The sequence below is a fragment of the Halobacteriovorax sp. RZ-2 genome, assembly GCF_043196685.1.
Lineage (GTDB): Bacteria > Bdellovibrionota > Bacteriovoracia > Bacteriovoracales > Bacteriovoracaceae > Halobacteriovorax_A.
This window is the reverse complement of record NZ_JBEBMR010000002.1, coordinates 57,672-173,014: the sequence shown is the minus strand read 5'-3', so window position 1 is coordinate 173,014 and position 115,343 is coordinate 57,672. Positions and strand designations below refer to the sequence as shown.

105 protein-coding genes, 1 tRNA gene and 1 pseudogene (2 of these 107 cut by a window edge) are annotated in these 115,343 nt (G+C 36.9%); 43 read left to right on the top strand and 64 right to left on the bottom strand.

The annotated features are described in order from the left end of the window. Positions 1 to 509, top strand: the 3' portion of a protein-coding gene (locus ABMA78_RS06845; RefSeq protein WP_392858332.1) for a lipid A-modifier LpxR family protein. 331 nt of this gene lie to the left of the window's left edge; the window shows 509 of its 840 coding nt (coding positions 332–840); its start codon lies beyond the left edge, outside the window; the stop codon is at positions 507 to 509. On the opposite strand, the gene ABMA78_RS06840 is transcribed toward ABMA78_RS06845, so the two are convergent. Beyond that, positions 495 to 1,040, bottom strand: coding sequence for a GNAT family N-acetyltransferase (locus tag ABMA78_RS06840; protein ID WP_392858330.1), 546 nt, complete (start codon positions 1,038 to 1,040; stop codon positions 495 to 497). The two genes, ABMA78_RS06845 and ABMA78_RS06840, sit on opposite strands and share 15 nt — an antisense overlap. A gap of 179 nt (positions 1,041 to 1,219) precedes the next feature. On the opposite strand from ABMA78_RS06840, the gene ABMA78_RS06835 reads away from it, so the two are divergent. Together ABMA78_RS06835 and ABMA78_RS06830 are read left to right on the top strand one after the other, a co-directional pair. After that, positions 1,220 to 1,444, top strand: a complete 225-nt coding sequence (locus ABMA78_RS06835; protein ID WP_392858327.1) for a hypothetical protein — start codon at positions 1,220 to 1,222, stop codon at positions 1,442 to 1,444. 77 nt (positions 1,445 to 1,521) lie between these two features. Then, positions 1,522 to 1,944: a MarR family winged helix-turn-helix transcriptional regulator gene (locus ABMA78_RS06830; protein ID WP_392858325.1), complete on the top strand. Its 423-nt coding sequence runs from the start codon at positions 1,522 to 1,524 to the stop codon at positions 1,942 to 1,944. Here the strand turns inward: ABMA78_RS06830 and ABMA78_RS06825 are convergent. Continuing rightward, entirely contained in the window at positions 1,941 to 2,810 is an 870-nt protein-coding gene (locus ABMA78_RS06825) for a radical SAM/SPASM domain-containing protein (RefSeq protein WP_392858322.1), read from the bottom strand. The genes ABMA78_RS06830 and ABMA78_RS06825 overlap by 4 nt on opposite strands. A 101-nt stretch (positions 2,811 to 2,911) precedes the next feature. Between ABMA78_RS06825 and ABMA78_RS06820 the strand changes: the two genes are divergently transcribed. Then, entirely contained in the window at positions 2,912 to 3,790 is an 879-nt protein-coding gene (locus ABMA78_RS06820) for a hypothetical protein (protein ID WP_392858320.1), read from the top strand. A gap of 30 nt (positions 3,791 to 3,820) precedes the next feature. On the opposite strand, the gene ABMA78_RS06815 is transcribed toward ABMA78_RS06820, so the two are convergent. The 5 genes from ABMA78_RS06815 to ABMA78_RS06795 form a co-directional block, all read right to left on the bottom strand. Then, entirely contained in the window at positions 3,821 to 4,933 is a 1,113-nt protein-coding gene (locus ABMA78_RS06815; protein WP_392858318.1) for a hypothetical protein, read from the bottom strand. A 22-nt stretch (positions 4,934 to 4,955) separates the two neighbouring features. Continuing rightward, entirely contained in the window at positions 4,956 to 5,909 is a 954-nt protein-coding gene (locus tag ABMA78_RS06810) for a hypothetical protein (protein WP_392858315.1), read from the bottom strand. Between the two features lie 46 nt (positions 5,910 to 5,955). After that, positions 5,956 to 8,004 carry a DUF4105 domain-containing protein gene (locus ABMA78_RS06805; RefSeq protein ID WP_392858312.1) on the bottom strand — a complete coding sequence of 683 codons (2,049 nt, stop codon included), beginning with the start codon at positions 8,002 to 8,004 and terminating at the stop codon, positions 5,956 to 5,958. A gap of 133 nt (positions 8,005 to 8,137) precedes the next feature. Further along, on the bottom strand, positions 8,138 to 8,422 hold the full coding sequence (locus ABMA78_RS06800; protein WP_392858310.1) for a hypothetical protein: 285 nt from the start codon (positions 8,420 to 8,422) through the stop codon (positions 8,138 to 8,140). A gap of 74 nt (positions 8,423 to 8,496) precedes the next feature. Continuing rightward, positions 8,497 to 9,105, bottom strand: coding sequence for a TetR/AcrR family transcriptional regulator (locus ABMA78_RS06795; RefSeq protein ID WP_392858308.1), 609 nt, complete (start codon positions 9,103 to 9,105; stop codon positions 8,497 to 8,499). Positions 9,106 to 9,371: 266 nt separating this feature from the next. On the opposite strand from ABMA78_RS06795, the gene ABMA78_RS06790 reads away from it, so the two are divergent. The 3 genes from ABMA78_RS06790 (at position 9,372) to ABMA78_RS06780 (ending at position 12,969) form a co-directional block, all read left to right on the top strand. Then, positions 9,372 to 10,025 carry a lysophospholipid acyltransferase family protein gene (locus ABMA78_RS06790; protein ID WP_392858305.1) on the top strand — a complete coding sequence of 218 codons (654 nt, stop codon included), beginning with the start codon at positions 9,372 to 9,374 and terminating at the stop codon, positions 10,023 to 10,025. A 155-nt stretch (positions 10,026 to 10,180) separates the two neighbouring features. Next, a complete protein-coding gene (locus tag ABMA78_RS06785; protein WP_392858304.1) occupies positions 10,181 to 11,887 on the top strand; it encodes an ABC transporter ATP-binding protein in 1,707 nt (568 codons plus the stop codon). A 107-nt stretch (positions 11,888 to 11,994) separates the two neighbouring features. Next, positions 11,995 to 12,969: a YheT family hydrolase gene (locus ABMA78_RS06780; RefSeq protein WP_392858302.1), complete on the top strand. Its 975-nt coding sequence runs from the start codon at positions 11,995 to 11,997 to the stop codon at positions 12,967 to 12,969. 29 nt (positions 12,970 to 12,998) lie between these two features. Here ABMA78_RS06780 and ABMA78_RS06775 read toward each other — a convergent pair whose 3' ends face one another. Together ABMA78_RS06775 and ABMA78_RS06770 are read right to left on the bottom strand one after the other, a co-directional pair. Then, entirely contained in the window at positions 12,999 to 14,144 is a 1,146-nt protein-coding gene (locus tag ABMA78_RS06775) for a trypsin-like serine peptidase (RefSeq protein WP_392858301.1), read from the bottom strand. 191 nt (positions 14,145 to 14,335) lie between these two features. Continuing rightward, positions 14,336 to 15,265 carry a hydrogen peroxide-inducible genes activator gene (locus ABMA78_RS06770; protein WP_392858298.1) on the bottom strand — a complete coding sequence of 310 codons (930 nt, stop codon included), beginning with the start codon at positions 15,263 to 15,265 and terminating at the stop codon, positions 14,336 to 14,338. Positions 15,266 to 15,331: 66 nt separating this feature from the next. Between ABMA78_RS06770 and ABMA78_RS06765 the strand changes: the two genes are divergently transcribed. The 5 genes from ABMA78_RS06765 (at position 15,332) to ABMA78_RS06745 (ending at position 21,665) form a co-directional block, all read left to right on the top strand. Continuing rightward, positions 15,332 to 16,741 carry a sodium:solute symporter gene (locus tag ABMA78_RS06765; protein ID WP_392858296.1) on the top strand — a complete coding sequence of 470 codons (1,410 nt, stop codon included), beginning with the start codon at positions 15,332 to 15,334 and terminating at the stop codon, positions 16,739 to 16,741. Between the two features lie 61 nt (positions 16,742 to 16,802). Further along, positions 16,803 to 19,136, top strand: coding sequence for an NADP-dependent malic enzyme (locus ABMA78_RS06760; protein ID WP_392858293.1), 2,334 nt, complete (start codon positions 16,803 to 16,805; stop codon positions 19,134 to 19,136). A gap of 16 nt (positions 19,137 to 19,152) precedes the next feature. Continuing rightward, entirely contained in the window at positions 19,153 to 19,539 is a 387-nt protein-coding gene (locus tag ABMA78_RS06755) for a Rid family detoxifying hydrolase (RefSeq protein WP_392858290.1), read from the top strand. A gap of 13 nt (positions 19,540 to 19,552) precedes the next feature. Next, positions 19,553 to 20,191: a YdcF family protein gene (locus ABMA78_RS06750; protein WP_392858287.1), complete on the top strand. Its 639-nt coding sequence runs from the start codon at positions 19,553 to 19,555 to the stop codon at positions 20,189 to 20,191. Positions 20,192 to 20,210: 19 nt separating this feature from the next. Continuing rightward, positions 20,211 to 21,665: a leucyl aminopeptidase family protein gene (locus ABMA78_RS06745; protein ID WP_392858285.1), complete on the top strand. Its 1,455-nt coding sequence runs from the start codon at positions 20,211 to 20,213 to the stop codon at positions 21,663 to 21,665. Between the two features lie 44 nt (positions 21,666 to 21,709). Here the strand turns inward: ABMA78_RS06745 and ABMA78_RS06740 are convergent, their stop codons facing one another. From ABMA78_RS06740 to ABMA78_RS06725, 4 genes are all read right to left on the bottom strand, one after another. After that, complete coding sequence (locus ABMA78_RS06740; protein ID WP_392858282.1) at positions 21,710 to 23,896, bottom strand: RelA/SpoT family protein; 2,187 nt, start codon at positions 23,894 to 23,896, stop codon at positions 21,710 to 21,712. Continuing rightward, positions 23,896 to 24,462 (bottom strand): guanylate kinase, encoded by a 567-nt coding sequence (gene gmk / locus ABMA78_RS06735; RefSeq protein WP_392858280.1) that lies wholly within the window; start codon positions 24,460 to 24,462, stop codon positions 23,896 to 23,898. Before gmk ends, ABMA78_RS06740 begins: the two co-directional genes overlap by 1 nt. A 4-nt stretch (positions 24,463 to 24,466) precedes the next feature. Next, complete coding sequence (locus ABMA78_RS06730) at positions 24,467 to 25,348, bottom strand: YicC/YloC family endoribonuclease (protein ID WP_392858278.1); 882 nt, start codon at positions 25,346 to 25,348, stop codon at positions 24,467 to 24,469. 105 nt (positions 25,349 to 25,453) lie between these two features. Next, positions 25,454 to 26,110 carry a hypothetical protein gene (locus ABMA78_RS06725; RefSeq protein WP_392858275.1) on the bottom strand — a complete coding sequence of 219 codons (657 nt, stop codon included), beginning with the start codon at positions 26,108 to 26,110 and terminating at the stop codon, positions 25,454 to 25,456. Positions 26,111 to 26,311: 201 nt separating this feature from the next. Between ABMA78_RS06725 and ABMA78_RS06720 the strand changes: the two genes are divergently transcribed. Next, positions 26,312 to 27,181 (top strand): flagellar basal body-associated FliL family protein, encoded by an 870-nt coding sequence (locus tag ABMA78_RS06720; protein WP_392858273.1) that lies wholly within the window; start codon positions 26,312 to 26,314, stop codon positions 27,179 to 27,181. On the opposite strand, the gene ABMA78_RS06715 is transcribed toward ABMA78_RS06720, so the two are convergent. Continuing rightward, entirely contained in the window at positions 27,170 to 28,411 is a 1,242-nt protein-coding gene (locus tag ABMA78_RS06715; protein ID WP_392858270.1) for a sigma 54-interacting transcriptional regulator, read from the bottom strand. The genes ABMA78_RS06720 and ABMA78_RS06715 overlap by 12 nt on opposite strands. Positions 28,412 to 28,464: 53 nt before the next feature. Here ABMA78_RS06715 and yihA point away from each other — a divergent pair, with 53 nt between their 5' ends. Further along, positions 28,465 to 29,142, top strand: a complete 678-nt coding sequence (gene yihA, locus ABMA78_RS06710; RefSeq protein ID WP_392858268.1) for a ribosome biogenesis GTP-binding protein YihA/YsxC — start codon at positions 28,465 to 28,467, stop codon at positions 29,140 to 29,142. A 1-nt stretch (position 29,143) separates the two neighbouring features. On the opposite strand, the gene ABMA78_RS06705 is transcribed toward yihA, so the two are convergent. Next, positions 29,144 to 29,443, bottom strand: coding sequence for a hypothetical protein (locus ABMA78_RS06705; RefSeq protein ID WP_392858265.1), 300 nt, complete (start codon positions 29,441 to 29,443; stop codon positions 29,144 to 29,146). A 60-nt stretch (positions 29,444 to 29,503) separates the two neighbouring features. Here ABMA78_RS06705 and ABMA78_RS06700 point away from each other — a divergent pair, with 60 nt between their 5' ends. Continuing rightward, complete coding sequence (locus tag ABMA78_RS06700) at positions 29,504 to 30,424, top strand: lysophospholipid acyltransferase family protein (protein ID WP_392858263.1); 921 nt, start codon at positions 29,504 to 29,506, stop codon at positions 30,422 to 30,424. Next, positions 30,417 to 31,361, top strand: a complete 945-nt coding sequence (locus tag ABMA78_RS06695; RefSeq protein WP_392858261.1) for an NAD-dependent epimerase/dehydratase family protein — start codon at positions 30,417 to 30,419, stop codon at positions 31,359 to 31,361. Before ABMA78_RS06700 ends, ABMA78_RS06695 begins: the two co-directional genes overlap by 8 nt. Positions 31,362 to 31,370: 9 nt before the next feature. Here the strand turns inward: ABMA78_RS06695 and ABMA78_RS06690 are convergent, their stop codons facing one another. Continuing rightward, positions 31,371 to 33,275 carry an alkyl sulfatase dimerization domain-containing protein gene (locus ABMA78_RS06690; protein ID WP_392858258.1) on the bottom strand — a complete coding sequence of 635 codons (1,905 nt, stop codon included), beginning with the start codon at positions 33,273 to 33,275 and terminating at the stop codon, positions 31,371 to 31,373. A gap of 92 nt (positions 33,276 to 33,367) precedes the next feature. Then, on the bottom strand, positions 33,368 to 34,507 hold the full coding sequence (locus ABMA78_RS06685; RefSeq protein WP_392858256.1) for a hypothetical protein: 1,140 nt from the start codon (positions 34,505 to 34,507) through the stop codon (positions 33,368 to 33,370). A gap of 203 nt (positions 34,508 to 34,710) precedes the next feature. On the opposite strand from ABMA78_RS06685, the gene ABMA78_RS06680 reads away from it, so the two are divergent. Then, positions 34,711 to 34,796: transfer RNA gene (locus ABMA78_RS06680), tRNA-Leu, on the top strand. 324 nt (positions 34,797 to 35,120) lie between these two features. Here ABMA78_RS06680 and ABMA78_RS06675 read toward each other — a convergent pair. The 3 genes from ABMA78_RS06675 to ABMA78_RS06665 form a co-directional block, all read right to left on the bottom strand. Next, the gene (locus tag ABMA78_RS06675; RefSeq protein WP_392858254.1) at positions 35,121 to 35,735 is read right to left on the bottom strand and encodes a hypothetical protein; all 615 of its coding nucleotides are present in this window, start codon (positions 35,733 to 35,735) and stop codon (positions 35,121 to 35,123) included. Continuing rightward, the gene (locus tag ABMA78_RS06670) at positions 35,720 to 36,928 is read right to left on the bottom strand and encodes an ImmA/IrrE family metallo-endopeptidase (RefSeq protein WP_392858252.1); all 1,209 of its coding nucleotides are present in this window, start codon (positions 36,926 to 36,928) and stop codon (positions 35,720 to 35,722) included. The genes ABMA78_RS06675 and ABMA78_RS06670 overlap by 16 nt, the downstream gene beginning before the upstream one ends. Positions 36,929 to 37,295: 367 nt before the next feature. After that, positions 37,296 to 37,523 (bottom strand): hypothetical protein, encoded by a 228-nt coding sequence (locus ABMA78_RS06665; RefSeq protein WP_392858249.1) that lies wholly within the window; start codon positions 37,521 to 37,523, stop codon positions 37,296 to 37,298. 625 nt (positions 37,524 to 38,148) lie between these two features. Here ABMA78_RS06665 and ABMA78_RS06660 point away from each other — a divergent pair. Beyond that, complete coding sequence (locus ABMA78_RS06660) at positions 38,149 to 39,162, top strand: hypothetical protein (RefSeq protein ID WP_392858247.1); 1,014 nt, start codon at positions 38,149 to 38,151, stop codon at positions 39,160 to 39,162. A gap of 211 nt (positions 39,163 to 39,373) precedes the next feature. On the opposite strand, the gene ABMA78_RS06655 is transcribed toward ABMA78_RS06660, so the two are convergent. The 7 genes from ABMA78_RS06655 to ABMA78_RS06625 all read right to left on the bottom strand — a co-directional run bounded on the left by ABMA78_RS06655 (position 39,374) and on the right by ABMA78_RS06625 (position 46,926). Continuing rightward, complete coding sequence (locus ABMA78_RS06655; protein ID WP_392858245.1) at positions 39,374 to 39,775, bottom strand: hypothetical protein; 402 nt, start codon at positions 39,773 to 39,775, stop codon at positions 39,374 to 39,376. A gap of 118 nt (positions 39,776 to 39,893) precedes the next feature. After that, complete coding sequence (locus tag ABMA78_RS06650; RefSeq protein WP_392858243.1) at positions 39,894 to 41,999, bottom strand: hypothetical protein; 2,106 nt, start codon at positions 41,997 to 41,999, stop codon at positions 39,894 to 39,896. Positions 42,000 to 42,147: 148 nt separating this feature from the next. Beyond that, positions 42,148 to 42,996, bottom strand: a complete 849-nt coding sequence (locus ABMA78_RS06645; protein WP_392858240.1) for a restriction endonuclease — start codon at positions 42,994 to 42,996, stop codon at positions 42,148 to 42,150. After that, entirely contained in the window at positions 42,996 to 43,556 is a 561-nt protein-coding gene (locus ABMA78_RS06640; RefSeq protein ID WP_392858239.1) for an AAA family ATPase, read from the bottom strand. Before ABMA78_RS06640 ends, ABMA78_RS06645 begins: the two co-directional genes overlap by 1 nt. Further along, positions 43,556 to 44,896, bottom strand: coding sequence for an MBL fold metallo-hydrolase RNA specificity domain-containing protein (locus ABMA78_RS06635; RefSeq protein ID WP_392858236.1), 1,341 nt, complete (start codon positions 44,894 to 44,896; stop codon positions 43,556 to 43,558). Before ABMA78_RS06635 ends, ABMA78_RS06640 begins: the two co-directional genes overlap by 1 nt. A gap of 85 nt (positions 44,897 to 44,981) precedes the next feature. Further along, positions 44,982 to 45,803, bottom strand: coding sequence for an S-formylglutathione hydrolase (gene fghA / locus ABMA78_RS06630; RefSeq protein ID WP_392858235.1), 822 nt, complete (start codon positions 45,801 to 45,803; stop codon positions 44,982 to 44,984). 7 nt (positions 45,804 to 45,810) lie between these two features. Continuing rightward, positions 45,811 to 46,926: an S-(hydroxymethyl)glutathione dehydrogenase/class III alcohol dehydrogenase gene (locus ABMA78_RS06625; protein WP_392858233.1), complete on the bottom strand. Its 1,116-nt coding sequence runs from the start codon at positions 46,924 to 46,926 to the stop codon at positions 45,811 to 45,813. Between the two features lie 95 nt (positions 46,927 to 47,021). Here ABMA78_RS06625 and ABMA78_RS06620 point away from each other — a divergent pair, with 95 nt between their 5' ends. Continuing rightward, positions 47,022 to 47,900, top strand: a complete 879-nt coding sequence (locus tag ABMA78_RS06620; RefSeq protein WP_392858232.1) for a LysR family transcriptional regulator — start codon at positions 47,022 to 47,024, stop codon at positions 47,898 to 47,900. On the opposite strand, the gene ABMA78_RS06615 is transcribed toward ABMA78_RS06620, so the two are convergent. Then, on the bottom strand, positions 47,897 to 48,382 hold the full coding sequence (locus ABMA78_RS06615; protein WP_392858231.1) for a hemerythrin domain-containing protein: 486 nt from the start codon (positions 48,380 to 48,382) through the stop codon (positions 47,897 to 47,899). The genes ABMA78_RS06620 and ABMA78_RS06615 overlap by 4 nt on opposite strands. A 130-nt stretch (positions 48,383 to 48,512) precedes the next feature. Next, positions 48,513 to 48,839 carry a DOPA 4,5-dioxygenase family protein gene (locus tag ABMA78_RS06610; protein ID WP_392858229.1) on the bottom strand — a complete coding sequence of 109 codons (327 nt, stop codon included), beginning with the start codon at positions 48,837 to 48,839 and terminating at the stop codon, positions 48,513 to 48,515. An 85-nt stretch (positions 48,840 to 48,924) separates the two neighbouring features. Between ABMA78_RS06610 and ABMA78_RS06605 the strand changes: the two genes are divergently transcribed. Continuing rightward, positions 48,925 to 50,337, top strand: coding sequence for an anion permease (locus tag ABMA78_RS06605; RefSeq protein ID WP_392858227.1), 1,413 nt, complete (start codon positions 48,925 to 48,927; stop codon positions 50,335 to 50,337). Here the strand turns inward: ABMA78_RS06605 and ABMA78_RS06600 are convergent. From ABMA78_RS06600 to ABMA78_RS06555, 10 genes are all read right to left on the bottom strand, one after another. After that, positions 50,329 to 51,072 carry a succinate dehydrogenase/fumarate reductase iron-sulfur subunit gene (locus ABMA78_RS06600; protein ID WP_392858225.1) on the bottom strand — a complete coding sequence of 248 codons (744 nt, stop codon included), beginning with the start codon at positions 51,070 to 51,072 and terminating at the stop codon, positions 50,329 to 50,331. The genes ABMA78_RS06605 and ABMA78_RS06600 overlap by 9 nt on opposite strands. Before the next feature lie 6 nt (positions 51,073 to 51,078). Next, positions 51,079 to 52,986 carry a fumarate reductase/succinate dehydrogenase flavoprotein subunit gene (locus ABMA78_RS06595; RefSeq protein ID WP_392858224.1) on the bottom strand — a complete coding sequence of 636 codons (1,908 nt, stop codon included), beginning with the start codon at positions 52,984 to 52,986 and terminating at the stop codon, positions 51,079 to 51,081. Continuing rightward, the gene (locus ABMA78_RS06590) at positions 52,986 to 53,651 is read right to left on the bottom strand and encodes a succinate dehydrogenase cytochrome b subunit (RefSeq protein WP_392858223.1); all 666 of its coding nucleotides are present in this window, start codon (positions 53,649 to 53,651) and stop codon (positions 52,986 to 52,988) included. The genes ABMA78_RS06595 and ABMA78_RS06590 overlap by 1 nt, the downstream gene beginning before the upstream one ends. A 118-nt stretch (positions 53,652 to 53,769) precedes the next feature. Further along, positions 53,770 to 55,428 carry a methyl-accepting chemotaxis protein gene (locus ABMA78_RS06585; RefSeq protein ID WP_392858222.1) on the bottom strand — a complete coding sequence of 553 codons (1,659 nt, stop codon included), beginning with the start codon at positions 55,426 to 55,428 and terminating at the stop codon, positions 53,770 to 53,772. 27 nt (positions 55,429 to 55,455) lie between these two features. Then, positions 55,456 to 57,339 carry a chemotaxis-specific protein-glutamate methyltransferase CheB gene (cheB, locus tag ABMA78_RS06580; protein ID WP_392858221.1) on the bottom strand — a complete coding sequence of 628 codons (1,884 nt, stop codon included), beginning with the start codon at positions 57,337 to 57,339 and terminating at the stop codon, positions 55,456 to 55,458. 31 nt (positions 57,340 to 57,370) lie between these two features. Continuing rightward, the gene (locus ABMA78_RS06575) at positions 57,371 to 59,476 is read right to left on the bottom strand and encodes a methyl-accepting chemotaxis protein (protein WP_392858219.1); all 2,106 of its coding nucleotides are present in this window, start codon (positions 59,474 to 59,476) and stop codon (positions 57,371 to 57,373) included. 35 nt (positions 59,477 to 59,511) lie between these two features. Beyond that, the gene (locus tag ABMA78_RS06570; RefSeq protein WP_392858218.1) at positions 59,512 to 59,979 is read right to left on the bottom strand and encodes a chemotaxis protein CheW; all 468 of its coding nucleotides are present in this window, start codon (positions 59,977 to 59,979) and stop codon (positions 59,512 to 59,514) included. Positions 59,980 to 60,011: 32 nt separating this feature from the next. Next, a complete protein-coding gene (locus tag ABMA78_RS06565) occupies positions 60,012 to 62,024 on the bottom strand; it encodes a chemotaxis protein CheA (protein WP_392858217.1) in 2,013 nt (670 codons plus the stop codon). Between the two features lie 148 nt (positions 62,025 to 62,172). After that, positions 62,173 to 63,009, bottom strand: coding sequence for a chemotaxis protein CheX (locus tag ABMA78_RS06560; RefSeq protein WP_392858214.1), 837 nt, complete (start codon positions 63,007 to 63,009; stop codon positions 62,173 to 62,175). Positions 63,010 to 63,021: 12 nt separating this feature from the next. Then, the gene (locus tag ABMA78_RS06555; RefSeq protein WP_103217672.1) at positions 63,022 to 63,435 is read right to left on the bottom strand and encodes a response regulator; all 414 of its coding nucleotides are present in this window, start codon (positions 63,433 to 63,435) and stop codon (positions 63,022 to 63,024) included. Positions 63,436 to 63,813: 378 nt separating this feature from the next. Between ABMA78_RS06555 and ABMA78_RS06550 the strand changes: the two genes are divergently transcribed. Continuing rightward, entirely contained in the window at positions 63,814 to 65,817 is a 2,004-nt protein-coding gene (locus ABMA78_RS06550) for a hypothetical protein (RefSeq protein WP_392858211.1), read from the top strand. Positions 65,818 to 65,854: 37 nt separating this feature from the next. On the opposite strand, the gene ABMA78_RS06545 is transcribed toward ABMA78_RS06550, so the two are convergent. From ABMA78_RS06545 to ABMA78_RS06530, 4 genes are all read right to left on the bottom strand, one after another. After that, complete coding sequence (locus ABMA78_RS06545) at positions 65,855 to 66,886, bottom strand: pseudouridine synthase (RefSeq protein ID WP_392858210.1); 1,032 nt, start codon at positions 66,884 to 66,886, stop codon at positions 65,855 to 65,857. Between the two features lie 105 nt (positions 66,887 to 66,991). Then, entirely contained in the window at positions 66,992 to 68,512 is a 1,521-nt protein-coding gene (scpB, locus tag ABMA78_RS06540) for an SMC-Scp complex subunit ScpB (RefSeq protein ID WP_392858208.1), read from the bottom strand. A gap of 24 nt (positions 68,513 to 68,536) precedes the next feature. Then, complete coding sequence (locus tag ABMA78_RS06535) at positions 68,537 to 69,442, bottom strand: segregation and condensation protein A (RefSeq protein WP_392858206.1); 906 nt, start codon at positions 69,440 to 69,442, stop codon at positions 68,537 to 68,539. Positions 69,443 to 69,475: 33 nt separating this feature from the next. After that, positions 69,476 to 70,135, bottom strand: a complete 660-nt coding sequence (locus ABMA78_RS06530; RefSeq protein ID WP_392858205.1) for a site-2 protease family protein — start codon at positions 70,133 to 70,135, stop codon at positions 69,476 to 69,478. A gap of 138 nt (positions 70,136 to 70,273) precedes the next feature. Here ABMA78_RS06530 and ABMA78_RS06525 point away from each other — a divergent pair, with 138 nt between their 5' ends. From ABMA78_RS06525 to ABMA78_RS06505, 5 genes are all read left to right on the top strand, one after another. After that, complete coding sequence (locus ABMA78_RS06525; protein ID WP_392858203.1) at positions 70,274 to 70,684, top strand: NUDIX domain-containing protein; 411 nt, start codon at positions 70,274 to 70,276, stop codon at positions 70,682 to 70,684. Next, on the top strand, positions 70,672 to 71,628 hold the full coding sequence (locus tag ABMA78_RS06520; protein WP_392858201.1) for a hypothetical protein: 957 nt from the start codon (positions 70,672 to 70,674) through the stop codon (positions 71,626 to 71,628). Before ABMA78_RS06525 ends, ABMA78_RS06520 begins: the two co-directional genes overlap by 13 nt. Then, positions 71,625 to 72,596, top strand: a complete 972-nt coding sequence (locus ABMA78_RS06515) for a hypothetical protein (RefSeq protein ID WP_392858199.1) — start codon at positions 71,625 to 71,627, stop codon at positions 72,594 to 72,596. Before ABMA78_RS06520 ends, ABMA78_RS06515 begins: the two co-directional genes overlap by 4 nt. Before the next feature lie 135 nt (positions 72,597 to 72,731). Next, positions 72,732 to 72,944, top strand: coding sequence for a hypothetical protein (locus ABMA78_RS06510; protein WP_392858197.1), 213 nt, complete (start codon positions 72,732 to 72,734; stop codon positions 72,942 to 72,944). A gap of 8 nt (positions 72,945 to 72,952) precedes the next feature. Continuing rightward, a complete protein-coding gene (locus ABMA78_RS06505; protein ID WP_392858194.1) occupies positions 72,953 to 73,147 on the top strand; it encodes a hypothetical protein in 195 nt (64 codons plus the stop codon). Here the strand turns inward: ABMA78_RS06505 and ABMA78_RS06500 are convergent. Continuing rightward, the gene (locus ABMA78_RS06500; RefSeq protein WP_392858193.1) at positions 73,144 to 74,043 is read right to left on the bottom strand and encodes a hypothetical protein; all 900 of its coding nucleotides are present in this window, start codon (positions 74,041 to 74,043) and stop codon (positions 73,144 to 73,146) included. The two genes, ABMA78_RS06505 and ABMA78_RS06500, sit on opposite strands and share 4 nt — an antisense overlap. Positions 74,044 to 74,198: 155 nt before the next feature. Between ABMA78_RS06500 and trmB the strand changes: the two genes are divergently transcribed. The 5 genes and pseudogenes from trmB (at position 74,199) to ABMA78_RS06475 (ending at position 81,874) form a co-directional block, all read left to right on the top strand. Beyond that, positions 74,199 to 74,951, top strand: a complete 753-nt coding sequence (trmB, locus tag ABMA78_RS06495) for a tRNA (guanosine(46)-N7)-methyltransferase TrmB (protein WP_392858191.1) — start codon at positions 74,199 to 74,201, stop codon at positions 74,949 to 74,951. Between the two features lie 21 nt (positions 74,952 to 74,972). After that, positions 74,973 to 76,865, top strand: coding sequence for a DNA primase (gene dnaG, locus ABMA78_RS06490; protein ID WP_392858188.1), 1,893 nt, complete (start codon positions 74,973 to 74,975; stop codon positions 76,863 to 76,865). A 19-nt stretch (positions 76,866 to 76,884) separates the two neighbouring features. Next, positions 76,885 to 77,226 (top strand): annotated as a pseudogene (locus tag ABMA78_RS06485) (RNA polymerase sigma factor region1.1 domain-containing protein); the annotation flags it as partial. Further along, positions 77,200 to 78,636, top strand: coding sequence for an RNA polymerase sigma factor RpoD (gene rpoD, locus ABMA78_RS06480; protein WP_232215063.1), 1,437 nt, complete (start codon positions 77,200 to 77,202; stop codon positions 78,634 to 78,636). The pseudogene ABMA78_RS06485 and the gene rpoD, both read left to right, overlap by 27 nt. Before the next feature lie 103 nt (positions 78,637 to 78,739). Then, entirely contained in the window at positions 78,740 to 81,874 is a 3,135-nt protein-coding gene (locus tag ABMA78_RS06475) for a DEAD/DEAH box helicase (RefSeq protein ID WP_392858186.1), read from the top strand. Here ABMA78_RS06475 and ABMA78_RS06470 read toward each other — a convergent pair. Further along, positions 81,871 to 82,611, bottom strand: coding sequence for an inositol monophosphatase family protein (locus ABMA78_RS06470; protein WP_392858184.1), 741 nt, complete (start codon positions 82,609 to 82,611; stop codon positions 81,871 to 81,873). The genes ABMA78_RS06475 and ABMA78_RS06470 overlap by 4 nt on opposite strands. Before the next feature lie 21 nt (positions 82,612 to 82,632). Next, positions 82,633 to 83,517, bottom strand: a complete 885-nt coding sequence (locus ABMA78_RS06465; protein ID WP_392858182.1) for a hypothetical protein — start codon at positions 83,515 to 83,517, stop codon at positions 82,633 to 82,635. 341 nt (positions 83,518 to 83,858) lie between these two features. Between ABMA78_RS06465 and ABMA78_RS06460 the strand changes: the two genes are divergently transcribed. Genes ABMA78_RS06460 through ABMA78_RS06450 form a run of 3 tightly spaced genes read left to right on the top strand, consistent with a single transcriptional unit; the run spans position 83,859 to position 89,467 of the window. Next, positions 83,859 to 84,803: a methylenetetrahydrofolate reductase gene (locus ABMA78_RS06460; protein WP_392858179.1), complete on the top strand. Its 945-nt coding sequence runs from the start codon at positions 83,859 to 83,861 to the stop codon at positions 84,801 to 84,803. Continuing rightward, positions 84,803 to 88,477 carry a methionine synthase gene (metH, locus tag ABMA78_RS06455; protein WP_392858176.1) on the top strand — a complete coding sequence of 1,225 codons (3,675 nt, stop codon included), beginning with the start codon at positions 84,803 to 84,805 and terminating at the stop codon, positions 88,475 to 88,477. Before ABMA78_RS06460 ends, metH begins: the two co-directional genes overlap by 1 nt. A 9-nt stretch (positions 88,478 to 88,486) precedes the next feature. After that, positions 88,487 to 89,467 carry a glycosyltransferase gene (locus ABMA78_RS06450; RefSeq protein ID WP_392858175.1) on the top strand — a complete coding sequence of 327 codons (981 nt, stop codon included), beginning with the start codon at positions 88,487 to 88,489 and terminating at the stop codon, positions 89,465 to 89,467. Positions 89,468 to 89,485: 18 nt separating this feature from the next. Here the strand turns inward: ABMA78_RS06450 and ABMA78_RS06445 are convergent, their stop codons facing one another. Next, a complete protein-coding gene (locus ABMA78_RS06445) occupies positions 89,486 to 91,198 on the bottom strand; it encodes an ABC transporter ATP-binding protein (protein WP_392858173.1) in 1,713 nt (570 codons plus the stop codon). An 81-nt stretch (positions 91,199 to 91,279) separates the two neighbouring features. Here ABMA78_RS06445 and ABMA78_RS06440 point away from each other — a divergent pair, with 81 nt between their 5' ends. Next, on the top strand, positions 91,280 to 91,678 hold the full coding sequence (locus ABMA78_RS06440; protein ID WP_392858170.1) for a hypothetical protein: 399 nt from the start codon (positions 91,280 to 91,282) through the stop codon (positions 91,676 to 91,678). Positions 91,679 to 91,684: 6 nt separating this feature from the next. On the opposite strand, the gene ABMA78_RS06435 is transcribed toward ABMA78_RS06440, so the two are convergent. Together ABMA78_RS06435 and ABMA78_RS06430 are read right to left on the bottom strand one after the other, a co-directional pair. Further along, a complete protein-coding gene (locus ABMA78_RS06435; RefSeq protein ID WP_392858168.1) occupies positions 91,685 to 92,179 on the bottom strand; it encodes a hypothetical protein in 495 nt (164 codons plus the stop codon). A gap of 9 nt (positions 92,180 to 92,188) precedes the next feature. Beyond that, entirely contained in the window at positions 92,189 to 92,491 is a 303-nt protein-coding gene (locus ABMA78_RS06430; protein WP_392858167.1) for a hypothetical protein, read from the bottom strand. Between the two features lie 114 nt (positions 92,492 to 92,605). Here ABMA78_RS06430 and ABMA78_RS06425 point away from each other — a divergent pair, with 114 nt between their 5' ends. Then, positions 92,606 to 93,385 carry an endonuclease/exonuclease/phosphatase family protein gene (locus ABMA78_RS06425; RefSeq protein ID WP_392858165.1) on the top strand — a complete coding sequence of 260 codons (780 nt, stop codon included), beginning with the start codon at positions 92,606 to 92,608 and terminating at the stop codon, positions 93,383 to 93,385. On the opposite strand, the gene ABMA78_RS06420 is transcribed toward ABMA78_RS06425, so the two are convergent. Beyond that, positions 93,349 to 94,251, bottom strand: coding sequence for a phosphatidylserine decarboxylase (locus tag ABMA78_RS06420; RefSeq protein WP_392858163.1), 903 nt, complete (start codon positions 94,249 to 94,251; stop codon positions 93,349 to 93,351). The two genes, ABMA78_RS06425 and ABMA78_RS06420, sit on opposite strands and share 37 nt — an antisense overlap. Before the next feature lie 113 nt (positions 94,252 to 94,364). On the opposite strand from ABMA78_RS06420, the gene ABMA78_RS06415 reads away from it, so the two are divergent. Next, positions 94,365 to 95,456 carry a S1C family serine protease gene (locus tag ABMA78_RS06415; RefSeq protein WP_392858161.1) on the top strand — a complete coding sequence of 364 codons (1,092 nt, stop codon included), beginning with the start codon at positions 94,365 to 94,367 and terminating at the stop codon, positions 95,454 to 95,456. A gap of 2 nt (positions 95,457 to 95,458) precedes the next feature. Here ABMA78_RS06415 and ABMA78_RS06410 read toward each other — a convergent pair whose 3' ends face one another. The 11 genes from ABMA78_RS06410 to lepB all read right to left on the bottom strand — a co-directional run bounded on the left by ABMA78_RS06410 (position 95,459) and on the right by lepB (position 105,322). Continuing rightward, positions 95,459 to 96,379 carry a FecCD family ABC transporter permease gene (locus ABMA78_RS06410; protein WP_392858159.1) on the bottom strand — a complete coding sequence of 307 codons (921 nt, stop codon included), beginning with the start codon at positions 96,377 to 96,379 and terminating at the stop codon, positions 95,459 to 95,461. Next, entirely contained in the window at positions 96,376 to 97,038 is a 663-nt protein-coding gene (locus ABMA78_RS06405) for an ATP-binding cassette domain-containing protein (protein WP_392858157.1), read from the bottom strand. The genes ABMA78_RS06410 and ABMA78_RS06405 overlap by 4 nt, the downstream gene beginning before the upstream one ends. After that, the gene (locus ABMA78_RS06400; RefSeq protein WP_392858154.1) at positions 97,035 to 97,820 is read right to left on the bottom strand and encodes an ABC transporter substrate-binding protein; all 786 of its coding nucleotides are present in this window, start codon (positions 97,818 to 97,820) and stop codon (positions 97,035 to 97,037) included. The genes ABMA78_RS06405 and ABMA78_RS06400 overlap by 4 nt, the downstream gene beginning before the upstream one ends. A gap of 10 nt (positions 97,821 to 97,830) precedes the next feature. Next, the gene (locus ABMA78_RS06395) at positions 97,831 to 98,841 is read right to left on the bottom strand and encodes an ABC transporter permease subunit (protein WP_392858151.1); all 1,011 of its coding nucleotides are present in this window, start codon (positions 98,839 to 98,841) and stop codon (positions 97,831 to 97,833) included. Next, positions 98,838 to 99,863 carry an ABC transporter permease subunit gene (locus ABMA78_RS06390; protein ID WP_392858149.1) on the bottom strand — a complete coding sequence of 342 codons (1,026 nt, stop codon included), beginning with the start codon at positions 99,861 to 99,863 and terminating at the stop codon, positions 98,838 to 98,840. The genes ABMA78_RS06395 and ABMA78_RS06390 overlap by 4 nt, the downstream gene beginning before the upstream one ends. A gap of 14 nt (positions 99,864 to 99,877) precedes the next feature. Then, positions 99,878 to 101,527 (bottom strand): ABC transporter substrate-binding protein, encoded by a 1,650-nt coding sequence (locus ABMA78_RS06385; RefSeq protein ID WP_392858146.1) that lies wholly within the window; start codon positions 101,525 to 101,527, stop codon positions 99,878 to 99,880. A 122-nt stretch (positions 101,528 to 101,649) separates the two neighbouring features. Next, on the bottom strand, positions 101,650 to 102,348 hold the full coding sequence (locus ABMA78_RS06380) for a hypothetical protein (RefSeq protein ID WP_392858144.1): 699 nt from the start codon (positions 102,346 to 102,348) through the stop codon (positions 101,650 to 101,652). Between the two features lie 47 nt (positions 102,349 to 102,395). Then, positions 102,396 to 103,079, bottom strand: coding sequence for a class I SAM-dependent methyltransferase (locus ABMA78_RS06375; RefSeq protein ID WP_392858141.1), 684 nt, complete (start codon positions 103,077 to 103,079; stop codon positions 102,396 to 102,398). Then, entirely contained in the window at positions 103,057 to 103,452 is a 396-nt protein-coding gene (locus tag ABMA78_RS06370; RefSeq protein ID WP_392858138.1) for a hypothetical protein, read from the bottom strand. Before ABMA78_RS06370 ends, ABMA78_RS06375 begins: the two co-directional genes overlap by 23 nt. Positions 103,453 to 103,468: 16 nt before the next feature. After that, complete coding sequence (locus ABMA78_RS06365) at positions 103,469 to 103,912, bottom strand: hypothetical protein (RefSeq protein ID WP_392858136.1); 444 nt, start codon at positions 103,910 to 103,912, stop codon at positions 103,469 to 103,471. 645 nt (positions 103,913 to 104,557) lie between these two features. After that, positions 104,558 to 105,322, bottom strand: coding sequence for a signal peptidase I (gene lepB, locus ABMA78_RS06360; protein ID WP_392858134.1), 765 nt, complete (start codon positions 105,320 to 105,322; stop codon positions 104,558 to 104,560). A 141-nt stretch (positions 105,323 to 105,463) separates the two neighbouring features. Here lepB and ABMA78_RS06355 point away from each other — a divergent pair, with 141 nt between their 5' ends. After that, a complete protein-coding gene (locus tag ABMA78_RS06355) occupies positions 105,464 to 105,856 on the top strand; it encodes a hypothetical protein (RefSeq protein WP_392858131.1) in 393 nt (130 codons plus the stop codon). Positions 105,857 to 105,879: 23 nt separating this feature from the next. On the opposite strand, the gene ABMA78_RS06350 is transcribed toward ABMA78_RS06355, so the two are convergent. From ABMA78_RS06350 to groES, 3 genes are all read right to left on the bottom strand, one after another. Beyond that, positions 105,880 to 106,287, bottom strand: a complete 408-nt coding sequence (locus ABMA78_RS06350) for a response regulator (RefSeq protein ID WP_392858129.1) — start codon at positions 106,285 to 106,287, stop codon at positions 105,880 to 105,882. Between the two features lie 528 nt (positions 106,288 to 106,815). Beyond that, entirely contained in the window at positions 106,816 to 108,456 is a 1,641-nt protein-coding gene (gene groL, locus ABMA78_RS06345) for a chaperonin GroEL (RefSeq protein WP_392858127.1), read from the bottom strand. Positions 108,457 to 108,485: 29 nt separating this feature from the next. Beyond that, on the bottom strand, positions 108,486 to 108,773 hold the full coding sequence (groES, locus tag ABMA78_RS06340) for a co-chaperone GroES (protein WP_392858125.1): 288 nt from the start codon (positions 108,771 to 108,773) through the stop codon (positions 108,486 to 108,488). 228 nt (positions 108,774 to 109,001) lie between these two features. Here groES and ABMA78_RS06335 point away from each other — a divergent pair, with 228 nt between their 5' ends. The 5 genes from ABMA78_RS06335 to ABMA78_RS06315 form a co-directional block, all read left to right on the top strand. After that, entirely contained in the window at positions 109,002 to 110,747 is a 1,746-nt protein-coding gene (locus tag ABMA78_RS06335; protein WP_392858123.1) for a chloride channel protein, read from the top strand. Positions 110,748 to 110,886: 139 nt separating this feature from the next. Continuing rightward, positions 110,887 to 112,017, top strand: coding sequence for a hypothetical protein (locus tag ABMA78_RS06330; RefSeq protein WP_392858122.1), 1,131 nt, complete (start codon positions 110,887 to 110,889; stop codon positions 112,015 to 112,017). 72 nt (positions 112,018 to 112,089) lie between these two features. Beyond that, entirely contained in the window at positions 112,090 to 113,730 is a 1,641-nt protein-coding gene (locus tag ABMA78_RS06325) for a hypothetical protein (RefSeq protein WP_392858120.1), read from the top strand. Between the two features lie 26 nt (positions 113,731 to 113,756). Continuing rightward, a complete protein-coding gene (locus ABMA78_RS06320; protein WP_392858118.1) occupies positions 113,757 to 114,284 on the top strand; it encodes a hypothetical protein in 528 nt (175 codons plus the stop codon). 56 nt (positions 114,285 to 114,340) lie between these two features. After that, positions 114,341 to 115,343: the beginning of a hypothetical protein gene (locus tag ABMA78_RS06315; RefSeq protein WP_392858117.1), read on the top strand. Its footprint extends 1,628 nt past the window's final position; 1,003 of the gene's 2,631 nt are visible here — the first part of the coding sequence; its start codon is at positions 114,341 to 114,343; its stop codon lies beyond the right edge, outside the window.

Below are 115,343 nucleotides of genomic sequence, written 5' to 3'. Positions count from 1 at the left end.
ATCTTTGGACAGGACAACAAGGACCGAACGCAAAGGCAGGAATCTTACAAAACCTCTTTCATAAAATGCTGCCTTCTTCCCAAGTGAATGGTTGGCAGAATCAAACGAGTAATCAGTACTTCTACAATGGTGAACTTAAATTAATAAAGATAAATCGTGGCCCAATTTTCGAGCTATCTCCATGGCTACAAGGACACTATGGCGGTCTCAAACGTGATATTGAAATTGGCCTAAAACTTGGGATGAGGCTTGGCTTCTTAGAATTCTTTGCCAATGGCTCAGCTGTTGCAAATTATTTTGATGCTGTCCTTCAGGGCTCAAAGAAAGTCGATTCAGTCTATGTTATTGCAGATGAAGACATGGAAGATATTTACTACAAAGCAGATGCGGGATTTAACTTCTTCTTTAGTGTTATGAGAATCACGCTAAAGGCCAATTGGCATGGACCTCAGTTTAAAGGAGCCTCTGACCATACATATGCGACCCTTGAGACATCATTTTACTTCTGATCTTAAAATTGAATAGTACTTCATATCCCAATGCTGACCACGATGATAGATTTCATTGCGAAGAAGTCCCTCATACCTAAAACCTAGCTTTTGCATGACCCTTTCACTTTGTATATTCTCGGCCTTACAACGACACTGAATTCGTTCAATATCAAAATTCTCAAAGCAATAATTAACAACTTCCTGGGCAGCTTCAACAACAATCCCCTTCCCCCAAAAGTCATCATTAAGTACATAGGCAAGCTCCATGCACTTATTCTTTGTTGAAACCCAAAAACAACCAACACAACCAATTAGCTTATCATCACCTTTAAGGGTAATTGCAAATGGCTCAGGAACCTGTTGTTCGTAGTTTGAAAAAGCATACTTCTCAATAAAGTCGACACTATCTTCCACCGTCTCATGAGGCTCCCAAAGGGTATACTTGGAGATATGTGGCTTCTTTCCATATTCAAATACCGCATCCTTGTCACTAAGCCTTACTTCTCTTAGAACAAGTCTTTTTGTTTCAATTTTTGGTGGTTGCCACATAATTCTTCCTTCTTTATCCGAGCTTAACTGACAGATTTTATTATAACGACAAAAGTTTTACACAAAAAGTGTATTTTTTTATTGTACGGAATTTTGGAAAGGAATAATATATAACCAAGTTATATAACTAGGATATATAATTACATTATATATTTAACATAAACCAATGAGGATTAATTATGAAAAAGTTATTACTTCTAGTTCTACTATCATCGGCTTTCGTTTCTTACGCTAATGAAGACTGGTCGGATTCAGTTGCTACAGATGAATCAGCAGTAGTTGAAGAGTCTGCTCCAGCAGCTGATTGTACAGTAACTGGTGATTGTGTTGAAACAACAGAAGCTTCAGATACATCTCTAGATGCTGAACTTTCAGACGATTCTGATCTGGAAGTTGAGCAATAATTAAAAACCCTTCCGCAGCAGCTCTCCAGCTGCTGCATTAATTTACGATCGGTGTCTCCTTGGTTTATACTAAAGACGTGAAAGACCTAGAATTTTCAAGAATACTTTTAGATGTAATGCCAATCATTATCCGCTCAATTCGTAGTGAGCTCAGACAAGCGGCATCCCCTCATATCTCCTACCCTCAATTTAGGGCGCTCTCTAATATTGGAAGAGGATTAAATACTGTTGGGGAATTGGCCGATCACCACGGAATTAGCCAGCCGGCCATGACTAAAACAATTAATATTTTGGTAGATGAAGACCTTGTGACTAAGAATAAATCGAGTGAAGATGCGAGATTGACGATCTTAACTCTAAGTACAAAAGGTCAAAAGCTATACAATGATGTGTGGAGCGAAGTTCAAGAAAAGATTTCACTTAAGCTAAAAGACTTTCCAATCAAAAATCGCAAGATGATGGTTGCAAATCTTCAAAAGCTAAAGAGTATTATTGATTAATTTTTTTGAAAACGATTGATATACGTACAGTGCTGACAAAATTTCTCTACACGAATATTATTATCGAAGCCCTGTCTCATTGCGACTGCTCGAGGTGAGCTAAGAATGCTTTTTAAACTCTCATCTAAAACATTACCTAGTGGTATCTGGCTCTCTTTATCAAGACAGCAAGGAACGACTGTTCCATCTGCATGAATCCCAATATGAGTCTTTAAAGCGTGGCACTTCCCTACTTCACCTTGATGAGGTAAATCCCAAGATGGCCAATCGAAATGAGAGTCAAAATGAAGATATACCTTATTCCAGATCCTCTTACTCTTTATCGATTCAACCTGCGTACGTCGATTAATTTCAATATCGTAGAAGCGCTCAAGAGTCTGAAAAACCTCTTCATTTTCTTTCATGATTTGTTCACTTCGCCCAAGATTCCATAAACGATAATTCACATACGTTTCAGGAGAGGCTTCATGAAGTTCTCTAGAAAAGTCTAAGATTGGTCTTAGGTATGTATTGAAGTCTCGATTAGGAAAGTTATCTTTATAACTTTGGATAGAGAAATTGATTTGTCTTAAGACTTTGCTCTTTAAAAGAACATCCTTACGTCCTGCAATGACAACTCCATTAGTTGTAATCTGCACAGGAACACCATTGTCTTCACAGATCTCCATGATCTTTGTAAAGTTCGGATGGGCCAAGGGCTCACCCATTAAGTGAAGACATACTTGTTTAGCCAGGGGCTTGGCCTGAACGAGAATTTTTTCAAAGTCCTCTGGCCCCATAACCTTTTTATCGCGCTCAACAACAGGACAGAACGTACACTGTAAGTTGCAAATATTTGAAATTTCGATAAAGATTCTGTCTAGCATGAGACTTTCTAACACGCTTCATCAAGATTTGTCAGGTTTTTTTGACGAAGAAGAATTACGACTCGATAATATTTATATTAAATAAATTCAGGGAGGAAGAGATGAAACAAGTTCTATTAGTCGTGATTATATCTTTAATCGCATTTGCATCGGAGGCCAACCTTGATTCATTCTGTGCTTCTAAAAAGGGCGATACTGGCCATTACAAATCGGGAGATAATTACTATATTTTCAAAGGGCCATTTCTTTATAAATTCGAAGAGGAACAAATTAGGTTAATCTTTTCAAAGTACGAGATTCGTTCTGTTAAAGAGTATAAAGGTAAGCTCTACATCCTAACACCAGATTATGTTTTTGTTCATAGTCTTAACGATTACGAGTTCGTCACAAGCTTTCCATCAACAAACCAACATATAGCAAAGAAGCATCAAACTGCTCAAGATATGACTATCATGGATGATAAACTCTTTATCGCTCATGGCTCCCTTGGACTAATTAAAATTGATCTTACTGCTTACAGTATTGAATCAATTCACAATTTTGATCTTCCACATGACCCAAGCCAAGTATCCACTGCAACAGGGATCGACAACGATGGAGAGAAGCTCTTTGTTATGCTCGATAATATTACCTATAATTTTTCAACAAAGAAGAGGGCCTTTGAAGGACTTGTGATCTTAGATGATAATATGAATCAACAAAAGGTCATTTCGATTCGTCAAAGTAGAGAAGCACTACATATGCCAAAGGCAGTCATTCATGACGGATACTTAGTTTCAAAAAATATTCAAAATTTATATTTTTATAAGATCAGTGACTTTGGAAAGGCCAAAACTCTTTGGCCAAAAAGAAGACTCTTTGATTTTGCTGGTGATGATCTCGCATCAACTCCTGCAATTATTGATGGGAAAGTCTATGGCTGTTTTAATCAATATGATGGAATTAATTTTAAATACTTTCACAGAGAATTTAAGTTATAAAAAAAGCCTAGGTTATCCTAGGCTTTTTTATTATTTTAATCCGTATAACGATTCTAATTTTTGATCGAGCTCCGGTACTGTCAACTTCATCTTAATATAAGTATCAATTAAGTTGTCATTTAGAAGCAGATTTAAGTCTTCACCATTTTCAAGCTGTTCATTGATATTGTGGCGAATCAGATCACGTAACCCCTCCAGCCCTTCAATATCACCTCTTTCAATCATGGCCTCAACTTGTGCTCTTTCTTTTCTATTGAAATCAAAAAGATGTGAAATCCCAGAAGTTGCCTGAGAAACGAGGTAGAAAGCGGCCCCAACACCTTCGGATGTTAAAGTGATTCCTTTACCAGTGTACTCTGTCCCCTTCTCAAGATTATCAGCACCAATTAAAAGCTCAGTTAACTTAGATGATTCAACGCTTGCTTTCTCAATTAGTTCTAAAATTTCTTCTAGAGTCATTCCAGTAATATCGATTGGCTTCTCAAGAACTTTTGATAGAAACTCATTAAGGTCAGTTAGTAACTCACTCCCCTTAGTTGTTCCATCGATTGCTAGCTCGATTATTCTTTCAATATGAGTCATTCTCGTGGCCTTTAAAAGAAGATCTGCAACCTCTTCAGTGGCCATTGTTGAAATATCAAGAGGCTTTTCAAGAACTCTTGATAGAAATTCATTGATATCAGTTAATAGCTCGGAAGCTTCAGATGTTCCCTCAAAAGCAAGATCAAGAATCTTAATTAAAAACTCTTCTGTCTTTTCTGAACTAGGCTCTAAATAGACATAGATCTTTCTTGAAACCTCAAGGGAAGACTTCGTCGCCTTGCCTGAGACTTCAAAAACCATAGCAATTCCGTCTGCAGTTAGACGGAATGCTGGTTTTGAAAACTCTGAGAGATTAACAATTTCTTTAGCAACTTTTTCCGAAGCACGATATGAAGATTGAAGACCTTTAGAGATTAGGGCCTCTAACTTCTCACGAGTAAAGTCCGCAACCTTAATCGTTTGTCTCGTTGTACTCTTACCTGCATCATAAATTGCTTCTGAAACTTTGGAAGAAGCATCGAATGCAGCGTCTCTAATATCGGCTCCTACTGCGTGAAGAGATAAGAGAGTGAGAAGAATTGTCGTAGTTGTCTTTTTCATTATTAATCCCTTTATAATTTAATTATTTTACAATTTGGTTACCGTAAATTTCTTCTAATTTAAGATCTAGATTAGGAACCGATAGTCTAAGCTTGATATAAGTATCAATAGCATTGTCATCAAGAAGTCTGTTTAGGTCTTCACCATTTCCAATCTCTTCGTTGATATTGTGTCTAATTAGATCACGTAGACCAGCTAGTCCTTCAACGTCTCCTCTTTCAACCATTTGCTCAATTTGCTCTCTTTCTTTTCTGTTGAAATCAAATAATTCAGATATACCTGTTGTTGCTTGAGAGACAAGATAGAATGCAGCTCCAATCCCATTTGAAGTTAGAGAGATTCCTTTTCCTGAGTACTCAATACCTTTTTCTAAGTTTTCTGCACCTAAAAGAAACTCGGAAACTTCAGAAGACTTCTCGCTTGCTTTTTCAATTAGCTTAAAGATTTCTTCAACAGTCATTTTTGTTACATCAATTGGCTTCTCTAGTACTCTTGAAAGGAATTCATTGATATCAGTAAGAAGCTCAGAAGCTTCTGACGTTCCTTCAAATGCAAGTTCAAGAAGTTCTGTTAGGAACTCACCTGTTGCATCAAGAGTTGGCTCAAGGAAGATATAAATTTTCTTAGATACTTTTAAAGTTTGCTTCGTTCCCTTTCCAGAAATTTCAAATACCATAGCAAGGCCATCAGCAGTAAAACGGAAAGCTGGCTTAGAAACTTCAGATAGTTTAACGATTTCTTTTGCTAGCTTTTCAGAAGCCTTATAAGATGACTCTAAGTTCTTTGAGATAAATGCCTTTAGGTGCTCACCTGTGAAGTCAGCAACTTCAACAGTTTTATCAGTTGCACTCTTACCTGCATCATAGATTGCTTCAGATACTTTTGAAGAAGCTCCAAGAGTTGCATCTCTTACTTCAATAGCGTTTGCTTGAAGTGCGATTAGTGTCATAAGAGTAGCTGTAGTAAGTCTTTTCATAATTTTCTCCTTTTTTGTTTTTGTTTTCTTTTTTAATAAATTGTTATTAGTTATATGCTTTCATTGAAATTATTCTTGCTTGATCACGAATATTTCTAATCAAATCGAGTAGTCTTGCTAGGTCCTGAACCTCTTTTTCATAATTACTTTTCACGTCTTCTAGAAGTTGATTTTCAATCTTTTCTAGCTCTGCGCTTTTTACATTGTGTCTATCAAAGTCAGAGTCTTTTAAGACTAATGGAATTCCGTAGCTTGAATCATTGGCCTTCACACGGCTAGATTTTCTCATTTCATTCCATTCTTGGATTCTTTTACCAAGAGGTGTTTCTTCTTCCATATTCTTGTCTAGAAAGTTCCCTACCTCTTCATCTATTGAAGACTGTTTAATCTTAAAGATTGCACCTGTTAAGATTGAAAGATCATTCAGCTTTCCTTCAACATCAACTGTTTCACTAAGTTCATTTAATTCTTCAAATTTAGAAAACAGACGATCAACATCAAATTCTTCTAAGATATCTTTAATAAATTTTTCTCTTTTTACTGTCTTATACTTGTGATCACGTCCAGGAACACGACGTCTTCTAATGTTGTAGTCCGACGCTTCAACTCCAAATAGAGACGTCTTCACTTCTTTAAGAAGCTCGATATCACTCGGAAAGAACATTCCTTTCTTTTGTGCCTTCTCAATATTTTCTAAATCTTCTTCTTTTGAGAATTCACTTTCTGTAAACTTATCAAGTAGAGAATAAGGTAAGATTACTCTCTCATAAGCAAATTCATTATTTGGCAGAGCTGATTGAAATAGCTCATTTGACTCTGATGCACAGTTATTAGTGATAAACTTATAATCACCCTCATACTCCCAATAAATTTCTAAAACTTTATTGATGAAGTCTGTCTTTTGTTCTTCTGATAGATAAATTGGTTGGCTAATAAGATCTCTTAACTCTCCACCGTTATACTCATTGATAACCTCAGGAAAAGAAAGCATGAATAGAACAGAGTCATATCCACCTAGAACACCTTTTAACATGTCACTTTTGATATCAGTTACATTTGCACGGTAAGATAGAACGACGTGATAAAGCTTATCTTTTAAACACTTCTCATCCACCTTCTTTCTAAAAGGAGCACAAAGAACGATACGAAACATTGAGTGACCAAATCCAGAAATCATTGAGTCACCTTTAGAAGCTAGTAAGTAATCAACTCGATAAACACGACTTGGATCAATATCCCTAGTTACCTTTAGGTCATCTAGAACGATCTCAGAAAAGATCTTACAGTCGTAATTAGGAAATGGAATATGGTTAAGTAGTTCGCTATAGAACTTGTAGTAAGATGGCCTTCTACACTTATACTCTTTGTCCATTAGGAAGAACTCAAAGTTAACAGCGTTATGCTCTTTTAAGTTTTCAAATTCATAGGCATCAACAGATCGCTTCGATGAAAGGTTCTTTGTCTTCTTAGAGAAGAAGCCTTTCTTCCAATTCGCAAGTTTATAGAATGAGAATAATCCACTAATTGAGTTCTTATTTGTATCCTGAGAAAGAATGGCACGACACTCATCACTTAAATGATTGCGCTCTTCTTTTTCCTTACGACAAACTCTTGCTTTTTGCTTATGCTCTTTTGTTCTAACTTTCTTTAAGTCATATAGGTGTGCAAGCTCGTGTAAAATAGTCGCTTGTGCTTTTCTTACATAATTCTTATGCCCACAATCAAACTGTTCAATACTTTCATCACCATTGATAATTTCTTTGATAAATAGAGATGTAATTTTAATCTCATCGCGATTAAAGTAGCTCACGCTTCCGTACTTTACAGGTACTGATTCGTTACAACGATCTTTTGGAAAGCTTCTAATATTTTTATTCTCTTTGAAATCAGAAAAAGTAACTTCAACTTCTTCACCGATGGCATCTCTTACAGAAGCAGGAATTTTCTCATCAACCTGTGTGATAAACACTTCTAGAGTTTTAACAAATTCTTTTGGAACACTATCTTTATTAAGCTTAAGAACTTGCCCGCTATAAGCAAATGTCGCCCCTGTTAATAAAGTAGTCAGTAAACTCTTGAAAATTAGGTTTCGCATAATATTCCTTAAACAGTTGTACAAAGTTTGTTCAGCAATTAAGTCCATAGAAGGCTGAAACTTCGTTCAATTTCTTTTATTTGGAATATTATGTTGCAATAGGGATGCCAGTTTAGAATTGGTTCACTTAGTATTAGTAAAGACGAATTCGATCACTCTTTAAAGTGCTTAGTTCTTCACCACAAATATTGATTGGTGCTTGTCCCCCTGGCCCTAGTGGTACCGTCTCTAAAAGGGTTCCCTCGACATCTCTCTCATCAACGTGTCCACGGCATTCAATTGCACTCGTTGTATATGAGATAACTTTATACTGGTAAATACTTGCAGGTGCTCTTAGAGGAGAATCGACTCCCTCATTAAAGCAAGACAATAAGAGAATGATAAAGAATATGATTGAGAATATTTTCTTGAAGGACATATTCTCTATTTCGGACAATGGACGATATGAGCAGACTTAATTAAAGTAAAAAGGGAGCAACTGCTCCCTTAATATTAATTCGAATTAAGTCCACCTAGTAAGTGGCGCGAAGTGAAGCGTATATAATCAATACTCTCCTCTGCCCCAAAAGAAGAAGTGTAAGCATGAAAGCTTGATAAGAAGTGATGCCAAAGCATTCTTCTAAAGCCTTCTTCCTCTTCAGTGCGAATAATAATTCCAGCACTTCTAAACAGCGGCTGCACCCACCCCCAATAAAGATCAACGATCTGTGGAGTCAACCTCGCGGCAACAGAGTCACTATCGGCCATATTTTTAGTATTATAAGCAAGAGATAAAAATTCATCAGCGATATTCTTATGAATCATTAATTCTTGAAAAATCGCTTTGTAATTATTTGCAAGGTTATCTGCGTTTGATTCATTTTCTTCAACGCGGAAAGGCTTGTTCGTAATTGCAGAATTTAAGTTTTCTCTAAATAGACTGAAGATGACATCCTCTTTCGACTTAAAGTAATTATAGTAAGTTCCAATCCCCAATCCACACACCTGGGCCAATTCTCGCATTCCTACTTCATCAACCCCTTTTTGAGTAAATAATTCCATTGAGTTCTTCAGAATCATTTCTCTCGTTCTCTGTTTCTTGATTTCTCGTAAACCTGCCATAACACCTCCTTCATGGTCAGCGTAGAACAAGTAGCTCCCGAGCTAATTGGTCGAGAACTCTTTCTATTTTGATCATAGTCGATTCATGGATGACGCTCATCTTAATTAAGTTAAAAGATGGTAATTCGTAGGTAAAAATTTAGTCAGCTGATCTTCATCATTGCCCATTATATGGACTTTTTGAGAGATTATTGTCTAAGTTATAAACACAGTTTTTTTTAAATTGCTTAATTTACGAAGAATCTTAATTTTGAGATAATGATTAAATGTCTATATTATTAAAATTAGTTCCTACATTAGTTTCTTGGTACCTAAGATTTGTTAAATTCACATCAAAAGTTATTGTTCTAAACCCAGAGAACTTAGATCTTGCTAAAAAAATGGGAAAGCATGGTAACTACGCTTTAGCTGTATGGCACGAGCACTATCCTACTTCTGTCTTAACAGAGCTAGACAGTGGATTAGTTACAATGGCCTCTCAGTCAAAAGATGGAAGCCTTGCCGCAGATACAATTTCCAAACTTGGCTTTACGCCAACTCGTGGCAGCTCTTCACGCGGAGGGGCCAAGGCCTTACAATCCATGATTGAGCAAATCAATGAGAAGAGACTTAACTCTGCCATCACTGTCGACGGCCCTCGTGGACCAAGCTATGTTCCCAAAAAGGGAATACTTGTCGTTAGTCACGAATGTGAAGCTCCGGTTCTTTGCATCCAGTCAATATCAACTCGTCGTTTTTGTATTAGCAAGAGCTGGGACAAAACGAAGATCCCAAAACCATTTGGGCGCATTTATGTTGCCTATGGCCGTCCATTTCAGGTAGAAAACCTAAACAATGACTATTTAAAAAGCTATAGTGAGCAAATTGTCACAACGCAACAAGGCCTTACAGAGCAAATTCGCAAGCATGTAGAATACTAAGTAGTTGAAATCATATTGAATTGTCGAGATTTTTTGATGAATTAAGTCGTGAAATAATGTGTCGTTAGTGGTACAAATTTAAGTTACTATTAAGATTTCAAAAAGATTTTATTATAATTAAGAATTGATCAATATTGTTTAAAAAGTGAGATGCTATGGCAGAGAATATGCTAGAAATTAAAAACCTTACAGTTGAATTTCAAACAGAAGATGAAAGAGTTAAGGCCGTAAAAAGCTTAAACCTAAGTATTCCTAAAGGAAAAACTGTTGGGCTTGTTGGTGAATCTGGTTCAGGTAAGTCAGTAACATCTTTAGCAATTATGGGACTTATTCCTAATCCTCCTGGAAGAGTTAGCGAAGGTGAAATTCTATTCAATGGTGAAGACCTAACAAAGGCTTCTAATGAAAGAATGAGACAACTTCGTGGTAATAAGATTGCAATGATCTTCCAAGAGCCAATGACTTCTCTAAACCCTGTATTCACAACTGGTAATCAGATTGATGAAGTTCTTATGCTTCACCAAGGAATGACTAAAGAGGAAGCTCGTAAGAGAACAATCGAATTATATGAAGAAGTTGGTATTCCTTCTCCTAAAGAATCAGTTGATAAATACCCACACCAAATGTCAGGTGGTCAAAAGCAGCGTGTAATGATTGCGATGGCAATGGCATGTGAGCCGGAACTTCTAATTTGTGACGAGCCGACAACAGCTCTTGACGTTACAATTCAAAAGCAAGTTCTAGAACTAATGTTTGATCTTCAAAGAAGACACAATATGAGTATGCTTTTCATCACGCACGACCTTGCAGTTATTGCAGATATTGCTGATGAAGTTGCAGTTATGTTCAGAGGTGACCTAGTTGAGCAAAATACAACAAAAGCACTTTTCGAAAATCCAAAACACCCATATACAAAGGGTCTTCTAGCTTGTCGTCCAAGTCTAGATGAGAACCCAGTAAGACTTCTTACTGTTGATGACTTCCTAAATGCAAAAGAAGATATCGATGTTTCAAGCCTAGAAATGAAGAAGCCAAGACCAATTAGCGAAGAGAAGAACCCAATTCTTCTTGAAGTTAAAAACTTCAACAAGCACTTTCCTATTAAAGGTGGAATCTTTGGTCGTACAGTTGATTGGTTTAAGGCCGTTGACGATGTAACTCTTCAAGTAAGAAAAGGTCGTACTCTTGGTCTAGTTGGTGAGTCAGGTTGTGGTAAGACAACTCTAGGTCGTACAATCCTTAGACTTCTAGAGCCAACAGCTGGTGAAGTAATTTACGACGGTGTTAACGTAACTAATTTAAATAAAACACAAATGAGAGAGATGCGTGAGAGAATGCAGATCATTTTCCAAGATCCATACTCTTCTCTAAACCCACGTATGACTATTGGTGATATTGTAACTGAACCAATGGTTATTCACGGAATCGGTGGAACAAAGAAAGATAGATATCAAGTAGCTGCTGACCTTCTAGAAAAAGTAGGTCTAAAAGGTGATCACCTTAACCGCTACCCACACGAGTTCTCTGGTGGACAACGTCAAAGAATCTGTATCGCCCGTGCTCTTTCTCTTAAGCCAGAATTTATTATCTGTGATGAGTCAGTTTCGGCACTAGACGTATCTGTTCAGGCACAAGTACTTAACCTACTTCAAGATCTTCAAGATGAACTAGGTCTTACTTATATCTTCATTTCACACGACCTATCTGTTGTTAAGTATATCTCAGATGAAATCGGTGTAATGAACAAGGGTAAAATCGTTGAGTACGGTCCAGCACAAGACGTTTATCAAAATCCAAAAGATGAATACACGAAGAAGCTTCTAAGTGCTATTCCAAAAGGTGTTCCAAAAGAACTACTTTAATTAATTTTCTAAACTAAATTTTAGATAAATTTATAAGAAAGGAGGTCGACGACCTCCTTTTTTTATTTTCACTTTTTGCGTTATAATGGAGGAATGGAGGAAACGAAATGCCTGTAATCGAATCAAGCTATACTTGTCATCAGTCTCTACAAAATGGTCACCTACAAACGATCATTCCATTCTTTATTAGAAGAACTCCAAAACACAAATTTGAAAAGAGAACCCTAACAACACCAGACGGTGACTTTCTTCGCTATTATAAATCATCAACAGACTCTCCTCTTGAGAAAAAACACCTCATTATCATCTCGCATGGACTAGAGGGTAACGGTCGTGATCGTTATATTGTTGATATGATGAAGAAGTTTAACTCTCAAGGCTATGACGTCATCTCATGGGATATGCGATCATGTGGAGGTGCCCTTAATCGCACTCAAAAGTTTTACAATGCTCAAGACTATCACGACTTAAAATTTCTCGTTGATAGTGTTTCTGAAGACTACGATCATGTTTCACTAATGGGCATAAGTCTTGGCGGCGCTATCACCGCAAACTACCTTGGACGACACCCGGAGGTCGTAAATCATAAGGTTTACCGTGGCTTTATTCTGTCTTCACCTATGGACTTAAATGGTTGCTCGGTGAAATTGAAAACTGAAATATCACGTCATATCTATCGTCATGTCTTTGTTTACTCCATGAGAAAGAAAGTTATTGAAAAGGCCAAGCTCATGGAGCTACCGGTAGACCTGAACAAAGTAAAAAACATTAAGCATATTGATGACTTTGACGAGTATGTTACGGCCCCTATTTACGGCTATCGCGATGGTTACCACTATCGTGAAGAGGCTTCACCTATCTCTCACTTGGAAAAAATTCGCGTCCCATTCTATATCCTGAATGCTTACGATGACCCCTTCTTATCGGAAGAGAGCTATCCCTACGAGTTAGCAAAAAGAAAAAGTAATATCTATCTTGAGGTTCCAAGAAACGGCGGCCATGTGGGATTTATAAAGTCCCCTTCAGAAGAATATTATTGGTATGAACAAAGAATTTTAGATTTTTTAAAAATGAAGATATAAGAAAGGCCTCCGATTGGAGGCCCTGTTATTTATTTTTTAAATTGAACTTTGTATTTTGCCTTGGCCCCTTTATAACCAAATACCTTGATATAGTACGTATTAGAAGAATTCACTCTTAATCTCACGGCCTCATTGTCACTTGAAGATTCTTTACGAGATACAACTTTGTAACTTGATCCCATTTTCTTTAAAACTTCAAAGTCTAGATCACCTTCGCTGTGAGAGAAGAAGATTCTAAAGTCTAAAACTTCACCAGCCTTCATTTCGGCCTTGTAGAAATCAACATCATCTTCACTATCGATTTCAACATTCTGAGAAAATCCTTCGCCTAAATCTGTTGCTGTTTCGGCAGTATTATTGTCAGAACTTGGCTTATCAGTTGAATCACTATCATCTTGATCTTGCGCTAATACACTTGGGAAGTTTTCTAAGATGAATGGAACAATTCGACTCATTGAAACTGCACCATTATAAACTCCGCGTCCTCCCCATCCGCCGTAGCCAGCGTGGTGGATAGCATATACCTTATCAGAGTCTGCATTGAATACTGGTGAACCAGATGATCCTCCTAAAGTATCAGCATCGTATAAAACATCTCCTCTAAGCCCTACAACCTTCCCTTCAGAAACTTTTTTCGTCCAGTCACAGTTGTAGTCAGTATAGTAATCACAATTTTGGTGGATAACATAAACGCTATCTCCCTCTACTGGCTCTGTTGTATCTAAAACAACTTTACCGTAAGTCTGACCAGGAGTGCCCTCACACTTTACAAGTGCAAAGTCTAATTCCTCATCATTACCGATGAACTCGTCACATGTGATCTCACCTTGGTTTGACTTTGAAACACCTTTTTCATGTTTCATAAAAACTTTCATTCCCACAACATCAGCTGCACTTGTGATACAGTGATGATTTGTCATTAGAACGTTATCTGAGATTAAAAAACCAGTACAACGGCCAGTGTTTGAAAATTGAATGTCAGCTACCGCTTTTGAATTCTTTCTAACATCTGAAGAGTCATCAAAGGCTATAACTTCTTGCCAGTTAACATCACCAACAATGATTGAGCCTGTTGCTACATCTGTATTCGTTGAAGCTGGAACACCTTTTCCACATGAAACTGTTAAGAATGTGGAAACAACTACTAATAAAAACATGGAACTTCTTACTGACATTACCCTCTCCTCCAATCTTCCTTATGGAATCTTTCAAGCTCTTTTGTGAACTTGTTGATTGAGTAATTTATAGAAAAATAAACATGATATAAGAACCGAGGTGTCTTTTTTATAGGCCCATAATGCCTAAAGTTAAGCAAATGTAAGAAATGAATTAAAAATTACAACAAACAGCGGTGCTAAAATGTCACTTAATCAATAGGAATTATTGAAACATCGGCATTTTTATAACTTTTAAGCTCTTTTGGGATTACCTTGAGAATCATACTTTCCAGCGCATCAATAACCTTCTCTTTGTAGAAGATTCGGCCGTAAACTATTGAAACTTCACGAGTTGGCACCGGAGGTGTAAATGAGCGAATCATTTTCTTTCGAACACCTGTTAAATCAAGCATATCGAGGTGAGGAATAATCGTATATCCACTATCCTTGGCCACAAGGTTCTTAATTGTTTCCAGAGATCCACTCTCAAAGTGTTGAAAGCCTTTAACTTTCTGACAAAGGTTTAAAACCTGGCCACGTAGACAATGGCCTTCTTGAAGAAGCCAAAGTCCGTCTTTGTCTAGGTCAGAGTAATCTAATTGGCTCTTGTGATAGAGTTCGTGATCTTTTGCAATGAAACCATAGAGTGGTTCATAAAATAAAACTCTTTCAACGAGCTGATTATTATGAAGTGGCGTGACAAGAAGACCTGCATCTAATTCGTCACGATCTAGTTTTTCAATAATTTCATCAGTCGTTCTCTCTTCAATAATAAGATCAACTTTTGGAAATTCTTTTACGAAGCGGCTTAAAAAAAGTGGAACGAGATACGGTGCTAAGGTTGGAATGACTCCAAGCTTGAACTCCCCTTCAATACCGACGATTGGATCGCTTGCAATATCTTTTAATTTTTTAAATTCTTTATTAACTACTCTTGCTTGCGCAATGAAAGTTTCACCTTCAATTGTTGGAACGATTGGATTCTTAGAGCGATCAAATATAACAAAACCCAAACTATCTTCTAGCTTCTGTATTTGCATACTCAATGTTGGTTGAGAAACATGACACTCTTCAGATGCCTTTCTGAAGTGACGGTGTTTATCGACTGCTAATACATATTCCAGTTGAGTTATTGTCATAACAAGAGTTCCTGAAGGTTGATTTATAATTTCTATACTATATCATACTTCATAATCGGAGACTATATGAACAACAGCATTGATTTATTTCAAAGTCTATCATCTTTAGACTTATTTATATTTTTTGCCATCTTAGGCTTAACTATTGCCAGTGTAATTTACGGCCAATATCGCATGAATAAATCCACAGAAAAAGAGTCATTTCTCGATCTTCTAATCATGGGAAGAAGGCTTACACTACCTCTTTTTGTCGCGACACTTGTTGCAACTTGGTACGGTGGAATCTTTGGAGTAACTGAGATTGCCTTCAACCAGGGGATTTACAACTTCATCACTCAAGGTGTTTTCTGGTACATCGCCTATATTATTTTTGCTTTCTTTCTCATTGATAAAATTGAGCCTTATCACGCAGTTACTCTACCAGATCTAGTTGAAAAAATGTTTGGGCCACGCTCAGCAAAACTCACTGCAGTTTTTAACTTCTTCAATGTTCTCCCAATTGCTTACGGAATTAGTTTAGGTATTTTTCTGCAATTAATTTTTGGAGGCTCACTATTACTTAACACAAGTCTTGGAGTTGGATTCGTTGTTCTCTACTCAATGTGGGGCGGACTGAGATCAGTTGTATTCTCCGATCTCATTCAATTCTTTGTGATGTGCCTTGCAGTTGCTTTAGTTCTAGGATTCTCTTTCTTTGAATTTGGTGGCATCTCTTATTTAAAAGCAAACCTACCTGAGTCCTACTGGTCTTTGACAGGTAAGAACTCATTAGCAACGACTTTTGTCTGGGGCTTTATTGCCCTATCAACTCTAGTTGATCCAAACTTTTATCAACGCTGTTTTTCGGCTACAAGTGGTGAAGTTTCAAAGAAAGGTATTTTAATCTCAACTTTCATCTGGTTTTGTTTTGATATCTGTACGACGTTTGGAGCGATGTATGCAAAAGCCGCGATACCAGATGCCCAGAGCGCGCATGCTTACCTAACATATGCAATTCAAATCCTGCCTCATGGACTGAAGGGATTTTTATTAGCTGGGATTCTTGCCACAATCTTATCAACGCTCGACTCATACCTATTTATCGCAGGAACAAACTTGGCCTATGACCTTGCACCTAAGAAATACAAAGGTCGTATTTGGATTCATCACTTCGGAGTTATTTTTGTTGCCGTTTTAACTGTGATTATGTCTGAATACTTCCAGGGCAATATAAAATCTGTTTGGAAGACTCTTGGATCATTTTCTGCATCATGTCTATTGCTGCCAGTCGTCTATGGTTACCTCTTTCCGAAACGAATTAGTGATAACCAGTTTGTGACGGCCTGTTTGGTGGGTGTTGTCTCAACGGCCACGTGGCGTCATATTTCAAAAGCTGGCTTCTACGCCAATATCGATGAGCTCTATATTGGTATTATTGCAACAAGTCTAACTCTGTTCATTTATCACCTAATTAGGGATAAAAAACTAGTCGGATAAGGGGCAACAAGTGTATCCTTTGTACTTAATTTCGTAGGATTTTAAGTTCAAAGGATTACATATGACTGATAATAAAAAAGTCACGGACAAATCGAGCGCGGATGCTCAAAAAATTGAAAAAGCACTAAATTACCACTCAATGGGACGCCCTGGAAAAATCGAAGTTGTTGCAACAAAACCATGTTTAACAGCATCTGATTTAACAAAAGCATACTCTCCAGGTGTTGCTCACCCATGTCTAGAAATTGCAAAGAACCCAGATGATGTTTACAAGTACACTGCAAAAGGAAATCTTGTTGCGGTTGTTTCAAACGGTTCAGCTGTTCTTGGTCTTGGAAATATCGGAGCCGCTGCTGGTAAGCCAGTAATGGAAGGTAAAGGGATTCTTTTCAAGCGCTTCGCCGATATCGATGTTTTTGATATTGAAGTTGAAGAATCAACTGTTGATGGAATGGTTAATGTTGTTAAGGCACTTGAGCCAACTTTTGGTGGTATCAACCTTGAAGATATTAAAGCACCAGAGTGTTTTGAAATCGAAAAACAACTAATCGAAAAAATGGATATTCCAGTTTTCCACGATGACCAACACGGTACTGCAATTATTGCAGCAGCAGGTTTCATCAATGCTCTAGAATTATCTAAAAAGAAAATTGATAAAGTAAAAGTAGTATTCTCTGGTGCAGGTGCCGCTTCAATGGCATGTGCTAAGCTTTTCTTCCACCTTGGAGTAAAGCCAGAAAACTTAATTATGACAGATTCTCGCGGTGTTATTTATAAAGGCCGTGAAGATGGAATGAACAAATACAAGGAAGAGTTTGCAAACGAAACAGATGCAAGAACTCTTGGTGATGCAATGGTTGATGCTGATGTATTTATCGGTTGTTCAGCTAAAGGTGTTTTAACAAAAGACATGGTTAAGACGATGGCAAAAAGCCCTATCATCTTTGCTATGGCAAACCCTGATCCAGAAATTCTTCCAAGTGAAGTTGAAGAAGTTCGTGATGATGCAATTATGGCAACAGGACGCTCAGACTTCCCTAACCAAGTTAATAACGTTCTAGGCTTCCCTTCAATCTTTAGAGGAGCACTTGATGTTCGCGCACGTAAGATTAATGAAGAGATGAAGCTTGCTGCAGTTTACGCTCTTGCTGAACTTGCAAAAGAAGAAGTTCCTGACGAAGTAAAACTTGCTTACCAAGGTGAAGACTTCAAATACGGAAAGAATTATATTATTCCAAAACCATTTGATACACGAGTTCTTGTGAGACTTGCTCCAGCTGTTGCTAAAGCGGCAATGGATACAGGTGTTGCCAGAATGAATATCGATGATCTTCAAGAATACTCAGAGCACTTAGCAAGTCGTTTATCGGCATCTGGTGCATTCATGAAAACTGTTCGTGACCGTCTAGCTTCACAAATTAAAGCGCGTGATGGGAAGAAAGTTAAAATGGTTTTTGCAGAAGGTGTTAACACAAGAATTCTTCATGTTGCTAAAACACTTGCAGAAGGTGATACAATTCAACCGATCCTACTTGGACACCCAGATGATATCAGAGCAAAAATCAAGTCTCTAAACTTAGAAGATGTTTTAGACGATAGCATTGAAATTATTCGTCCACGTAAGGCACCAAACTTCAAAGAATTCTACACTGAATACTGTGAAATGAAGCAAAGAGAAGGTGTTTCTCTTAATGCGGCCGAAGACTTAATGATCCAAGAGAACTTCTATGGTTCAATGATGGTTAAGAAAGGACTAGCAGACGCTTTTATTGCTGGACCAACTCTAAACTACAGTGACTGTCTAAAGCCAGCACTAAGTGTAATTGGAGCTCAAGCAGGTAAAAAGGCAGCAGGTGTTTTCATTCTAGTATTTAAAGACCGTGTTCTATTCCTAGCTGATACTACAGTACAACCAGATCCTTCAGCAGAAGATCTTGTTGAAATTGCTAAATCAACTCAGCATCTTTACAAGTCACTAATGAGACGAGAGCCAAGAATTGCTTTCCTAAGTTACTCAAACTTTGGGGATTCAAAACTTCCTGGTGCAAAGAAGATGAAAACGGCAACAAAGCTAGCTAAAGAAAAATACCCTGAGCTTAAGATCGAAGGTGAAATGCAAGCAGATGTTGCGGTAAACGCAAATATTATGGATCACCTATTTGACTTTAGTGAGCTTGGTGGTTCTGCAGATATTCTTATCTTCCCTGAACTTAACTCGGCAAATATCTCTTACAAGCTACTTGCTCAACTGAGTGAAGCTTCTGCTATTGGGCCAATTCTTGCTCCAATGAATCAGACAGTTAATATCATTCAAAGAACGGCTTCAATTAAAGAGATCGTTGACTCTTGTCGCTTAACGGCCCTTAGATCACTAGAAGAGCCAAAGCACGACTAATAGGAAGGATTATTATATGAGCTTTAAAAAGAATATTATTGCAACAGATAAGGCACCAAGCGCAGTAGGAACATACTCTCAAGGTGTTGAATATAACGGAACTTACTTCTTTTCTGGTCAAATTGGAATTGATCCTGCGACTAGCGAATTACAAGAAGGATTTGTTCCTCAACTAAACCAAATCATGAAGAATATTGATGGGCTTCTCGAGTCACAAAACCTAACTCGTGAGCATATCATCAAAACTTCAATCTTTGTTACTGACCTTGCTAACTTTGGTGAGGTTAATGCTGCTTATGAAGCTTACTTTACAGCTCCATACCCAGCAAGAAGCTGTGTTCAAGTTCCAGCACTTCCTAAGGGAGCTGTGGTAGAAATTGAAGTTATTGCAGCGAAAGGATAGATAATACTGTTTTATGTTTGATAAGAAGTATGTATTTGAAACAAAACAAACAAGATCTTGGAGAAAGGCCCTCGAGCTTTTCTCCAAGTTTGTTATTTTCATCCTAGGCTACTCACTTCTTTCTTACACCCTCATCCTCTACTCTCAAAATGAAAATGTTAAAACTAAAGAAACTTTCTATAAGAAACGACCAGATATTATCGTCGTCTTCACCGGAGACAGAGGCCGCATTCAAGAAGCAATTCGCTTAGCAAAAGAGTACAATCAAGAGAATATTCTCATTTCAGGAGTTCATACAAAAAATAATGTAAGTACTCTTATTCAAAGTCATCAAATCACTGATGAGATCAACCATGATTTTCTCGACATTGATTATAATGCGAAAAATACATATGAAAACGTATTAGAAACACTACAAGCTCTTCGTAAAAAGAGTAATATTGACTCAGTATTGATTGTGTCACACGACTACCATATTCTTCGAATCAAATCGATTATCGAATATCGTCGTCGCGAAAACGATCACTACAAGTTCTATTTCTGGGGAGTTAAGTCACCACTAAACTCTTTCAGAAGTCTTAAAATTATCTATAAAGAAGTATTTAAATACTTCAGAACACTTACTTACTTGGCCTTGGCCAGTGAAGATTAAAATTTAAATAGGAGGAATAATGAATATCGTTCCATCAATTATGGCAACTAAGAAAAGTGGCCCAAAAACACTTCGTTCAACAGTAACGAGAATTTACTTACTAACAGCTAGCGCATTAGAAGAAAGTAATATCACTCATTCTGAGCATATCCCTGAGTGGATCATTGGTAGAATTGGAGAAGAGAAAGAAGTTAGTATCCTTGGTAGTGAAGGCCCTATTATCTTCAAGGTTATTGAAGAAGTTAAAGCTGAAGAGCAACATTATAACCTGATTGCAGATAGTAACTATTCACTTGCAAGAGAGGCACTAGGATCTCTTGTTGGTCAGATTACAAAAGAAAGATCAAAGAAAGTAGAAGTTAATTTCTATGGACTTGATCAAGAAATGATTACTGGTGCAATCGTAGGATTAGAACTTGCCCTTTACCGTTTTAAAGAAGAGTTAAACTTTGGTGCAATCTCTTTCTTTAATGACGGAAAGAAAGTAACGAAGTCAACGGTAGACTCTGCTCTATCAATGGCACAATCAATTAATACAGCAAGGCACTTAGTTAACCTTCCTGCAAATATGCTAAACCCTGTAACTTATGCAAATGCTGTTAAGAAGTACTTTGCAAAATCAACAACAATGAAGGTTACTGTTTACGATGAGAAGAAGCTTGCCAAAGAAAATTGTGGGCTAATTCTAAGCGTTGGACAAGCGTCTGCGACTCCTCCAAGAATTGTTCACCTTAAATACAGACCTGCTGGAGCAAAAGGGAAACCTACTGCTATTGTTGGTAAAGGGATCACATTTGACTGTGGTGGACTAAATGTTAAAAGTGGCGCAGGTATGGGCGTAATGAAAAAAGATATGGGTGGTTCAGCAACTGTTATGGGCTTTGCGACTTGGCTTGAGAAATCAGGTGTAAAGAAGAAAGTTGACCTCTACCTAGCACTTGCAGAAAACTCAATTAACGAGCTTGCTTCTCGTCCTGGAGATATCTACACTTCTCGCAATGGCCTAAAGGTTGAAATTGGTAATACTGATGCAGAAGGAAGACTAGCTCTTGCGGATGCTATGGATATTGCAATCACTCAAAAAGAGAAACCTGAAGTTCTAATTGATTTTGCAACACTAACAGGTGCCGCAAAAGTTTCTATGGGTGATTTTGTTACAAGTATGTTTGCAAACGATGACGAGCTTGCTGACAAGCTTCTAAAGGCTTCTCAAAAGAATGGTGACCTTTCTTGGCGTATGCCTTTATATAGACCTTACTACAAAGGTTTCAAATCGAATTTTGCTGATATGAATAATATGTCTAAGGTAAAAGGTGGTTCAATTGGTGCAGCTCTTTTCCTAGAGAAATTCATTGGTGACACTAAGTGGGCACACTTTGATATCTTTGGTTGGACAAGTGGATTTAGACCATCACTTGCTCAAGAAGGTGGTTCTGGTCAAGGTGTTGAAACTTTAATTGGATACTTTAAGTAAGAAATAAAAAAGCAGGTCTTAGGACCTGCTTTTCTTTTAATATGCTAACCTCTAGTAACAGAGATCACGGAGTCTAGTGCTTCAAGTCCAGAAATCGTCTTAAGAAGTTCCGAATAATCCTTAACTTCAATTTCAAAAATTAAGCTACCCTTTCTATCTTGCGTTGACTTCGCCATCGCTGAGCGAATATTAACACCAAGATTTCCAATCTCTTTAGAGATCATTGAAAGAATACCTGGACGATCATGAGTAAGAACTCTGATATTTACTGGATGCTTGAATGTAAAATTCTCATTCCATTCAACGGCAATCTGTCTTCCAACATCGCCTACATCGTAGCGAGTACAGTCTGAACGATGAATTGTAATTCCACGTCCACGAGTAATATAACCAATAATCGGATCACCTGGAATTGGATTACAGCAACGGGCCATACGAACCATTAAGTCATCCATCCCATCAACGATTACAGCATTATCTTTATGGGCACGTTTCTTAGCCGTGCGAGAAATCGTTGAAGTAAGAGAGGAAATTTCTTTCTTCTTTGCATCATCAACTTTTTCATCTCTTAGGCCAGGAATACATTCGATAACCTTATCGACATGAAGTTTCCCAGCACCTACGTTATTGTAGATTTCACTATATGTTTTTACATTAGTTAGATTCTCTTTCGCATAATCAAGCTCATTACGCTTTAAAACTGCTTTTAAAGTCGTACCAAGAACCTTAAATGCCTTATCAAGAGTTTCCTTACCAACTTCAATATTGCGCTCTCTTTCGGCCTTAAGAAGCCATGACTTAATCTTGGCCTTTGCCTTAGAAGACTTAACAATATTAAGCCAATCTTTATTTGGTGTTTGAGTTTTAGAAGTTAGAATCTCAATTGTATCACCTGAGCGAAGAACGTACTTTAATGGTACCATTCTGCCATTTACTTTCGCACCAACACAACGATGTCCAATATCTGTGTGAACTCGATAGGCAAAGTCTAGCGGTGTTGAGTTATCTTGAAGTTCAAAAACATCTCCATTAGGAGTGAAAACAAAAACACCACCAACGTCTAAATCATTCTTAACATGAGACATGAATTCAGAACTATTATCAGTATCTTTATTGTACTCAAGAAGCTCTTGGACCCAATCGAGTTTTGTCTTACCAGAAGACATCCCTTCTTTATACTTCCAGTGGGCTGCAATCCCTCGTTCAGCAACTTCATGCATCTCTTGGGTACGAATCTGAATTTCAATTCTTTCTGCCTTAGGTCCAACAACAGTCGTGTGAAGAGACTGATAATTGTTAACCTTTGGAATCGCAATATAGTCTTTAAAACGGCCAGGAATTGGCGTGAATGCCGAGTGGATTACACCAAGGGCCTTATAACATTCAGTAATATTATTAACGATGATTCTAAACGCTAGGATATCGTGGATTTGTTCAAAATCAACACCACGTGAAACCATCTTCTTATAAATTGAATAAAAGTGTTTTGAACGCCCAGTAATGTCGGCCTTAACAGAGTATTCAAAAAGCTTTTCAGTTACCACCCCAATCGTGTCTCCAATATAGATTTCACGATCGCTCTTTTTCATCGCAACTTTTTCGGCCAAGCGATAGTAAACATCAGGGTGTAAGTAGCGAAGACAAATATCTTCGAGTTCAATTTTAACTGAGTTGATACCTAGTCTCGATGCTAGAGGAACATAGATATCAAGTGTTTCTTCCGCAATACGCTTTTGTTTTTCTTCGCGTACATACTGAAGAGTTTTCATATTGTGCATACGATCTGCAAGCTTAACAATAATAACTCGCAAGTCTTGCGCCATCGCAACAACCATCTTACGGAAGTTCTCCGCTTGTGATTGTTCCTTAGACTTAAATTTCATTTTAGAAATCTTAGTTAGGCCAACAACAATTTGAGCAATCTCAGTCGTAAATTCTTTTTCAATTTCCTCAGGAGTGACACTACAATCTTCAACAACATCGTGAAGAAGACCTGCAATAATCGTATCGAGATCCATATGAAGCTTTACAAGAGTTGCAGCAACATTCAGCGGGTGAATGATATACTTCTCTCCAGAGCTTCGCATCTGGCCCTCATGGGACTTTTCTGCAAAGAGATAAGCTTTTCTTAAAAGAGTGAAATCCGCGTCTGGATAATAAGTTTCGACACGTCGACAAAGTTCATCAATATTTAATTCGCGCTCATGGGCGAAATCGAGTTGCTGGTACATTACTTTCTTAAGATTCCTTCAAAAATATCTTTTAATTCAATATATGCCGTCTCAAGGTCATCATTAACCACAAGATAATCGTAATCATTCTTTCTTAGTAATTCGCGTTTTGCATTATCAAGACGAATATTTAAACTTTCATCTGTCTCTGTACCGCGGCCACGAAGCCTTTGCTCTAATGCTTCAACACTAGGTGGTGCAATAAAGATCACACGTGCTCGATCACCAAAGTATTCCTTAAATGAGTCAGTACCCTGAACATCAAGATCGAAAAGTAGATTATGCCCTTTGGCAATTTCACTCTCCACGAACTCTTTTGATGTACCGTAATAATTTCCGTGAACTTGTGCCCACTCTAAGAATGCATCTTGCTCTTTCATAGCAAGAAACTTTTCTTCCGTAATAAAGTTATAGTGCTGTCCATTTTCTTCACCTTCACGTGCCTTACGTGTTGTAAAAGAAACAGATTCCAAAAGATCGTGGAATTCATTTTTAATTCTCTTAATCAGAGTTGATTTCCCTGATCCAGATGGTGCAACAATAACTATAATTTTACCTTCACTCATAATACTACTCGAGGTTTAAACCTTGCTCTCGAATCTTTTCTAACTGAACCTTCATTTGAACAACGGCTTCAGAGATCTCTTGAAGAGTTGACTTCGATCCCGTTGTATTCGTTTCACGGTTAAGTTCTTGAATAAGAAAATCTATTTGACGGCCAACTTCTCCACCTTTTGTAAGGAGATCATTAAGTTTAGAAAGGTGAGCATTAATACGATTAATTTCTTCGTGAATATCCATCTTTTCTAAATAGAAGATTACCTCTTGCATAAAGCGAGGTTCATCTACTGGCATCGCCGTTTTATATTCATCAAATCGCTTCTCAAGCCTTTCCTTTACGGCCGCTTGGAATTCATCCGACTTATCATTTACAATATTAAAAAACTCTTCATAAGATTGCTGATGCTTTTTAATAACATCGACCATTTTCTGACCTTCAACCTTACGAGACTCTTTTAAATTTTCAATGGCACCCTTAAGGGCATCAATTGCAAATTTATTCATCTCATCAATTGAAGACTCATCGACTTCTTTCATAAATTCATTACGTAAAAAATCAGTTGGCTTAATATCAAGTTGAACATCATTCTTATCGGCCAGATGCTTCATCGAGCTGATAAAAGCGTTCACTTTTTCAGTATCAATATCATCAAAACGTGATTTCGTTTCTAGGCGTTTATAACTAACATTTATATCAAAGCTTCCGCGTTTGAAATTTTGTGAAATAAGATTTCTCATTTCAAGTTCAACACTATTGAATAGTGAAGACATTTTAAATCGAATATCTTTAAAACGATGATTTACAGTCTTGATCTCAACTGTAACTTGAAGGCTTTCACTACCTGCTTCGGCCTTACCAAAGCCAGTCATTGAATAAATATTTTTGGCCATTTCCTCTCCCAATGAATGACTTTTTTAACTCAAATACACAGCGATATCAACCGCTAGAAGTAATAATATTCGATATTTATTATACTTCCTTAACTATTGGCCAGACTACTCCAGAGACCAACCTTCTACCTTTCCTTGGCTAAAGTAGACATATTTACGGTCTCCATTTTCAAAGAAGGTCCATCGCTCATTTTCAAGGTGTGGATTACCTGCTGTGTCAACGCGATGAGGGTTTCCCCATCTATCAATTACATTCTTTTTATCCATTCCCAGAGCTATTTCGCGGTGGGCCTGAGCTCTTGGTGAATAGTGAAATATTGAAGCAGGTTTACGTGCCTCAAACTTTCTTTGTCTCTCGTACTGCACAAGAGTTTTTCCATATTGTTGCTGCTCGGCCCTAGTCAGAGTTAAGTAGTAGAGTTTTTGAGAGTCATTATCAAACATTCTCTCTTTGCGACGAAAAGCTTCACGATCTTCCGGGCGCATACTATCTAATTTTCCTTGAAGCTCCATTTTCAAGCGCTTTTCTTGCGACCAGACAGGATAATCTTCATCACTAGATGGCGTTCTTTTGAGCATTTCGTCCCTACTATATTTTACGTAGCTTGGGTCTCCACCAACCGTATCAAAGGCCTCTCCAGGGCTAAATAATGAGAATCCTTCATCTTCTTCTCCCATTACATCAAGAAACTGGCGATCTATCGAGATCGGCCCACATGAAATAATGGCAAAAAATGAAAGTAATGTTAATGCTCTAAGCATGTCTTCTCCTAAAGTAATTCTCCCCATCACCCCTTCTTTACGGTGTAATTATTGAGATTTCTTAAGAATCCATTCAGCTTCCCCCACATCCAGAAAAAACTTCCTAGCCTATTAAATTACTCAGGAATTTACTCCATATACTCAGGTATTTTGACCACTTGCCGATAAGCACTATAGAGATAGATTTGGGGATATTTCGTAATGATGAATAAATGGCTAAAAATTGAAAAATATTTAAATGGTTTGCTTACAAATCTGGCCAATTTCTTTACGGGAATCACACCTGACAAGATCAAGCATCTCTATCGTAATTTCTTGGCCACAATTACCGGCCTTATCAAAAAGATTTTATCTCTACCAGAGTTTCTGACTGGACCAGCGAGGAAATGGTTTAGGCTTAAGCTTGCTGCATTCGTCACATTTATGCTGGCAAAGAAGCAAAGTTTGGCCACTATTGGCGAGGCCATCAAAAACTTTAAGCTTTCCGGAGAAATTCCTCATATGGCATACAATGCAGCCAAGGGATTTTGGTCAAAGAATGTAGCGATGAAGCTTGCAGCAATCTCACCAGCAAAGGCCGTTGGTATAACTTGTACCCTAACAGTGTTTTCACTCACAGGGATTTCTGTTTATCAGAATATTCAGGAAATCTCAGATAAAACTTCTCCTAAGCAAGAAAGAAAAATCGCAAGTGCAGATGAACTTGAAAAAGCTAAATGGGGCCGTTCTCGTTACCGTCTTGCAAATAAGAGAACCATCTTTTTGAGAAACGTGGATGTTCCTATTTATATTAAGAATAGAGATGGAATGAAGTCTCTTCTTATCGATGTACTTCTAGAGACTAATAACCGCTACACAGCACAATATTTCTATAAACCAGAAAATGAGATTTTAATACGTGACCGTCTTAATGAGTCACTTCAAGCAGTTGTACCGAACTTTCCCCTTGAGCCTGAAGGTAAGAAGATCATCAAAGAGAAAGTACGCTACGAAGTCAACAAATTGATAGAGGACTTAAAAATCGACGGCCACGTTGAAAGAGTTTATATCGATTCAATTCTAAATGGTTAAAACAGTTCGAAGTGTCTGATTTGTAACTCCTAAGACCTTTGCTGAAGCTTTAATATTCTGATCACAATGATTATATATTTTTAGAAAGTAATGATACTTCATTTCTCGATAGGAATAAAAATGATGATCATCTTGAGATACCATTTCCATTTGATTTAGCTTCATGAGAGATTCATCGATTTCACAATAAGTCAGAAGATTAGTCTTCCCTTTCAAGTGCTTCTTTCTAAGGTGAGCATTGAGTTGTCTAATATTTCCAGGCCATGAATAATTTTGGTAAAACCTCTTTAGTTTCGGATGAATCGTAATACCATGTTTGAATTCATATGAGTTAAGCAGTTGATCTAAACGCTTCTCGCAATCACGTAAAGAATCAAGTCTGATCACTTCCTCTGAAGACACTCGAAAGAAAAAGTCGGCCCTCATCTGCCCTTGTTGGACAAGTTTTTCAAGAGGACGGCCAGAGGCAACGATAACCCTTGTCTTTATAAATTCAGCTTGATTTGATCCAACAGGATAAAAAAGTCCATCATCGAGAAATAAGAGCAGCTTAGCTTGTGTCTCTTTTGAAATAGAGTCAATTTCATCTAAGAATAATGTCCCTCCACTTGCAATTTTTAATGCTCCATCTTTATCACTTAAAGCACCTGTAAATGCCCCTTTCTTATGGCCAAATAATTCTGATTCTAAAATGTTTTGAGAATATGAACTCAAGTTTAAGTGCACAAAATTTCCACTGACTCCACTTTGTTCATGTAGACTTTTTGCTAAGTGCGTTTTCCCAGTACCAGTTTCCCCTTCAATTAATACGTTAAGCTTAGGGTGAACTCGGTAGTCAAGTTCAGCCTCCTGCTCAACATCATCACTTAAGCAACGAATACGGTTACGGCCAAAGGCCACTTCATCTCCTTTTCTCAAATAGGCATGAGATGAGAAAGTGCCATTAATTCTAAATGTCGCTCCATTTATTCCTGACAGACAGAATGTGTCACCAACATTAGTCTTAACAATTGATAGATTAAACTCGGCCTGTTCCTGTTCTGATAGTATTGGTAGAGTGATTCTAAGAGGCTCAACAATGAGGTCCTTTCCTGTTAAATCAATATGATAGGCCGTTCGATTCAATAAAATCCGACGTTTTGGGCCAAATAAAGGTGTAATTTCTATAGAATTTCCATGGACACAAAATGTGTCTTTTACAAGCTTGTCTAACTTTGGTACTTCTAGCATATATAACTCCTTAGAATTTAAGCAAAATCGTTGATAAACGGAAGAGAAGTAAAATGGAATATAAAATTGCCAAAGGGACAACTCAATTCAAATACGGAATGACAGACGTTAACCAATTAATCGAATGGTTAAACGCAGAGAAGCCAATTGGTGTAAGTTTCATTGGGCGCTCAAATGCCGGGAAATCATCAACAATTAACTCTTTATTTGGTAAGAGCACAGCTGTTACTTCTAAGACTCCAGGGCGTACACGCCAAGTTAATATCTTTTCTTTTCAATTAGAAAAAGAAGGTAAGATTGTAGATAATATTCCACCGTTTTACCTATTTGACCTTCCAGGATATGGACACGCAAAAGTATCAAAAGAGATCCATGCTCATTGGGCAAATCTAATGGATGAGTTCTTTAGAAATTGCGGGGAACAAAACCTAATGCTTAACCTTCAAGATGCTCGTCACCCTAACCAAAAGGCCGACCTAGTTTTTAGAGACTACCTAAGTCCATTTGGTCATGAAGCATTTTTATTATTTAATAAGCTTGATAAACTTAAGACACAAAAAGATAGAGCGGCTTTAAATAAGTTAAAACCAGCAATCTTTAAAGAGCACAAGTGGGTAACTCAGATTCACTTTATTTCGGCACTGAAAGGACAAGGTGTTCCTCAACTAGAAAATGCCATCATTAATTATCTGTTATTACAATATGAGCTAGCAAATACTCAACGAGACTAAACTACTCTTTTGAGCATTTGGACTTAATATTAGAGACATCTTCTTCCATGAGGTGAAGTTGATCTTCATATTCCTTAATTTCTTTTAAGAGCTCATCAACCCTTGGGTTTTCCCACTCAAGAATCCCAGACTTTAAGTGCTTAGCTGCCAGTTGTCCCAACTCTTGATACTTCTCATTTAACAAAGTATTTGTATGGGATGCCGTAAGCATCTTCTTTCCAATAACAGTTGCCTTTGATAGTTCCTGAGAGCACTCATCAACTATTTTCTTAAGCTTGGTTTTCCATTCCTCTTTTTGCATAATTCACTCTTTCAGATAGAATAAATAATAGATCGTCCCCTATTTTACAAAAAGATAAGTATGATTTCATTAGATTTTTTAGCAAAAAAATTTTCTTCTTTTGAACAGGTTCTTGAAAGCAAGCTTGCAAGTTACAAGGACATGCTAACTAATGAAGAAAAAGATAATCTTGAAAAAACTTATCAAAGTCTATTGGAACTATATGGACAAAGTGAAGATCCATGGGGACTTAGTATACCTAAAGCACGTAAAAGTTTTGAGATACTCTACACCATTTATCGCCACTACTTTAAGGTGCGTCTTTTTGGAAAAGAGAATATCAAAGATGAACAATATATGGTCATTTCAAACCACTCCGGTCAAATTGCCATTGATGGCCTAATGATAGGATGTGCCTTTGCATTCGAAAATGAACCACCACGAGTTCTTAGGCCAATGGTCGAACGCTTCTTTACCGCCCTACCATTTATCAATAAGTGGTCTTCAGAATGTGGTGCAGTTCTTGGTGATCGCGACAATTGCCTAAATCTTTTAAAGCGCGGGGAATCTCTTCTCATCTTTCCAGAAGGAGTTAGAGGTGTTTCAAAAAGCACAAGTAACTATTATAACGTCCAAGAATTCACACCAGGCTTCTTTCGCATGGCCCTCAAAAGTGGAGTAAAGATTCTTCCTGTTGCCGTGGTCGGAGCTGAAGAAATCTTTCCTTATGTCTATCAGGCAAGTTCTGTTGCGAAGTTTTTAAAATTACCAGCTCTTCCAATAAGTGCTAATTACTTTCCACTACCGTCTCCCATTGATATTCACGTAGGAAAACCAATTGAATTACCAACGGATATCAATTCAGACAGTGAAGACAGCTTAATCAATCCACATATTCGTGAAATAGAGCGAGTTATCCAATCAATGCTTAATGAAGGAAGAAAGACTCGTAGGCCATGGGCCTTTACAAAGAAAGTGACAAAGGAAGAGGCCGATGAATAGCAAACGTTCAATCCTGATCATCGGTGCTTCAGGTGGTCTTTCAAATATTCTCTGTGGGCTACTAGCAAAGAGAATTCCTGATGCGAGGATTATTGGAATTGATTCAAGAAGAATGAAGAATGAAGTAGATTTTGAAAATTTCACTTTTCATCGTATGCGCTATACTCGCAGAAATTTTGAAAAACTATTTCGTGAAAATAGGTTTGAAACAATTTATCAGATCGGTAGAATAACTCCACCAGGAGGAAGTGCCGAAGAACGCTTAAGTTTTAGTCTTATCAACACAAGTAAGGTCTTAGAACTTGCTGAGAAGTATTCTATAAAGAAATTCATTATGCTTAGTACCTTCCATGTCTACGGTGCCCAAGCTGACAACCCAGTCTTTATTAATGAAGACTATCCTTTAAAAGTTAGTATCAAGCATCCAGAACTTCGAGATGTGACAGAAGTCGATGCTCTTTGTACGAACTGGATGTGGAAAAACAGAGAAAATATTGAAACCGTTGTTCTTAGGCCATGTAATATCATTGGGCCACAAATTGATAATACGATATCAAGATACCTTACCTCTAATATGACTCCAGTACCTATCGATTTCAATCCAATGATGCAATTCATTCATGAATATGACATGGCAAATATTTTATTTCAATCTCTCGACAAGCTACCTACAGGTGTCTACAACGTTGCCCCTAGTGAGACAATCTCTCTTCAAGAGGCAAAGAAGATAACTGGCACTAGAGACTTTCCATTTCCTGTTTTTACCTTGGAAGTTCTATCGAAAGCGATTCGAAAGATTTGGCCATTCCCTAGCTACTTCATCGATTTTGTTATGTACTCATGTGTTATCGATAATTCAAAAATAAACCAATTTATCCCTGAGGATATTTATCAATATGACAGCAGAAAAACCCTTTCGCTAATACGAAAGGGCTAAGCATATTTTTTATTCCTCTTCACTTGCAAGAGTTCTTTCTTTTACTGTATTTAAAGCTGGATCGTTATCCCAATCATATATAACATCGAAATTAGAAAAGGCTTCAACAACTTCTTCTCTTGTCCCCTTCTCAATTCCTATATCAGCGGAAGCAATAAAGTCATCGACTGTACCGAGATTATTATACAGCTTTGTAAATGTATCTTTATTCATATGAACTTCCAGATCTTTCATCTTATCAATTTTTCTTCTATCACTTACAAAGTCGACTACTGCATTTCTAATATGTAGGCCGTATTTTTCACCATAGCCAAGATTAATGGCAATGAATTTATCTGTCCCTTGCGCTCGACCTGGGTTAATTCTAATACGATAATTATTCACAAATGAACTAGCATTACCTCTTACTTGATTAAATGTAGCTGGAGCATTCTTAATAATTGCAACCTTTCCTTCTGCAGCTCTGGCTTGGCTTAATGCCCAACTTCGAGCAGTTGTTGCAAGGCTTCGATAACCAATTTGTTTTAAACAATTTGCTTTAATTTGATTATTGTCACTACTCTTATTTACGCGAACTAAGTAATTCGCAAGCTGACAAGACCACTGGTAGTCACCATCTTTATAAGCATAATCTGCAAGGGACTTGACTCTAGTTTCCCCTCCCATAGCAAGAACGATCCTCTTCGCTTCATCATCAGGGTGAAGACGGTAGAGAGTTGTTGCATCACGATTAAATTGTCCAAAGATGGCATTATAAATTCGTGGTGGCATTGAAGAAATTGGACCATAATTTTCAATCAATGTTGGTTCTGTTTTTAGGTAGTCTGGAATTGTCACAAAGTATCTTAGCTCATCTGGCCCCATGCCCAGAGAAATTCCTTTTAACGTTTGATCTAAAACAAAAGAAAGCCCGTCTTGATAATTTTGTAAGCGTTGTGCAATCCTATCGCTTCCTTTTATACTCGTAGAGTGTGTACTCATTAGGATTTCAGGTTTTAGCTTTTTAATAAACTCAACAGACCTTTTCCAATCTTCAGGGTTTCGATACTTTCCGCCACGAAGACTATAAATATTTGGGAACCATCCCCACATGACATTATTGAGAACGGCCTTCTTAGAAGGTATATGTACTAAAACTTGATTAGAAGTATCTGTCCCAATATCTTTCGTATAAAATGTCATTCCAATGCCTGCTATCGTTAACTTTTGACCATTTCTCACAGGTGTGTTTACTGGAACAAAACCATTATTATCGGGGATGATCGTATTCTTAAATCGCGCATCGTCTCCCTTATCTGGTAAATAAAGATTGAATTGCTCAACTGACCTGGCCATCAGCACTCCACCAACTTCAGGATGAAGGGCCTCAACACCACCAGAAACGGCCATAACTCTATTCGTATTTGGGTGGCCAATAATCTTGATATTTCGATTCCCTCGTCGCCTTTCTTGATCAACAAAGAGCTTGGCACCAAGGCTATAATGCTCATGAGAATAGACGATTGCCCTAACAGGAAGTCTTGTTACCTTTCTCATTTCGTTATAGAAAACATTAGCATCGTGCTCATTATCACCAGTGTCGTACACAATCACACCATCTTTACCAATTATAAAATGTGAGTTAACAATGCTGTCACTCCCAATAGTGAAGAGTCCGCTTCCTAAGTTAACGGTTGTTAATTTATCATAGGAGCCACGCTTTTCACTTTTCTGTGCTAAATTCCAATAATTCATCGTCTCGCTATCAACAAGTGCACCATTATCAAGTTTTGATAACTTCTTATCTTTGGCCTTCATCATAGGATTATCGTGGATGAGGGTATTTACACTTAGGGCACTTCCCATAAAGGATGTTCCTCTTCCCACAAAAAATGAGATTGCACACAGAATAAAAACGAGAAATCCAACTTTCATAATTCTTCCTTTGTAGAGTTTCTTCAATGAGTCTTTCGACATCTAACAAAGAAAGAAGAACCTAAGTTCAGTTAACAAAAGTAAAATGAAGTTTACTCGAATGGTTGACCAAGAATAACAATAACAAGGCAAAGGACGGCCATTAATAATGAGAAAGTAAATTTTTTCTTATTCAATCGGTAGTTAATTAAACAGCTACTTATACATTGGAATAGGTAATAAAGAGCAAAGGCCTTTGAAGCAAAAGAAATGATTTTGAAAATATCGAATAGCCAGACAAGAATTGTTCCGACACAGGCTATGAAAAGGTATGCATTTTTCGATTTAATCTTTCCACTTGAAATCTCTGCAAAAAGACCTCCACCTCCTCCCATATCCGCAATGGCAGCACTTAACTGACTTGCCATTGCAGCTGCAAATAAGAATGTAGGAGCTAGTACAAATACAAATTGACCAATATCAATGACAGATGTTTCTGAAATCACTCCGCTTAAAGGGTGTGACTTAAAAACAGGAATAAATAAGGCAATAAGTAGCATATATATTGCACTACTAATCAATTGAGCGTACCTCATGCTTTTTACTCTCAATTCTCGATTATACTTCTCAGAAAGGTATCGACTTGTTTCAAATCCTTGCACCATAATGAGAAGTCCTAGACTTACAGCTAGAGAATGATAGTTAAAATTGCTAATATCTTTTGACTCAATCGGATGACTACCGAATTGATAAGCAACGAGTCCCATCAAAAATGTCACAATAATAGAAAGCTTTACATTAACAGAAACACTCTCCAGTTTTTCTAGTGATGATAAGCCATGCTGGTGTCCAAAGAATGCGATGGCCATGATAACAACTGTTACAACACCTTTTTCAACAATAGCGCTGTGATCACCAGTCATCCTTAAAAAGAATGATGAAAATAAATAGAGATAGTATGTGATCGATAAGATATAAGCAAAGGCCAGAACCCAGTCACTAATTCTTTCGTTAAATCGAACCTTATCATATGTATGGTTTTTAAAATCACTTTTTAAGAGAACAGGCTCTACATCATTAATATTCCAGCGAATGACTTCCCCTATCCCAAATGAGGCAAGGCAGAGAATGGCCATCAAGACAGGAGCGTAGACACCGCTTAGCTCATTTAAGAGTGGTGCAGAAATAAGAAAACCACTGCCAATAATGGAGGCCAAGGGAGTCATGGTTGCTGTCCATGTAGAATTAGTCATTACTTTCTTCGTAAAAAGGAGAAAGAGAATAACTGATACAATAAAAAGATAGGTCAAAGACTGCACTTCCATATATGTCCTCATTAATAGAAATAGTTTATAAGTTTAAATACGAAAAAGAATAAACTACGCGTCATATTTATTGGTAATTATTAACAATTGACTGATTTCCATGAAATGAATAGACTTATTCTATTCTCAGTGGCCCGGTGGTGGAATGGTAGACACAGCGGATTCAAAATCCGCCGGTAGCAATACTGTGCGAGTTCAAGTCTCGCCCGGGCCACCATCTCAAATTTCACTATATATTTTTACGAACGATAAAGGTCTACGATTTCACTGGCGCTAACGCTTGTAAAACCTCCACGAGATAGTAAACTCCAATGCTTCAAAACCCTTCGGCTTTTGCCGCACTGTAGATGCCCGGGCCCTCATTAAATACTTAAAATCATTTATAAACTTATCATTAGTTACAAAAATGAAATTCTCTTCAAGGAAGGCTCACTTTGATCCTAGAGACTAGTAATATTTTAACACCAGTATTGAGTATTTTATTTTCAATTTAATCTTTTTTGTTTTTGGCCACGATTAAACTATAAAGTCTTTTGAAAATCTATTTTTTAGAAGTTGGGATAGTGAAACCTTTTGATGTGAAGTCTGCTTTTTTTATATTCATTACATACTCGCCAGCCTTTCCCCAATCTTTTAGTAAATTCTGAACTTCAAGCTTTGCTAACTTCCCTTCAGTATAAGCACATAAAACTAAATCTTCAGCCGTATATATCTTTTTATCTTTGTGTTCTGACATGTCAGGAAGATTCAGAGCTGCATCACTCAAATCAGCTAGAGCATATTCATTTGTAATTAAATCACATTTATTAACAATCGCTAGGTATAAGATTTTTTGATCTTCATCTGAAGTACCAACCTTCCCGTTATTTTCATGTACAATTTTTTCAGCATCTGCAAATTCCCACCTTTGATAACATGAAAACTCATGCTCATCGTATTCAAGATCGTAGTAATAATGACAATCTCTCAAGAACTCCAATTGCTTTTTAATTTTAACTTTGTCTGGATTATCTAAATGAACCAAAACTTCCTTATATACGACATCCTCGAAGAGTGAAACTGCTCCTATTGAAATAAAATCATCCTCAAAGAATTTATCCTCGAGGAAAGCAAGTTTAATAGCTGAGTTTGTATCTGAAACTAAAAGCTTTGCCATGGGCCGTCCTTGAACCTCTCCAACTCTTCTTCCGAAAATTCATTTTCCGAAATCCACATTTTACATAGAACATCCGCACTAGAGATATCAATTCCAAACCCTTCAGCTAATAGACGTGTTGAAGCTCTCCCCTCAAGAAAGGCACACTTTAACTGAATAAAGAAATCATAAAATTGAGTTTTTGATGAATCATTCAAAGCTTTTTTCCAAAAGCTAGAAGTAGTTTCATCATTTGTAGGATTAAAATAATATGAAAGTTTAACTGAATTCTTTTTCTTATTGTGACTGACAGCGTATAGATAATTTTTAACACTTTTATCGATCATTTTGTGCTGATCGAGCGCTAAAATGAGACCTTCAAAGCTACAACCTAAAATGCTAACAATTTGCTCAGCATATCCAACAATCTTAGGAGCAGGAGAAGCAAAGAACTTCTTTAAATCTTCACTATTTTCTTCAAAAAAACGCGAAGGAGTTAAAACTTCATTTGCTACATCATTACAATACTTTTCTAAATCATCATCATGACTATTGTTTAAGTCATGCCCTGAAAAAATATGTGCTAATTCATGAATTAAATCATATAGACTATCAATGAGTTCATTTGAAGTATCTAGAAAAATAATCCACTTACCATCAAAAGGGACAGATGCAGCTCTAACTTTTCTAGAACCACACTCATCATTAATCCCTAACGAATCAAATGGGTAAAAGTATGTATAAACTCCAAAATCCTTTAGAGTGGAAACTAAATCATCAAAAAGAACTTTTCTCTTACCTAATTCAAGAGTTAATCTTATTTCTTTTGCTAACTCTTTTGCCTCTAAGTCTACAAACTTTGGTAAGTGTTTTTTTACATTTGGAATCGTTGTAATTTTGAGAAAAATATTTGCTAAGCTTCTAACTTTTTCTTTTTTCTCTTCTTCAACCTCAACTCTTCTCTCTCTTCTAAAAAAGATTGGAAGTGGTTTAATTCCCATTAAAAAGTCAAAATCCTTACGATTCAGATCAAAGTATTTTCCGATTCGAACTAGATACTCTCTACTAATTGATTCTTCATTTATGTAGTCATACATAGTCTGCTTAGAAACATCGATAATTTTAGAGAATTCAGGTACACTAAGTTTTTTGTCACTTAGAAGAGACTTAAAAAACTCTGAATTGAATGTTAATTTTCTAGATGTCCTTGCCATTTCATTCTCCAAAAACCTATAAACCATTTACAACAGTAAGCCCTATAGGTCAATAAATTATACCATACGCCTTACTATTTTCGGAAATACAATATGTTAACTTGAACTTTTTTCACTCTTTCTTAGAAATTAGCCTTACTTTCATGACTCATTAAGAATAACTTATTGATTTTTGCAACATATTTTAACCATCGTACTCAAGTAACTTCTAGGACGTTTTACATGCAAGATACCCAGGATATTTGTGAGAGTTAGGGGCTCCTATCGTTTAAGACAGCCCTCGTAGCAAAAGTACCGAAGCGATTAGGTCTTGACTTCATAGGGGTTAAACTGTTTTGTATCAGTTGTATCTATTTAGCTATAGGTGTTAACAGTTGGCTTTGCATTGTTCGATTTGCTCTTTAAGTGCATTTAGTTTTTCTTCAAACCACTTCCTCAAAGTCTTATAATTTACTTCAGCAAAATCCCACATTTCAAAGGTAATAATGAAATCCAAAAATTGTTTTTGATTCTGAGTTACTTTCGATTCTGGATTATCATACAAGTGCGTATTCATTAAGTTCGCAATTAAACGATCTTTCGTCCTAGAAATCATCCCATCTCCTCGAAACTTCTACTTCAACTTAGAAATAAGCTTCTCTACTCCTTTTTGGTCTTCGCTCTATGTAGTTTTCTTTGCTTGATTGTAGGGGCAATGTAAACCCCCTTGTAATCACACCTCAAATTTCACTATATATTTTACGAACGATAAAGCTCTACGATTTTACTGGCGCTAAGCTTGTAAAACCTCCATGAGATAGTAAACTCCTATACTTCAAAACCCTTCGACCTTTGCCGCACTGTAGATGCCCGGGCCATCATAAAAATAGCGTAGCGATTCTGTAGGGTCTTTTTTATTGTTGCGTGGGTAATAGTTCTTTAACTCAACTCGATTTTAGGTACAGGATTCAGCGCATGTCAGCAAAAGCAGGTGCCAAAACTGGTCAAGTCTCACGCAAAATACTTAATGAAGAATTATAATAGTCACCCTATGCACTAGATCAATCTTTATAAATTGTGACCAACTATCTTAAGAATTCCCATAATAGTGAAAAAATTTGATAACTATTTTTTTGACTAAATATTGCTGTAGATTATATGAGTAGTCAGTCTTTTAAAAATGACCCAAGGTACAAATGAGGAAATTTAAACATAATTCTATATTCAACACAAGGAAACTCATGCAATTAACTCTTCTTGTTGCATTCATATTTTGTATTATCATTATGGCTTTTTTTGCTTTTATGGTTATAAAAAATGACTTTAGCTTTAAAATTTTAGATATTTATAAAACTGCAATAGTTGCTCTATTAGTTTCAAGCTTCTTCATTTTTAAAACGATCTGGCTTGACGAGGATTCGAATAACTTCAATAAGGACTTCTCAATTCTTTTCATCCATGAACCAAATGGAAATATTTTGCCATTATGGCCTTTATTTAAGAAAACTCCAACATTAATATCTGAAGAAGAAGCAGGAAGCTATATTAGCTATAATAATAGCTTAATCAAATGGATTAACGAAAATCCGGATCTAAAAAATATTGATGATAAAGAAATTCAAATACAGTATTTTTATGACTTTGAAGCATTTTTATATAGAAAACTATCATATGATTTTAAATATGGTTGGACTATAGATGACAGTCGTAAGGTTATTAGTCCAGTAGGAGGCTTCACCGGTAGTATTGGATACACAACTCCTACAGACTTTATAGAGAAGATATTTTTAAAGGAAAAAGTTATTCCTGCAGATGCAAATCCTTTCATCACGAACGATAAAGATAAGTACTTTCAGCTTGCCATCCCAAAGGGAACTAATGTCTCATATCATAAAAAAGATAAATCATTGGGTGGATCCATAAGATTCACACATGATCGCTTTACTTTCAAAATAACTTATTCAATGTTTGATCAATTCAATTTACATGGAATCAGAAACAGTATACCTGAGTATTTTTTTAAAAATTTGTTAAATTCACTTGGTTTTCCAATCAGTAATGAACAAGATGCTTCTAAAGTAAGGTTTAGAACTTTTCATTTATATACAGAGTTCAAACAGAACCCTTTATACCGCTTTTCAGAAAAATCAGAGTTTGATGCCTTATTTGCTAAAAATATAGTTGATCACTTTTACAAGAGGTACTCTTGGAAAGAGATGTCTAAAAGGATAGAGCAAGCATTATCCTCTTTTTAATCTTATCAAGGGTAGAATATCTCAATTTTTACACTGATTACATTGATGATTAACGGTTTTAAACAAAATCTCCTTAAAATTGTTTTAAATAAAAAATCTATTACTTGCATTCCTATAAGTAACCTCAAGATAATTTTTGTTACTTACCGAATACCTAAAAAAGAGAATTTAAAGTTCACAGATAACAATTCTATGCAAAGCCAAGTCAAACTTACATCAAATCATCAAATGTAATAGTCCACTTGTATGGATTAAACCCACAAGAAGAACCAGTAATTGTCGCTTTTGAAACTTGTGTAAATGAGTTGATCATTACCGAAGGAACTTCCACGCGATCAAAAAGATATACTAGACCAGTCGCTTCACTATCCTCTAAAAGATAAGTCATATAGCCTGCATTTAAGCTCCATACAGCTGGATTGTATCCTTTAATACTATCAATAATATTAAATTCAACCTTAGTACATGGGCCACTTACTTGAAGCTCAACTTTATATTGGTTAGCAAGATTAACGACAAGTTGAGTTTCTTCATTAGTTAAATTCTTTGTTACAGACTTTGCCATAACATTTACTGATACTAGTGAAATTAGAGCTATGATCATTGATTTCATCAATTATCTCCTGATTTAAGTTTTTAAAATATTTGTGACTTATAGCATGCGAGAATACTTAAACAAGACAATATAAATAAAATACATATAAAAAAGGCCAGCTAATGCTGGCCCCTAATTATCTTGAAATTGTTGAAAGGTTTGAACATTTATGGACTTTATAGAATTTTTGAAGCCCAACTGTTTTGTCACGATTATTAATGATTTCCATCATAATCTGACCAAGTCGATCTCCTCTTAATCCCTTTTGCCCAAATTTATTATCAAGGTAGTCCTGCGCTTCTTCTAGCGTAAGACTTTTCCCATAAAATTCAATATTACGAACAACGCCTTCTGCTTCTGTAAGAGAGTACTTCTTTCCTTCGACTTCAACATCTTCACGCCCAAGCTCTCTTTGCATTGCAATCTTCTTTAGGTAGTTTCTTGCTGTGATAATACGACGAGCAAGGATGGCAGAATCATTATGTGACTTAATTCTCTTTCTATCAGCATTGTCTGCATCACCAAAGATATCGTTATTTGTTGCAATGAAGTCATAACCAAGCTCAGAAAGCTTTTGAGCATAAACCCAAATCTCTCTCGTTGTCTGTACATCAACACAAGCATTTAATTGTGCATCTTCACCAAGATCTGCTGAGTCACCAGAATTAGTGATTTCGTAATTCTTTTCTAGGTCTTTATACTTTTGATTAAAGTTTTTATTTTGCTCTTCTGAAAGACTTCTCATCTTATCTAAGAACTCACGTCCATACTTTCCATAAACGTGATTGCGAACAACATCGAGAGACTTAATAATTTCTCTAAGGTCACCATCTTTTGAATCCACAGAAGAATATTCTTTCTTTGCGATAATAGCAGCTAAACGATTATCAACTTCTGCAATTGCATTATAAGCGTCAGTAATTCCCTTTTCTCTCTTTTTAAGATCATCACTCTTTAGAAGTTCTTTATACTCTTTAACTGAGATACTTTCTTCACCAAGTGAAATCATATAAGTATCATCGAAGTTATCACGGGCCTTTTTTCTCTTTTCTTCAATATTGTTTAGAACACGATTAAATGAGCTGGCCATATCTGTAAGGAACTGCTGATTGAAATCCTTTACACTTAACTCCATTAACTCCATTGCATTGTCTAGCTTACTTAGCTTCTGCTTAAATAACATATTTAAGAAACGATCCGCACCTTGAGATTCTGCGATATATTCATCTAAGTACTCTTCTAGTAGTGGTTTAGAGTAAGCAAGCTCTCCAAGGATTTCAGCTTGTTGATATGTAGCTGATTTCCCCGGCTTATCAGAAAGAGGACTTTTCATTTTTTCATATAGACCAGCAATTAGCTTCTCAACATCAGCATCAACTTTAGCAACTTCAGCTTCCTTGATCTTTTCGAACTCGACTTCAACACTGTCTTTAGCTTTCTTCAGTGACTCTAGCTCTTTCTTCACTTGAGCAACAAGAGCCTTTGATATTTCTTTGTCTGTATAGTGTCTATCAGTATCAATATCAAAAACCTCAAGTGCTTTTACTTGGTTTCTAACATCATAGTATGCACAATTAAGTTTAACGAAAGTATTGATATCTTCTTCGTTTTCAAACTGGAAACGGTCATTAAAAATATTATTCACAAATCTTAGAATTGAAGCGACTGCTAAACCACCATAAGCAACTGTTACACCAGATGGAGAATAGAGACCGAATTGTGAAAATGTCTGGATAACATCAGCAGAACGCTCTAGGAAAGAAGTACGATCAAGGCTTGAACACTTATTATTTGAAAAGAGTGTGTTTACTCCATTCATAACCTGCATTAGAGGAATACCATTGATATCAACTTCATCAGCAGAAGGAATCACATCAACTGTTTCTTTCCCCTGTTCTTCTTTTAACTTATTTAATTCCTCTTCAAGTTCATTTGAACTATTAAGCACTTGCTCAATTAAGGATTCGTTTCCATCAAAACAATCGTCTTTGAAAACTGTAACAATTGCCTTTAGACTACTTAAGGCCTCTTCATAAGAGCGCGTATTATTTAAAGGACAAAATTCTGGACGAGTAAGCGGAAGCTTATTGCGAGTAACAATATCCTTAATATCTCCACCAAGCTTAGAATCGAGCTTGCTATACTTTAAGGTTTTTACATAATTCTCAAAATCACCGGCCGTCGCACTAACTGATGTGACCAGTAAAAGTGACGACAGAAATGTAGACATTACTCTTTTCATAATTATCTTCCTCCAAAATTACGCATAGCGCGATTATGCCAGTTTTATGAACGATAATTAGAAAATAAGAGTTATGCTGTAATTATTACTAAAGATAAACAGCTGAAATTGCGTACTTTCAAGTACTTAACTGAGTTAAATAAGAGGTTTACTCTTTGCTCATTAGAACTTTAACTTCCTTGAGAACCTTTCGGATTTCGCTATCATTTAAGTTCAATGCCTTCAGGCACGCCCTATTAATATGCTTAATAATAACAATTCCCTTGTCCAATAATTGCTTTTTTTCTCGTGCTCTAAGAGTAGACAAGACCGTAATAGGATAAATTCGATAGCGCTGGATTAAATGACAGAATGTATTCTTCTTTGGGTAATTCATTGAAAAGAGAAGTAGGTCTACACCCTTAGCATACTTAATTGCATCTTCTGAGAATTGTGTATTTGAGATTAGAGCATATTTAAAATTCAAATCAGGATTGGCTTCTTTAATATCTAAGTAGCGGGCATGTACATAAAGAGGTATCTTCACATCATTTTTATAATATTTTCGATTATGAAATTTACATTCACAGTAAATATCACCGTCAGGCCTAGTTGCAACAACATCAACCTCATGGCTAACAAACTTACCTTTCTTAATAACAGAAACTTTTGTTTTATAACCTTTCGATTTTAACATCTCAGCACAAAGTATTTCAAAAGGATAACCTGTAGGCCCTAATTTATAGATGGCCCTTTTGATATTATAATTAGCTGCATCTAATTTAGACCTCTTCCTCAGAGCTCGATAAGTCTTCTGGTGGATGGCATTAGTTGTTGAAAATGGGTCTAACTCTTCTGAGATCTTCTTAACAATTTCTTGAGTAGCTTCTTCAGAAACCCCGGCCGCCTCTAAGCTTTTCTTAAACTTTTTCTTATCAAATTCTTCAAAAGTACGATTCACCTTTTGAACGATAAATTTTAATTTCTTAGCTTTCTTGCTCTTTTTCGTGCTTTTCATTATTTAACAACTGTTTTCAAAATCTCAACACCACTTATGATTTTATCCATAAATGACTTTTTGCTATCAACAAAGTAAAAGTTCGGATGAACAGACCAAATCTCTTTTAGCTTATGATCTAATTCAATTGCCTGACGATTCGTTTCACTACGATAGATATTATTACTCGTAATATCGCCACCAGAGTTTGCACCAGTTTCAAAAAAGATAACGGCGTCATAACGATTTAGTTCGTGATCATAAGTTGAATTGATTTTATCAAAGAATGATCCACATTCATCTGGCCAATAGGCCATTCCATCGAGGGTTCCACGGTCACAGAGTAAAATCTTATCTGGATTCTGTTTCTCATATATTGATTCTAGATTCACTTGATAGTCATAGATCATCTTTTGAATATCTTTTACAACTTCAGGTCTCTTATCTCTAGCAACACCACTTTGAAAAACAGAAGTTGCAGCTTCAGGAACAACAACAATATTTTCTACTAACTCTCTTTTAAAAAGATCAAGCGCTGTAGTTTTTCCTCCACCAGGACCACCAGTAACAACAATTTTCATTATTCCCCCAAAATATAATCGATACCATCTTCAACATTGATGGCCTCAAATCCTAAGCTCTCTTGAATAGTCTTTACAAAGTTTTCGACAACAGGCTCTTCACCGTGATTAACAAAAACTTTCTTTAAACTAGTTCCTGAGTTTTTAATATAATCTAATAATTCATCGCGATCGGCATGGGCCGAAACAGATTCCAGTTTTTCAATATGTGCTCTAACATTCATCGTGTGACCTAAGAGGTAAATCTCTCTTTCATCATCCACAAGTTTACGCCCAATAGTTCCCTCTCCTTGAAAGCCAGTGATGAGAACAGTGTTATTTTCATGTTTTGCGTACATATCCATATATTTTAAAATTTTACCACCGCTAATCATTCCGGAAGAACTGATTAAAACAAATGGCTTTTTCGCACGTGCTAGTTTCTTTGAATCACTACTGTATTCAACAAAACGAACCTTTTTCATGGCATCGATAAAGCGCTTTGAATCAACCTTTAATTTCTCGGCTTCTTGCATATATAACCTAGTTACTCGCACCCCCATCGGTGTATCGAGATAGATAGGAATTTCAATTTCAGGATATTTTTCAAAAAGCTCAAATAGCTCATAGATAATGACTTGCGTTCGGGCCACTGCAAAGGCAGGGACCAAAAGCACACCTTGTGTCGAGATGATTCTTTTAATATGTTTTTTTAGTACCGATTGCGTATCTACTTTCTTATGAAGACGATCTCCATAAGTCGATTCAATAACGAGATAGTCAGCTTCTGTTTCCTTATTTGGTGGCAGGTGAATCAAATCATCCTTACGTCCAACATCACCAGAAAAACAAATCTTAGAATCACCATTATCAAAAGTAATACTAGTGGCCCCTAAGATATGGCCGGCCTCTTCAAAGATATAGCGAAAGTCTTCACCTAGCCATTTGCCTTGCTCAACCACTCTAAAGTGAGTCATGGTTTTATCGACATCATCTAAATCATAAAGAATTTCACTTATTTTCTTTTCTTTGAAATCATTTTCTTGAATATTAGCTGAATCCCTTAGAATTATTTCAACAATCTTCTTCGTCACTTCTGTACAATATATCTTTCCCCTGAATCCATTTTTTACTAATACAGGAAGATAACCAGAGTGATCATAGTGAGCATGAGTAAGGAAGATCGAATCAACTTCCGTAATATCGAAATCAGGAAGTTTACTATTTAATTTATTAGAGTCTTTTCCACCTTGAAACATTCCACTATCAATAAGAATATTCTTACGATTAATTGTTAGGAAGGTTTTAGAACCAGTGACAGTAGATGTCGCGCCATAGAATCTTAGTTTCATTTTATCCATGAGGATAATTATATCGACAATTCACTCAAATTCATAACTAAAGTAAACAAAAAAGGGCCCACAGGCCCTCTCTTAAACAAATATCTTAAGAAATTAAGTGTTTTAGATGATCTTCGATAAAAGAAGCGATGAAGTAGTAACTATGATCATAACCTTCACGGTAATTAACAACTAATTCCTGATTAAAATCAGCACAAACATTCTCGAAATTCTTAGTTTTTAACTGTTCTTCAAAGAATTCGTCAGCAAGGCCCTGTTCTATTAAGATCTTTTTAGAGTGAGTTTTCCCACTTCTAATTAGTTCACAAGCATCGTATTGTTTCCAATCCTCTTTATTATCTCCGAGATAGCCTGTAAAAGCTTTCTCTCCCCAAGGAACTTGAGTAGGATTAACAATTGGAGAAAATGCAGAGATAGCATGAAATAACTCTGGGTTATTTAGGCCTATAACAAGTGCTCCATGTCCTCCCATTGAGTGTCCAGTAATAGAAAATTTCACATCACCAAAAGAATCTTTAAGCATTGGTATAAATTCACTTACGATATATTCATACATCTTATAATGATCTTTATAACCTTCTGTCGTTGCATTGAGATAGAAGCCTGCACCTGAGCCAAAGTCGTAACTATCGTGTTCACCTGGTAGGTCAAGTCCACGAGGAGAAGTATCTGGACAAACAATCATTGTCTTACTATCAGCAAGATAGGCTTGTGCTCCAGCTTTTGTAATAAAGTTTTCTTCCGTACATGTTAGACCTGATAACCAGATAATTATAGTTTCAATTTTATCACTAGAAGGCTTGAAGTATGAAAACTTCATCTCTGTCTTTGTTATATTTGAAGTGTGAAGACAAAAGGCCGTCTCCCCACCAAATGATTTATGTGATTTCAATTTTTCAAATTTCATATTAATCCTACATTGTGTAATCAATTACCGTTCTAATTGCCTTTCCTTCGTGCATTAGATCAAATGCCTTATTGATCTCTTCTAATGGTAACTTAAATGTTACAAGATCATCTAGGTTAATTTCACCAGACATATAACGATCAACATAACCAGGAAGCTCTGTTCTTCCCTTTACGCCACCAAAGGCACTACCACGCCAAACACGTCCAGTTACTAGTTGGAATGGACGAGTACTGATCTCTTGTCCAGCTCCGGCAACACCAATAATAATTGATTCGCCCCAACCTTTATGACAACACTCAAGGGCCGATCTCATTAAATTAACATTACCAACACATTCGAATGAGTAATCAACTCCACCGTCTGTTAATTCAACAATAACTTCTTGAATCGGCTTATCGTAATTTTTTGGATTAATGAAATCTGTTGCACCAAATTTCATGGCCATTTCTTTCTTGTCGTCATTAATATCAATAGCAATGATTCTGCCAGCTTTGGCCATCTTTGCACCTTGAAGAACTGATAGACCAATTCCTCCCATACCAAAAACTGCAATAGTTGCACCTTCTTCTACTTTGGCAGTGTTGAAAACAGCACCAATACCAGTTGTAACACCACAACCGAGAAGACATACTTTATCAAGAGGAGCTTCTTTACTTACTTTTGCAAGAGAGACTTCAGCAACAACTGTGTACTCGGCAAAAGTAGAAGTTCCCATATAGTGATGAATCATTTTTCCATCTTTAGAGAAGCGACTTGTCCCATCTGGCATAAGTCCTCTACCTTGAGTTTCACGAACAGATGAACATAGATTTGTCTTTCCAGACTTACACATCTTACACTCACCACATTCAGCAGTGTATAAAGGGATAACGTGATCACCGACTTCCACACTTGTTACACCTTCACCTACTTCAACAACAACACCGCCACCTTCGTGACCGAGGATAACTGGGAATAAACCTTCAGGATCGGCCCCCGAAAGAGTAAATGCATCAGTATGACATACACCAGTAGCATGCATCTTAACTAGAACTTCACCTTTCTTTGGTCCCTCTAGATCGACTTCTTCAATTTTAAGTGGCTCATTTGGTCCCCAAGCAACAGCTGCTTTTACTTTCATATTTAGTACCTCCGGTATTTGTTAATTAATTGATCTATTTTAGGCCCATTTTAGATTGTTGACAATTGTGACGTTATTCGACAAATTGTTTACATATGGAAACAATAAAAGACCTAAGTCATATCTATAGTTTTATAAAAGTTGCACAATATCGATCATTTACAAAGGCAGCTGATGCCCTAAATGTGTCACGTTCACATTTAAGCAAGGCCGTTAAAGAACTTGAGGACAAGTTAGGACAACCACTCCTTAAAAGAAATACGCGCTTCATCGACTTTACTGACTTTGGTAAAAATTACTTTGAAATTTGTGCGAATCATATCCAAGAAATAGAAAGATTTACTAAGCAATCTAAAGAAAGTTTTGAGGCGACTAAAGATAAAATAAGAATCTCTTTGGCCGGTGCATATGGAGAAGATATCATTGCTCCGATGATCTCAAATATTATGATGAAACATCCTGGTATTGAAGCCGAATTAGTTTTCTCTACTGAGTTAATTGATATTACTTCTCATGAGTTTGATCTTGCCATTCGAGTAACCTCTAAAAAACCAAAGAAAGGCTTTGCAATTCAAATCGCTGATCGTAAGGAGTTTGTTTGTGCTTCACCAAATTATATTAATAAATTTGGACAGCCAAAGAAACCAAAGGATCTTAACTCCCACAATTGTCTAATTGGAAATAACGATACTTGGCAATTTTCAAATGATGGCCAAAAAGAAAGTATAAAAATTAAAGGGAATTTTAAAAGTTCTAATGGCCGTGCTCAAATGAATGCTGCTTTACAAGGCCTAGGCATTTGTAAACTTCCGGGTGTCTATGTTTTAGATCATATTAGAAATAAGACTTTACTGCCTTTGCTTAGTGAGTACACAAATCAGTCAATTCCAATTTGGGCAGTAACGCCGTCAAAAAAATCAATTTCACCTACAGTGAAATTGATTCTTCAAGAGTTTGGTGTTGTACTTTTCTAGATAGCGGCACCATTTCTATTTTCATAATGTGAAAGAAATGAATACATAACTTCATTTTCGTAATTCATATGCCTACAGAGATTATCAACGGCCTTCCTTACTTTCTTATAAAGGCCTTCCCATTCAGGACAAGTCTCTTCTTGAAGCTCATAATCTTGTACCATTTTAATCAGACCTCTAAGTTCTTCTTCTTGTTCCATATGCTCTTGAGTCATTTCTTTAATATACTCATATGCATCACTACAATTCTCCCTAAGTATTAAAGGGAAAATATACCTTTCTTCATTTTGCATATCTGCTTCAAGGGTTATCCAAAATCTTAATAGAAATTCTGAGATCCCACGAGGGGACCCTGGCCTATCTTTTGAAGATTCCCCTACTGCCTGCGATAAAATAATTAGACTTTTAAATTCTGTACGAATTTGTTGATGAAAAGAAACAAGCTTATCGACTTGCTCTTTAAAATTTGAAACTTTACTCACTTACTTTACCCCTGCAGTAATAACTAAACTTCTGATAAGTATAGCAACCTACGCAGGGCGCAACATGATTTACATCAGCTTTGTGATTTTATGACATAAATCAACTTGTCGTATTTAGTATTTCCTTAATCTATTTAAAGATATCTAATTTAAGATCTAAGATTTCACCCATCCAAAGAGTATTTTGAGTATGATCAAGATAATCATTACCCGTATTAGCATGTGTAAAAACAGTTAAGTCATCTCTATTTTCAAGTAACCAAGGAATCATCTCGTTTAATTTATCCGCGGCAAAAAGAAACTGACAGCTCCAACGCGGGTGTGGCCCAACCTCTTTCTGGTGCGCTCTTCCGACTTGAACATAATCTAAAGTCTTAACTTTCTCTATAACCTGTAAGGCCTTCTCATAAGTCGATTCATCGTAATATAAATGTGCATGATATGATGTAATTTCCATGACCGCATCTTCTTAAATTTTTTCTTAAATTGCAACATTCTCATCATCACCATTAAAATTAATTTATTTAAAAGGGAAAACTATCATGAAATATGAAGTAAAAATCATTAGGTTTATTTGCGTAATTGCAATTGGTGCATTTATTTGGAGTCGACCGATACCGGACGGCCTTGAGCCAAAAGCATGGCATCTCTTTGCCATATTTTTAAGTACGATTTTAGGAATTATCATTAAGGCCATGCCCATGGGATCGATGTGTATAGCGGGACTTTCAGTAGGCCTACTGACACAGACGCTTAAGATAAAGGGAGAGGCCCTGACAGGCTTTTCCAATAGCACCATATGGTTAATTGTTACGGCCTTTTTTATTGCACAAGGCTTTGTCAAAACAGGACTTGGATCTCGTATTGCCTACTACTTCGTCTACCTACTTGGAAGAAGAACACTAGGCCTTGCTTACGGCCTAGCAATAAGTGATTTGATTCTTGCACCTGCAACACCTTCTAATACAGCAAGAGGTGGAGGAATTATTTTTCCAATCATGAAATCTTTAAGCCTCAGCTATGATTCGAAACCCAACGATCCTACCAATCGTAAAATTGGACACTACTTAACTCTTAGTTGCTTTCAAGTTTGCATGGTGACGTCTGCAATGTTTATTACTTCAATGGCGGCCAATCCACTTATCCAACAATTTGCCGCAGATAATGGAGTCAAAATAACATGGGGAGGTTGGGCCCTTGCTGCCATTGTACCAGGTATTGTTTCCTTAATTATTGTTCCTCTAGCTATCTACTTTGTTTATCCACCAACTATAAAAGAAACTCCTGGTGCACAAGAAATTGCAAAAATGAAACTTGAAGAGATGGGTCGCATGAGCAAACAAGAATGGATTATGATAGCGACTTTTATTTTCCTTATCACTTTTTGGATCTTAGGCAGTACATTGAAAATAAATGCAACAACAACGGCCTTTGGGGGGCTATCGATTCTTCTTATTACTGGCGTATTAAATTGGGATGACATCAAGTCAGAAAAGGGAGCTTGGGATACGCTAATTTGGTTTGGTGTCCTTGTCATGATGGCCGACTACTTAAATAAGTTTGGCTTTGTCCCGTGGTTTAGTAAGTATGTGGCAATGGAAGTCTCTGCTCTCACTTGGACACTTGCCTTTCCTATTTTAGCAGGAATTTACTTCTACTCGCACTACTTCTTTGCATCGGCCACGGCCCACGTCACAGCAATGGCAGCAGTCTTTATAGGAGTCGGAGTGCAAGTAGGAGTGCCTCCCTACTTAATGGCAATAACTCTTGGTTTTTTCTCAAACCTCTTTGGTTCACTAACACACTACGGGTCAGGACCGGCCCCAGTCTTCTTTGGTTCCGGATATGTTGAGCTATCGGACTGGTGGAAGATGGGATTTTTTATTTCCATCATAAATATCTTAATCTGGATGATTATTGGCGGTGCCTGGTGGAAGCTACTTGGACTATTTTAAGACCTTAGCTTTTAAAAGATTAAAATTCATCCTCGCAATATTTGAGATTGAAATTCCTTCAGGACATTCAATTTCACATGCACCAGTAAAAGAGCAGTGACCAAATTCCTCTAACTCCATTTGCTTCGTCATTGCCAGTGTTCTTCTACCTTCTTCAACCTTTCCCTGGGGAAGGAGGTTTAGGTGAGTTAATTTCGCTGAGGTAAAAAGAGCAGCGGATGAATTCTTACAAGTTGCGATACAAGCACCACACCCAATACAAGCGGCCGTGTCCATTGATAGGTCTGCAACTTCTTTTCCAATTAAAATTGAGTTGGCTTCGGGAGCTGTTCCTGTCTTAGCAGTGATATAACCACCACTTTCAATAATGCGATCAAGGGCCCTTCTATCGACAACTAAATCCTTTACAACCGGAAATGACTTCGCTCTCCATGGCTCGACAACAATTACTTCATCATCAGTAAAACTTCTCATATGTAATTGGCAAGTTGTCGTATTAGCATGTGGCCCATGAGCTCTACCATTGATAAAGACTCCACACTGGCCACAGATCCCCTCACGACAATCATAATCATATGCAATAACCTTCTCGCCTTTTAAAACGAGACTTTCATTTAACATATCGAGGGCCTCTAAAAAGGACATATCTTCAGTAACGTTATCAAGCTCATACTCAACAAATTGTCCTTCTGACTTTGAATTTTCTTGACGCCAAATCTTAAAAGTTACTCTCATTATTACCTACTTATATGATCTAATCGTTGGTTGTATATATTCAAACTCTAATTCTTCACGATGCAGTTGATAGTCTCCATCATTATATTCCCAGGCCGACACATAACTATAGTCTTCATCATTACGAACGGCTTCACCTTCAGAGCTTTGAAATTCTTCCCTGAAGTGTGCTCCACATGACTCTTCCCTTTGAAGGGCATCCACACACATCAATTCGCCAAGTTCAATAAAGTCGGCCAAGCGTAGCGCCTTTTCGAGCTCTGGATTTAGCTCTTCATTAGCACCAGTTACTTTAACATTCTTCCAAAACTCTTCTTTTAAGTCTCTAATTTGAGAAATTGCCTTTTCTAAACCACTACGATTTCTACTCATGGCACATTCTTGCCACATTATTTTCCCAAGTTCTCTGTGATAATGATCGACGGTTTTCACACCATCAATCATCAGTAGTTTCTTAATTCTTTCTGATGCCTTCTCGATACATCGATTAAACTCATCATGAGAAATATCTGGTTGCTCACTCTTCATTTCATCTGCAAGATAATTATTGATTGTATTTGGCAGAATAAAGTAGCCATCAATACTCGCTTGTAATAATGAATTTGCTCCGAGGCGATTTGCTCCATGATCTGAATAGTTGCATTCGCCCACTGCATAGAGCCCTGGAATAGTAGTCATTAATTCGTAATCTACCCATAGTCCGCCCATTGAGAAGTGAGCAGCAGGAGAAATTTTCATCGGCTCTTTATAAGCATTGATGCCTGTAATCTTCTCATACATTTGAAAGAGATTACCGTAGCGATCTTTAATAACTTCAACTCCGAGCCTTTCAATCGCATGCTTAAAATCTAAATAAACAGCATTCTTTAAGGCCCCAACTCCGTGGCCAGCATCTATTTGTTCCTTAGCAGAACGTGAAGAAATATCTCTCGGTGCCAAGTTTCCAAAACTTGGATACTTTCTCTCTAAATAATAATCTCTATCTTCTTCTGGGATATCATTTGCATCGCGACTATCCCCTGCTTTCTTAGGAACCCAAATTCGTCCATCATTTCGTAAAGACTCTGACATAAGAGTAAGTTTTGATTGTAACTCACTTGACTGCGGTAAGGCGGTAGGATGAATTTGTGTAAAGCTTGGAGCTGCAAAGAAAGCACCTTTTTTATGAGCGGCCCATATAGCAGACCCATTACAACCAATAGCAAGTGTAGAAAGCCTAAAAACTCGTGAGTAACCACCGGTTGCGAGAACGACAGCATTTGCCATAAACTTCTTAATTTCACCTGACTCTAAATTTCTTGTAATAATCCCTTTGGCCTTCCCATCGATAACAACGAGATCAAGCATCTCTGTACGTGGATACATCTTAACATTTCCTGCTTTGACCATTTTTGAAAGTTGAGAATAAGCGGCCAAAAGAAGCTGTTGACCGGTTTGACCTCTGGCATAGAATGTTCGTTGAACTTGAACTCCACCAAAACTACGATTAGTTAAAACACCACCATACTCTCTAGCGAAGGGAACACCTTGCTGGGTAAAGTGATCGATAAGAGGGGCCGACAATTCAGCTAAACGATAGACATTGGCCTCTCGAGAACGAAAGTCACCACCCTTTAAAGTATCGTAGAACATTCTCCAAACACTATCACCATCATGTTGATAATTCTTTGCTGCATTTACTCCACCTTGTGCTGCAACAGAGTGTGCACGTCGGGCAGAATCTTGATAGCAGAAACAATCAACATTATAACCAAGTTCACCAAGGGTAGCGGCAGCTCCTGCTCCGGCCAAACCTGAGCCGACAACTATGATTGAGACTTTCTTACGATTTGCGGGATTAAGAAGCTTGCTCTCAGCTTGATAGTTAGACCACTTCTCCTTCAAATTTCCTTTAGGGACTTTAGGATTTAGCATTACAAAACCTCCCTAATGAAGATAACAATGGGAATGAGAACAAAACCGATTGTAATAAAGAATGAAAATATTTTTGCACTACAGTCTATTATACGAATATGACTTAAACGATAGACGCCTAGAGTTTTAAAGGCACTTGATAGCCCATGGTTTAAATGCGCTCCTAAAGGAGCCATTAAAACACAATAGAAGATCACATAGAATGGATTCCTAAATAATGTCGTCGTTAAAAGATAAACATCTTTATATCCATTTGAGTCATTATAAACACTTCCTCCAAGACCAAATTTAATTTTCGCCCAGAGATTTGCCATGTGAATAACGATAAATAATAAAATGAAAAAGCCTAAGAAACCCATGTTTTGGGAGGTCCAAGTTGAGACTTCTCTATTATCCTTAAGAGCATATTCAACCCCCTGTGAGCGGGAATTCTTCAAGGTAATAGCAATCGCCATATAAGTATGAAGAGCAATAGCAAAATAAAGAATAAATGAAACGGCCTTTATAAATATATTTTCGGCCAAAGTATGGGAATAAAGATTATACAAAGAATGTGCATATTCTTGTGGTAACAAGAGTATTAAATTTCCGCAGAGATGAATGAGTAAAAACAGGCATAAGAATAGCCCAGTAACTGCTAAAACATACTTTCTAAAAAACAACATACAAACATCCCTTCTTTACATTAATTATAAAATAGGGAGTTCATAAAACCTAGATAAAATATGGTAAAAAAAAAGGGCACAAAAATGTGCCCTTCTTCTATTAAAGAAATTTAAAATTTTATGCTGCTTTCTTTGTCTCAGTTTCTCTTTTTGTCTTATTAAAATTAACGACATTATTAACTGCACGTCTCGCAGACTTTATCTGAGCAATAATTAACCCTTTTAGATCTGTGATATCCTCGCCAATATGATTAACCGCTTGGCTTAACTCAGTAGAGGCAGCATTTAAGTCATGTGCTGATTGACTTGTTAAGCTTGCAGAACTTGAAATTTCTTGCATCGCCTTACTTACTTCTTCAACACCAATTAGCTGTTCTTTTGAAGCATTAGCAACTTCATTTGAGTTTGCAGAAACTTCATCAAAATTTCTAAGTACCTGAGTAAACACTTCTTGACACTGATTACTGATCTCAACACTTTTATTAATTTTATCTCTACTCATATTTAAAGATTCATTAACATCACGACTTGAGATATCTACAATATCTGTAACCTTCTTTAAGCTATCAACAAGTAGCTTTGAAATCTCATCAGCAGATTCACCACTCATCTTAGCAAGGTTACCTACTTCTTCGGCAACGACAGAGAAGCCTTTACCATTTTCACCAGCTCTTGCTGCTTCAACAGAGGCGTTGAATGAAAGTAGCTTAGTTTGAAAAACTATATCATTAATAACTTGAGTTTTAACATTAATCTCTTCAAATACTTTAACGATTTCATTTAATTCACTATTACTTTTCTCAACTGTATTTGCTAGTGCTGTTGTACTATTATCGACATCTTTAACACCACGTCCTAGATCTCCTAGAGACTTTACACCATCAGTTACTAAGTCCTGACTTTTCTTAATTAGAGAAGCAACATTATTAGAACCATCAGTATTACTCTTAATCATTTGAGAAATCTCATGTAAAGAGCTTGATGTTTCTGTTGCTGCCGCAGAAAGTTGTTCAGAAATAGAACTTAGTGCGACAGACTTATTCTTAAACGTATTTGAAACATTCTCTAGGTTTTGACCTTCATTAGAAATTGACTCAACGATATTATTGATTCGTCCATCAATTCGTCTTGCCATAAAGATACAAATCCCCACAGAACCAAATAAACTAATAATTGAAATAATCGACATTAAAAAGATTGAATCAGAGTAAGTCTGATCTGCTTCTTTAAATTCTTCATCACCCATTCCAAGAATTAACTCTTGAAGTTGATCAAGGCTATCTCTAGCTCCTTCAAACTTAGAGTTCACTGGCCCTAATGAGTTTTTAATAAGTTCTGTTCTAGTGAACTTACGAAGATGTCCTTCTTTATCTAGAGGAAACTTATCTGCTGCCGTCTTTTCAAAAGCTTCTAATCCTTCATTAAATTTCTTAGAAATTTTAATTTCTTTAGGTGAGTCACCTAAGACAGTATACTTTTTAAAACGATCAACAACTTGTTGCTTATTAGTAAAGTAGTCATCGGCCAAAGCTTTTCTCTGCTTATCTGATAATCCCTCAAGAAGTAGTGTTCTTTCGGCCACTAGCATCTGCTGAAAGTCTCGATCAGCTTGTACTAGACTGTTGATACTTGGAAGTCTTTTTGAAAACACTGTATACAAGTGCGACTTCACTGATGTTAATGATTGATAACCAACAAATGCAATAATCAGCTGAATGGTAAGCATTGTAGCTGATAGAGCAATTAATTGTTTCTTAATTGTCCATTGTCCCTTCATAAATAACCCTCAAACTCCCTCAAAATTCTATTTCTTCGCAACTCTCGTTAAGATTTGCTCAGTGATTTTATCCAGCGGTAGTGAAATACATGAAGCACCTAATTCAAATGCTTTCTTTGGCATTCCATAAACAACTGAACTTTCCTCGTCTTGTGTAATAGTGAAAGTATCATTCTCTTTCAATTTAAGAAGCCCTTTGGCCCCATCTGCTCCCATTCCCGTTAGAAGTGCTGCTGTTACTCGATGCCCTTTAAGTTGGGCAAGGTTTTCGAATAAGTAGTCAACGCTTGGACGGTGTCCAGAATATATCGGAGTTTCACTGTCTAACTTGATCATTAATTTACTCTTTCCAACAACTCCCATATGGATTCCACCTGGAGCAATATAGACTGTATTATGCCTTACCTCTTCACCGTCTGTTGCTTCGACGACGTCAAACGGACATAACTCGTTTAGACGATTAGCAAATGCTGTCGAAAATACTGGAGGTATATGTTGAACTATAAGAACTGGTGGAAACTCTTTTGGGAAGCGCATTAGTAGTTGCTTAATCGCTTCCGTCCCTCCTGTTGAGGCACCAATTGTAATTAACTGACTTCCAGAGAAATCGAAGTTGTTAGACCCAACCCAGCTTGTGAGCTTTTGTCTCTTTGACTTAACAATACTATGATAAGCAAGGTCAATTTTTTCTAGTAAGGCCTTCTTGAATTTAAAGATATCGTCAAAAGATGGCTTCTTTAAATAATCAAACGCACCATCTTCAAGACATCTCATTACGATATCACCATCGCTCTTGCTTACAGAACTAATCATGATCGCCTGTAGCGACTGATCCTTTGGTAGATTTTTAAGAACATCATGCCCGCTCATTTTTGGCATATTAATATCTAAGGTAATAACGTCTGGCTTAAGTGCTTTAATCTTTTCTAATCCATCTTGTCCGTCGACAGCTTCACCAACGACCTCATATCCTGGATCACCTGTAAGACACTTCTTAATTAGCTTTCTAACAGTACCAGAGTCATCGATAATGAGAATCTTCTTCACCTGAGCTTCTTTCACTCTAAGACTTCTTTTTGTTTCATGATTCGTCTTAAAATATATTGACTGACCAAGACTTTGGAAGCCTTCATGTCGTCTTAAGGTTTCAGAAATCCCAATTAAAAGATATCCCTTATTTGTGACACAATTTGAGAACTTTTTGATAACTTTATCAATTTGTTCTTCATTGAAGTAGATAAAGACATTACGACATAGAATCAGGTCGTATTTGTCACGATACTCAGAACTATTTTGATCTATTAAATTATGAACCTTAAATTTACAAAATTTTTTAAGATCATCACTGACTTTAACAAAGGGTGCGATCTCGCCGCTACCGCGATACCAATTGCCTTCGAGATATTCCTTAGGAACCTTCTGAAGTTCTTTCCAGTAATAAACACCTTTCTTTGCGTGCTTAATTGATTTCTCACAAATGTCAGTTGCAATAATTTCAAATTTAAAGCTAGGATCAATCTCTTTGATATGTTTTTTAAGAATCATAGCAAGACTATAAACTTCATCACCCTTGCTACAGGCCGCACACCAAATCTTTAATGTGTCACGCCCACTATTTTTTACTCGTTCAACCATCTTAGGAAGGGACTTGATGATAAAATCAAATTGATTTTTCTCTCTCATAAAGAACGTATAATGCGTTGTCAGAAGTGATATTAGCTCAGTCTTTTCCTGACTACCCGGAGATTTAATTAACGTTAAGTACTCATCAGCATCTTTTAAACGAAGCTCGACAATTCTCTTGTCAATACGGGACTTTACCATTGCATCATTTTGCGCTGTAAAGTGTGTCCCTGTCTCCTGTGACATCATTTGAGCTATTTCAATATAACTTCTAGCAAGATTACTCATTCAATCTCTTCCTAATTTAAATTAATTATTTTTAAACGGCCTTATCAAACCTAGCATCGTTCTCACTTGGGTATTCATCAGAATCCACTTCTAGTACTGGATCATCAAATCCCATATCATCAGCTACTAGCTCAGCCTTCGCAACGACCTTAGCAGGCTCGCGTTTTACAACTTCAGCAACCGGTGTCTTTTCAAAGACAGGAAAGTCTTCAACAACCTCTTTCTTTGCTACAGTATGAGACTTAACTGGTGTCGATGAGATCGAATCGATTAATGCATTTCTATCAACTGAAAGGTTTTGAATCTTACCTAAGACCTCACTTTCTAGCTCTTCAACAATTCCATTAAGAATTGACGTCTGCTCAGATAAACTTTCTGCAAAGCCAGAAGTTTCTTGTGCAATTGTCGAGTTAGTATGTGTTACTTCATCAAGCTCATTCATTGCATCCGAAATATTATTAATTCCTTCAGCTTGCTCCTCAGAAGCAGTTGAGATCTCAGTCATCATTTTTGTTACAGCATCAACATTTTCAACAACACTATCTAGGATCTTTCCACAGTTTTCAGAAACATCTACACCCTTAGTGATACTTGTCTGTGCTTCAGAAATAAGTCTTTTTACATTCACTTGAGTTTCATCAACGATTGATTGAACCTTTTTAATTGATCCACCAAGTAGCTCTTCAATCTCAAGAGCAGCATTCCCACTCATTTGAGCAAGGTTTCCTACTTCCTCTGCAACAACTGCAAATCCCTTACCATGCTCACCAGCTCTGGCCGCCTCTACTGAAGCGTTAAAAGAGAGAAGCTTTGTTTGGAACACAATATCGTTGATAACTTTAGTCTTTTCAGAGATTTCATTAATAACATCGACAATCTTTACGATTTCTTCGTTATTGCGATTCATCTCTTTCATAATATCTTCGTTATTGCCGTTAATTTGTCCAATGGCCTCAACCATTTCATTAACAGCGCTCTTCCCTTGAAGGGCAACACGTTGAGACTCGTCTGCTTTCTGGCTTGATACCTTAGCATTCTCAACACTCTTATTTACCATTGCAGTAATTTCATTAAGGGTCGCTACTGTTTCTTGAATAGCGCTTGCCTGTTGAGTTACAGATGATGACACTTTTGATGAAGCCATGCTCATATTAGTTGAAGACTTTTCAGTAACTTGTGATGAGTCACGAAGTCTCTCACTAAGGCCAATGATCTTCTTAATTGACTTAGAGAAGTTGTATTGGAAACCATATGCAAATGCTGCAATAATCGCAAAAAGGATTGGGATATAGAAGCTAATCTTCTCTTCAAGAGCAGTACTTGACTCAATTTTTTCTTCAGTCTTTCTATCAATTAACTCAACATTATCCTGAATATTTTTAAAGATCTTCTTTGTTCCAGAAACTGCGATTTGGCTATACTTTTCAAGAAGAAGTTGGTTTTCATATAATTTACTAAATGAACGAATATAACTATCTACAGATTTAGTTACATCGTTGTAAACATATTGCTTATATTTACGAGCAACTAACTCTTTCTTTATTTTTAGACCTTCTTTTTGAGCTTTTTCTACATATTTCTTTGTTCTTCTTAAAAGAAAATCTTTTTCATGACGACGAAGCGTTAAAAGAGAAATCATAAAACTTGGGTTCAAGTCATATTTTTTGATCTTAGTTTCAATGTCATGAGCATAGCTACGTAATTCACCTCTAAGGCCACTCTTAGAGTCTCCTTCTTTTTTCAGAGTTTCACGTGTGTTTTCAAAGTTTTTAGAGTGTTCTTTATAATTTTTAGAAAGCTCATCCCATTGAACCTCATTAGCATAGTCAACATCTAGCCTCTGCATACTTTCAAAGATTTCTTTATTGATCTTTCCTAGCTCTAAAAAGCGCTTTGCGGCACCAGGGTCTTGTGAAATGACATACTGCTTTTCATTCGATATTTGTTCACCAAGATTTGCTGCAAATGTTCTCATCGAATCTTTCATTCGAAGGTCTCTCTGTACAGTATCTTTTAAACTTTCAACTAGTCCATAGTAAGAGTAAATTGAAATGGCCAGTCCTATACCAAACATTGCAAAGATACCAAGAAAACTTAGAATCGTTTTTTTGTTCATTGACATTTTTGTCTGTTTCATTACTTTCCCCCGGTGCTTATAGGCACCATTCTCTACTAAGCAGCTTTCTTTACAAGGCCATTAATTTCATCGATGTTTAAAATTGACTCAAGATCAACTAATTGAATTAATGCTTCGTTATTGCGATATACTCTATTCAGTCGATCACGTTTCTTCGTTTCTACTGAAGCTACTTCTTGAATTTGTTCTTCATCTACTGAAAGAACCTTACAAATATTATCCACAACAATTCCTAAGCAAAGCTGTCCAAATTCCACAATAATAACTGCTTCTTCATTTGATTCAGCTGGCTTAACACCTAAACGAGTACGTAGATCAATAATTGAAATAACCTGTCCACGTAGGTTCATGATCCCTACATAATAAGTTGGACTAAAAGGTACATTAGTTGTTTCAGGAACAGAGATTAGCTCTCTAACTTGCAGAAGTGGAATTGCATAGTGCTCATCTCCAAGTTTAAACTCTAGGTATCTTTTTGTTACATCAGTTGTTTCATTTTCCATATTATCCCCACATATCAAGTTATATATTTTAATTACGCCGCGTTACTTACTGGTCTTTGGCCTTTCGTTTTACTTACTTTATTAACAACAAGTTCTTTTAAATCTAAGATTAGAGCTGGTCGTCCATTTCCAAGAATCGAACTTCCCATAAAACCTTGAGTATTCTTAATATCATTCCCAAGACTCTTGATAACAACTTGCTGACGTCTAAGAACATCGTCGACTACGATTGCAAAATCCATATCTTCAGTTCTTACAACAAGAGCAATCTCATTTACCGAAGGCTCTTTAACATTATGTTTTAAAAGTTTACTTAGCCTAAATGCAGGTAGGACTTGTCCTCTTAGAACAATACAGCCACCAACATTATTTACTTTCTTATAATTTTCTTCTGTAACAGAAACAGTTTCGTGAACTAGGTTAAGTGGGACGACGTAGTTTTCGTCACTAACTCTTGTCACCATTCCTTCGATAATTGCCATTGTCAGAGGAAGCTTAATTCTAAAGGCAGAACCTGAGCCTACTTCAGATTTAACTTCAACGGCTCCTGAAATATCTTGGATATTCTTTTTAACAACATCCATACCAACTCCACGGCCAGAAATTTCACTTACCGCTTCTTTTGTTGAAAAACCTGGTGCAAAAATTAAGTTAATCGCATCTTGATCACTTAATTTGTCAGCATTCTTAATAACGCCCTTTTCAATGGCCTTATTCTTTATAATATCAGGATCGATTCCCTTACCATCATCTACAACTTCAATAACAAGGCTATTCCCTTCGTGATATGCCTTAATTTGAATCTCTCCAGCATCGGACTTTCCAACAGCTTTTCGATCCTCAACACTCTTTTCAAGCCCGTGGTCAACAGCATTTCTTACGATGTGTACTAAAGGATCTGAAAGTTGCTCAAGAATATTCTTATCAACTTCTGTCTCCTCTCCAACAATAGTAAGATTAACTTTCTTACCAAGTGCTTTTGAAGTATCTCTTACAATTCTTTGAAGTTTTGAAAATGTCGTCTTAAGCGGAACCATTCTCATCTTCATTGAAATATCTTGAATTTCTTTGGTAATCTTTGATAAGTGACTAACACTTTTTCTAACATGCTCATCAGCTACGAGATCATTACATTCACTAAGTACAGTTTGTAGAATAACAAGCTCTCCAACATAGTTATTAAGCTTTTCAACACGACTGATACCAATACGAATCGTCTCTTCTGGTTTTGCTGGCTTCTTTGGTGCAGCAGCAACAGCAGGCTTCTTTTCTTCTTTTTTTGCAGCAGTTTCTAAACTTACAACATTATCTGCTACAGGAGCTTCTTTTGGAGAAGCCGACTCATTCATAAGTGCATCGAGATCATTTGGTCCACTTGCAACAGCGGCCACTTCAACAGGCTTCACTTCTTCTGTTGAATCAAAAGACTCTCCATATAACATACGATCGAGGTCACTGATATCTGATTCACTTGGGCGTGATTCAGCAACGACTTCCTCTTCAAAACTTACAGATTCCTCATTATCGAGGATACCTTGTAATTCCTGGTCTTCGAAATCGTCGTGCTCTTCTTCGTCTTGTTCTTCTTCATGTGCACTAGCTTCAAACTCTGCTTCATCAGGAATATTTGAGATTCTAAGATCATCATGCTCAACATCAGCACTAGAGACATCTTTAATTAACTGGATAATATCGTCTGAATTAAACTTAGCATCAATATCATCTCTAAGAGCAGAGATCATATTATTTAAATGGTCAGAACACTTGAGGAAAACATCAATAACATCAGCACAAATATCAACCTCACCCTTCTTAACCTTTAGGATGAGTTCCTCCATCTCGTGAGTAAACTCTGCAACATCACTGAACTCAACTGCTCTTGATGTTCCCTTTAGGTTGTGAGCGAGTCGAAAAATTTTATCAATATGCTCATCTGTATTATCGACACCAGATTCTAATTCTAGGAAAGATTCTTCACAGTCTTCAAGAAGCTGTACTGCTTCTTCAAGGAAATCCATCTTTAATTCTAATTCAAACTCATCCATAATCACATCTTGTCTTTTGTGTTAATATCTCTTCATTATTCGGACAATATTTTTATTTAATTAATGTTTTTAGAGGCTTACTGTAAATTTCTATAAATAATCTTAGTTTCATGACATTGATCATGTTCGCTTTTTTACAAGTCCTTAATTATTCGTTTGCCCCTAGTAGAATGTAGATATAAAAAGAGCCCATTTTTGTCGCAAGTGGAATCATAAGAGACTCATATTTACCTAAATCAATCTCAGAAAAGTTCTCTCTAAGTAAAACCGATGGAATTGCTCGATCAATAACAATCCCTCTATTTTGATTCAAATTGGCCTTTGCTTGTCCTAAGGTAATATTTGTAAACTCTGCAATAGCATCCTTCACATCGTCGTTAAGCTCAGTATAGTCTTCACCAAAAATTTGGTTATAAATATTGATGAAAACAATATCTGGGAAACAAATAAGAAGCCTTCCATTAAATTGCTCATTTTGAACATCAATGGAACCAATCAACCCAATTTCATAGCTTTCAAAATCTTTTGCTTTGGAAACTTTTCCTGGCAATACTTTTAAATTTGCCTGAACACCAAAAGTATCAATTGCCGCTTGAATAAAAGGGTTTACAAAGTTTACGTCTAACTCAATTCTTTTCTTTTTAAGATTTAGCTCTTGTAGTCTTTTTGAAATCGAATCAGTAAAGTTGAATCGTTCATCAACATAATCACTCTTGAGTTCTCTAATAAGTTTAGAGCGTGCATTAATTGTATATATTAAAATTGACTTCTCTTCAGCTGACTTGAATAACCTAAAAATTTCGTTATAAATTTTTGGAGAAACATACTCAACGCTCTTAAAATCTAAAATTATTAACTTATCTTTCTCATCCTCTAATATCGCATCAAAGATCATCGACAATGACTTGACACAGTCTTGATCGATATCGCCCGAGAAGGCCAAAACTGAGAAGTGAGATTTTGTAATTCTCTCTACCATACCCATGAAAGCCTCCTATTAACCTTGTGGAAACCTTTTCTTCATGGCCAGGGCCAACCTCTTCTTAAAAGATGCTTGATCAAATGGCTTAATTACATAGCCGTCAACATCACTAGCAATAGCCTCTTGAATTTGAGCAACATCTTGTTCGGCAGTTACCATAACGAATGGCATTTCTTTAAAATTCTCACTACCTCTAATAGTTTTTAAAAGATCTAGTCCTGTAGCATTTGGCATACTCCAGTCAGAAATAATAAATGATATCTCGTTTGGTCCACCTTTATTCTCTACAATCTTTTTAAGAGCATCTTTTCCATCAACGGCCTCAACAAATCTATCGGCCCCTAAATCACGCAGTAACTTTTTAACGATCTTTCTCATTGTGCTCATGTCATCCACAATTAAAAAAGAAAACTTTTTAAGATCTTCCATATACTCTTTCTCCTACTCAATAATCTTCAACTAATATATCACCAGGAAATTTTGCCAAATAGCGACCTTATTTTTCCCCGCAAATAAAAAAAGTTTTGATTCTCTATTTAAACTTAATATATCTAGTTAGTTATCGGCGCTTGTGATTTTTTTTTTACGCTCATTTGTGTCAAAGCTTATATTTTCCCCAAAGAAAATCTATTGGATTGAAGGCCAATAATATTCAATACTTGCCAATTAAGTGCCACATAAATTAAACGCTTTAAGAAAATTCTCAACAAAGTAGGTAGTCCATCAAAAATGTTTACACTTTGTTCATACTTATAAGTATTACATTCAACGACTTTTCAAATATTTATTATGATATTAGTCATAGACATGAGTAGGTTAAAAACACTGACAATTATCCTAATTACGTCGATGAGCTTTGCAGCGAAGCAGCCGCAGACCAGTAACGTCCCCGCTCCTGAAGAAGTCATTCAAGACAGCTCACCAGGTGTATATTCGAAATTTAAGTATTTTCTTAGAGATCACCTTTCAAAAGAGAATATTAATCGTAAGCTGATTGATGCTTTCAATAGTTTGAAGATCAGTCTCGATGTGGATATTTTCAAAATCAATATCGCAGACGGACTCTCTCTTAGAGGTAAGTACGAATACGAAGTAGAAAAGTCCTATATTCAAGGAAACTATACTCGTCGCGATCAATTCAATTTCAGAATTCATCACGACACGAAGAATGCATTCTTTCCAGAACTGCAGACACCTTTCTTTCTTAAGCTTGATCGTAATAACGAAGTTGTCATTTCAAGACAATTTGAGAAGAAAACTGATGCGATGAAGGCCCTGCCTTTTAATGTGGCAAAAATCCCAATTCGCTCAAAATATGTCGATGAACTAAATCCAGGAGACTTTATCTCCATACCGGCCTCAATGGCATTAACAACAGGGTTTAGCTACAATAATGCAATTCCTCTACTAAATACTGGCCTGTCAGGTTTTTACACCATGGCCGGAGACTTTCTCATTCAGGTATATAAGCTCGAAGATCAGAAAGTAAGAGTTAAGATTATCGCACAAAAGAAGAAAACTTCAGGACTAAGCTTTAAGAGTCGGTTTGCCATCGAACTTGTTAGCTTTGAAATCTTAGGACAAGAAGTTGATTATGAGTATAAACTCGACTGGTTTAAACTCGATGCTTCCCGCACAAAAGGTAATATCATTCTTGCCGACTATGTCTTTAATCTAAAAGATGACGAGGTTAGAAAGGTTTACGATAGATTATTTAATAATGTCTTTAAATTTAAAGAGGCCAAACTCTTTGCTGAATCATTAAACTCAGATCTACTTGATAAGTACTATGTCGTTAACCTTGAAGATGTTGACCGTATTGCCAGAGTTGACGAAGGCCAAGAAAGCCCAAGGGTGGAAAGAGTCTTTAAAGGACACAATAGATACAAATCAAAATCGTCAGGAATTCAGCTTAATCTTGATATTTTAAAATTAAGTGCAAAGAGCCACTATGTTAACAATCGATTTAATTTTGAACGACTCGATGGTTCCACGGTAGCTTTCTACTACCCTAACTATACGAAGACTAAAGAGTCTAAGATTTCCATTGAGATTTTTGATACTAAGGAAAAAGAGATCCTCTCTTATTTCGGGCTAACTTCTTCTCATAGTGATCATAAATTTTTAAATGTTGGAATGAACTTTAATCGCATCGATAATGAATTTAGAAGACTAGAGCAAAGAAGATACTTGAGAATTCTAAAGGGTATCCTACCTTCTCTTATTCGCGATGAAGTCATTGCTCGTATTCCAAAGGAAAAACGATACGTTAACTTCAATTCAAGAGTTACGATGATATTGAAAAAAGAAGCATTCTCTTATCTGAACAAGATCCCATTTGAAGAGTTCCGCTATCGCCTAGCAGAGCACCTCAGAGGGAAGAGAGTTATTCGCTCAACAAGTCATGATAAGGACTCTAGGCTTCATCCATTTGATGTACCAGAGGACGAGTATCAAAGGAAGACAAAGAAACTTGCAAAGTACTTCTATGACATCATTCATAGTGACATGCCATATAATGAGAAGGTCGATAAGTTCACATCTAAACTAAGAAGAATGAATAATGAACAATATATTATGCAACTTCTAGTGGAACTTCTTCCTAAAGATGATATTGAGAAGTATCTCTACCTCGATGTCTATATTGTTGATGACTCTGAGACACTTGTGGACTTAAGAATCGGAACAAATAACTACCAAGAAATCTATAATCAACTTGAGTACTTGAACCGCTATATTAGAGGAACAGGTGAAGATCTAAGAATTGATGATCGAGTTGATCGTATTGAAGATATTCAAGAATTAAATTAAGAGTACCAAATAAAAAAGCCGCTTAAAGCGGCTTTTTTTATTTAACAAATTCGACGTGAGTATGTTTTTGTTGATTTTCTTTTTTAGCAAGACGAGCCTTTTTCTTATTTTGTCTCTTCTTGAATGCTGCTTCCTTCTCTTCGTAAGCCTGTCTTCTAATCTCTTTCTCTTTTGCCTTCTTAGTTTCAGCAATTTCTTTAATCGATTTGAAGTAAGTCTCTCTTCTAAACTTAGTAAAGGCCTTATCATCGGCTGCTGTACAACCTTGGTGACCTTTCTTCTTTAAGTTTACAGACTTTTTACTTGAGATATACTCAACAGCATCTCTCGTCTTATTTCCTGCCATATCAATTCCAATAGCATTTAATAAGTTCTTTCTATTAACAAGGCGGTATGAGCCAGGAGCAATCCCCTCAACAGTTAGTCCACCAATAGCAACACGCTTTAGCTTATCAACAGTAAGACCAGCACCTTCACACATACGACGAATTTCACGGTTCTTACCTTCATTGATTCTAAACTCTAGCCAAGTTTTTGTTTCTAGCTGCTTAATAACACGAACAGCTTGTGGCTTTGTCATTACGCCATCAATATAAACACCTGCTCTTAATTTCTTAAGTAGGAATTCATTGATCGCACCAAAAACTTTTACCTCGTACACCTTAGTAATTTCAGAGCTTGGGTGAATAACAAGATTTGCGAAATCTCCGTCATTCGTCATTAGCAGAAGACCTTCTGAAAGGTAATCAAGACGGCCAACTGGATAGATTCTCTCACTGATCTCTTTACAAAGATCAATAACAGTTTCTCTTCCCTCTGGATCATTAACTGTTGTCATAACTCCACGAGGTTTATTCATAATCATGTAGATTTTTTCTACTGAACCAAGGTCGGCGGCCTTACCGTCAACTTCAACAGCATCAATAGATGGATCAACCTTAGTTCCTAGTTCACGAATAGCAATACCATTAACCTTTACACGTCCTTGAACGATTAGGTCTTCGGCCTTACGACGTGAAGTGATCCCACAATCTGCAATAAATTTTTGTAAACGTACTAATTTAGACATTTGACTCTCCTATCTGCCATCACGGCGGTTAAAAGCTATAAAGAAAAAGCTTACGTCTAAATAGAACTAAACGTAAGCTTTTACAAGTATTTAAGTAATTATTTCTTATTCAATATGAGACTCAGAATCCCCTAAGTCCTTGTTATTTAAGAAATTAAGGTCAAGATCTAGGTCTTTGGCCCCATTAATTAAATTTTGAGTTGTTTCATTGATACTGTCATCAAGGTCAACATCCATCTCATCTTGAGGAAGAGCTGAGTCTCCACCAAATAATTTAGCAAAAGCATCATCAAGTGCCTGTGCTAGATGATCGGCCTCTTCATCAGACTTAGACTCATCAATAATTGCAATTTCTTCAACTTCTTCTGCAGCAGCTTCAATGTCCGCTTCATCATTTTCTTCGTTGATTACAATTTCTTGAGCTTCTGTATTCTCAGAAGAAAGAATAGCGTCCGCAACTTCTTCAAGTGCTTCCTCTACTGTCATATCTTTAATAACTTCACCTGAATCAAGATCGATCATTTCAAAATCATCTTCCTCTTCTTCAGGGATATTAAATGGGCCTTTTGTTAAGTCGCCAACAACCTCTGGACATGTGATAGCAGTAAAGACTTCAGACTCTGCAGACTCTTTATTAGCTCCAGTTACAAGAGAATTATCTAGATGCTGCTCTAAAAGATCAAATGCCGTTAGAACAGGAGCTACTTCTTCGCCCTCAGCTGTTTTAGCAGACTTACGTCTTCTTTCTTGAACCTTAAGAGATTTAGTAAATGCTGTCTCTGAATCAATTGATTTAATCGACATTGCGATATTATCAAGTTCTTCAATTTCATCTTGATCAAAACGTGATGCTAGATCAGCGTTTACAAGAGTCTTAATATCTTCAATTTTCCCTACACCTTGAGTAGCAATTTCAGCTAGCTCATGCTCTGGTGGTAATTGGTCAATATTTGCAAGGTTAAATACTTCTAAGAACTCAGGAGTTGTCCCATAAAGAACCGGGCGTCCAACTTCTTCAGAACGGCCAATAACTTTAACAAGTCTCTTATCCATTAGACCACGAACAATGTGAGAACTATCAACCCCACGAATTTTTTCAACATCAATTTTTGAAACCGGCTGCTTATAAGCAATGATTGCTAGTACTTCAAGAGCTGTTGGAGAAAGTACTAATTCATTAATCTTAAATAGGTCTTGAACATATTTAGAGAATGTTGCCTTCGTTCTAAACTGGTAACCGTTTGCAACTTCTTGTAGACGAATTCCGTGGTGCTTTAATTCGTACTCATCTTGAAGACGAGTAATTGCCTCGTGAACAACACGTAGAGGGATATCTTCATCAATTAATGACTTAATCTTCATTAATGGTACAGGCTTATCACTCATGAATACAATCGTTTCAATTGCTCCACAGATTGTTTCTTCATTAAGTCCAGTTCTAGCTTTCCAAAGCTTATCTTCTTGCATCTTCTCATCGGCAAAGTCAGATTCGAGCTTTAAGTACTCCTCTGGAAACTCTAGGTCTTCATCAGTTGGCATAAGGGCCATTTCTAACTCTTCCACCATCTCTTCATCTGTTGATAGAAACTCTAGATTTGCTTCAGTAACTGTTGTGTTCTCTTCCATTTGTGTGCTCTCTCTAAGTAGCGATTAGTGCGCTACTTGTTCCATATTTTCTAATTCTTGTGTATCGATCTTATCTTTTGATTCATTCTCGTCTTCAAAACCATCGGCCTGAGTTACGTCGAAGTCATCAAGTGTTTTAACGACATCAACATAAACTTGCCCAAAGCTCTCATTTTGGAAAACCTGAACACGCTTAAGCCTTGCTAGCTCAAGAAGTGAGATAAAAGTAATAACAACGTTATCAATTGTATTCTTACCATCTGCAGACATCTTTGCAGTATCTTCACCTGTTGTCGTTGCCATACGGCTATTACTATCGTTTTCAAGTAGTTCTTCTAAATTCGTTTTCTGTCCTACTTGTAGATATGTCTTTAAGAACTCTAATTTCTCTTTAATCGATAAACGGTCACGCTTAATAACCGTGTACTTACGATTTTGACGGAATATGAAGTCAATCATTGTATCCGTTAACTTCTCTAACTGCATCGGTGTAAGAATTGAATTAACAATTTCCTTGCGATTTACCTTTGGTTTAACAAAGATATCTTTGCCCGTTTGAGGAAGTTCTAAAAGCTTTTGTCCCATCTTCTGGTAGAGTGCTAACTCTTCAAGACGGCGAACAAGCTCTGCATGAGAAGTGATATTTAAAGAGCCTTCTGCACCTAGTTGGTTTTGTAGCTTTGCCTGCTCTTCTTCTGTAACTGCATTTTTTGACTTTAGAAGAACTAATGTAGCAGCAAGGAATAGATAGTCACCCGCAATATCAAAGTTAAGCTCTTTCATATTCGCAAGATAGTCTAAGTACTGCTTAGTAATTTTCGTAAGGTCTAATTCCTTAATCGACATTTGCTCTTTTTGAATAAGAAGCAAAAGCAGTGAAAGTGGACCATCAAATGTATCCGTTTTAACCTTAATCGTTGTGTCTAACATGTGTTAATTCCCTCAAATCCCTCAATTAACAAATTAAGAGAGAATACCTGCAAAAGTATTCATTAATACCATTCCTAAGCTCATAACCGGTCTGATCATGTAACCGAAGATTGGTGTAAACCAAAGAATTAGAATAAAAATAAAACTAAATCTTTGAAGCTCTTCATATTTTCGTGCTGAGTTGTAATCTAAATAAGCTGCAACCATTTTCGATCCATCAAGTGGAGGAAACGGAATTAAGTTAAAGACCGCCAGTAGGATATTAATAAATACCGAGTACTGAAGCATATCCATAAATTGCGTCTTTAATGAGAACGTCGATGGAACATAGGCATAGACCATTCCAAAGAATAGCGCTGATAAAACCATAAGAATCAGGTTTGCACCTGGGCCTGCAAAGCTTACCCAAAAAATACCTGACTTCATATTCTTAAAGCGACGAACATCAACAGGGACAGGCTTGGCCCAACCAAAAGGAACACCACCAAGCATGATACCGACCATAGGAAAGATAACTGTTCCCACAAGATCAACGTGTGGAATTGGGTTAAGGGTTAGTCGACCTATTCTCTCGGCCGTATCATCACCATATCTTCTGGCCATCCAAGCGTGACCAAACTCGTGAAATGAGATAGCTAAAAGAAAGCCCGGTAGGGCCAAAGTTAATGTATTGATAATTCGCATTAAATCCATCGCAATAATCTACCAAAAACCACGGGAATCGACAAAAATTTGCGATGCAAAATGAACGGAATGTAAGACAAATTAAAGAAATTAACCTCCAAATTTGCCCAAGGCATTGAAATTAAATTTTTTTGCTATAATAAACCTATGAATACGCGTCATAAAAAGGTTCAAGTTGTCACCATGCACAACGATTTAAGAGCAATCCTTCTATTAGAAATGAAGGCGGATCGTGGTTTTGGCTGGCAGAATGTAACAGGATCTGTTGACCCTGGAGAAGATATTTTTGATGCGGCCAAGCGCGAACTACTTGAAGAAACTTCAATTAATGAAGCTGAGATTGTCGAAATTGATCAAAAATTTGAGTTTCATGACCGTTGGAATAAGGATGTGACAGAGTATTGTTTTCTTGCAAGAACGAATCAAAAAGAGATCACAATCTCCCCTCAAGAGCACCAAGGATTTAAGTGGGTGCCACTTGATCAAGTAACAAAGAAAGACTTTAAATACGAAAGTAACTTCATCGCATTTCAAAAGGCTCTTGAATGTCTAGACTAATTACTCTTACTATCATTGGCCTTTTATCTCAGAAGCTTTGTTTTGCTCAAGCCTCTTCAGATAAGCTATTTGAGGATCTTAGAAGAATCAGCAAGAAAGAAGAAAAAGTTAAAACAAAGGCAAAGCCACGTTTTAAGTATATAAAAAATAACCTCAGGGCCAAGACTTTTCGAAGTGTAATTCTAGCAAACTCTTTAATCGAATCACTTGATGGCAAGAGCTATTACCGTATTCAGAAGAATACAATTATTCGTACAAAAGAAGTCTCTCCTGGCTCACGCTACTTCTTCATCTTACCTAGTGACGGTAGTGAAGATAATGTGAAGTACGTTACATTAAGTACAAACCTTGATCACCTTGAAACGATTTTAACTTTTAATAATGAGAAGTTCACACCTTTTGACCAAACAAAGTTTAAGGCCATCGAATACGATAAAAAACAAATCCATACTTACACACAGCTTAGAGCAGGACTAGGCAGCTCTACTCCAAACTTTTTTTTAGATAATATATCTTTATCAAGTACAACTATTGCTGCAGAAGCAGGAGTCGAGACTTTCGAAAATATTCCAGTATTTCTTAGCGCTGAATATCTTGCTCAAAATAGTGGCCAAGAAGTTCAATTCACATCTTTTTCTGTTGGCCTAAGAACAGAGTATCGCTATTACATTAATGAAAAATCATTTCTTGCGGCCGGCCTAAGTGCGCAAAGATCACTTTATACATCAGCTACGATAAATGATTTAAAAGTTGGCTATACAATTGATTCCTTTGGCCTCAATGTTAATTACAACTACGCCAAGTACTTCATTGGCCTAGATCTTAAAAAGCAAAATTATGCATTTGATTCAAATGTAAATTTCCCAGCAGCAAATCTTACCAATGACAATTCAGCAACTGCCATTAGTATCAATATTGGGAAAGAATTTGAGGTTTCAATATGATCAGAAAGCTATTATTTATAATGCTTTTAACAACATCGGTTTTTGCCACCGATGGAATTATTCGTGTTCATGAGGCCCCAGTCATAAGTAAGCCAAATGAAGATGGCATCATACTTATGAAGCTAAGAAAAGGGACAAAGCTCTACTTACATCCAAACTATTTAAATGAAGAAGCCTACTACGTCACACTGACAAGAGATGGGCGAAAGGCCTATATTCGAAAAGATTTCATTAAGCTTATTTTAAATAATGAGTCAGAAGATTTAGGTCATACGATCTATGTAAAAAATGATCCGACTGATTATGTTATCGCAGAGCCGCTCCCTGATGAATATCCCCTAAAAGGACGCCCACTTAATCGTGCTCAATTTGATCTTATCTTCAAAAAGGGAGTTTCTTCTCGCTACGCTTATAACTCAGAAATTCAACAAGAAAGTACTGGGTTTGAAGGAAGCCTTAACATTAAGTACTTAAGTCCAGCTACTTTTGATGATGGAAACCGTCTCTACTACGGCTTCTTTGGCGGTATCACAACGGGACAAGCGGAGTACCGATTAAGTGGAGATATTTTTACAACAGAAAGTAATATTCACTATACTTTTGGGCCTGTCGTTTCTTACACATTTCACAAAAGACAATATTTTGAAATTGAATCAATGCTACAAGTTGGGCTTAATTACCAAAGACGTTTTGTGAACCAAGACGATCAAACCAATAGCTTAGCAGAGGAAAAACTTTTTAGTGGCCTCTTCTTTAATATAAGACTTTCAGTCAACCTATCCCATAAGAAGATTTTTGACTCCCCTTCTTTCTACCTCTATCACGGGCCAGTTATCGACATCCGTCTTCCATCAACACTTGAGTCAGATGGTCAATTTGTAAATTCGCAATTATGGCCAGACAATCAAATTTCAACAAATCTTGAAGGAACGTTTGGTTACAACGTTGGATTCACCTATCGTTACTAGTATCTTGGGCCTATCGGCAAAGATTTCCGTTCATAAATAATGCTCATAATTTTTTAAAAGAAAAAATTAAAGGGACGATAAAGTTAGTGTCATTGTTTTAGCAAGGACTGCAAAACTATTTCAGGAGGAAGGTTTATGACAATTCAACACAAAGGTACAGAAGTTCTTTTTCAAAAACTAGGTAACAACTGGTTTATCTTTGCAGAAATCAACAACGAAGTAATTTATTCAACAATGCCAGAAGGCATGGATCCATATTCAACAAAATTAGAATTATATGAAGTCATTGAAGAACATATGAAAAGAGTTTCTACAATGAAAAAAGGTGTAGCTGAAGCGGCTGCTTAGGAAATCTCATGGGTGTAAAAAAATATACACACTTATATAAAGGTGCTGACTCACGTGAAAACGCAGCACCTACTACCTCTCAAGCTAAAACACAGCAAAAACAAGAGGTCGAGCAACTTCAAAAGCTCATTCAAAAGCGCCTTGAGAACCCTCAAGAAGCTAAAAAAGCAGCACGAATTATCGAGCAAATGCTAAAGGGCTAATTGCGATTAAAGTTGGCAACAGCTTCAATAAGCCCCTTAAGCTCACACTGCTTTAACACCTGGACGACTTCTGTATTCACATTGTAGATCTTACAACTCTCAGCTTCATCCAAAACAAGATTCTGGCCTACAAAACTCTTAGTAAAATTATTATATGACTGACTCTCCATCTTCTTCATTCCCGATATGAGAGCGCGATAAAGTCGTTTATTTGTTTTTCGTACATAGAGATAAACTGGATAACGATAATAGATAAAGTTCTTCGTATCGATTAAGAGGTTTTCTTTTTGATTAATAATTTCAATGAAGGCTTCCGACACTCCTCTAAGCGTATAATCAGCGCGACTGTCAGATAAGGCCCCATAGATATCATCAAAGGTATCAACTGCAATCAATTTGAATTTATACTTTTCTAGAATTTTATAATCACGCCAATTCTTATTAAATGAAACTCGTTTTTTCTTATACTCTTCAGGAGACTTAATTGCTTCAAATTTTAAACGATCCTTATACTCGTAAACAGGTAAGCGAAGCCCCATAAGGCCTGACAAAATAGGTGCTTCAATTTTTTTGAAACCTGAGAGGTCCCAATTCTCAGATGGAGAATAGATGATATCTCCATTCTTATAGGCACCTGAGTTCACACATTCCTTTTCGTTACCGCAATCAAGTGCCGTCACTTTAAAGTCACCAAAATCATTACGTGAAAGAGTTAGTATCTCTTCTAAGAAATAGCGAAAGTATTGATGGCGATAATGGCCTTGGAGAATCTTAACTTCGTGCTCTTTATAGATGGGAGCTGGGGCAACTGAAGCTGGCCCTCTTCTCATTGCATCGAAAGCATGAGCCGCTTGTGAGAAGAGAAATATAAGAAATAGGTGCAAAATAAACTTCATACTACAGTTTCTAAAGCTTTTGAGTAAATTAATACTTAAATATCCCTAATATTTATTTACGAAACTCCTTACAAAAGCCTGTATAAAGGTTTTAAAGCCTTGCCTGAGCGCCTTCAATTTGATAACTAGGTGCAATAATCATTTAGGAGTATAAGTTGCCAGTAAAATCAGACGCTCAAGAAGCGACAAACGATCCATTTGCGTACGACCAAGACCAAGACAAGTCATTTGCTAAGGACTTCCAGTACAAGCACCGCAACCCTTACCACGATAAGTTAGAAGAATTTAATGAATTTGTTCTAAGAGACGAAGAAGCTGAAGTTCACTCTGGTAAGTGGAATAAAGAGGTGTTCTCGCAAGATGGTGAACTGTGCCTTGAGATCGGAACTGGTTATGGCCACTTTATGCTACAATATTGTGATGCTTATAGAGATCAGAATTTTGTTGGTCTGGATTATCGCTTTAAGAGAAGTTACGCATTAGCAAAGAAGCTAAAGTCACTTCCTTACCGCAATTTTAAATACTTAAGAGCTAAGGGTGAAAGAATTGAGCACCTATTTGCTGAAAATGAGTTAGATAAAGTTTTCTACTTCTTCCCTGATCCATGGCCTAAGGCCCGTCATCACAAGAAGAGACTTTTTCAACTTCCTTTCCTAGAAAGGGCATATAAAGTAATCAAGCCAGGTGGATACTTCTTTGTTAAGACGGATCATGATGGTTATGCAGAGTGGATGAAAGAAGTTATCGAGAAACAAGATCTCTTTGAGCTTGAGCTTGAGACGAAAGATCTATGGAACGATGCTCCGGATCACCTACTTTGCCAATTTAAAACAAAGTTTGAGAAAATATTTATCGAGCAAGGTGTAAATATTAAAGCTTTTGTTCTAAAATCCAAGAAAGCAAAATAAAAAGCTAGGTTAGTCACACACATGTCATTACAAAGACTGCGCGAAAAGATCGTCAATGAGATCCCGATTTCTGATTTAATCGAGCGCTATGGTGTGCACTTAGTTCGCAAAGGTAATAACCTTTACGGAGTTTGCCCTTTCCACGATGACACAAATCCTTCCATGTCTGTTGTTAACGACAAGAAAATCTATAAATGCTTTTCTTGTGGTGCTGGCCACAGTCACTTTGACTTCGTTATGAATCTCCAAAGTATGGAGTTCATCGAGGCCATGAAGGATATCTGTGATAAATTTGGCATCGATTTCGACTCCTACACAAATACAAAAGAAAAGTCGAAAGAGTTCATTTATGCTGAAAAAATTCTGAAGGTCGCTACAACTATTTACTTCCAATCGGGACGTAATCTAAAGCCAGAGCAATACTTAGACTTTTTAAAGAATCGTCATTTGAGCAATGAGATCGCCGACCTCTATCAGCTCGGTTTTGCGCCAAAGAAGAATAGTATCTATGACTATATCTGTTCACTTCCGGCCAAGGATCGCGGGGAGATTCTTCAAGCGGCCCTGAAAATTGGAATCGTTAAGTATAACGCTGATAATAAGTCCCATTATGATACTTTCCGTGAGCGCATAATGTTTCCGATTTGGGACCACTACGGTAAAGTTATTGGCTTCACTAGCCGACGAATTCATGAATATCAACACGCTAAGTACATGAATTCTATAGAGTCGTTCATCTTTAATAAGAGAAACCTACTCTATGGCCTCCATCTTGCAAAATCATTCATTAGAAAGCGCGATAGCGTGATTATAGTTGAAGGAAATATGGACCAAATTGCAAACTACAAGAAGGGTTTTGAAAATAGTGTCGCAATCATGGGGACGGCCCTTGGCGACAACTCTCTTCGTACGCTTAAGTCCATGACAAAGAATATTTATCTTTCCCTCGATAATGATGAAGCTGGCTTTAAGGCTTCTCAGAGGGCAAATCGCCAATTCCTAGAATCTGGAATCATACCTAAGTTTGTCGATCTAAATCCCCATAAAGATCCAGACGACTTCCTGGAAAAGGAAGGCATCATAGCTTATCAAGATAGAATCGATAATGCGGTTCCGTTCATTGATTATGAATTTTCAAAAATACTACCGGATCGCAAGATTGAGATACTCGATGAGAAATTGGCACTGCTAAGACAGGCCTTTGATCTTGTTTCTCCTCTTGGAAAAGATCTTAATGCCATTGAAAGACTCGTTGGGTGGGCAAAGCAGCTAAACCTCGAATCGAGTAAAGAAAGCATCATTGAGAATTATGAAAATTTCTTAAAAGACGAGAAATCTCAGACCTTTAAGCCGGCCGTTGTCGAAGAGACACCTCCGATGGAAATGCATGCTCCAGAGTATGACGAAGACTACATGGCAAGCTTTGTTGAAAGTGATGCAAACGAGATGCCAATAATGGATGAAGTAGAGGCTCCAATCTCACGTACAGAGAAGACTTTACTGCTTGCTATCGTTGAACATCCAGATTGTCTTGAGTATGATGAAATGACCGATCTGCTTGATTTTATGCACTCAGATAGGGTAAAAGAGTATGTTTTAAATCTGAAAAATTTAATCTTTGAAATAGATGAGAGGGAATTTAAAAATTTTGCGCTTTCGAGTTCTTCCAAGTACGGCCTACATGAAATTATAGATGATGGCATAAGAAATAAATACAAAGGAATCAAACTAGAAAAAGAGAGAGCGGTTAAAATTATTAAGGACCTCAAAGCAAAACTTGAAAGAGTTAGTCTAGAAGAAGAAAGTGATCGCTTAGTTATAGAGAAAGGAAATGTTACCACTCAAACTGAGCTTACTGAGTTGAATACAAAGATTATTGAAATCCGTAAAAAGCTTCATGCTTTAAAAAAGTAAAAGACTGGAGAAACCAAACATGTCAAGTGCTGCACAATTTTTAAAATCGAAGGGTTTCGAAAAACTTATCGCACGCGGTAAGGATCAAGACTCCCTGACTCCAGAAGAAATTAACGATGCTATCCCAGCAAGCTTAATTGCTCCTGAAGAACTTGACCTCATTATGCTAGCTATCAGTGAATCAGAAATTGAAGTTACTGAAGCCGAAGTTGAAGAGGAAGATGAAGGAATCAAACTTGACGGTACTGAAATTATTGAAGAAACGCTTTCGAAAGAAGAGAGAGCTGAACTTAGAAGTGCCTCAACTGATCCTGTAAAATTATATCTAAAGAGAATGGGATCTGTTGCCCTTCTTACAAGAGAAGGCGAAGTTGTTATCGCAAAAGAAATTGAAGAAGGTGAAAGAGAAATTATTCTTTCATCACTAAAGTCTTCTCACGCGATTGCAGAAATTATCACGCTAAAAGATAGAATCAATGAACTAGAAAACCCAACAGAGTTCGTAAGAGAGCTTGTCCGTGGTTTAGATGATGAATCGACTCAAAAAGACGTTGATAAAGTTAAGAAGACAATCATTAAGGTTTGTGACGAGCTTAAAGAAATTTATGACTCTGCACTTAACGAAGATGATGGAACTCTTGATAAGTTTTCTAAAACTGAAAAAACAAAAATGGATGCTATTGCAACTGAACTTGCAGACCTTACTTTCAATAGAAAGATCATTAATAGCTTCGTTGAGCCAGTTAAGAAATACTACCTTCAATTCAAAGACCTTTACGAACAACAAGATCGTATCTTTAAGTTCCTAGAAGTTGAAACAATTGAAGCTTACCGTGACCTACATGAGAAGATCATGGAAGATGATGCATTTAAGCGTGCATTCGCAAAAGAGCTTTACACAACTGATGCAAAGGTAGAGCAACTAGTTCGTAACCAAGAAGATATTCTTAGAAAACTAAGAAGACTATCTCAAGAAGCTGGAATGAGCTTTGATGATATCGAAACAGTTTACAAGATTATCACGAATGGTGAAGAAAGAGCTGACCGTGCGAAGGCCCAACTAGTTGAAGCTAACTTAAGACTTGTTGTTTCAATTGCTAAGAAATACACAAACCGTGGTCTACAATTCCTAGATCTTATTCAGGAAGGTAACATCGGTCTTATGAAAGCAGTTGATAAATTTGAGTACCGTCGTGGTTACAAATTCTCAACTTATGCAACTTGGTGGATTCGTCAGGCCATTACTCGTGCCATTGCTGACCAAGCAAGAACAATCCGTATCCCAGTTCACATGATTGAGACAATCAACAAAATGGTAAGAACTCAAAGACAACTTATCCAAGAACTTGGGCGTGAACCTACTCCAGAAGAAATTGCTGAGAAAATGGAAATGCCAGTAGATAAAGTTAAGAAAGTTCAAAAGATCTCGAAAGAGCCAATCTCTCTAGAAACACCAATTGGTGAAGAAGAAGATTCATCTCTTGGAGACTTCATTGAAGATAAGAAAATTATTTCACCAGCAGATGCTGTAATGAGTATTACATTATCTGAGCAAACTCGTTCAGTACTTTCAACTCTTACACCAAGAGAAGAAAAGGTTCTAAGAATGAGATTTGGTATCGGTGAAAAATCTGACCACACTCTAGAAGAGGTTGGACAGGACTTCTTCGTAACTCGTGAACGTATTAGACAGATTGAAGCCAAAGCGCTTCGCAAGCTAAGACATCCTTCACGTGCGAAACTTCTTAAATCGTATATCGAAAATAACTAAGTAAATTAGGCCCCTATTCAGGGGCCTTTCTCTTAACAGAACTAAGACTATTACATTCTTTATTTTTGCGTTATAATAAGGCTTTTAGACATAAAAGTAATATATGACACAAGAACCTGGACTCGATCTAGCAAAAAAATATTTTTCAACTCTGGCAATTTCTAAGGCCAGAAAAGTTCTCAGCCTTGGGAAGGTCTCACTTTCATTTAAGAAAGGAAGTCTTGATGGTTACCTCATCACAACAGGAATCATTAAAGAAGATCGCCCTTATGAGTCTAAGGTCGTCTATAAGAAGAGGCTTGAAGGAACTAATGAATCACCACTGTCAACATCATGTGATTGTCTAGAATGGACAAAAGAAAAGCACTGCCACCATACAGCTGCTCTCTTTATGTACTATATTGCAACAAATAACGACCAATCTGATACAAGCACTCACCTCCCTCCTATTGGTGGATACGGTGTTTACCCACTTGAGTACGGGACAATTATCAGTGGTCCACACGAGTTAGAAAATGCGCCACATGGACCGACTTACTCAACACTAAATTACTCATTAACGAATAAGAAAACGATTGAGTTTCCAATTCCTGAAAATCTCTCAGGAAAGTTAGTCTTTAATATCGCTCCAAATAAAGAACAAAGAGTTGATTTTCAAGATGACTTGAAATCTAGTATTCGCTTTGCCCTACTAGATGAGGAAGGTAAAACTCATCGTGATATCAGTATCTTTGAAAGTTTATATCTTTTTAATTGGGATACTGGTGAACTCTTTTCACTTCCAAGTGAACTAAAAGAGTTCTTCTCGACTCTAAGATCGAATTTATCAACATATAAAATCGATGATGCCTTAAATCTTGCCTACTCTGAAAGGCTAGAGAAGTACATCGCATTTGAAGTTGAGGGTAAGCAATTTGATATCACAAATATTGAGTCACCAGATTTAAGAATTTATATCAATAACTCTCAAAGAAAGGGTTATAACAATTTTTCAGTCGAGTTCTTCAATAAAGAAGAAAAGAGAACAAGGCCTCCACAGTTTATGGCCTCTCTTACATTTGAAGGTGGCTATCTCGATTTATTTCGCAAAAAGGTTGAAGCCTACCACTTCCTAAGAGAAGTTCAGCACTACTTTGAAACTGGTGTTGACGGCTATAAGAAGTCCCTTTCTGGAAAGTCGAAAAAGTCTTCATGGATTCGTCTAATTTCTGAAGTTGTTAGCAAAGACTATACACTTAGCTTTGATCACGAAAATCACAAGCTTTACAAATACGACAATAAGCTTCAACGTCTTCTATTTAAAGTCATGGTAACGGAATTTGGAGACCACTTCTTCCGCTACTCTTACCTATATCGAGATACAAACGAAGTTATTTTCCAAGTTTCAATGTCCCAAATCACTCAAGGCCTATCGAAACTATTTACAGTAACGAAGCCTTACGGTGTTGAGATTTTCTATAATAATAATGAAATTAAAAATTGGAACTCTCGTATTCGCTTTGAAAGAAAGCAAATTGGACGCTCGGGTTGGTTTGATCTTGAACTAGAAATCAATGACGTTGACCAAGAAGTACTTAAGAATGTCGACCTCGACAATAATATTGCTATTACTAAAGATGGTGTCATCTTATTAAATAATGAACAAAAAGATCTTTTGAAATTTGTTCAAAAATACACAAAATTTGAAGCAAAAGAAGAAGTTCAGGACGGAAAATTTAAAAAATTCATCCTACCTTTTTCTCGTGCCAGAATCTTTGAATTATTTGAACTTAAAAAGATTGGACTCGAAGGTGCCCTAACGAATGAAGAAATCGCACTTTGCGAAAGACTTCAAAACCTTGAAGGTATCCCTGACTACCCTATTTCAGAACATCTTGGCTCAACTCTTAGAGCATACCAAAAGACAGGTTATAACTGGCTTAAATTCCTTCATGAAAATAAGCTTGGTGCTTGTCTTGCCGATGACATGGGTCTTGGTAAGACTATCCAAACCATCGCCTTTATTGAAAGTATCTACGATAAAATTGATAAAGTTCTAATTGTTTGTCCAGTTTCCCTACTACTAAACTGGGAAAATGAATTTAAGAAATTCTCGGATATCGATGTTCACATCTTCCACGGAGCTGATAGAGAGCTTCCAGAAGATAGTAAAGCAAAAGTAATTCTAACTTCATATGGGATTCTTAAAAGAGAACTCGAAGCACAATTTGAAGAAACTAATTATGATGTTCTTGTTCTTGATGAGGTTCAGCACCTTAAGAATATGCGTTCTCTAGGGGCTTCTTCCGCAAGAAAGATCAATGCCGACTTTAGAATCTGCTTAACAGGTACACCTGTAGAAAATGATCTTGCTGAGTTCTTTAATATTATTGATCTAAGTATTCCTGGCATCTGGGGAGATTTAAGATTCTTAAGATCAAGCTCTACTCCTAAGTCGAGAGTATACGCAAGAAAAACGGCCGCACCGTTCATTCTTAGACGTACAAAGAACCAAGTTCTTACTGATCTGCCTCCTAAGATTGAAAACAGTGTCCTTCTTAGCTTTGATGAAAATGAAGAAGAATTTTACAAAAATAAATTACAATCAATTAAAGACAATATTCAAAATGCTCCTAAGAATAAGAAGTATGGTGAAATCCTTAAGGGACTTCTCGAACTTCGCCAGAGCTGTCTATGGCAAAACCATAATAATAAAACAACAAAAGACATCAGAAGTCTTTCATCAACGAAAGTTGATTATCTAATTGAAAGTTTAGAGCAAATTGTTGAAGAAGGTCACCAAGTTATCGTCTTCTCTCAATTTACAACATACCTTGATATCATTGGAACGGCCTTTGATGGCCAGTGCTGGAAGTACTCTCGAATTGATGGATCGATGAACGTTAAAAAGCGCCAAGCAGCAGTTGACGAGTTCCAAAGCGGTAAAACAAAACTCTTCCTAATCTCTCTTAAGGCCGGGGGTGTTGGTCTTAACTTAACAGCAGCAAGCTACGTCTTTATTATGGACCCTTGGTGGAACCCAGCGGTTGAATCGCAAGCAATCGATAGAGCTTATCGTATTGGTCAGAAAAATACTCTAAACGTATTTAGACCTATTATTAAAGGCTCTGTTGAAGAGAAGGTTTTAAAACTTCAAGAAATCAAACGTGAACTTTTCAAAGAACTTCTTCCTGAAGATGATGAAGAATTATTCAGTGGAAAACTCACAATGAAGGATTTTGAAGATTTATTTAACTAGGACTTCTTTAAGCGATTAACTTCTTCATGAACCGCTACTTTTAATTCATCTCGACAGAAAATAAAAGGCCCTCTCAGCTTCTTGCTGGAAAGATCCTTAATTTCATCAGAATGAATCCCTCTGGAATGGCAAATAATCACTCCAGCAGCGATGTCCCAAATATTCTTATCACGAAATGAGACAACACATTCAGCTGCACCAGCAGCAAGTAGTCCTAGCTTAAAGGCAATAGATCCAAGTGGAGTAATTCTAAAGTTGTGCTTAAAATCTAATTTATTAGCACCCTTCTCCCACTCCGAGCGCGAGATCATAATATTGACTGCCTCAGCGTGAGCATGGCGACTTCCGAGCGGGTACTTAACATCACTCGTAATTTCAAACCCAGTAAATGGATTATAGATCCAGCCAAAGCTTCGATCATCGTTAATATCTGCTGAAAATAAAATGGCCAGGGAGACTGCACACTCACCATAGCCCTTTGCAAATTCACGAGTTCCATCAATTGGATCTAAGACAATCACAGGAAACTCAAAACTCTCTTGATCTTCTTCCGAGAAGAAATTGAAGTCAAAATTAGACTCATGAAAGACCTTTTTAACTTGGTCAGAAACAAAGATATCAAACTCTGTCACAATACTTTTGTCGGCCTTTCTTTCAATCGACATATCTCCCCACACCATAGTGTCGAGCTTAGTATGAATACTGTTCTTTATTTCTTCTAATTCTTTACGATACATTACTGATCCTAGCGGATATGCCTAACGAATGTGAAAGACAAACTCATGTTTAAAAGTCTTTTCTTGCTCTAAATCAATCAGACCTTCTTTCGTGTAGAAGTCATTATTAGAGTCTAGTGCATCTGTCACACCAAATGCAGGCGCAATCCTAACGAAATTTGCACCAGGATAAGTCCAAATTGAAAGATAAGGAATATTTCCTAAGTCTATATTAACCGACTTCTCGTTTAAAATATTCTTAAGAGCAACGCTCTTTGACTTAATATCCTTAAACACCATCTCCCCACCTCTAAAATTCTCTTGAGTGAAGAAAACACGACAGTCCTGAACAACCTTCTTATTATCGGCATCATGGAAGTTAACAAGATCATTTTCTAAAAAATAGGCTCCACGCTCTTCTTGAGTAGAGAACTCAATAAAGCAATCCTCGTGACCTTCTGGACCTAGTGGAACATTGAAAGTCGGAGCAAAACCTAGAGAGAAGAACATTTCTTTCTTATCTAAATTCTTTATAACAAATGAGACTGTAAGCTTTGGCCCATAAACCATATAGGTTACTTCGATACTATAGCGAAATGGAAAGATAAGCTCTGTGTCTTGGTTATTCGTATGAACAAAAGTGATTCTGTCCTTGCGTTGATTCTTCACTTCAAATTGGAAGTCTTTTAAAAAGCCATCTTTTTGCATGTGATAATACTTACGCCCTAGCCAATACTGGTCATCCTTAAGCTTTCCTACAATTGGAAAGGTAAGCTGTGGCTTCCAAGGATTTAGCGTTGGATGTCCTTGCCACAGATATTCAACATATGATTCAAGATCAAATATTGATAACAGTCCAGCTCCCTGCTTCGTAACAGAAACTCTAATAAACTCACTTTCTAAATGGTAAATCTGATCCTTATTCATCAAATTATCCTCTACTACATAATGATATCAGTTTTTGGCCCAACGTGAAACTCATAAGCAATTGAATATAGGCAATATATTTCATTGTGGAATAGATCACTCATTTCAAATGTGAAAAAAGTCCAAATATATAATCCCCTAGGTTAAAAACTCTACAAGTTTGAAGCATAGCTGATGCTTAAAAACTTACTAATATCCTTCCTTCAAATTTATCTAAATATTCCATTTACCCAATTCATTCGAATTAACCTAAGGCCCCAGAAAAAGGGGCCCTCGCCTTTTCTTATTGCTCATAAATGATTAAAATAAGGTAACAAATTTACACATAGGGAAATACACGAATGAAAGTTATCGAGCATATCGACAAGGCAACAAACCCACTTTTTAGTTTTGAGATTGTACCACCACCAAGAGGCAAAAATATTTCGGCCGTAACAGATATTGTTAAGCAGCTTTTGCCATTCAATCCGGCCTGGATTGATGTAACGGCCCACTCAGCAGGTGCTTATTACAATGAAAAGAATGATGGTTCGGTAGAAAGAAAAATATATAAAAAGCGTCCAGGTACAGTTGGTATTTGTGGAGTCATTCAAAATCGCTTTAAGATTGATACGGTAACTCACCTTCTGACTCAAGGATTTACAAAAGAAGAAACTGAAGATGCTCTTATTGAGTTAAACTACCTTGGAATTCATAATGTGCTTGCACTACGTGGAGATGCTCTTAACTATAATAAGAAGTATGACCTTTCTCGCCAAAGAAACTTCTACGCTAAAGACTTAGTCGAACAAATTGATAACGTAAAAAAAGGAATCTACCTTGACGAGATTTCTAATAGCTTACCGCTAGACTTTTCAGTCGGTGTAGCTGGTTATCCTGAAAAGCACTTTGAAGCACCAAATCTTGCAACTGATATTAAGTACCTCAAAGAGAAAGTTGATGCTGGTGCCGATTATATTGTTACTCAAATGTTCTTTGATAACTCAAAGTATTTTGAGTTCGTTGATAAATGTCGCGAGGCCGGCATTACATGCCCAATTGTTCCAGGAATAAAAGTGATAAAGAGTATGGGACAACTTTCCAATGTTCCAAGACACTTCTATGTCGACTTCCCTGACGAATTTGTTAATGAAGCAACTGAGAATCCAGAACATATTAAGGAAATTGGTATTAAGTGGGCAAGAAAGCAAACTGAAGAGTTATTAAGTGCCAATGTTCCTTCTGTGCACTTCTATGTCATGAATGACAGTGCTAATGTTACTGAAGTTCTAAAAGGTTTATTTTAATGAGCGATATTCGTAAAGAGCTAGAATCGACACTAAAGAGTAGAATCCTTTTCTTAGACGGTGCAATGGGAACAATGGTTCAACAGTATCATCTAACAGAAGAAGACTTTCGAGGAGAACGATTTCAAGAAACAAAAATCGACTTGAAAGGAAATAACGATTTACTGAACCTGACAAAGCCAGAAATTATTAAAGAAATTCATACGAAGTACCTAGCTGCTGGTTCAGATATTATTGAAACAAATACATTCTCGGCGACTCGTATTGCTCAAGATGATTATCACTTAAGTGAAATTGCTTATGAGCTTAATGTAGAGGCGGCCAAAATTGCAAAAGCGGCCTGCCTTGATTTCATGAAAGAAAACCCTGAGCGTAAATGCTTTGTAGCAGGAGCTCTGGGACCAACGAATAAAACGGCTTCAATTTCTCCAGATGTAAATAACCCAGCTTTTAGAGGAATTACATTTGATGAGCTCGTCGATAATTACTATGAGCAAACAAAGGGGCTAATTGATGGTGGAGCGGATCTTCTTTTAGCAGAAACTTCATTTGATACCCTAAATTTAAAAGCGGCCATCTTTGCCATGAGAAAGTATCTTGATGATCATAATCTTGATACTCCGATTATGCTCTCAGTAACGATTACTGATGCTTCTGGAAGAACGCTTTCAGGTCAAACTGTTGAAGCATTCTGGAACTCGGTTGAACATGCTAGACCTTTTAGTGTTGGAATTAATTGTGCTCTTGGTGCCAAAGAGATGCGCCCATATATTGAAGAGTTATCAAGAGTATCAGATTGCTTAATCTCTTGTTACCCAAATGCAGGTTTACCTAATCCACTAAGTGATACAGGTTATGATGAAAAACCAAATGAAACAGCATCGCTGTTAGAAGAATTTGCTGAGTCAGGACTCGTCAATATCGTTGGTGGCTGTTGCGGAACAACGCCAGATCATATCAATGCAATTTATAACCACTTAAAAGAAATCAAACCACGTGAAAAACACGATCTACCTAAGACTCAACGATTATCAGGTCTAGAGCCTCTTAATCTTGAGTTTACTGGTGAGCGTCCATTTATCATGGTTGGAGAGCGTACAAATGTAACAGGCTCTCCAAGATTTGCACGTTTAATTCGTGAAGAGAATTTTGAAGCAGCTTTAGATATCGCCCGTCAACAGGTTGAAAACGGTGCTAATATTATTGATGTCAACTTTGATGAAGGTCTCCTCGACTCTAAAGCTTGTATGGTGAAATTTCTAAACCTAATCGCTTCTGAGCCTGATATCTGTAAAGTCCCAATTATGATTGACTCATCTAAGTGGGATGTCATCGAAGAAGGACTTAAGTGTATACAGGGAAAAGGGATTGTTAACTCAATTTCACTAAAGGAAGGCGAAGAAGTCTTCAAAGAACATGCAAGAAAAATCCTTCAATATGGAGCGGCCGTTGTTGTCATGGCCTTTGACGAGAAAGGACAAGCGGCTTCTAAGGAAGAAAAGGTTTCAATTTGCCAGCGTGCCTTTAAGATCCTCACTGAAGAAGTAGGATTCCCTGCAACAGATATTATCTTTGATCCAAACGTTCTAACAGTTGGTACAGGAATTGAAGAACATAACGACTATGCAATCAACTTCATTGAGGCCGTAAGAGAAATCAAAGAGACTTGCCCAGGCGCTTTAACAAGTGGTGGAATTTCGAATATATCTTTTTCATTTCGCGGAAATAATATTGTTCGCGAAGCAATGCATAGCTCTTTCCTCTACCATGCAATTAAAGCGGGCCTTGACATGGGAATCGTAAATGCCGGAATGCTTGAAGTTTACGAAAATGTTGAGCCTGAGCTTATGAAAAAGATCGAAGACGTGCTCTTTAATCGCTCAGAGAGTGCAACTGATGACTTAATTGAATATGCCGAAAAATTCAAAGGCGTAAAATCAAAGTCCAAAGAAGATGACTTAACTTGGCGCGAAGGAAGCCTTGGTGAGCGAATCACTCACGCACTTGTAAAGGGTATCGGCAAATTCATCGAAGAAGATGTCGAACAAGCAAGACAAGAACTAGGTATTCCTTTAAATGTAATTGAAGGTCCACTGATGGACGGTATGAAAGTTGTCGGAGACCTCTTTGGTGCCGGTAAAATGTTTCTACCTCAAGTTGTAAAAAGTGCCCGCGTAATGAAGCAGGCAGTAGCTTATCTTGAGCCATATATGGAAAAAGGTGCAGACGGGAAAAGTAAGAAGAACACATTTGTTATTGCGACAGTAAAAGGTGACGTTCACGATATTGGAAAGAATATCGTTGGAGTTGTACTGGCATGTAATGGATATAACGTCGTTGACTTAGGTGTCATGGTAAGCTGTGAAGATATTATAAAAGCAGCAAAAGAACATGAGGCTAAATTCATCGGCCTAAGTGGGCTTATCACTCCCTCTCTTGATGAGATGATTCACAACGTAGCTGAGTTTAATCGTCAAGGCCTTGAAGTCCCTGTACTAATTGGTGGAGCAACAACATCTAAAACTCACACTGCAGTTAAGATTGCACCAGAATGTACTAGTCCAGTTGTTCACGTTGGCGATGCCTCGCAAACGGTAGGAATCTGTAATAGTCTTTTAAGTGAAAAGCTAAAGGACGACTTCTTAAAAGATTTAAAAGATTCACAAAGAAGAACAAAAGAATATTTTGAAAATAAAAAAGACAGTGGCCAAGCTACTATTTCAATCGAAGCGGCCCGTGACCACTTAAGAGTTGACCCAACGAAAACTTTCGTCGACTTCACTCCTCCATTTATTGGAGCTAAGAAGTTTGATGATATCAGCGTTTCTGAAATTGCAAAGTATATCGACTGGTCTCCTTTCTTTTGGACTTGGGAACTAAAAGGGCTCTACCCTCATATCTTATCTCATAAAGATTATGGAGAAGAGGCCAAGAAGCTATACGATGAAGCACAAAATATTCTTGATGATATTATTGAAAATAATCGTTTCTCGCCAAAAGCGGTCTTAGGCTTTTGGCCAGCTTATGCAAAAGATGAAACAGTGACTCTTCTCGATGAAAATAAGAATGAATTTGGTACTTTTAATTTTCTAAGACAACAAAAAGAAAAGACACAAAAAGATCGTCCTTATCTCTCGCTTGCTGACTACATCCTACCTCAGGGAGAAAAACAGGACTTTATCGGTTCATTTGTTGTCACAATGGGTGATCAAGTAGAGAAATATGCTAAGAGTTTTGAAGACAAGGGCGATGACTATACATCAATTATGGTTAAGGCCGTTGGTGATCGTCTCGCAGAAGCCTACGCAGAGTTAATTCATGAAAGAGCACGTCAGTTGTGTGGAATTGAAGAAGAACGTAAGTTCTCACTTGATGAGCTCATTAAAGAAAAATACACAGGGATTCGTCCTGCTGCAGGCTACCCAGCATGCCCAGATCACACGGAAAAAGCAAAGCTATGGGATTATATGAATGTTAGAGAAAATACAGGAGCATATTTAACAGAAAATTTTGCGATGTATCCAGCAAGTTCAGTTTCTGGCTACATATTCTTTAACCCTTGTGCTAAGTACTTTAATATTTTAAATATTGCCCAAGACCAAATTGAGCTTTACTCAAAGGCCAAAGGTCAGGACATCGAAACAACAAAGAAATGGCTAAGGCCAATACTATAGGATTATAAAATGCATGTATGTATTCCATACCACAAAGTATTACCAGTAAAAACTTATGGCGGTGTTGAGAGACTCGTCTTTTGGCATATGAAAGAATTAATTAAATTTGGTCACCAGGTTACCTTTATCGGACCAGGGCAAAGCCAAGTAGCAGAATATGGTATCAACCATATTGCATGTGAAAAGATTGAAGAGTGGCAAAAATTCGTTCCAGATAATATCGATGTTATACATGGCTTTGATAACATAAAAGTTGATCTTGATATTCCTTACGTTATTAATATCGGAGGCAATGGCTTCCCAGGTGAAAAGTTCGACTTAAATACAGTATTTGTTTCAAAATCGCATGCTCGCCATCACGGTTCTACAAGCTATGTAAATAACTGTCTTGATATGAGTGAATACCCGGCCATTTATAAAGAAAGTAAGATTACTGAAATCAAAAGCCTACTCTTTCTTGCAAAGGCTTCTTGGCGAGTGAAAAACCTTCAACAATCTGTAAAGATTGCAAGACAAACTAATAAGCATCTCCACATTTGTGGTGGTGGTTCTAAGTTCTTTGGTTGGCACCCTTTAATTCACAACCATGGTATGGTTGGTGGCCAAGAGAAGTTAGATTATATGCGACAGTGTGATGCCCTACTCTTTGCTGTTCGTTGGCATGAGCCTTTCGGCCTTGCTATCATCGAAGCGATGACTCAAGGGCTACCAGTCTTTGGCTCAAGCTTTGGTTCACTACCTGATTTAATTGCCCCTGGCACAGGTCGTACATTCTACTCTCACGAAGAGATCATTGAATACTTTAATACAACAAAGGATGTCTATGATCGTGACTTTATTCGAAACTATGCAATCAAGAACTTCTCAATGGAAAGATTCACTTCTGACTTTATTGAAAAGTATGAAATTGTTATGTCAGGAAAAAAACTTAATGATGTAGAGCCTGAGTGGATTCACCCATTTAGAGCAGGAAAAAGGCTACCTTTCTAAGGTAGCCTTTAGTATTTTCTAAGATTTTACACTTAACTCATATAATTTCTTATACTCACCACCAAGAGTCATTAACTCCTCATGGCGACCTTGTTCAATCATTCTTCCATCTTTTAAGACAATGATTTTGTCATAATTTTGAATCGTTGAAAGCCTGTGCGCAACTGCTACAACTGTTTTATTTTTAGCAAGTTCATTAAGTGACTGCTGCACAACCTTTTCTGATTCATTATCAAGAGCAGAAGTTGCTTCATCGAATAAGAAGACATCATTATTTTGTAGGTATGCACGAGCAATTGTCAGACGTTGGGCCTGTCCTCCAGAAAGTCTTAAGCCACGATCTCCAATAACTGTTTCAAGTCCACTTGGAAGCTCATTTATATAATCTGTCGCATGAGCAACTTTCAATGCTTCTTCGATTTGCGCTTCACTTACTTCCTTTCCAAGAGTTAAGTTTTCTCTTACCGTTGTATTAAATAGAAAGATATCTTGTGATACAAGGCCAAAATAGTGACGTAGGGACTTTAAAGTGAACTCACTTGAGTCTGCACCATCAATCTTATAACTTCCCTTTTTAACTGGGTATAGGCCAAGAAGAACATTAATTAGCGTTGATTTCCCAGAGCCAGAAAGCCCAACTAGCGCAACCTTCTCACCCTTATTAATATCGAAACTTAAATCGTTAATTACCTGATGATCACCATATGAGAAATCTAAGTTCTTAAATGAAATCTTATCACTTAACTCAGAGTGCTCTTTTGTTCCCGAGTCTTCTTCATTGTCTACCTTTAAGAATTTAAAGATACGCTTTTCTGCTGCTTGGGCCTGGCTAATCTTAAGATTCGCTTCATTAGTTTTTCTGATCGGATCCTGGATCATGGCCATAATAGCAATAAAAGTAATAAACTCTCCTGTCGTCATTGCATTTCCAGTGATCTTTACCTGAGCAAAGACAATGACAGAAGAAAGAATTAACGTTGTCATAAACTCAACAAGAGGATGTGAAAACTGTCTCATCACTTCCGCTTTCATTTGAAAAGTAAAGAAGTCGTTTTGATAAGACTTGAAGAAATTTCTTGTATAATCTTGAAGATTAAAGGCCTTAATAATTTTTTGTCCACCAACACCTTCGCCAATAACATGAGTCATATCTGAAAGTCTTGATTGTACATCAGCTTGGTGTGCCTTAACTCTTTTTCCAAAGAATCCAAAAATTAAAAGCATAATTGGAAGAAGTGCAAATGTGACAAGAGTAAGCTGCCAATCTAAGTAGAATGCATATCCTAATAAAACAATTAATGTGATTGGCTCCCTAATTAAAGTAAGAAGGCCACTAATACCTTGAGAGTAAATCATCGTATCATTTAAGATCGTTGAAATAACATCACCTTGTTTTGTTGTTGTATAAAAAGAAATTGGAATATCTTGAATTTTTGAATAGATCTTCGTTCTAATTTCACAAACTGCATCGTTCATTGCAAATTGCATCCAGTAAAAGTGGAAGAAACGAACTGGTAAATTAATAAGTGCAAGTAAACAAGCAAGGCCCACAATCCCTAGGATCTCTTCAAGTGTCGACTCTGGAGAAAGCCCCTTTGTAAAAAGAGGATTGATTAGCGCCATTTGACCACCTTTAATAAGCGCCATACCAATACCGAAAATCATACTTCCGATAACTCTGGCACGATGGCGATGAATCAATGGCCATATATTTTTAATAGTTTCAAACATGAAAAACCCTTGCTAAATTAGATATAGTTAACTTTGCTAGTTTAGAACAAAATAACTAGTTTGCACACCATGTTAGGCATTATGATTGAAAAGTATTTTAGAAGACTCAGAGCACAATACCCAGTGGCCTTCCTCTCAGATGCAAGGCTAAGTCTACTATTGGAGAATATTCACTCAGAAGAAGAATTGAAAATAATCTTTAGTTACCTACAAAAGCATCTAAAATCTTCACCAAGTCAGAAAGAAAATGGTGAACTCTTATTTAGCCTTATCGATAAAACTCAATACTCTGTTCGTGCTTGGATTGAGGCCATCCTCACATTTGATTCATGGCTAAAGGAAAATGAAAGAGAGACAGATTTTAAAACAATGATTGGCTATATCGAATGTTCTACTCTGTCTCCCGAAAATAAGATTTTAAAATATCAATTAAAAGAACTCGTTGCCAAAATGCTTAACGAGTTCGGCTATGTTGGTTAGTTTGACTTACCTTGCTAAACTGAGAGAGCTATTGATCAAATCACTATAATTCGCATGACCCCACATAAGAATTTTTTGTTTTTTGACAACATTGTTAGAACTCTTTTTGTGACTACGCTGAAGCTCTTCAACAAAGCTATTTAACTGGTCAAGCATTGAGTTTAGAATTAACTCTTCCGTTTTGTTAACATATACTTTCTGTAGTTTTAGAGAGCGATTATTTTTTTGATTAAAGTAATTAGCGACCATCGAGTTTGATACTTCGTTAACTTCTTTTTTTATATTTTCAGGTGTATTTGCAATTAATAAACTCTTTGCATCCTTATTAATTGAATATGAACTATTTTGTCTCTGCAAAATACCTTTCTTATTTAAACGAATACAAAGACTTCCTACTAAAGATAAGTCCATTCCTGTTTCATCAGAAATTTGAAATATCGTCTTTTGAGATTTTCCACAAACTTCTAGTATTGCTCTTTCAACCATTAATAAACGTGACATCTCTTCTCCCTATAACCCTGCTAATTTTCTAATAAAAAACTTTTCTTCTAAATCACTCACGATTTTATTACAATCGTTTCGACTTAAGCTAAATGAATGTTTTTCCAAGAATTGTATTAGTAAGCTCAACTCTGAAGAGTTCATTTCTAATTTTTCTTTGATTTTAAAATACTCACTTGTTCTCATCTCAGCACCATTCATCAGTCTAAATAGACGTGTCGTTTGCATCTGAAATATCTCTCCCAGCTGTTTGTATGTGTGCTTTGGGAAACGTTTTCTAACTTCTTTAACTAATTGCTCTTGTTGAACCATAAGACCTCCTTAACAAGCCTGTTTTTAATAAAGAAGTTATTTTTTAACCACTTGTGTCGATCTTGGAGTTTTCTATTTTTCTATTGATGAAAAATATGTTTTCATTAATGGAATATGTTTAATTTCACTGTAATTTCTTCAAATATTCGCTTTAATAACCCGGCCGATGGAATTCATTCATGGGATGGAAGACGTGTCATTCTTGCCAATGCGCTAAATACTTACCGTCCTGCAGTTATCGGAACCCAAGAAGGATGGGAGCCTCAGTTAAGAGACTTTCAAGAACTCCTCGATGGCCTAGAGATTATTGATACAAATCGAGAATGGATTGAAGATCGAATGTATCCTTCTCTGTATTATCGTCCCGAAATATTTGAATTGATTAACTCTGGAGATATTTGGCTTTCTGAAACACCTTATATTGCAGCATCAAAATCATTTGGAAGTGCCTTTCCAAGACTATGTACATGGGCAGTTCTAAAAGCAAAAGAAAATGGTAAACACTACTTCTTTGTTAATGCACACTTAGATCATCTCGAATCAAGCACACGCCAGGAACAAATAAAAGTTCTTATTAACGAAATTGAAAAAGTCAGAGCAGATTATCCGTTAATTTTAACCGGTGACTTTAATGAGTCTCCATTTGAGAGTGTTAGAAAAGAGCTAAACGAAAGTAAGTTAAACCTTACTGACCCTTGGATTGATCTGGGACACGAAGAGTGCGAGAGTCACCATAGCTTTAAAGGCTTTCGTGAAGATGGTTCTCGCATCGACTGGATTCTTCACTCAAAAGATTCATTGAAATGTGAGCAGATACATCTACATAAGGAAAGTTCTGACGGGGTTTACCCATCAGATCATTTTCCAGTTTGCGCAACTTTATCTGCTAAATGAATATAAGTTTCAATTCCATTCTTTGTATTATTTAAAATATCTGATGTTGGTGCCCACTTACCTTTTTCACCAATAACGATAACTGTTGATCCACCAAATAAGAAGTAACCTTTTTCATCACCTCTTGAGAATGTCGTTAAATCGCTTGATTGAACAATGCGGCCAACCATTGTTGCCCCAACTTCAACATAAGCAATTTTACCAAACTCTTTAGTTTCCATTACTGTCACTTCGCGAATATTAGTACTGAAAATATCATTCTTCTTACGAAGTGCAAGTGGATTGACAGAGTGATAGCCTCCACCAATTTTATAATAGTCGATAACTTCACCATCAAGGGGATAGTGAAATCTGTGATAATCAACAGGACACAATCTTGCGAGTAAAAGTGGCCCATCTTCAAAAGTTCTTTCCCACTTTGTATTTTGTAGTAATTCAGTTGAATTTAAGAATTTACCTTTAACTGGAATCTTTACTTGGTTCGTAATTGACTCGTATCCAAAGTATCTAGCTTCAGCAAAAGCCGACATCGAATCAGCTTCATCAAGAAATGGCCTCTTTCCTTCTTTAAACCTACGAATAAAGAATTCATTAAAGCTTCCATAGGGGTCATCCTTAGAGCGCCCTTCAGTTGGTAAAAACTCATCCATATTGATCTGGTAATCTTTAACAAATTTTGGAACCTTATTCTTAGTAAAATTCATATTTTGAATTTCGCCATACATACAAGAGACGATTGATGAAGTAATTGCACCAGAGATCAGCTTTCCAAGCGGATTTCCATACAAGAAATTGATTGCGGCATCCCCGTAAACTTTCTCCACTTCCATTTGATTTGTATAACGATTAAAATAATTAATATCCACGGGTGACCTCAGAATTCTTACAGAAATTTGACATTTCTGTGTTACAAAATTTTTATACTATGATTATATATGTATAATGAGATGAGCGTCAAAAAGAGATAATGAGGAATATTATGAAAAGCAGTTTAAGGCCATTCTTTTTAATTCTTATTCTATTAACATCCTTTAATTCAAAGGCTTCGTTTGATGAAAATAAGGCCGTCTTAGAAAGTGAACGAAATACGATTTCAGTATTTGATCGTTCAGTGAACTCAGTCGTAAATATTTCAACACTTGGTCGCATGAGAACCAGAAGAGGATTTTTCTTTTCAATGACAAATAAGCAAGTTGTCAAAGGAGAAGGATCTGGTTGGGTCTGGGATGACAAGGGCCATATCATTACAAATTATCACGTCGTTGAAGGTGGAGATAACTTTCTTATAAGATTCAACAATAATAAGAAAGAGTACAAGGCCAAATTAGTTGGAACAGAACCCGCTAAGGATATTGCCGTTTTAAAATTAATTGAAGTCCCAAGAGATATTAAACCTCTTAATCGAGGAGATTCTGACAAAGTTAGAGTTGGTCAAAAGGCCATTGCTATTGGTTCACCATTTGGACTTGATGCGACGGTTACAACAGGAATCATTTCAGCAAAGAATCGTGGAATCCAAGGAATTGGAGGCGTTGAAATTCGTGGGATGCTCCAAACAGACTCTTCAATTAACCCAGGAAACTCTGGCGGGCCACTATTTGACTCTTCTGGGAATGTCATCGGCGTCAATACAATGATTTTTTCAAACTCAGGATCATCAGCAGGTGTCGGTTTCGCTATCCCTATCAATATTGTCAGTAAAGTAGTTCCACAAATTATTAAGTATGGAATGGTAAAAAGACCAGGCCTTGGAATTGCTATTGCAGAAAAAAGAGAGCTTTCATACTTTTATGGCATTGATGTTGAAAAAGGACTTCCTATTCAAAGTGTTCGCCCAGGTGGACCATCTGAAAAAGCAGGCCTAAAAGGTCTAATTCAAGATCCACGTACCAGAAGTATTATTCTTGGTGATGTTATTCTAAAGATCGATGGAAAAGAGATTAATGACTTTGATGATATTTTCAATACTCTATACGAATACAAAGTTGGAGATAAGGTCGAAGTTCTCTACCGTAGAGGTTCAGCTCTTAAAAAGGCCATCGTCAAACTAGAAGAAATAAAAAGAAATTAAGCTTACTGCTTTCTAAATAGTTGGAGTGCCAGCACTGGTGCTCCAACACATGCTGTAATTGCACCAATCGGTATAATACTATTCTCTAAAACAATTCTTGAAATAAAATCACAAAGCACTAAAAAGCCACCACCTAAGATAAAGGTTGGCATTAAGCTTCTCTCATAATTAGCACTAACAAGTCTTCTTGTAATATGTGGAATAATTAAACCAACAAAACCAATTGGCCCACATTGCCAGACAACAACGGCAATAAGAATATTCGAGATAAGAATTAATGTTGCATTGACCTTACGGGTTGGTACTCCCCTCGTTTGAGCAAAGTCTTCCCCAATAGAAATGAGAGTTAAGCTTCTTTTGTGTATGATAAAGAAGATTAATCCTAGGATGTATATAGGAGCTGTATAATAGAGGCCCTCAAATCCTACAATAGATAGGCTTCCCATCATCCAACGAATTAACCTAGCGATACTTTCATTACCAAGCATACTTTGTACAAAGACAATTGCACTAGATGAAAAGATTGAAAGGCAAACACCAAAGAGTAGGACTCTTTGAGATGAAAACTTATTAAGATAAAGAAATAATAAGATGAGTAGAAAAATTGATGAAAGAGCAACATAGGCTCCTAAAGAAAAAGAGTTAAACCCTAATTCAGCAATAGCAAGCCCAAGGGCCGCCACACTTGAGAACCCCAGCGTATATGGCGTAGCAAGAGGATTTCTAAAGATGACCTGAGTGGTGCTTCCGATGACAGAAAGTATTCCCCCCACGAGAAAGGCCAAGTAAACACGTGGAAGCCTTAAGTTTTCTAAAATATAAAGGCCCTGTACATCTAAATCAATTACTCCCTCACGACCTAAGAATGGTGTAAGTGCCACAGCAATAATAACGACTAGGTATAAGAGAATTGTCTTCTTCACAGAATATACCTCTTATTATCCATGACATGGTAATTAAACTTCTTATGAAAAACCTTATCAAACACCTTATTTTGAAATGCCTCATCTACAGTCGAATCAAAACTTAATTTTGAATTTTCAAATGCCACAAGTCGGCTACATATATTGATGACAAAGTTAAAGTCATGTGAAACAACGAAACAACTCTTCTTAAACTCTTGAAGAAAATGACTTAAGCTCTCGACATAAATTGGATCTAAGAAATTCGTTGGTTCATCTAATAATGTTAATTCACAATCATAATAGAAAGTGCAAATAAGATTTAATCTTTGCTTCTCGCCACCACTAAGAGTTGATACCCTTCTTGATAAAAGACCCTCAAAGTTAAAATGTGAAACTAACTTTTTAAGATATTCTAAGTCTTGTGCCTTACTACCACGAGCATAGGTCAAAACCTCCTGTGCGGCCATATCACTTTGAATAGAAGAACTATCACCACAATATGCAACATCACCTTCAACAAAGCACTTTCCTTGAAAATCCACAAGATTAGCAACTGCCTTAAGAAAGCTCGACTTTCCCGCACCATTTGGTCCAATGACACCACAGTGCCCGGATTCAAACGAGAATTCCTTAACAGATAACCTATTTTGAATTGATAAATTTTCACAATGAATCACTTCAAAATCTCCCTAAAGTCTTTCACTAGTGACAATGTTCTAGGACCTAGAACAACTGCATAATCTTTTTCATATAGATAGATTTTATCTTTAAATAAAGAATTCTTCCAATCTTCTTCAGCTTTAACTTTTCGATCTGAAATACGAAGAATTAAATCAAATTCTGAAGTCAGTAAGCTTTCGAGACTTCTAAGCGGGTAACCGGATTCAGCTACGATATTTTCAGCACCTAACTTTGTTAATATCTCATGATAATAATTATCTGTCCCAATGGCCCTTACTTCATGCAACTTACCATCTTTGAATTTTTCATCGATGACCATCAAAACCCTTTTTCCTTTTGAAATAGGTTTTAGAAGGGCCTTTAACTTATTAGCAAAGTCTTGAATCTTTTGGTCTTTATTAAGTTTAAACTTCTTATTAAAAATCTTAAGCATTTCAACTGCATCCCCCAGTCTCTTATAAGGAGTAGTGATGACATCAACACCAAGCTTTTCTAAGTTCTTTTTGACTCGTACTCCCTGAACCTCTGCTAAGAGCACAGAAGTGACTTTATCACTTACGACTTTCTCTAGATTGATTTCAAAGGAAGATCCATAGCGAGGAAGCTTCTTTGCCTCTTCTGGATAATTACAATAGTTAGAAACACCAACAAGTAAGCCACCAGCATCAAGGTAATACATCGATTCAGTAAAGCTTGGTAGTGTTGAAAGAACTCGATAATTTTTTGCGTGAGAATTAAAGAAAAGAATGGCGGAGAATATTAAGATGAATATTCTCACGCCAACCTCATTATTTCATTTTTGGATCAAGTGCATCTCTTACCCCGTCTCCAACAAGTACGAGTAAGAATAAACTTGAGAATAGTGCTGCTGATGGATAAACAGCTAGCCACCATGCAATTCTAAAGTTCTGGTGGGCCTGATTTAAAAGCTCTCCCCAAGAAGGTGTTGGAACTGCAAGACCAAACCCAAGGTAATCTAGAGAAGCAAGACCAGAGATCCCTGCCGCAATAGAGAAAGGTGCGAAAGTAATAATCGGACCAAGAGAGTTTGGAAGAATATGCTTAATGATAATACGAGAAGTTGATGCTCCCATACCACGTGCAGCTTCTACGAATTCTTGTTTTCTATTCTTTAAGAACTCACCACGAGCGTAATAACTAACACCCATCCATCCAAAGATAGAAGAGATGAAAATTAGAAGCGTTAAAGTCGGCTTAAAGATAGAAATCATCGTAAGTAGTAATAAGAATACTGGTACAGTACTAAAGATTTCAACAACACGCTGTCCGAAGAAATCCACTTTCCCACCAAAGTATCCCATGATACCACCAAAAAAGACTCCCATAATAGTAGACAGTAGCCATACTAGAAATGCGTAAGCAATCGAATACTTGTATCCATATAGAAGACGAGTAAATACATCACGCCCTCTATCATCTGTACCCATGATATTTTCATCACTAGGAGGTGCAGGATACTCATATACGTCTCTATTAGATTCAAATGGATCCCATTGAACTAGAGGCCAGACAACACTATCCATTTCTAGAGTTCGATAATTGGTAACGTAAACGTTAGTGATTCCAAACTCTTTAGGATGGTAGTCCTTGAATACTGGAAAGTAAGACTTTCCTTGGTAAGTCATATAAACCGGCTTGCTATTAGCAATTAATGGTGCCGATAAAGTTAAAAGTACAGAAACGAAAAGTAGAACTACTGCAACAACAGCAGATTTTCTCTTTTTAAAGCGTCTCCATCTTTTAAGTGTAAGTTCGTTTTCAATAAATCTTTCAATCATGAGAAATCAATCCTTGGATCAACAACAGTGTAAAGAATATCACTGATTAAGTTACCTAAGAACATTAGGACAGTTTGAATAAAGAACAGTCCCATAATTACGTTATAATCTCTTTCTAGTAGTGATTGGTAACCAAGTAGACCAATACCATCTAGGTTAAAGATCCTTTCAATAAGAAGAGATCCAGCAAAGAATAGAGATAAGAAATGTCCAAATCCAGTTACAATTGGAATCAAGGCATTTCTAAGAGCGTGCTTATAGTAAACCATCTTATCTGATAAACCTTTCGCTCTTGCAGTACGAACATAATCTTGAGAGATAACATCTAGCATAGAGTTTCTCATAAGAAGAGTTAGAACTGTAAACTGTCCTACCATATATGCAATAAGCGGAAGGACAAAGTGCCAAACTCTATCTGTGATCTTTCCAAAGAAACCAAGGTCATCGTAATAATCTGAAACGAGGTCACCAATCGGAAACCAATCCACAAATGTCCCACCAGCAAAGTAAACAAGAAGTAAGATACCTAGCATAAATGGTGGAATTGAATAAAGTGCAGATAGAATAAACGATGATGCTGCATCAAATTTAGTTCCTGCCTTAACGGCCTTAATGACCCCGAGAGGGATACATATTAGATAGGACATTATAAAGGACACTAAACCAAATTGAATTGATACAGGTAGCTTACTCATAACAACATCAATTACTGGCTCTTCATATGTAAATGACTCTCCAAAATCAAGTGTTGCAAGATTCTTTAGCCAAATAACATAACGAATGTGAAGTGGTTTATCAAAACCATATTGTTTCTTAAGTGCCTCAACAACTTCTTGAGATACTGCCCCATTGTTAGAGCTTGTATCAGTTGTTGTTTGACCAACTCCACCAAATCTCATTTGTTGAAGCTTTTGTTCAATTGGAGAACCTGGTGCCAGGTTAACCATAACAAACATAAGGATACTGACCCCGAGCAACGTCGGGACCATAATCATTAATCTTCTTAGGATATAATTAAACAAGTCGTCTCTCCTACTTACTTAGCTGGTTTAATCGACCACTTACTTCCGTATCCAACGCCGTAAGTATAAGTATCTTTCTCTTTTTGCATACGCTTAGTATGTCCGTAGAAAGTGTAACGGTCATTAAATAGGAAAATATATGGGTAGTCTTCAGCAATTAGCTTGTAAACTTTTTTAAGCATTGTCTTTCTTGCTTCTTTATCAAGAGTAAGTTGCGCTTGATCAATTAGCTTATCAACTTCTTTATTTGAATAAGAAATAAAGTTAGATCCGTTATTAGCAGCTGAATCTGAGTGCCAGATTTGCTTTGGATCCCAATCTAGTGATCCACCAGACCATGCAAGAGTAACAGCATCAAAGTTTCTTTCATCAAGAGCTTTAATGAATGAGTTCCACTCGATATACTTAACTTCAATCGCAACACCAGCTTTCTTTGCATCTTGCTGATACATCGTTAGGTATTTAGAGAAAGTTTTTGAAGGGTTTAAGATTGTGAAAGCAAGTTTCGTCTTCTTTCCATCAATCATTTTATCAAGAACAGCATCACCATCAGAATCTTTCCAACCATCGTTCTTTAGGATCTTAATTGCTTCTGTAACATTAAAAGGAATCGCTTTAACGTCTTTATTTGCATATTCAGATTGAACGTATAGTGGACCAGTTGCTAGAACAGAATATCCAAAACGGAATTTCTTATTCATTTCTTCACGGTTCATTAGGTAGTTCATTGCTTTACGAACTTCTTTTGATTTAAAGATTGGGCTCTTAAAGTTCCAACCAACAAATCCGTAACCTTTTACTGACTTATTTTCTGTTTTAACTTTTAAAACATCTTTACCCCATCTTGGGCCATTTGTTTTTTGCTCATACTCTTCAGGTGAAAGAGAATTGAAGTCTAAGTCACCTTTTTCAAGTCTTTGGATAGCAACAGAAGACTCATTGATAAATCTCATGAAGATCTCACCATATGAGTATTCGTTTTTATGAAGATCAGTTTTATATCCCCACCAATCTTTATTTTGAACTAAAGAGATACCTTTACCTCTTCTAAGCTCTTTAAAGATATAAGGACCTGTACCAATAAGAGTCTTATTAAGTTCTTTTTCTTGCTCTTTTGTTGGGTTTTCATAGATGTGCTTTGGAACGATTGCAAGGTATCCACCACTAGCAATTGACATTAGGTTCCCAAAGTATTTTTTGCTGGCCTTAAAACGAATTGTTCTTGGACCTTCAACAACTGCTTCTTTAAAGTTTGCGAAGTAAGACTTCATGTGAGCAGTCTTGTACTTATTCTCTGGATGAGTTACCGCATCAAAAGAAAACTTTACATCTTCTACAGTGAAAGGCTTTCCATCATGCCACTTAACACCTTCTCTAATTTTGAAAACAAAATCATAACCATCGTTCTCAATTGACCATGATTCAGCAAGACCTGGTTGCCACTCATTTGTTTCAATATCTTTAGTTAAAAGACCTTCAAGTACATAACTATGAACATTTGATGAGTATGCATCAGTTGATGATAACGGGTTCAGAGTTGTTGGAGTACCACTTAGATTGTAGTAAAAAGTGTTGTTTGATTTTTTAGCTCCACCGCTTTTATTACACCCTACTACAGACAATAGAAGTGTACTTAAAAGAAGTAAAAAGATTCCTTTTTTCATAAACTTATCCTTTTTATATTTAGCGAGTCACAATATAAAATTTTACACCAAATGGCTAGAATGCACATTAGGACGTACGCGTTCGTCTGTCTAGATGCTAAAATTATTTACAAAAGAGATAATTATTTTGTGATGTAATTCCTTGGATCTAAAGACCATCGGTCTTCTTTGAGATTTTTAGACTCGATGCGGTACTGCTGTAATTTATAATCAACTTCATTTAAACGAGTTTGAATGCCTTCAGTGTTACGAACGAGCTGCTGATGGTCATCTTCGAGTCGACGCAACTCATCACGCCACTCCTTCTCAAGTTTCTGACGCAACAAATCGTATCGTGCATTGATAGTTTCGACTCTTTGCGTATAGGTCGTAATATCTTGTTTATTGCGGCTAATTTTTGACTCAAGGGCCAATTTTTTCTTAGCAAGAATTTCTATTAACTCATTACCCATTGCAACATTATTAACGAGATCCTGTGAATAAAAGTTATAGTATCTTCCAGTTGAAAAAGCTGACTTACGATTGCACTCATCATATCTTGGAATGCGTAGTAGTAAATAATGACTCGTACGGCCCATAACAATGGCCTTACATTTTGAGGACTCTTGATGAAGTCCCCATAGGTCAACTTCATCTAATTTATTAATGTATTTGATATTATCAAAATCAACCTTGAAGCGAACAAGTCTCGCACTCCCTTCAATATGTGATACCCTGCCGGAAAAATAACCTAGGTCTTTATTGAATTCGAGAATATTTGCATAACAAACAATTCCACTCAAGAATGTAGCAACTAAGATGAAGTACTTCACTCTTTCCATTGTGCCATATTAAATTATTTTAGATAGTTGCGGGAAAGAGATGCCTTTTATTCGGGCTTTTGAGCGATGATTGATTGAGTTAGCTCGGCATTGTGACGTGGCTCTTCATATTTAAGGATTTTGAAATCACTGAACATACTTAATAGTTCTGCTGGTTTTAAGAAATAAGAATCTACACTCTGCTCTTTGAATTTCTTCTTGTGATCTGTCGTGTAGCCTTCATAAATAATAACTCCACCAGGTCTAAGCCACTTCTTCAATTTTTCAGAAACTTCTCTATCAACATAATAGAAGCAAATAATTGCATCGAGTGAGTTATTTGCAATTTTTAAATCATCAACTGATTTGTGAATTGTCTTAATACGAACACCTGCTTGTCTCGCAAGTCTTAGGGATTTATCGATAGCAACTGAGCTAATATCGACGCCTGTTACTTTATAACCTTTTGAAGCAAGGAAGACAGCGTTTCTCCCCTCACCCATTCCTATATCTAAAACAGTCGCACCTCTAGGGATCTGCTGATAGTTTTTTGCTAGAAAGTGAGCTGGGGATTTTCCATAGATATAGTCATGTTGGGCAAATTTCTTATCCCACATATTTGAGGCTTTTTCTTGGACCCTTTGACCAGTCAGTAATTCATAGCGAGAACCAGAAATACTCTGGCGTGCGAAAGCATCCTGAAATAGACAAGATAATATAATGATGAATTTAAGCACTAGCGCTTTCTTCATGAGTCTCAAGCTCCGCATTTAGATAAAGATTTAATTGTTCATACTTGTTTTTCACCATTTTTACCATAGCATGGACTTTATCTTCAATAGTTGCGGGCATATCTTCTGTATGCGCAAGGTACCAATGGAGATCATCCACGGTATTATAGAAATCTTCAAGATTAACAATCAGCTCTTCAGATAGAAGCATAAGCTGTGCAACTGTTATGGTTTTAAAATTTGATCTAAAAATTGCATTGAAATGTTCACGGGTGCGCTTCATCGATAAGATTTGCAGATACTCTCTTTCGCGGTGAATGATTTTATCAGCAAGTCTGGCAGCATCTTGCCTTAGAATAATAAGTAAACGACTTACTTCCTTTGAAACTCTCATTCTCTCTCAATCCCTTTTAATACTCAGGTAATTTTGCTCTTTTCCCACCTGGCCAGCGAGAAGAGTTTGTCACAAGTTTGCTGAACATCTCTTGTCCTGCACGATCGGCCATACGAAACATACTGACAGGAAGTCTTTCTTGAAAGACCTTCTTAGTTTTTAGGATGGCATCGTCGTGAGTAATAGCAAATGAGCTATATTCAAATAAAGTGATACTTCCCTGCCTAAGCATGAAGTTCATATATCTTTTTAATAACTTTTGATAATTGATCAGTGCTCGAATATCACGAACGCAACAAATTACAAATTGATGTTCCTTCATTCTTATGGACTTAAAATCATCAAGCTTCATTGGTACAAGCTTCATTCCAAATTCTGAAAACACGCGAGACATATAGAGAAACTCTTCTCCTAGCGCTCGTTCAAATTGTAAATAGATGACATAGTTTGATTTTCTCACAATGATCCCATCGGTTCATTGCAAGTGTTAGTTAAAGGTGAAAGAGATGGAGGAAAATAATTCCCTAGAATGTAGAAAGGCCGAGAGTACTCCTTTCTTAAAACCACACACGTTACTCTCGGCCTCTATAAGCTTTGGGTCAAATCATAGGGAGAGAGGGATGTCTCCAAAGCTTATCTATAAACTTCCATGTTTTCTTCGTGTCCTTCCGTGGACACTCTAAATAAACAACAAATTTTTAAAAGGGGCCTAGAGGTGGTTTTGATTAAGCTTCTTGCTTTTTACAATTCTGTTGCCCTTTCCTCTAGGCCCATTTTTTCCTGAAAGCGACCTTACATTCATAAGTGTAACTCTCAGTTTCCATAGCAACGTCCTATTGCTAAATCCCAAAATCGTCCTAATCCTGGGGAGGCCCCCTGGCCTCTGGATACTTATATATAAGCAGGTAGCGTGCCAAAACTGGCAAATAATAGATTCAATAACTTACAAAAACTTTACAATTGAAGTGTGCAAAATGCCCCACAGGCCGCACTATAGAAAGATCAGTGGTCCTACAAAAACAGCCACTTAGCATAGGACCAAAAAGGAACTAGTACCTGAGTACTTTCCTTTGTGGCCCCATAGCAAATTTATTGTCAGGAAAATTTAAAGAGATGTACCGATTCGACCTGGTCTAAAGTGAAATGGTTTATCTGACCAAGGGTACACCATCGACATCCAAACCATGAATGCCTTACCGCGAATATTCTTCATTGGGACAAATCCCCAAACACGAGAATCACTTGAATAATCTCTGTTATCACCCATAACGAAAACGTGTCCATCAGGAACAGTTACCTTTTCTTGATTTAGGTGTCTAAAGAATGTTGGGTTCTCACCTACAGTGAACTTCTTCTCACCAATTGTTTGATGATAGAACTTCATATCTTCAGGGTTAAGTGAAGGCTCTTTATCATATAGACTTCTTAGCTCTTTATCCTCTTCAGCTTCGACTGCTGTCTTCTCAACCTTTTTACCATTAATGAACAGTTCATTTTCATAAACTTCAATTGTATCCCCAGGTAGACCAATTGTTCTTTTAACAAAAAGAATTGAAGGATTTATTGGATATTCGAAAACAACAATATCACCACGCTCAGGAAGAGATTGTCCACCGATGTAGATCGGATTAAAAAATTCAGTAAATGGAACCTTAAATCCATAAGACATCTTATTTACAACAATCGAGTCACCAATCGCATTTGTTGGAAGTAGTGATCCTGTTGGAATGTGGTAGTGGTCAATAAAAGTCGATCTAAAACCAAAAACGATTAAAATAATTTTAATCCATGATAGTGCTTCGTCTTTAAACCATTGACCTGAAAGAAAAGCAGGTTTCTGCTCCTCAACTTCTTGCGTTTTATTAAACATATTTCCTCACTTTATTAACTTTAAAAATTATAACGAGTTGTCCCTAAAAAGTATAAGGCTAATTGCGTTAGACACTTTGGTTGCACATCCTTCATAAAACTGCATAAAATAATATTATTCATATAACTTTAGGGAGGAATTATGAAATCAACTTTAGTATCGATTGTATTTTTAGTTTTTACTATTTTCAATGTAAGTGCATCAAGTGAACAGGAGGCATACTTCCCGTCACATTGTTCAAATTTTGGAGACAAAGTAAGCTACTCATTCACAAGTTGTATCAACTCAAATTTTAGGCGAGCCGAATTTGAACTTCCGAACCTATTTCTCCAATACTGCAATAATTTTGGAGATGACCTGAGCTTCTCATTTGAAAGTTGTGTAAATAATAATTTCAGAAGGATTGAAAGTGAGCTTGGAATGTTTCTAAGTCACTGTATGAATATTGGAAGAGGTGTAAGCTACTCTTTCGTAAGCTGTGTTAATCGCAACTTTAGTGACATTAGCTATGAATTAAGAAAACAAGAACAGTAGAAATTACTCATATCACAAGCGGCCTAAAGAGCCGCTTCTATATTTAGAACCGACTTCATTTTATCTTCTAGGACATTTGCAGAAAAAGGTTTTAATAAATAATTATTTGCACCCAATTCGATTGTTCTTTTAATGATAGAAACAGAGTTCTCTGAACTAACCATGACAACAGGTAGATCTGCCAATCTCTCATCCGCTCTTAATTGAAATAAAAAGTCTAGGCCATCGGAATTTGGCATATGAACATCACAGAATACAATTTGATATGGAGAGCCGTTTTCATGTGCTTCAACAACTTTTCTAAAAGCTGAAGCACCATCAACTGCTTCATGAATATTTTCAACACCGATATCATTTAAAATGGTTCTTACTGAGTTTCTAATATAATCGAGATCATCAACAACAAGTGCTTTGATACTTGAATACTCCATGAACTTTCCCCTTAAAGTGAACTCTTTCGTAATAAATATTATATCGGAATTCGATTAAAATACTTTATTTACTAAAGATAAGCGGTGTAAGCGGTTGAAAATTATAAGAGTAAGACGGATTGGGTTTGGAAATTGGCGCCTTGAAGAGTTGGCTTTTTCCATAAGAGAGTCTGTTGCTAACTTGCACTTCGTGAACATCCTGCGGCAAAAGTGCCCCAACGGGCAGTTTTGAAGTAGAGATGAATGTGACTCAAGAAACACAGAGCGAAGCTCGCGTGTTTCGGTCATGTTAGAAAGTCTGCTGCTAACTTTCACTTCGTGAAAGTGCCGCTCTTTCATTGCAGTTGCTTTCCCATTGCTCCTGAGACAACAAAGCCGGGCTTGAACCCGGCTTGTTGAAATAGTTTTTTAGCTAAAGATTGGGGGCCTAGCGCCGCGAACAATAGACTGGCCTTAGCCAGTCAATTTCGCGGTCGCTTACCAGGCATACTGCCTGGCTGATTAGACTTTTGAGCTATGCTCAAAAGGCTACATCATTCCAGGCATTCCGCCCATTCCGCCACCCATTGGAGGCATCGCTGGACCGTCTTCCTTAGGAATATCAGCAATCATTGTTTCAGTTGTCAGCATAAGACCTGCAACTGAAGCAGCGTTTTGAAGAGCTGAACGAGTAACCTTAACAGGATCAATGATACCTGCAGCGATTAGATCTTCGTATCTTTCGTCACGAGCGTTAAATCCGTATTTTGCATCTTCGTTCTTCTTCACTTCGTTAACAACAACAGAACCTTCAAGGCCTGCATTAGTTGCAATTTGTCTTAGTGGAGCCTCTACAGCTCTTTGAACGATTTTAATTCCGTGCATTTCTTCTTCTCTATTTGCTTTTAGATCAGCTAGAACTTGAGCTGCTTTTACAAGAGCAGATCCACCACCAACAACAATACCTTCTTCAACAGCGGCTCTTGTTGCGTTTAGTGCATCTTCAACACGATCTTTCTTTTCTTTCATTTCTGTTTCAGTTGGAGCACCAACGTTAACAACAGCTACACCACCAGAAAGCTTAGCAAGTCTTTCTTGTAATTTTTCTCTATCGTAGTCTGAAGTTGTTTCCGCAATTTGTGCTTTGATTTGAGAAACACGTGCTTCAACAGCTGTTTCATCACCTGCACCATCAACGATCGTTGTATTTTCTTTATCAATAGAGATTTTCTTAGCAGAACCTAGGTGCTCAAGAGCAGCAGTCTCAAGGCTCATTCCAAGCTCTTCAGAAATCACAGTACCACCAGTAAGTGCAGCGATATCTTTTAGCATTTCTTTTCTTCTATCACCAAAACCTGGAGCCTTAACAGCAGCAACGTTTAATGTTCCTCTTAGCTTGTTAACAACAAGAGTAGTGATCGCCTCACCTTCTACATCTTCAGCGATGATTAGAAGTGGTCTTGAAGTTTGAACAGCTTTTTCAAGGATTGGAAGAAGCTCTTTCATATTAGAAACTTTCTTATCAGTAATTAGGATATTTGCATTATCAAATGAAACTTCCATTTTTTCTGAATTAGTTACAAAGTATGGAGAAAGGTAACCACGGTCAAATTGCATCCCTTCAACAACATCTAGAGTTGTTTCTGCAGTCTTTGACTCTTCAATAGTGATAACACCATCTTTTCCAACTTTATCCATTGCTTCAGCAAGTAGAGTTCCGATCTCTTTATCATTATTAGCTGAAATAGTTCCAACTTGCTCGATCTCTTCATTAGTCTTGATTTCTTTAGCTACAGTTCTTAGTTCAGAAACGATCTTTTCTACAGCTGTATCAATCCCTCTTTTAAGATCCATTGGGTTGTGACCTGCAGTTACAAGCTTAGCACCTTCAGTATAAATTGCTTGAGCAAGAACTGTTGCAGTTGTCGTACCGTCACCTGCATCTTCGTTTGTCTTTTGAGCAACTTCTTTAACCATTTGAGCGCCCATATTTTGAAAGTTATTTTCTAGTTCAATTTCTTTTGCAACAGAAACACCATCTTTAGTGATGTGTGGAGCACCAAATGATTTTTGGATAACTACGTTTCTACCTTTAGGCCCTAGAGTAACTCTAACAGCATTCGCTAGTTGATTTACACCTTCTAAGATTAGTCCTCTTGCTTCTTCTGAGTACTTTAATTCTTTTGCCATTTTTATCTCCTATCTATTAATCAATTTGATTAAACTAAAATTCCTAAAATATCTGATTCTTTCATAATAATATATTCAACACCATCAAGCTTAACTTCACTTCCGGCGTACTTACCAAAAAGAACCTTGTCACCCTCTTTCACTGCCAGTTCAGCAACTGATCCATTATCTAGACGATATCCTGGCCCAACTGCAATAACTTCACCTTCACTTGGCTTTTCAGAGTTGTTATCTGGAATATAAATTCCACCAGCTGTCTTTGTTTCATTTTCAATTCTTTTGATTAAAACTCTATCTTGTAATGGTTTAACTTGCATAAATCCTCCAGTTAAATACATTTTTTATTTAATTACTAATTATTTATACACAAGGTGGTAGTGAACGGATACATGTCAAGGTCTGCCAAAGCGAAAAAATCATATTTTTTCACATTTATCTTAGCGCAAAGCAAAATTATCCTTCACGGAAGCTTAAAACTGTGAGATATTCCAAAAAAATTAGCCAGTTAACTTATCTTTATAAGGAGTCGCTCCGATAATTAGCATATGAAACTAAAGTTTAATGAAAAACTTTTAGGTAAATTCCTGCAAAATGAAGCCGCAGAGGAAAGAACATTTTTTGTCCTTACGCTCATTACAGGTGTTACATCAGCTCTTATCGCCGTCGGTCTACAAAAAGGTGTTCACTGGATTCAACAAATCCTTCAAACAGATACAACATTTACATGGCAATCAGTCCTTCTTGGAGGAGCAGCTCTCTTTATATCTGGTTGGCTAACAACTCGTAAATTTCCTTTCTCTGAAGGATCAGGTATCCCAAAAGTTCGCGCGGCCCTTGTTGTTGATCACGGAAGAATTAGTTTAAAAGATACTTTTGCTAAAGCTGTGACAACTCTGCTTGCACTTGGTTCAGGTGTCTCTCTTGGAAGAGAAGGGCCAACCGTTACCATTGCCTCAGGTGTCGCCTCTTGGCTTGGTTATTCATTTCATATTTCAAAGAAGCGAGTAAAGGCCCTTGTTGCAGTTGGAGCAGCGGGCGGAATTGCGGCTGCATTTGCAACTCCTATTTCAGCAGTTGTTTTTACATTAGAAGAAGTCGTTGGTGATCTTAATGCCAAAGTTCTTGGTTCAATTGTTATCTCATCAGTTGTGGCATCAATTACAGGGCAAATGCTTACAGGACAGCATCACATGTTTGAGCAACTTTATTATAAGATGCACGATCATCGTGAACTTCTTTTCTATTTACTCATAGGAATAAGTTGCGCTTTCATTGGCCCACTTTGGATGAAGTCTGTTTTGGCCTTTAGAGAATTCAATCGAAAACATATGAAGAGTCACAAGCTAACTTATATGATGATTGTTTTTCTAATCATTGCATTGATGACTCAAGTTCACTCAAGTGTTATTGGAAGTGGACACGGAACTTTAGAAGACACATTACTTTCACTTATTCTCGATCCGAAAGTTTTATTCTTAATGTTTTGTTTAAAATTCCTAGCAACATCTCTATGTTACTCGGCCGGAATTTCTGGTGGTCTTTTCATGCCAACACTTTTAATGGGAGCAACACTAGGAAGTTTAATTGGTTCCCTTGCAAGTGTTTTCTTTCCAGAAATTACGACGAATACTGGTGCGTATGCACTTGTTGGAATGGGAGCATTCTTTGTAACAGTTATTCGTGCTCCATTTACTTCTATCCTAATCGTGTTTGAGTTAACGAGAGACTACAATATTATTCTGCCACTGATGATTGCAAATATCATCGCCTATATGCTCTCTTCTAAACCGACAGAGAATGAATCAATCTACGAACAAATTTCTGCACAAGATGGAATTCACTTACCAACACGTGATGATTTAGAAGTGCTTGATCAACTTCATGTTGAAGATGCAATGATAAAAGATATCGTTACATACGGTGCCACTTTAACAGTTAATGAAACGCTAAAAGACATTCAAAAATACAATCCAGATCTTCAAGGTTTTCCTGTTTTAAAAAATGGAAGATTACTTGGAATGATGTCAACATCAGAGCTTAGAGTTCAACTTGCAAAAGGAAATGGCGACATAAGAATTGAACAATTCTGCGAGAAAAAAATTATAAAAATCTATCCAGATCAAAGTTTATATATTGCTCTTCACAGATTAAAAAGATTCCAAATCTCCCGTCTACCGGTCGTTTCGAGACTTGACGAAAAAAGAATCATTGGTATTCTCACACCAAAAGATATCGTAAAACAATTCGGTTATCAGATAACAGAATCAAAAGAAAACGAAGCCAACAGTTAACCTTTTCTTAAAAGCCGGTTAATTAAGTACAAATTCAGGCCTTCCACCCTTGACCCCTCTCGACTTTCAAAAATTCGGTTGCTACAAATTTATCCATCAATATTTTTTGTCTAACAACCTAACTAAAAAGGAGAGGGTAATGAAAAAATTACTACTAGCTTCGGCTCTTTTTATGGGAGCTTTCTCGACGCAAGCGGCGAGAGTTCAATTCGACTTTGATGTTTATTCTTCGGGAGCATCAATCTATCCATGTAACGCTGGTTTAAAGCACAAGAAGCACAGAGGTGTTTTCTGCTACAATCCGAAAACATTAAGATCATGTGACCCTGGATCAAGAGGTGGACATGGTGGTTATCCATTCCTAGAAGGTCTAATCGCTGAAGGTGGTAACGGTGGTTACAACGGTGGCGGCGGAGGCCAAGACTGTGGACCAGATGGAACAAATTGTGATTGTGTATGTGCTGGTGATCTAGATGGAAGAAATGAAAACACACTAGATACAGTACGTGGTAAAATCACGAAGTGGAAAGATCATGGTGATCGTTCTAACTTCAGATACTCAGTTGAGAAAACAGCTGGTGAGTATAACTACCACACTCTAATTGATCAAAATGATCAATTCAGCAAAAGACTTAAAGAACTATCTTTCAACCTTGGTTCAGAAATGTATGGTGCGAAGTACTTTGTTGACATCTGTTTCCGTGCAACACAAATCGACTACGGACAAAAACCAGACTACCTAACAGAGTCTACAGAAGACAGATTTGACTTCATCGTTCCAGATGAAATCAGAGATGACTACGTAGTAGGTATGCCAGAATCATTTGGTAGCATCGACAACCCACTTTACAAATTCGAAAGAAAAGTAACAGTAACAGATCTTGCTGGTTCAAACACTAGCGACCACTGGGATCTAGGTGAAGATGACACTATCTGGTCAGAAGAAAGTTACCAATCAGCAGCAAGACTTGCTGTTAAGTCTGGAATCTTCTGTAAAGACAAAGATGGAGACTATGTTCAAGTTTACGGTGGATCAGGAAACCCTTCTGCTCAAATTGACCTATCTTCAAACTCTGTTGTTGAATTCTTCAAGCGTTTTGCAGCAGCTGACCTAAAAGGTTGTGTTGTTCGTTACGAATTCGAAGAGAATGCAAGATATGCTCACAAAACTGTTGATAAGTTCAGAAGATGGAAAATGCAAGCTGCAAACATCTGTACTGATACAGCTATCACTAATATTCAAGGTCACGATCACGACTACGACTATTAATCAAAATCTTTAAATACTGCAGGGTGGTTTACCACCCTGCCTTTACTAAGTGAAGAGATGTGCGGGGGAAATATGATTTACAGGGGCTTAATACTATTATTTTTAACATTTAATACTCTTGCGTGCTTAGTTGCATCTGCACCAAAGAATATTAACATTTCTATTTCTCCACTCAGTAAAGGTCTGTATATCTACGACGACTCAGGAACGAAAAGAGAAGAAATGCCAAATATACTTGCTTCAAACTGCTTGACTGCGGCATCAAATAATCACTACACAATGATTACAGTAGGAATTGAGAACTACGTTCTAACAGATAAATTCCTTACATACAGTATTAATGACAAGGTTACTTACGGCTCAAAAGATTTCTGCCGTATCGAAAATCTTGAAAACATAAATGGAACAACTAAAGACGAGAGAGAACAACGTCTACTAAAACGTCGTCGTATCATGAATCGATGCCTCGAATTTGAAGTAAATGATGTTGCGGAGTCTGGTATTGAATTTCCAAAAACTCAGTCAGGTTGTAAAGTCACCAGAATTGACAAAAATAAAGCAAGGTTTCAAGGATACTACTGTTTCTTTAAACCAAGCACTGACTCAGCCTACATCATTAAACCAATTATTAATGAGGCTTGTTTAACAAATGATTTCTACACAGAAAACGAATTTGAATTACAAGATATATTGGCATCAATTGGTATCTATGTTTCAGGGGATGCAACAGGGCGCTCACCAGACTTAAAGTATGTAAAAGACTTTAAGCTAAGGTTAAATCAATCACCAGAAGGAATCTTAGCAGTAAATAAAACAATTGAGCCAGATGAGCCAAAGTTTCCAATCAAGTGGCCTGTAAATGACATTCAACTTGGGAAGCTCTATCTGACAACATCGAAAGATACAAAGAATAGCGCATACTTTGGTGTTCCATTATTCGTAAGAAATACATGCGAGAAAAAATGTGAACAAGGAAAGCCGTGTACAGCTCCATGTAATTATACTCAACCAATTGCCGCAGAGTTTGTTCTTACACAACTAGCTGGCAATGGAAAAAAACACTATGTTACTTCTTGGTTTGATGGAGGAATCGCTCCAGCGAATTGGACAGGTTTAATAAATGGTATTGGTACACAAATTACTTCTAATTATTTTGAAGTTGGTAAGGACTATGAACTAGAAGTTATCCTTGATGATCAAGAATACAACTTCATGATGTTCAAAGGACGTATTAAGTCTCGCTTAAACTTACGTCCAACAACAATCCCGGCCATTAACAGAGAAGGGAGAACAATTGGAGAAATTTCACCTTTTTCAAAAGTTGAAGTTTTAAAATCACTTCCTAGCTACCCTGTATTCGATGCAATTAAGTTTACAGGTAATAGTCACCTTGGCGTAAAGAACACTGTTAACTCAATTAGCCGTGTTTTTGATGATCCGGTATGGCCTCCATACTTTTCAGACTACTGTATAAACGGATCATGTGTCCTGATGAAAGATCACATGCTAAGGCTAAAATTAAAATTCAAGGTAACTCAAGACGAGAAAACAGGAGAGCTAATTTCAGAAGTTTTAGAATATAAAAAAGAGGCTAACCTTCAAGATAATAAAACAGTTAACAACTATACAGCACCATACTTTACTTGTACTCCTCCAGGGAAAGACCCAACGGATGATGACAGTGATGATGATTTTGGGGATATTGATTTTTAGTAGCTATATATAGCAAAGGGGAAACAATGAAGAAATTACTGATGATTTTGTTATTAATGTTTACAAGCACGACTTTCGCAAATGATGTTGATGATATGTTTGGTAGCGGAGAGGATCAATTCGAATTTGAAAAATTTTCAAATGAAGAAATCCTATTAAGAATTGAAGAAGACATTAAAGTTTCATGTCGAAAAGGAGAATGTACTCTCTTCTCAACTGAAAACAAATTTGCTGGTTTTGAAGTTGGATTCAACATCGGTGAAGGAATGAATCAACAAGCTGGAAGTGGAGTTAATATCTACACTGGAGGATACGGTGGACAAATTAACGGAGAATACTGGGGAGTTAACGTTAGATACTACAACGGTAAGTGTACTCAACGTATTAAGGTACCTAAGTCTGTTTATATTGCTATTAACCGTTATATGTATGGCCTACTTGACACAGATGGTAATACACGCCGTGGTTTCACTCCTGCTGACGAAGCAATGATTCTTTTCTACACAACGATCATTGGGAAATCAAGCAACTGTAATGGAAATGGCGGAAGCTAAAAAAATTAAGCTTTTCTTTAATTGTTAAGAAAAATTCTAAGTTATAAAACCTCTCTATGATGAGAGGTTTTTTATTTCTATTTTTAATTACTTTTACCGCCCATGCGAAAATCAAATGGCATGATTGGCAACATCAAGAACTAAATGACTTGATTACTCCGCTGACAACAATCGACTTAAATAACCGTGCATCCTGTGCAATCGATTCTAAGAAACCAACAACATCAATGTTTGTTTTCTTAAATAACACGATTCCGGCCAAAGCAGCATATCGCTTGGCAAATCGAACAGGCCAAGACAAAACAAAAGTAATTAAAGAATTAATTAGGGACTATCGAAATAAAGTAACTCGACTTCTTTATGAAATTCATCAAAAGCTAGTTCATCAAGAACTCCCACTTCTCCCCTACCTAGATAGTGAAAACAATATTCCCGTCAAGTATCAAAAGATCTTAAAAGAGTGTTATGGCAAGCTAGAGTGTCCAAAACTCAATAATTACATGGATGCCCTCTGGACAAGCTCTCATAAGTTAAAACATCGACTATATGATAGCTTTGAAGATAGTAATTATATTCAGAAAAAATATGTCAAAAAAAATGAAACGTTTAAGTGCATTAGGATAAAGAAATTTGGTCCACTACAAGCAAATCTTTTCGGCCAAAAACCATCAGTTCAAGACCTTAACCGTATCGCACAAGAGTTATTAGATTTAGATGAAAGAGTATCTGATTGTCGCTTAGAAGATATCGACCAGATTGATAACCTACAAGTCTCTGGTTACCAGTTTGATATCGAGGGGATCAAAGAAAGATATTGGGAAAAAGAAGTTGGATTTGATTATTGGAACTCAATGAAACTCTATTTCGCTTGGGCAATGAAGAATTTGAAAGTTGAAAACTCTAAGTACGAACAAATCATTAGAAATTCGAATACCCAAGATTATATACTCTTTTCTCCGAGTGGATGTAAGAGCGATATCATTCCTACTTGTAATAACAAGAGACTCGCAGAAAACTCATTTAGAGAGTTCTCTCGCAAGAATTTTGAAAAGGATGCTC

What these genes read in the sequence shown, in the direction of transcription:
- ABMA78_RS06825 (WP_392858322.1), bottom strand. Translation starts at nt 2,810, where the DNA reads ATGCTAGACAGAATCTTTATCGAAATTTCAAATATTTGCAACTTACAG.
- ABMA78_RS06350 (WP_392858129.1), bottom strand. Translation starts at nt 106,287, where the DNA reads ATGGAGTATTCAAGTATCAAAGCACTTGTTGTTGATGATCTCGATTAT.
- ABMA78_RS06590 (WP_392858223.1), bottom strand. Translation starts at nt 53,651, where the DNA reads ATGTTGTTTTTTAGAAAGTATGTTTTAGCAGTTACTGGGCTATTCTTA.
- ABMA78_RS06500 (WP_392858193.1), bottom strand. Translation starts at nt 74,043, where the DNA reads ATGAAGTTTATTTTGCACCTATTTCTTATATTTCTCTTCTCACAAGCG.
- ABMA78_RS06505 (WP_392858194.1), top strand. Translation starts at nt 72,953, where the DNA reads ATGGGTGTAAAAAAATATACACACTTATATAAAGGTGCTGACTCACGT.
- yihA (WP_392858268.1), top strand. Translation starts at nt 28,465, where the DNA reads ATGGAATATAAAATTGCCAAAGGGACAACTCAATTCAAATACGGAATG.
- metH (WP_392858176.1), top strand. Translation starts at nt 84,803, where the DNA reads ATGAGCGATATTCGTAAAGAGCTAGAATCGACACTAAAGAGTAGAATC.
- ABMA78_RS06605 (WP_392858227.1), top strand. Translation starts at nt 48,925, where the DNA reads ATGAAATATGAAGTAAAAATCATTAGGTTTATTTGCGTAATTGCAATT.
- ABMA78_RS06565 (WP_392858217.1), bottom strand. Translation starts at nt 62,024, where the DNA reads ATGGATGAGTTTGAATTAGAATTAAAGATGGATTTCCTTGAAGAAGCA.
- ABMA78_RS06835 (WP_392858327.1), top strand. Translation starts at nt 1,220, where the DNA reads ATGAAAAAGTTATTACTTCTAGTTCTACTATCATCGGCTTTCGTTTCT.
- ABMA78_RS06765 (WP_392858296.1), top strand. Translation starts at nt 15,332, where the DNA reads ATGAACAACAGCATTGATTTATTTCAAAGTCTATCATCTTTAGACTTA.
- lepB (WP_392858134.1), bottom strand. Translation starts at nt 105,322, where the DNA reads ATGTTTAATAAAACGCAAGAAGTTGAGGAGCAGAAACCTGCTTTTCTT.
- ABMA78_RS06700 (WP_392858263.1), top strand. Translation starts at nt 29,504, where the DNA reads ATGATTTCATTAGATTTTTTAGCAAAAAAATTTTCTTCTTTTGAACAG.
- ABMA78_RS06515 (WP_392858199.1), top strand. Translation starts at nt 71,625, where the DNA reads ATGATCAGAAAGCTATTATTTATAATGCTTTTAACAACATCGGTTTTT.
- ABMA78_RS06770 (WP_392858298.1), bottom strand. Translation starts at nt 15,265, where the DNA reads ATGACAATAACTCAACTGGAATATGTATTAGCAGTCGATAAACACCGT.
- ABMA78_RS06705 (WP_392858265.1), bottom strand. Translation starts at nt 29,443, where the DNA reads ATGCAAAAAGAGGAATGGAAAACCAAGCTTAAGAAAATAGTTGATGAG.
- fghA (WP_392858235.1), bottom strand. Translation starts at nt 45,803, where the DNA reads ATGAAATTTGAAAAATTGAAATCACATAAATCATTTGGTGGGGAGACG.
- ABMA78_RS06790 (WP_392858305.1), top strand. Translation starts at nt 9,372, where the DNA reads ATGTCTATATTATTAAAATTAGTTCCTACATTAGTTTCTTGGTACCTA.
- ABMA78_RS06695 (WP_392858261.1), top strand. Translation starts at nt 30,417, where the DNA reads ATGAATAGCAAACGTTCAATCCTGATCATCGGTGCTTCAGGTGGTCTT.
- ABMA78_RS06545 (WP_392858210.1), bottom strand. Translation starts at nt 66,886, where the DNA reads ATGTCTAAATTAGTACGTTTACAAAAATTTATTGCAGATTGTGGGATC.
- ABMA78_RS06610 (WP_392858229.1), bottom strand. Translation starts at nt 48,839, where the DNA reads ATGGAAATTACATCATATCATGCACATTTATATTACGATGAATCGACT.
- gmk (WP_392858280.1), bottom strand. Translation starts at nt 24,462, where the DNA reads ATGAGTGAAGGTAAAATTATAGTTATTGTTGCACCATCTGGATCAGGG.
- ABMA78_RS06445 (WP_392858173.1), bottom strand. Translation starts at nt 91,198, where the DNA reads ATGTTTGAAACTATTAAAAATATATGGCCATTGATTCATCGCCATCGT.
- ABMA78_RS06750 (WP_392858287.1), top strand. Translation starts at nt 19,553, where the DNA reads ATGTTTGATAAGAAGTATGTATTTGAAACAAAACAAACAAGATCTTGG.
- dnaG (WP_392858188.1), top strand. Translation starts at nt 74,973, where the DNA reads ATGTCATTACAAAGACTGCGCGAAAAGATCGTCAATGAGATCCCGATT.
- ABMA78_RS06840 (WP_392858330.1), bottom strand. Translation starts at nt 1,040, where the DNA reads ATGTGGCAACCACCAAAAATTGAAACAAAAAGACTTGTTCTAAGAGAA.
- ABMA78_RS06810 (WP_392858315.1), bottom strand. Translation starts at nt 5,909, where the DNA reads ATGAAAAGACTTACTACAGCTACTCTTATGACACTAATCGCACTTCAA.
- cheB (WP_392858221.1), bottom strand. Translation starts at nt 57,339, where the DNA reads ATGAGTAATCTTGCTAGAAGTTATATTGAAATAGCTCAAATGATGTCA.
- ABMA78_RS06450 (WP_392858175.1), top strand. Translation starts at nt 88,487, where the DNA reads ATGCATGTATGTATTCCATACCACAAAGTATTACCAGTAAAAACTTAT.
- ABMA78_RS06465 (WP_392858182.1), bottom strand. Translation starts at nt 83,517, where the DNA reads ATGAATAAGGATCAGATTTACCATTTAGAAAGTGAGTTTATTAGAGTT.
- ABMA78_RS06460 (WP_392858179.1), top strand. Translation starts at nt 83,859, where the DNA reads ATGAAAGTTATCGAGCATATCGACAAGGCAACAAACCCACTTTTTAGT.
- ABMA78_RS06425 (WP_392858165.1), top strand. Translation starts at nt 92,606, where the DNA reads ATGTTTAATTTCACTGTAATTTCTTCAAATATTCGCTTTAATAACCCG.
- ABMA78_RS06670 (WP_392858252.1), bottom strand. Translation starts at nt 36,928, where the DNA reads ATGGCAAGGACATCTAGAAAATTAACATTCAATTCAGAGTTTTTTAAG.
- ABMA78_RS06725 (WP_392858275.1), bottom strand. Translation starts at nt 26,110, where the DNA reads ATGCTTAGAGCATTAACATTACTTTCATTTTTTGCCATTATTTCATGT.
- ABMA78_RS06780 (WP_392858302.1), top strand. Translation starts at nt 11,995, where the DNA reads ATGCCTGTAATCGAATCAAGCTATACTTGTCATCAGTCTCTACAAAAT.
- ABMA78_RS06715 (WP_392858270.1), bottom strand. Translation starts at nt 28,411, where the DNA reads ATGCTAGAAGTACCAAAGTTAGACAAGCTTGTAAAAGACACATTTTGT.
- ABMA78_RS06555 (WP_103217672.1), bottom strand. Translation starts at nt 63,435, where the DNA reads ATGGAAGATCTTAAAAAGTTTTCTTTTTTAATTGTGGATGACATGAGC.
- ABMA78_RS06385 (WP_392858146.1), bottom strand. Translation starts at nt 101,527, where the DNA reads ATGAAAAAAGGAATCTTTTTACTTCTTTTAAGTACACTTCTATTGTCT.
- ABMA78_RS06720 (WP_392858273.1), top strand. Translation starts at nt 26,312, where the DNA reads ATGATGAATAAATGGCTAAAAATTGAAAAATATTTAAATGGTTTGCTT.
- ABMA78_RS06625 (WP_392858233.1), bottom strand. Translation starts at nt 46,926, where the DNA reads ATGAAAGTAAAAGCAGCTGTTGCTTGGGGACCAAATGAGCCACTTAAA.
- ABMA78_RS06525 (WP_392858203.1), top strand. Translation starts at nt 70,274, where the DNA reads ATGAATACGCGTCATAAAAAGGTTCAAGTTGTCACCATGCACAACGAT.
- ABMA78_RS06520 (WP_392858201.1), top strand. Translation starts at nt 70,672, where the DNA reads ATGTCTAGACTAATTACTCTTACTATCATTGGCCTTTTATCTCAGAAG.
- ABMA78_RS06805 (WP_392858312.1), bottom strand. Translation starts at nt 8,004, where the DNA reads ATGCGAAACCTAATTTTCAAGAGTTTACTGACTACTTTATTAACAGGG.
- ABMA78_RS06440 (WP_392858170.1), top strand. Translation starts at nt 91,280, where the DNA reads ATGATTGAAAAGTATTTTAGAAGACTCAGAGCACAATACCCAGTGGCC.
- ABMA78_RS06370 (WP_392858138.1), bottom strand. Translation starts at nt 103,452, where the DNA reads ATGAGAGTTTCAAAGGAAGTAAGTCGTTTACTTATTATTCTAAGGCAA.
- ABMA78_RS06785 (WP_392858304.1), top strand. Translation starts at nt 10,181, where the DNA reads ATGGCAGAGAATATGCTAGAAATTAAAAACCTTACAGTTGAATTTCAA.
- ABMA78_RS06535 (WP_392858206.1), bottom strand. Translation starts at nt 69,442, where the DNA reads ATGTTAGACACAACGATTAAGGTTAAAACGGATACATTTGATGGTCCA.
- ABMA78_RS06475 (WP_392858186.1), top strand. Translation starts at nt 78,740, where the DNA reads ATGACACAAGAACCTGGACTCGATCTAGCAAAAAAATATTTTTCAACT.
- ABMA78_RS06585 (WP_392858222.1), bottom strand. Translation starts at nt 55,428, where the DNA reads ATGAAGGGACAATGGACAATTAAGAAACAATTAATTGCTCTATCAGCT.
- ABMA78_RS06685 (WP_392858256.1), bottom strand. Translation starts at nt 34,507, where the DNA reads ATGACTAATTCTACATGGACAGCAACCATGACTCCCTTGGCCTCCATT.
- rpoD (WP_232215063.1), top strand. Translation starts at nt 77,200, where the DNA reads ATGGGATCTGTTGCCCTTCTTACAAGAGAAGGCGAAGTTGTTATCGCA.
- ABMA78_RS06570 (WP_392858218.1), bottom strand. Translation starts at nt 59,979, where the DNA reads ATGGAAAATGAAACAACTGATGTAACAAAAAGATACCTAGAGTTTAAA.
- ABMA78_RS06600 (WP_392858225.1), bottom strand. Translation starts at nt 51,072, where the DNA reads ATGAGAGTAACTTTTAAGATTTGGCGTCAAGAAAATTCAAAGTCAGAA.
- ABMA78_RS06815 (WP_392858318.1), bottom strand. Translation starts at nt 4,933, where the DNA reads ATGAAAAAGACAACTACGACAATTCTTCTCACTCTCTTATCTCTTCAC.
- ABMA78_RS06325 (WP_392858120.1), top strand. Translation starts at nt 112,090, where the DNA reads ATGATTTACAGGGGCTTAATACTATTATTTTTAACATTTAATACTCTT.
- ABMA78_RS06335 (WP_392858123.1), top strand. Translation starts at nt 109,002, where the DNA reads ATGAAACTAAAGTTTAATGAAAAACTTTTAGGTAAATTCCTGCAAAAT.
- ABMA78_RS06660 (WP_392858247.1), top strand. Translation starts at nt 38,149, where the DNA reads ATGCAATTAACTCTTCTTGTTGCATTCATATTTTGTATTATCATTATG.
- ABMA78_RS06470 (WP_392858184.1), bottom strand. Translation starts at nt 82,611, where the DNA reads ATGTATCGTAAAGAATTAGAAGAAATAAAGAACAGTATTCATACTAAG.
- ABMA78_RS06560 (WP_392858214.1), bottom strand. Translation starts at nt 63,009, where the DNA reads ATGGGTATGGTAGAGAGAATTACAAAATCTCACTTCTCAGTTTTGGCC.
- ABMA78_RS06415 (WP_392858161.1), top strand. Translation starts at nt 94,365, where the DNA reads ATGAAAAGCAGTTTAAGGCCATTCTTTTTAATTCTTATTCTATTAACA.
- ABMA78_RS06575 (WP_392858219.1), bottom strand. Translation starts at nt 59,476, where the DNA reads ATGAAACAGACAAAAATGTCAATGAACAAAAAAACGATTCTAAGTTTT.
- ABMA78_RS06330 (WP_392858122.1), top strand. Translation starts at nt 110,887, where the DNA reads ATGAAAAAATTACTACTAGCTTCGGCTCTTTTTATGGGAGCTTTCTCG.
- ABMA78_RS06745 (WP_392858285.1), top strand. Translation starts at nt 20,211, where the DNA reads ATGAATATCGTTCCATCAATTATGGCAACTAAGAAAAGTGGCCCAAAA.
- ABMA78_RS06550 (WP_392858211.1), top strand. Translation starts at nt 63,814, where the DNA reads ATGAGTAGGTTAAAAACACTGACAATTATCCTAATTACGTCGATGAGC.
- ABMA78_RS06730 (WP_392858278.1), bottom strand. Translation starts at nt 25,348, where the DNA reads ATGGCCAAAAATATTTATTCAATGACTGGCTTTGGTAAGGCCGAAGCA.
- ABMA78_RS06800 (WP_392858310.1), bottom strand. Translation starts at nt 8,422, where the DNA reads ATGTCCTTCAAGAAAATATTCTCAATCATATTCTTTATCATTCTCTTA.
- ABMA78_RS06510 (WP_392858197.1), top strand. Translation starts at nt 72,732, where the DNA reads ATGACAATTCAACACAAAGGTACAGAAGTTCTTTTTCAAAAACTAGGT.
- ABMA78_RS06375 (WP_392858141.1), bottom strand. Translation starts at nt 103,079, where the DNA reads ATGAAGAAAGCGCTAGTGCTTAAATTCATCATTATATTATCTTGTCTA.
- ABMA78_RS06655 (WP_392858245.1), bottom strand. Translation starts at nt 39,775, where the DNA reads ATGAAATCAATGATCATAGCTCTAATTTCACTAGTATCAGTAAATGTT.
- ABMA78_RS06740 (WP_392858282.1), bottom strand. Translation starts at nt 23,896, where the DNA reads ATGTACCAGCAACTCGATTTCGCCCATGAGCGCGAATTAAATATTGAT.
- ABMA78_RS06595 (WP_392858224.1), bottom strand. Translation starts at nt 52,986, where the DNA reads ATGCTAAATCCTAAAGTCCCTAAAGGAAATTTGAAGGAGAAGTGGTCT.
- groL (WP_392858127.1), bottom strand. Translation starts at nt 108,456, where the DNA reads ATGGCAAAAGAATTAAAGTACTCAGAAGAAGCAAGAGGACTAATCTTA.
- ABMA78_RS06380 (WP_392858144.1), bottom strand. Translation starts at nt 102,348, where the DNA reads ATGGAAAGAGTGAAGTACTTCATCTTAGTTGCTACATTCTTGAGTGGA.
- ABMA78_RS06650 (WP_392858243.1), bottom strand. Translation starts at nt 41,999, where the DNA reads ATGAAAAGAGTAATGTCTACATTTCTGTCGTCACTTTTACTGGTCACA.
- ABMA78_RS06690 (WP_392858258.1), bottom strand. Translation starts at nt 33,275, where the DNA reads ATGAAAGTTGGATTTCTCGTTTTTATTCTGTGTGCAATCTCATTTTTT.
- ABMA78_RS06620 (WP_392858232.1), top strand. Translation starts at nt 47,022, where the DNA reads ATGGAAACAATAAAAGACCTAAGTCATATCTATAGTTTTATAAAAGTT.
- ABMA78_RS06640 (WP_392858239.1), bottom strand. Translation starts at nt 43,556, where the DNA reads ATGAAAATTGTTGTTACTGGTGGTCCTGGTGGAGGAAAAACTACAGCG.
- ABMA78_RS06435 (WP_392858168.1), bottom strand. Translation starts at nt 92,179, where the DNA reads ATGTCACGTTTATTAATGGTTGAAAGAGCAATACTAGAAGTTTGTGGA.
- ABMA78_RS06675 (WP_392858254.1), bottom strand. Translation starts at nt 35,735, where the DNA reads ATGGCAAAGCTTTTAGTTTCAGATACAAACTCAGCTATTAAACTTGCT.
- ABMA78_RS06755 (WP_392858290.1), top strand. Translation starts at nt 19,153, where the DNA reads ATGAGCTTTAAAAAGAATATTATTGCAACAGATAAGGCACCAAGCGCA.
- ABMA78_RS06760 (WP_392858293.1), top strand. Translation starts at nt 16,803, where the DNA reads ATGACTGATAATAAAAAAGTCACGGACAAATCGAGCGCGGATGCTCAA.
- ABMA78_RS06430 (WP_392858167.1), bottom strand. Translation starts at nt 92,491, where the DNA reads ATGGTTCAACAAGAGCAATTAGTTAAAGAAGTTAGAAAACGTTTCCCA.
- ABMA78_RS06530 (WP_392858205.1), bottom strand. Translation starts at nt 70,135, where the DNA reads ATGGATTTAATGCGAATTATCAATACATTAACTTTGGCCCTACCGGGC.
- ABMA78_RS06665 (WP_392858249.1), bottom strand. Translation starts at nt 37,523, where the DNA reads ATGATTTCTAGGACGAAAGATCGTTTAATTGCGAACTTAATGAATACG.
- ABMA78_RS06820 (WP_392858320.1), top strand. Translation starts at nt 2,912, where the DNA reads ATGAAACAAGTTCTATTAGTCGTGATTATATCTTTAATCGCATTTGCA.
- ABMA78_RS06635 (WP_392858236.1), bottom strand. Translation starts at nt 44,896, where the DNA reads ATGGATAAAATGAAACTAAGATTCTATGGCGCGACATCTACTGTCACT.
- scpB (WP_392858208.1), bottom strand. Translation starts at nt 68,512, where the DNA reads ATGGAAGAGAACACAACAGTTACTGAAGCAAATCTAGAGTTTCTATCA.
- ABMA78_RS06775 (WP_392858301.1), bottom strand. Translation starts at nt 14,144, where the DNA reads ATGTCAGTAAGAAGTTCCATGTTTTTATTAGTAGTTGTTTCCACATTC.
- ABMA78_RS06645 (WP_392858240.1), bottom strand. Translation starts at nt 42,996, where the DNA reads ATGAAAAGCACGAAAAAGAGCAAGAAAGCTAAGAAATTAAAATTTATC.
- ABMA78_RS06320 (WP_392858118.1), top strand. Translation starts at nt 113,757, where the DNA reads ATGAAGAAATTACTGATGATTTTGTTATTAATGTTTACAAGCACGACT.
- ABMA78_RS06395 (WP_392858151.1), bottom strand. Translation starts at nt 98,841, where the DNA reads ATGATTGAAAGATTTATTGAAAACGAACTTACACTTAAAAGATGGAGA.
- groES (WP_392858125.1), bottom strand. Translation starts at nt 108,773, where the DNA reads ATGCAAGTTAAACCATTACAAGATAGAGTTTTAATCAAAAGAATTGAA.
- ABMA78_RS06795 (WP_392858308.1), bottom strand. Translation starts at nt 9,105, where the DNA reads ATGGCAGGTTTACGAGAAATCAAGAAACAGAGAACGAGAGAAATGATT.
- ABMA78_RS06355 (WP_392858131.1), top strand. Translation starts at nt 105,464, where the DNA reads ATGAAATCAACTTTAGTATCGATTGTATTTTTAGTTTTTACTATTTTC.